Origin of the sequence: Novosphingobium huizhouense (genome assembly GCF_020179475.1) — a bacterium.
GTDB classification, from domain to species: domain Bacteria; phylum Pseudomonadota; class Alphaproteobacteria; order Sphingomonadales; family Sphingomonadaceae; genus Novosphingobium; species Novosphingobium huizhouense.
The window spans coordinates 502857-614847 of the sequence record NZ_JAILXZ010000003.1 but is presented as its reverse complement, the minus strand read 5'-3'; the positions used below and the strand labels follow the sequence as shown (position 1 = coordinate 614847).

Sequence of the window (111991 nt, the reverse complement as noted above, 5' to 3'; positions counted from 1 at the left end):
AAGGGGCCCGGGTCATCAACATCACCAGCCAGCTCGCCGCCTCGACCTGGCCCTACGGCGGTTTCTACGCCTATGCCGCGTCGAAGGCCGCGCTCAACCGGCTGATGCGCTCGGTCGCGATCGACCTCAGGCCGCGCGGCGTGATCGTCGGCCTCGTCCACCCGGGCTGGGTGCAGACCGACATGGGCGGCGCGGGCGCCGACATCACCCCGGCTGAATCCGCCGCTGGCATCCGCAAGGTCGCCGCCGACTGGACGCTCGAGACCTCGGGCGATTTCCTCAAGTGGAACGGCGAACCCCACGCCTGGTAAGAACGGAAGGACTACCAATGCCGTTCACCGGCCCGATCGAGGACCGCGTCGCGATCCGCGAACTGATGGACACCCACGCCCACGGCGTGATGACGAAGGATGCCGATCTCTGGGGCTCGATATGGGCCGAGGACGCGCAGTGGGAGCTGCCCGAATACCCCGACCTCGGGGTGTTCTCCGGCCGCGAGACGATCGTCGCCGCCTGGGTCGAATCGATGAAGGCCTATGGCCTCGACAACATGACCCGGCCGATGGTCTACTTCATGCAGCCCGGCTCGATCGAAGTGGAGGGGGACGAGGCGAAGGCCGTCGCCTACACCATCGAGATCTACGACGATCCCCAGACCGGCAAGCGCGTCTACAACAATGGCCGCTACGACGATCGCCTGCGCCGGATCGACGGCGCCTGGAAGTTCACCTACCGCGCCTATCGCATCGTCTTCGTCGAATGACGGGCGCGGCGGGCTGAAACCCGCGGTTGCCATGGCGCAAGGGAAAACTCGCCGGGCGGACTCGTAATCGCCGCCCGGTGAATCTATCTCCGCCTTCGACTGGAGGTTCCCCGCAATGCCCACCACGCACAAGACCCGCATGCTCATCATCGGCTCCGGCCCCGCCGGCCTCTCGGCCGCGATCTACGGCGCGCGCGCCGGGATGGAGCCGATCGTGGTGCAGGGCCTGCAGCCGGGCGGCCAGCTGACGATCACCACCGACGTCGAGAATTATCCCGGTTTCCGCGACGTGATCCAGGGACCCTGGCTGATGCAGGAAATGCAGGCCCAGGCCGAACACGTCGGCACCCGCATGCTGTGGGACACGATCACCGAAGTCAGCATGGAGGGATCGCCCTTCCGCGCCGTGGGCGACAGCGGCGACATCTACGAGGGCGACGTGCTCGTCATCGCCACCGGCGCGCAGGCGAAATGGCTCGGCGTGCCCGGCGAGGTCGAGTTCTCGGGCAAGGGCGTCTCGGCCTGCGCCACCTGCGACGGCTTCTTCTATCGCGGCAAGAAGGTCGTGGTGATCGGCGGCGGCAACACCGCGGTGGAAGAGGCGCTCTACCTCACCAACCATTCGCCCGACGTCACCCTGATCCACCGCCGCGACAGCCTGCGCGCCGAGAAGATCCTGCAGGATCGGCTGTTCGCGCATCCCAACGTCAAGGTGCTGTGGAACAAGGCGGTCGAAAGCTTCTCGGGCGATCTCGGCGGCGGCGGCCTGCAGGCGGTCGAACTGGTCGACACCGTCACCGGCGAGAAATCGTCGCTCGCCACCGACGGCGCCTTCGTCGCCATCGGCCATGCGCCCGCGACCGAATTGTTCAAGGGCAAGCTCGAACTCGACGAGAGCGGCTACATCGTGGTCCAGCCGGGCACGCCCAAGACCGCGATCCCCGGCGTCTTCGCCTGCGGCGACGTCATGGACCACACCTATCGCCAGGCGGTGACGGCGGCGGGCACCGGCTGCATGGCCGCGCTCGATGCCGAGCGCTTCCTCGCCGAACTCGACTTCGCCGCGCTGCAGAGCGAAGCCGCCGAATAAGGTTCAGGCGAGCGCTTCGACGAGGCGCGCGACCAGCCAGTCGCGCGCCGTCTCCTCGTCGAAGGCGTGGCCCGCGCTCGCGTGGCGCAGCACGCGCGCATCGCCGCGCGGCCAGGCGGCTTCGAACAGCTGCGCGGTGCGGTCGCGCTCGGCCAGCAGGATCGTCACCGGCCCGGCAAAGCGCGCGAGCGACTGCTCCATCTCGCGCGTCAGCGACGATCCGCCGCCTTGGCGCGCGGCGCCGCTCATGTCGCGGGCCATGCCGGCAAGATTCACGCCGCCGCTCAGCAGCCGCCGCCATTCGCCGGGGCGCGCCAGCTTGCCGAGGTAGCGCCGCCACAGCGCGCCCGCGGGGAAGGTGGCATCGTCCCCGGCGTCGTCCAGCGTCCACGGGTTCGCAAGGACGAGGCCGTCGAGACCCGCTTCCGCGCCGAACAGGGCGAGCGCGCTCGCCGCATCGCAGATGCCGAAGCCGATCACCCGCCGGACATGCGGCGCGGCCTGCCGGAACGCGGCCAGCGCGGCGGCGATGTCGGGCGCGCTCGATCGGAAGCCGTGGTTGTCGCCTTCGCTCTCGCCCACGCCGCGCCGGTCGAAGCGCAGGCACGGAACGGCGTGCTCGCGCGCCAGGCGCGCGGTCAGCTGCGCCATCCCGGCAAAGGCGCCACTGCGGATCTCGTTGCCGCCCGAGACCACCAGCAGCCCGGCAGGCCGCGAGGCGTTGGGCATGTCGAGCGTCGCGGCGAGCCGCGCGCCTTCGCAGTCGAAGCCGAGATGCCGGCGCATCATGCCGCGACGATCCGGGCCAGCGCGGTGGACTGCTGCGCGCTTTCGCCCGGTTCGGCGCGCGACCACGGCGCCGCGCCGCCGCCGAGCTCGGCCAGCAGGATGGTGCGCTGGCCCTCGTGCGCGGGCAGCGCGCTTTCGAGCCCGGCGATCATTGCCGGGGCAAGGCGGTAGCCGGCCAGCACCAGCCCACGTTCGCGCCCCTGGTCGAGCAGCGCGTCGATCGAGGCATGGTCGCCCGCTTCGCGCGCGGCGAGCACGCGCGCGCGCAACAGCTGGCGCAGCAGCGTCGCGCCCGCGACCGGCTCGAGCACCTGGCCGGGCAGGTGCGCGGGCAGCACCAGCGCCCCGCCGCGGACCGCGAGCACCGCGTTGGCGCCAAGCTGGCGCGCGGCATCGGCCATCGCCTGCCGCCACGAATGGAGGCTCTGCCGGGCAAGGTCCTGCGGGCTCTCGTTGCAGCCCGGAAGATCGGGCAGGAAGCTGTCGATCCCCGCCGCGTCGAGCCGGCGCATGGTTTCCACGAGCAGGCGGCGCGTGCGGTTCTGTTCCTCGAACAGCGCCGGCACGATCAGCACGCGGCGCTGCCGGCCGCGGTCGAAGGCGACGGCGTGTTCGTCGGTCAGGCCATCGGGGCCGGGGCAGGTCCAGGTCGCGCGGAAATCCATGACGTTGCCGCGCGATAGCGCATCGTCGCGCTGGTGTCGCCCCGGTCGGCTGCGTAGCGTCGCGCTAGCCGACCCGCGCGGCGGTGAAGGCGAGCAGGGCGCCGTAAGTTTCGAGCACTTCGCCATCGATCTCGTCGTCGTCGATGACGATGCCGAAGCGGTCCTCGATCTCGGTCAGCAGACCGGCGACGGCCATCGAATCGAGCTCGGGCAGCGCGCCGAACAGCGCGGTTCCGGCATCGAAGCCGGCGACCGTTTCGGCGCTCAGGCCCAGCACGTCGCGCAGGATGGCGCGCAGCCGGTCGTCGGTTTCGTCACTGGCCACTGCGTTCACCCTCATCGCTCCGCCCGAAATCATGCTTTTTCCGGCCTCTAGCCAGCACCGGGGGGCAAGACAAGGGGGCGCTTGACCAGCGCGCGCGCGGCGAGGCGAGCCAGCCGCAGCCAGCTTGCGGGTGAAAAAGGTCGATGGAATTCAAGCGCATGGAGCGGCCGGACGGCGTCCATCCAGTCGCGCTTGTAGGCATCGGCGCCTGTCCCGAAATCGATCCGGGTCACCCGATCGACCTCGATCGCGCGGGCGAACATCGCGTGGCTGAGCAGCGTGCCGGGCGAGCGCGCCGCGAACCGCTCGTCGTGCGCGAGCTTGTGGATCCAGGCGGTGCCGCCTTCCACCGTCCAGAACTGCGCCGCCACCGGCTCGCCGTCGATCCGCGCAAGGCCGAGCCGCAGCGCGCCCGCTTCGGCTTCGGCGCGGGCGAAGCGGCGCAGGAAGCGCGGGCTCGCCTCGGCCGGCTTCCAGCTGCGCGCATAGACCGCCTCGTAGGCGTCCCAGTCGGAATCGGCAAAGTCCGTGGCGATCGACAGCGCGACCGTGCCCGCGCGGCCCTTGCGCCGCACCGTTTCGCGCAGCGCGCCCGGCCGGCGCGCCCACCAGTCCTCGAAACTGCCCGAGGACAGGTCGGTGAAGTAATTGACGCCGCACGGTTCGCTGCGCCCCATCCACCCCGCGCGGCGCAGCGCGCGGGCGAGGCGCTCGGCGTCCTCGCGCAGCATCGGCTGCAGGCGCAGCGGGCGGCGCAGGCGGGCGACGAGCGCGGCGAGGAGCGCGTCGTCGCCCCCGCGCGGGCCTACGCGGAAGCTGTACCAGTTGCCGAGCTGCTCGTAGCCGAACGCCGTCTCGCAAAGCGGCAGCGCTGCGATCCGCTCGCCTTCGCGCGCCACGGCGAGGAAGCAGCGCTCGGCGCCAAGGCACTCTTCGCCGAGCAGGCGCAGCCAGTCGAGCCGGTCGAACGGCGCGCTCGTCGCCGAGCGGCCGAGCAGGCTGGCGAGCGCCGGATCGGCTTGCGCTTCTGCAAGATCGACGTGATAGACCCGGATCGCCAACGAGTTCCCTGCTCTCTTCAAACCTTGCGCGAGTTGTTCCGTGCCCGATGCTCCCGACGCCACCGTCCGCCCGCTCGACCACCTGCCGCAGCAGGGCCGCGCCGATGCGCCCGCGCTGGTGCTCAAGGCGGGCGCGCTGACCTATGTCGAGCTCGACGCCCGCGTCGGTCAGCTCGCCGCCTGGTTGCGTGGCAAGGTATCGGGGAAGGGTGAACGCATTGCAACCTGGGCGGGCAAGGGCGAGCTGACCTGCCTGATGCCGCTCGCCGCGGTGCGGGCAGGCCACGTCTACGTGCCGGTCAACCCGCTGCTCAAGCGCGCGCAGGTGGCGCATATCCTCGCCGACAGCGGCGCGCGGCTGCTGCTTGCCAACAAGGCGCGGCTCGACACGCTCGAAAGCGGCGACTTGGCGCGGGCGGCGCCCTGGGACGAGGCGCAGGTTCTGCAGGAAATCAGCGGGATGGAGCCGCTTCCTGCCTCGCAGGGTGAAGACGGCGGGCTCGCCGCGATCCTCTACACCAGCGGCTCGACCGGGCGGCCCAAGGGGGTGATGCTGTCGAACGCCAACCTCTGGCTCGGCGCGGCGAGCGTGGCGCACTACCTGAAGATCGCGCCCGCGGACCGCGTGCTGGCGGTGCTGCCCTTCGCCTTCGACTACGGCCAGAACCAGCTGCTTTCGACCTGGCATGCGGGCGGCGCGGTGATCCCGCTCGACTACCTGATGGCGCGCGACGTGATGAAGGCGGTCGAACGCCACGACATCACGACCATCGCCGCCGTGCCGCCGCTGTGGCTGCAACTGGTCGAACTTCAGTGGCCGTCCGAAGTCGCGGCGAAGCTGCGGCGGCTGACCAACAGCGGCGGGGCGCTCAACCCGTCGCTGGTCCGCGCCCTGCGCACCACCTTCCCGCAGGCCGATCTCTACCCGATGTACGGGCTGACCGAGGCGTTCCGCTCCACCTACCTCGATCCGGCGCTGGTCGATGCGCACCCGACCTCGATCGGCCGGGCGATTCCGTTCGCCGAGATCCTCGTGGTGACCGACGATGGCGGCGAAGCCGGGCCGGACGAGGAGGGCGAGCTGGTCCACGCCGGGCCGCTCGTCGCGCAGGGCTACTGGCAGGACGCCGCGCGCACTGCCGAGCGCTTCAGGCCCGCGCCGGCGTTTTCACGCCTCGGCGGCATGGCGGTGTGGTCGGGCGACCGGGTGCGGCGCGACGCGCAAGGGCTGCTCCATTTCGTCGGGCGGCGCGATGCGATGATCAAGACCAGCGGCAACCGCGTCAGCCCGCAGGAAGTCGAAGAGGCGGCGGTGGCGACCGGCCTCGTCGCCGAAGCGGTGGCGCTGGGCCTGCCCGATCCGCATCTCGGCCAGGCGATCCACCTCGTCGCCCGCGCAGCAGGCGAGGCCGATACGCGCGCGCTGACCACGGCGCTCGCGGCAATGCTGCCCAACTTCATGGTGCCGCGCCACGTCCACTGGCGCGAGGCGATGCCGGTCAGCCCCAACGGCAAGCTCGACCGCGTTGCGCTCGCCGCCGAACTCGCGCAAGGGCAGGCGCAATGAAGCCGCTCGGACCCATTCCCGCAGGATTTGCCGCGATCGACGGCGAGCTGGCGATCGCCGGACGCAAGGCGAGCGACCTTGCCGCCGAAGCGGGACGCACGCCGCTGTTCGTCTATGTGCGCGACCGGCTCGATGCGCGGGTGGCGCAATTGCGTGCGGCGATGCCCGCGCGCCTTGCGATCCACTACGCGGTCAAGGCCAATCCGTTCGGCCCGCTGCTCGGCCACATGACCGGCCTGGTCGATGGCTTCGACATCGCCTCGGCGGGTGAACTCGCACTGGTCGAGGCCGCGGGGATCGACCCCGCCTGCGTCAGCTTCGCCGGCCCGGGCAAGCGCGATGCGGAGCTGGAACTGGCGATTATCAAGGGTGTAACGCTCAATCTTGAGTCGGAGCGCGAAGCCGAGCGGGCGCTCGCCATCGCCGCGCGCGTGGGGCTCGCGCCGCGCCTTGCGATCCGGGTCAATCCCGATTTCGACCTCAAGGGCTCGGGCATGAAGATGGGCGGCGGCGCCAAGCCGTTCGGGATCGACGCCGACAAGGTGCCGGCGCTTGCCCGGCGGCTCGTCGATGCCGATGCCCAATGGCGCGGCTTCCACATCTTCGCCGGCAGCCAGGCGCTCGACGCCGCCGCGATCATCGAAACGCAGGCGCAGACGCTGCAGCTTGCCGCGCGGCTTGCCGAGGAGGCCGGCGTCGCCTTGCCCAGGTGCAATCTCGGCGGCGGCTTCGGCATCCCCTATTTCCCGGGCGACACGCCGGTCGACATCGCCGCGGTCGGCGCGGCGCTCGCCGAGCGGTTCGCTGCGCTGCCGCAGGTGCTGCGCGACACCGCCTTCTGCATCGAACTGGGGCGCTATCTCGTCGGCGAAGCCGGGGTCTACCTGACGCGGGTGATCGACCGCAAGGAAAGCCACGGCGAAGTCTTCCTCGTCACCGACGGCGGGCTCCATCACCAGCTTGCGGCGAGCGGCAATTTCGGCACGGTCGTGCGCCGCAACTACCCCAGCGCCATCGCCACCCGCTTCGACGCGCCGGTCGAGGAGGAAGCAAGCGTGGTCGGCTGCCTGTGCACTCCGCTCGACCGGCTGGCCGACAAGGGCGGTTTCCCGCGCGCCGAAGAAGGCGACCTCGTCGCGATATTTTGTGCAGGTGCGTACGGCGCCAGCGCCAGCCCGATGCACTTCCTCGGGCAGGGGCCTGCGGTAGAACTCCTTATATAAAACAAAGCATTAACCATCACCGTGCGCGCCGTGCCAATTCGGGACTTGTCGCGCAAAGCCCTTGTCACAACAGGGTTTGCGAAGAAGGCTAACGCAATCTTCACCAGTCGGCGGTATTACCACCGGCGAGCGCGGTCGCGTTTTCCCGGGACGTTCCACCTTTTGGAGCGGTCGCGGGGCCGGCCATGCGCAAGTTCCGAAGGACCTGACATGCGGACCGTGTTGCGCCCCAGTATCCTGCTTGCCGGCACCGCGCTTGCGGGCATGGCGCTGTCCGGTTGCGCCGCGGCAAAGCCCGCGCAGCAGTTGCCGCCGGCCTCGTTCGTGGCGCTGCAGGAGGGGCCGGGCGAGGAATACGTGATCGGCCCGCTCGACGAACTGACAATCTTCGTCTGGCGCAATCCAGAACTTGGCGCGAGCGTGCAGGTGCGGCCCGACGGTCGCATCACCACGCCGCTGATCAACGACATGCCCGCGGTCGGCAAGACCCCGTCGATGCTCGCCGAGGACATCAAGCTCCAGCTTTCGCAGTACATCCAGGAGCCGATCGTCTCGGTCATCGTCAACAAGTTCGCGGGCACCTTCAGCCAGCAGGTGCGCATCGTCGGCGCGACCGAGAAGCCCTCGTCGATCCCCTACCGCGCCAACATGACGCTGCTCGACGCGATGATCGCGGTCGGCGGCCTGTCCGAATATGCCGCCGGCAATCGCGCCCGCCTCGTCCGTTTCGACAAGCAGACCGGCAAGCAGAAGGAATACAACCTCAAGATCGGCGACCTGCTCAAGAAGGGCGAGAGCAAGGCCAACGTGATGCTGATGCCCGGCGACGTGATCATCATCCCCGAAAGCAACTTCTGAGCGCACGGGGACCCTCTGGCGGCATGACCAACATCTACGAGGAAGTGCGCATCGCGCTCTACGGGATCTGGAACCGGCGCTGGCTGGCGCTGGCGATCGCGTGGGTGGTGTGCCTGTTCGGCTGGCTCTCGGTGGCCATGGTGCCGAACACCTACGAATCCAAGGCGCGCATCTTCGTCCAGATCGACGACGTGCTGTCCGACCAGATCGGCATCGGCGGCGATCGCAAGCGCGACATCGAGCGCGTGCGCCAGACGCTGACCAGCGCGGTCAATCTCGAGAAGGTGGTGCGCGCGACGCGGCTCGGCGACAAGGTCACCTCGGACAAGCAGATGGAGGGCACCGTCGCCGGCCTCGCCAAGGCGATCAAGGTGGTGAGCCAGCAGGACAACCTGTTCGAGATCACCGCCTCGTCGGGCAGCCGCGGCTATTCCGACGTCGAGAACGCCAAGCTCGCGCAGGACATCGTGCAGAAGATGATCGACATCTTCCGCGAGGAGAACCTTGCCGGCGGGCGCGGCGAGATGACCGACACGATCGCCTTCATGGACCAGCAGCTGCAGGACCGGCAGAAGGATCTCGAGGCCGCCGAGCAGCGCCGCCAGGCGTTCGAGGCGAAGAACGCCGCGCTGATGCCCGGCAGCGGCGGGATCACCGCGCGGATCGAGGGCGCGCGCAGCGAATTGCGCGGGGTCGATTCCGACCTGCTCGCCGCGCAGAGCGCGCTCGCCGCGGTCAACGGCCAGCTTTCGGGCACGCCGCCCACGATCGTCGTGCCCGGCGCCACAGGCGGGGCCAAGGGCGCGCTCGCCCAGGCGCAGTCCGAGCTTGCCGGGATGCGCGCGCGCGGCCTGACCGACAGCCATCCCGACGTCCAGGCGCTCAAGGGCCAGATCGCCGGCCTCGCCAAGCTGGCGGCGGGCGAGGGCGGCCCGGCGGGAACGCCCAACCCGGCCTATGTCTCGCTCCAGTCGATCAAGGCCGACCGCCAGGCGAGCATTGTCGCGCTGCAATCGCGCAAGGCCTCGCTCCAGCAGGACATCGCCCAGCTCTCCTCGCAGCAGTACAGCGAGCCGGCGGTCGCCGCCGAGGCCGCGCGGATCAACCGCGACTACGACGTGCTCAAGGAACAGTACGACAAGCTGCTGCGCGACCGCGAGCAGCTGCGCCTGCGCGGCCAGGTCGAAAGCGAGCGCAACGCGGTCAAGTTCGAGGTGATCGACCCGCCGACCACGCCGCGCAGCCCTTCGGCGCCCGACCGCCCGATGCTGCTGACGCTGGTGCTGGTGGTCGGCCTTGCCGCAGGCTGCGGCGCGGCCTTCGCGCTCGGCCAGCTCAATTCGAGCTATTCGACCACCGGCCAGCTCGAGCGGGCGACCGGTCTGCCGGTGGTCGGCTCGGTTTCGCTGGGCATGACCCGCGAGCAACGCGCCGATTACTGGAAGCACTTGCGCTGGTTCGCCGGCGCGACCATCGGGCTGGGCGCGGTGCTGCTGGTGCTGCTCGCGCTCGAATACATGAAGCGCGGCATGGTGGCATGAAGGGATGGACGCCATGACCCAGGAGCGCGACGACATCGCCCGCCGCGACCGCGCCCCGGCGCGCCGCTCGCTGATCGAGCGCGCGGCCGGGCGCTTCGGGCTCGATGCTTTCCCGGTCGCGCCAACTCCGCCGTCGGTGCCGCCCCCGACGCCGCCCTCGACGCTCGCGTCGTCGCCGCCGCCGCCTCAGCCTCAGCCTCAGCCTCAGCCTCAAGGCGCCGCAGCGCCCGAACCCGCGCATGCGGTCGAGCCGGTCGCCGAAGCCCCCGTCGCAGCGCCCGGGCCGCAACCCGCCGCTGTCGATGACCGCGCACCTGCGGCGGAGCCGGCGGCCGAACCCGAGCGCGCGCCGTTCGCGCCACCGATCGAAGGCATTCCGGCGCGCCAGGTGTTCCGCCGCGCGATCCACCCGATCGACCGCAAGCGGCTGCGCGATCTCTGCCTGATCGAGCCCGAAGGGCCGGTCACCTCGCTGCTCGAGGAATTCCGCATCGTGAAGCGCCAGCTGCTGCTGACCGCGGCGGAATCGCGCAAGGGGCGCGGACCCGAGCACGGCGAGCGGATCCTGATCTGCTCGGCGCATCCGGGCGAGGGCAAGACCTTCACCGCGGTCAACCTCGCGTTGTCGATCGCGTCGGAAAAGGACAACGAGGTCCTGCTCGTCGACGCCGACTTCGCCAAGCCGAGCGTGCTCTCGACGCTGGGCCTGCCCGGCGGGTCGGGGCTGATGGACGCGCTGGTCGATCCGGCGATCGCGGTCGAGGACTGCATCCTTGCGACCGACGTGCCCGGCCTGTTCGTGCTGCCCGCGGGCAACCCCAGCGGGCACGATACCGAATATCTCGCCTCGGCGCGGACCAAGCGCGTGCTCGACCGGCTTACCGCGCAAGCGCCGAACCGGATCGTCATCTTCGACAGCCCGCCCGCGCTTGCCGCTTCGCCCGCATCGGAGCTTGCGATGCACGTCGGCCAGGCGTTGATGGTGGTCCGCGCCGATCGCACCGGCGAGGCCGCGCTGCGCGATGCGGTGAACATCCTCGCCGGTTGCGAGGACATCAAGCTGCTGCTCAACGGCACGCGCTTTTCCCCCACCGGGCGTCGCTTCGGCACCTACTACGGGTACAAGGACTGACCGTGGCGCGCGCGTGGCTCCCCGGCCTGGCGCTGCTGGCCCTGGTCCCGGCACTGGCGGCCGCGCCGGCGCCGGCGCTGGCGCAGGGCGCGCGCACCGCAGCGGCGGGGCAGGACGATCCCGACGCGCCGACAGGCGGGGATGCGCGATCGGCGCGGCGGACGAGCAGCGGGGCGAGCAGCGGCGGCAGCGGCGGGGGCATCGTGCGCACCACGATCCAGCCCTACATCGAGGTCCGCCAGAACTTCATCAAGGAACTGCGCCCGGGCGACGACACCGTCACCTACACCGCGCTCGCCGCCGGCGTCGATGCCGAGTTCGGCGGCCGCTACACCCAGGGCGCGATGTCGCTGCGCTACGAGCGGCGCTTCGTCGAGCAGGGCGATTTCCGCAACGGCGATTCGATTTCGGGCCTCACGCGGATCCAGCGCGACCTCGTCCGGCGCAAGCTGCGCATCGAGGCCGGCGCGCTCGCCTCGCGCGCGCGGGTCGACGGTTCGGGCAGCGCGCTGGTCAACGGCAGCCGCTTCACCGATTCGGTGACGCAGGTCTATGCGGTCTACGGCGGCCCGGTGTTCTCGACGCGCGTCGGCGACGTCAAGCTCAACGCCAGCTACACCGCCGGCTACACCAAGGTCGAGAACAAGGACGCGCTGCAACTCGTCCCCGGCGGACCGCGGACCGACATCTTCGACCACTCGCTGACCCAGACCGCCCAGGTCTCGGCCGGGGTGCGGCCGGGCGAGGTCCTGCCGGTGGGGCTGACCGTCAACGGCGGCTATACCCAGGAGGACATCTCCAACCTCGACCAGCGCATCCGCTCGCTGCGCGCAGGCGTGCAGCTCACCGTGCCGGTCACGCTCAGCCTCGCGCTGGTCGGCGATGCCGGCTGGGAGCACGCGCAGGTCGCCTCGCGCGATGCGCTGCGCGATGCCAGCGGCAACCCGGTGATCGGCAGCGACGGGCACTACAAGGTCGATCGCTCGCAGCCGCGCAAGATCGCCTACGACAGCAACGGCCTGACCTGGGACGTTGGGGTGATCTGGCGCCCGAGCAAGCGCACCTCGCTCTCGGCCTTCATCGGCCGGCGCTACGACAGCACGACCTACTACGGCTCGTTCAGCTACAATCCCAGCCCGCGCCACGCGCTGCAGGTCTCGGTCTACGACGGCATCTCGGGCTTCGGATCGAGCCTTGGCAACCAGTTGCGGAACCTGCCGACCGACTTCGGCGGCAGCGTCGATCCGGTGGGCGGGGGCCTCACCGGATGCGGCTTCGGGCAGTCGGGCGGCGCCTGCCTCAACGGCCCGTTCGGGTCGCTGTCGTCCGCGGCGTTCCGCGGGCGCGGGGTGGACGCGACCTATGCCTGGACGCTCAGGCGGATGCAGCTCACGCTCGGCGCGGGCTACGCCAATCGCCGCTTCATCGGCGCGCCTGGCACCGTGCTCGGCATCGTCGACGGCACCGTCTCCGAGAACTGGTACGTCAACATGGGAGTCGGCGCCCCGCTCGACGCGCGCTCGAACTTCGGTATCAATGTCTACAGCGCCTGGTTCCGCAATCGCCAGAACCGGCTGGGCGATTCGAAGGCGTTCGGCGCCTCGGCGTCCTATTACCGCAGGTTGACCGACCGACTGGTGGCAACCGCGGCCTTGGGTTTGGACGCTGTTAACTATAATGTGATTGACGATCAGCTTATACTGTCGGGCCAGCTGGGCCTGCGCTACAATTTCTGACGGGGCGAACGGCGCGATGTACGACGATTTCTACCAGCTGACCGGGCGACCGTTCCAGCTCACCCCCGACCCGCAGTTCTATTTCGAGAGCCTGACGCACCGCAAGGCGCTGTCCTACCTCGGCTACGGCCTCGCGCAGGGCGAGGGCTTCATCGTCATCACCGGCGAAGTCGGCTCGGGCAAGTCGACCCTCGCCGCGCACCTGATGGCCACCGTGGACCGCCAGCGCCTCACCGCCGCGCAGATCGTCACCAGCAAGCTCGACGGCGAGGAGCTGGTGCACATGGCTGCGCGCGCCTTCGGGCTCGAAGTCGCCGGCCACGACAAGGCCACCGCGCTCGCCCGCCTCGAAGCCTTCCTCCACGACGAGGCGCGGGCCGGGCGGCGCTGCCTGCTCGTCGTCGACGAATCGCAGAACCTCGCGGTCGCCGCGCTCGAGGAACTGCGCATGCTGTCGAACTTCCAGCTCGGCGCACACCCGCTGTTGCAGATCCTGCTGCTCGGCCAGCCCGAATTCCGCGCGCTGCTCGCCGGCACGCCCGAGCTCGAGCAGCTGCGCCAGCGCGTGATCGCCTCCTACCACCTCGACGCGATGGAGCCGTCCGAAGTCGGCCCTTATGTCGAGCACCGGCTCGCCTGCGTCGGCTGGCGCGGCAATCCCGCCTTCGACCAGCGCGTCTATGCCGAACTCGCCAAGGCGAGCGGCGGCATCCCGCGCCGGATCAACCAGATCGTCAATCGGCTGCTGCTGATGGGCGCGGTCGAGCAGCGCACCCGGCTTGACGCGGCGATGCTGCAGGACGTGCTCGCCGATCTCGACCAGGATGGCGGCTTCGGCTCCGCGCTGGCGCGCCCGGTCGCGCCGGTCCACCAAGCTGCGCCCGCGCAGCCCGGCGTCGAACCGGCAATGCGGGCCGAGCCGCAAGCCATGGCGCCGGTGATCGCCGGGATCGATCCCGAAACCTTCGAGCGCGAGCTGCGCCTGCGCGACGAGCAGATCGCCGAGCTGCAGCAGGCGGTGATCGAACTGTCGGTCCAGCGCCAGAGCGAGCCGGCCGAGCCCGCGCCCCGGGCAGAGCCGGTCGACGTCGAGGCGATCGCCCGCCAGGCGGTCGCCGAAAGCGCCGAACTCGCCGCGATCGTCGAACGCATCACCGCGCTTGCCGGCCGGATCGAGGCGATCGAGGGTCGCACCAGCGAGCAGGAGCAGGCGCTGCGCCACGTGCTCGCCATGCTGATCGAATGGATCGAGAGCGACGGGCAGCACCGCGCCGCCGCCTGACCCTGCCCGCCGATACTGGACCGGACCCACGCCCATGACCGCCGCCAGCCCCGTCCTGCGCAACGGCCTGTCGGTCGATGTCGAGGACTGGTTCCAGGTCGGTGCGTTCGAGCAGACCATCGCCCGCAGCGACTGGGACGGGCTCGAAAGCCGGGTCGAACGCAACTGCGAGGCGATCCTCGCGCTGTTCGCCGAGTCCGGCGCCAAGGCGACCTTCTTCACGCTCGGCTGGATTGCCGAGCGCCACCCCGCGCTGATGCGGCGGATCGTTGCCGAAGGCCACGAGATCGCCAGCCACGGCTGGGACCATGCCCGCGTGTTCACGCTCGGGCGCAAGGCCTTCGCGCAGGATATCGCGCGCGCCCGCGCGGTGCTCGAAGACACCTCGGGCACGCGCGTGATCGGCTATCGCGCGCCCAGCTTCTCGATCGACGCGCGCACGCCCTGGGCGCACGAAGTGCTCGCCGAGCACGGCTATGCCTATTCCTCGAGCGTCGCGCCGATCGTCCACGATCACTACGGCTGGCGCGAAGCGCCGCGCTTCGCCTTCCGCCCGGTCGCCGGCGCGCCGCTGCTGGAGATCCCGGTGACCACCGCCGAAATCGCCGGGCGGCGCATGGCGGCGGGCGGCGGCGGGTTCTTCCGCCTGCTGCCCTATGCCGTCTCGCGCTGGGCGATCGCGCGGGTCAACCGGCGCGACGGCCGCCCGGCGGCGTTCTACTTCCACCCCTGGGAAATCGACCCCGGCCAGCCGCGCCGCAGCGATGCGCCCTTGCGTTCGCGCCTGCGCCACTACACCAACCTTTCCGCAATGGCGGGCAAGCTGCGCCGCCTGCTGGGGGATTTCGCGTGGGGCCGGATGGACGCGGTGGCGCAGGCCGAAGCGGCGCGGCTGGGGTGAGCGGATGAGCCGGCCCCTTGCGGTGCGCCTCGCCTGCGAAGCGGACGCGCCGGCGCTCGCCGCGCTCGTCGCATCGGATCCGGGCGCGAGCGTGTTCCACCGCGCCGAATGGCAGGCTGCGGTCACCCGCGCCTGCGGTCACGAAGCGCTGACCCTGCTGGCCGAGCGCGGCGGCGTGGCGGTCGCGGCGCTGCCGGTCCATGTCGTCCATTCGCCGCTGTTCGGGCGCGCGCTGGTCTCGACCGGGTTCGCCGTCGGCGGCGGCGTGGTGGGCGATCCCAGTGCGGCCGAAGCGCTCTGCGCCGCCGCCTGCGAACTTGCCCGGCGGCGCAACGCGCCGACGATCGAGCTGCGCGGCGGGCCGCTGCCGCAGGGACCGGGCTGGCACGTGAAGACCGACAGCCACGCCGGCTTCGTCGCCCCGCTCGCCGCAGACGACGAGGCGCAACTGCTCGCGATCCCGCGCAAGCAGCGCGCCGAAGTGCGCAAGGGGCTCGCCAACGCGCTCGAGGTGCGCATCGGGCGCGGGCCGGGTGACCTTGCCATGCACTACGCCGTCTATGCCGAATCGGTGCGCAACCTCGGCACCCCGGTGTTCCCGCGCGCGCTGTTCGCGGCGATGCTCGAGGCGTTCGGCGCCGATGCCGACATCCTCACCGTGCTCCACGAAGGCGCCCCGGTCGCCAGCGTGTTCAGCTTCTACGATCGCGGCGCGGTGCTGCCCTACTGGGGCGGCGGCACGCGCGCCGCGCGCGCGCTGCGGGCGAACGACGTGATGTACTATGCCCTGATGAACCACGCCCGCTCGCAAGGCTGCGACCGTTTCGACTTCGGCCGCTCGAAGGTCGACAGCGGCGCCTATCACTTCAAGCGCAACTGGGGCTTCGCGCCCGAACCGCTCGCCTATGCGCACTGGACCGAGGACGGCGCCGCCCCGCGCGACGTCAACCCGCTCAGCCCGCGCTACCGCGCGCGGATCGCGGCGTGGCAGCGCCTGCCGCTCGGGCTTGCCAACCGGCTCGGGCCGTGGATCGCACGGGGGCTCGCCTGATCCCGATGCGCGAAGTCCTGTTCCTTGCCCACCGCGTGCCGTTCCCGCCCGATCGCGGCGATCGCATCCGCTCCTCGCACCTGCTGCGGCGCATCGCGGAGGTCGCCCCCGTCCATTTCGGCTGCCTGATCGAAGACGAGGCCGACAGCGCCGCGCTTCCCGCGATCGAGGCGCTTTGCGCCAGCCATCACTGCGCCCGCCGTCCGCCGCTCGCGCGCGCCGGGCTGTTCGCGCTGGCGCGGTGCGAACCGGTCAGCGTCGCCGCCTTTTCGGCGCGCTCGCTCCACGCCTGGGTGCGGCACACGCTGGCGACGAGGCCGATCGCGGCGATCTTCGTGTTCTCCGGGCAGATGGCGCCCTACGTACCCGAGGACTTCGCCGGGCGCGTGGTGATGGACATGGTCGATGTCGATTCGGCCAAGTACGAAGCCTATGCCGCGCTCGCCGGGCAGCCGCGGCGCTGGCTCTATGCGCGCGAGGACCGCCTGCTGCGCGCGCTCGAGGAGCGCGCCGCGCGCCGCGCCGATCTCACCCTGTTCGTCAGCGCCGAGGAGCGCGACCTGTTCGCCGCGCGGCTCCCCTTGCGCGACGGCATCGCGCTCGGCGCGCTCGGCAACGGCATCGACGCGGTCGCGTTCGATCCCTCGGGCGTCGCGCCTTCGGCAGAGCTTGCCGAAGGAGGCCCGCAGATCGTGTTCACCGGGCAGATGGACTATCCGCCCAATGTCGAGGCGGCGGCGCTGTTCGCGCGTGAAGTGCTGCCGCGCCTGCGCGCGGTCCATGGCGAGGCCCGCTTCACCGTGGTCGGCCGCTCGCCGACCGCGGCCGTGCACGCGCTTGGCCGCTTGCCGGGCGTTCGCGTGACCGGACAGGTGCCCGACGTGCGCCCCTGGCTCGCCGGCGCCGACCTTGTCGTCGCGCCGCTGACCATCGCCCGCGGGGTGCAGAACAAGGTGCTCGAGGCGATGGCGATGGCGCGGCCGGTGCTGCTGACCAGCGGCGCCGCCACCGGGATCGCGGCGCGCGACGGCGAACACTTCGCCATTGCCGATGGCGCGCATGCCTTCGGCAGCCGCGCGCTTGACCTGCTCGGCGATGCGCAAGTGCGGCGCGCCATGGGCGCCGCCGCGCGCGAGTTCGTGCTCGAGCACCATGCCTGGGAAAGCGTGCTCGCGCCGCTTCCCGCCATGCTCGGGATCCCCGGGTGAGCGCCGCCGCGCCGCTGCCGCGCACCGTGGCGCCGCTGCCGCAGGCGTGGAAGCGCCCGCTTGCGCTGCTGGCGCTCGCCTGGTTCGCGCTGGTCGGCCTGTTCTTCCGCGACTTTGCCGACATGGCCGGGCAGTGGTGGGATTCCTCGACCTACAACCACGTGCTGCTGGTGCCGGCGATCCTCGCCTGGCTCGTCTCCCAGCGCTGGCCGCAGCTGCGCCGGCTTTCGCCGCAAGGCTGGTGGCCCGCGCTGCTGCCGCTGGCCGGCGGCGCGCTGCTGTGGCTGCTCGGCGATTTCTCGGGCTTCTCGCTCGCCCGCCAGCTCGGCGTGGTGGTCATGGCGCAAAGCGCGGTGCCGCTGCTGCTCGGCCCGCGGGTTGCGGCCGGGCTGCTGTTTCCGTTCGGCTACATGCTGTTCCTCGTGCCCTTCGGCGACGAGCTGATCCCGACGCTGCAGCAGGTCACCGCCCGGCTCGCCATGCTGCTGCTGCGGATCGCCGGCGGGCCCGCCACGCTCGACGGCGTGTTCATCACCACGCCTGCCGGCTATTTCGAAGTGGCCGAGGCCTGTTCGGGGGTGAAGTTCCTCATCGCCATGGTCGCCTACGGGGCGCTCGTGTCCAACGTCTGCTTCCGCTCGTGGCCGCGCCGGATCGGGTTCATGGCGCTCTCGCTGGTGATCCCGGTGCTCGCCAACGGGGTGCGCGCCTGGGGCACGATCTGGCTGGCGGGCGTGTTCGGCATCGCCTTTGCCGCCGGGTTCGACCACGTGTTCTACGGCTGGGTGTTCTTCGCGCTGGTCATGGCCTGCGCCATGGCGCTGGGCTGGCGCTTCTTCGATCGCCCGGTCGACGATCCCTTCATCGACGCCGCCGCGCTCGAGGCCTCGCCATCGCTCGCCGGCCTCGCGCGCGCGCGGATTGCCGGATCGGTCGCGCTCGCCGGCGCGGCCGCGATCCTTGCCCTGGTCTTCGCCTGGTCCGCCGCCGCCACGCGCATCGAGGCGGCGCTGCCCGCGCGCATCGCGCTGCCCGAGGTGCCCGGCTGGACCCGCGTCGACCTCGCGCAGGAGGCGCGCTGGCAACCGCTGCACACCGGCGCCGACCACCGCCTGTTCGGCCGCTATGCCGACCGCGCTGGCCATGTCGTCGATGTCTCCTTCGCGCTCTACGCCACGCAGTCCGAAGGGCGCGAGGCGGGCGGCTTCGGCCAGGGCGCGCTGCCGCTCGGCAGTCCGTGGGCGTGGGAAGGGGCAGGGCCCGCCTTTGCCGACGCGCGCGCCGACCTGCTCCAGGCGCCGGGGCCGGTCCATCGCCTCGCCGTCACCCGCTATCGCACCGGCGATGTCCTCACCGGCAGCAATGCGCGGCTCAAGCTCGCCAACATCGCCGACCGCCTGCGCTTGCGCGCGCGGCCGACCGCGGTGCTGATCCTGTCGAGCGAGGGCGAGGTTTCGGGCGCCGCGATCCACGCGTTCGAGCGCGCTGCCGGCGGCGATCCCGCGGCATGGATGGACCGCATCGCCGGCGGCCGCTAGGCTTTCGCGCATGTGCGGCATTGCGGGCATCTTCCATACCGAGGGCATGAAGCCCGTCGACCCCGCGCGCGTCCGCGCGATGTGCGAGGCGATCGCCCATCGCGGCCCCGACGGCGAAGGGGTGTGGACCGCGCCCGGGCTCGGCCTCGGCCACCGCCGCCTCGCGATCATCGACCTTGCCGGCTCGCCCCAGCCGATGGCCTCGGCCGATGGCGCGGCGATGCTGGTGTTCAACGGCGAGATCTACAACTACCGCGAACTGCGCCGCGAACTCGCCGCCGCGGGCGCGCAGTTCCGCACCGACGGCGACAGCGAGGTGATCCTCGCGGCGTGGCAGCGCTGGGGCGTCGCGTGCCTGCCGCGGCTCCACGGCATGTTCGCCTTTGCGCTCTACGACCTGCGCCAGCGCACGCTGCTGCTCGCGCGCGACCGGTTCGGGGTCAAGCCGCTGTTCACTGCCACGCTCGCCGACGGCAGCGTGATCTTCGGCTCGGAACTGAAGGCGCTGCTCGCGCATCCCTCGCTGCGCCGCGAGATCGACCCGCTGGCGGTCGAGGACTATCTCGCCTGGGGCTATGTCCCCGACCACCGCGCCATCCTCAAGGGCGTCGAGAAGCTGCCGGCCGGGCACTACCGCCTGCTGCGCCACGACCGCGCGCCCGCGCCGCCGGTGCGGTGGTGGGACATTGCCTTTGCCGAGCGCGAGCGGGGCAGCGAAGCCGATCTCGGCGTCCACCTGCTCCACCACCTGCGCGAGGCGGTCGGCTCGCGCATGGAGGCCGACGTGCCGCTGGGCGCGTTCCTTTCCGGCGGGGTCGACAGCTCGAGCGTCGTCGCGCTGATGGCCGAGGCGAGCAGCGCCCCGGTCACCACCTGCTCGATCGGGTTCGACGTCGCCGCGCTCGACGAAACCGGCCATGCCGAAGCGGTCGCGCGGCGCTTCGGCACCCGCCACCACGCCGACGTCGTCGGGGCGGACGATTACGGCCTGATCGACCGGCTCGCCGACATGTTCGACGAACCTTTCGCCGATGCGAGCGCGCTGCCCACCTTCCGCGTCTGCGAACTCGCGCGCCGGCACGTGACCGTCGCGCTCTCGGGCGACGGCGCGGACGAGGCCTTTGCCGGCTACCGCCGCCAGGTGTTCCACCACAGCGAGGAACGCATCCGCGCGCTCGCGCCGGCGGGGGTGCGGCGCGCGCTGTTCGGCACGCTCGGCGCGCTCTATCCGGCCTTGCCGCGCGCGCCGCGCCCGCTGCGCGCCAAGGCGACGCTGCTCGGCCTCGCGCGCGATGGCGACGAAAGCTACGCCCGCGCCCTTGCGGTGACGCGGGAAGAGCAACGCCAGGCGCTCTATTCGCCCGATTTCCTGCGCTTGCGCGGCGAGTACCGCGCCGAGCAGCCCTTCGTCGAGACGATGCGCCGCGCGGACGCGCGCAGCGGGCTCGACCGCGCGCAATACGCCGACCTTGCCTTCTACCTGCCCGGCGACATCCTCACCAAGGTCGACCGCACCAGCATGGCGGTAGGTCTCGAAGCGCGCGAGCCGCTGCTCGACCATCGCCTCGTCGAATTCGCCGCGCGCCTGCCCGAAGCGATGCGGGTGCGGCGCGGCACCGGCAAGTTCCTGATGAAGCAGGTGATGCGCCGCAGCCTGCCCGACGACATCCTGTTCCGCCCAAAGATGGGCTTCGTCACCCCGATCGCGCAGTGGCTGCGCGGGCCGTTGGCGGGCGAGGCGCGCGCCATCGCCGACAGCGCGACGCTCGGCCGGACCGGCTGGTTCGACGCAGCAGTGCTGCACCGGCTGGCCGCCGAGCACGTCGCCGGCGCGGCGGACAACAGCCGCCTGCTCTGGCAACTGGTCATGCTCGACCGGAGTCTGGCCAAGCTGCTTTGATTGCTCGGAATGCTTGGTTGACCAAAGGATAACCAGGTAAGGGGATATCAACCAATCCGGACTATTTCCCTCGCGAAGCCCACTTTTTCGCGACGGTTCATGCGCCAGTTCCTGCGTTCCCCCTTGGGCATAGCCCTGCTGATCTGCTTGTCGTTGGGGGGACTCGACTTCTGGGCGCCGTTTAGCTCGTTCTACTGGAACAAGGTCGCGCCGCTTCTCGCATCGCCCGCATCCGAGCGGGTGGTGATCGTGACCATGGACGAAGGCTCGGATCCTACGACCGGAGATGCAGCAGCGCTGCTCGAGCGCATCCGACGGGAAATGCCGCGCAGCGTCTTCTTCGATGCCAAAGTTGCCTACGGGGTCAACGAAGCGGGCGACGCGCAGTTGGCAAGGGCGATTGCCTCGTTCGGGCAGGACTTCACCTACGTCGTCCGCTCGCAGAAACCCGACCAGTTCGGTTCCGCCGACTTCCGTTTGCCACCAAGCCAAATTGTCGCGCCCTCGCAGATCGCGGTCTCCGCCTGGACCACCAACTTCACTTACAAGGCCCTGTCTGCGCCTTATCGGGTGATCCTCGACGGGAGGGAGTACCCCACCGTCAGCACGGTGATTGCAGGCCGGCATCGCGGCGTACAATCGGAGTATTATCCCGACTTTTCGGTAGCACCGGCAACGATCCCGCTGGTCTCGGGCCGGTCGTTGCGCGAAGGCCGCTTGCCAAAAGGCATTCTGGCCGGGCGAACGGTGGTGCTGACATCCGATCAGAGTGCGATGGTCGGCTATTTCGGCAGCCCGATCGTGCAACCGATCGCGGTCGACATCGCGGTCGCCGAGGCCTTGCGGAAACCGCTTTCGCTAAGCACCAGCTTTGTGCCGATGCTTGCAATGGTTGCGCTGGCGGTCCTTGCAACTCGAAGGATCCGGTTTAAGCGGTTACGGGCGCTGCTCTATCTCCTGACCGTTTCCGTTGTGATCGCGCTTCCGATGTACCTGCGGACACTCGGGATTGTGTGCGAGCCAGACGGGTCGGTCGCCTTCATGGTCATCTACGCGGGAATCCGGGGATGGCAGAAGCGCACGCACCGCATCCAGCATACGTCGCTTTCGGGGCTGCCGAACCTCGCCGCCTTGTCCTCGCTGCCGATCGAGGTGGGGCGCGATGTCGTGGTCGTGGTCGTTGCCCGCTACGAGGAAATCATGGCGACGCTGCCGCGCGAACTCCACGGCGAAGTCGCGCGGCAGATCGCGCGGCGCCTGTCGGTCGGCTCGGGCGCCAACGAGATCTACCACGGCGAAAGCGGACATTTCGCCTGGACCGAGGAGGCGCGCCCGCTCGAGATGCAATTGAACCATCTCGAAGGGCTGCGCGCGCTGTTTTCGGCGCCGCTCCAGATCGGCGAGCATACCTTCGACACCAACATCCACTTCGGGCTCGACCGCAACGAAGGGCTCGATGCTTCGACCCGGGTCAACTCGGCGCTCGCCAGCGCCAACGAGGCGCTCGGCAACGGACGCTCGATCGAACTGTTCGAATCGCAGCGCCTGGTCGAGGCGCCGTGGGAACTCTCGCTCCATGCCCGGATCGAGGAAGGCCTGCGCAACGGCGAGATCTGGCTTGCCTTCCAGCCGCAGTGGGACTTCGCGCAAGGGCGGGTCAGCGGCGCCGAGGCCCTGATCCGCTGGAACCACCCCACGCGCGGCCCGATCGCCCCCGACGCCTTCATCCTCCAGGCCGAACGCGCCGGGCGCATCGACACGCTGACCTACTGGGTGCTGGAAGAAGCGATCAGCGCCGCGCTCACGCTCAATGCGCTGGGGCCGCGCTTCCAGATGAGCATCAACCTCTCGGCGCAGATGGTCGACAAGGCCGATCTCGTCACCAACTTCGCCGAGATCGTCCGGCGCCGCGGCATCGAGCCGTCGCTGCTCACCATCGAGGTTACCGAAACCTCGAGCGTGCGCAATCGCCCGGCGGCCTGCCACAACCTCACCCGGCTGCGCGAAATGGGCTTCCGCCTGTCGATCGACGATTTCGGCACCGGCGAGGCAAGCCTTGCCTACCTTGCCGACTTGCCCAGCGACGAGCTCAAGCTCGATCGCCGCTTCGTCTCGCGCCTGATCGACAGCGAGCGCGACCGGGTCATCATCACCAGCACGATCGCCCTGGCGCACGCGCTGCACCAGTCGGTCGTCGCCGAGGGAATCGAGGACGCGGCGACCTTCGCGCTGCTGCGCGAGTTCGGCTGCGACCAGGCGCAAGGCTACTATCTCGGCCGCCCGCAACCCTTTGCGGTGTTCCTCAGCGATTACGAAGCGGGGAGGCGCTACGCCATTTCAGACGTTTAGGACTTGTTAACCATAACCAATAATGATAATCCGGCCTCCGTCACCGTGGATGGAGGCTATCATGCGTCGTTTCGATTTCTGGTCCTGGGCGTTCAAGTGATCGACGCCCTTCGGGGCCGGTCACTTGTCTCAGGCAAGTCAAAGTAGAAAAGCCCGGGCTTTGGCCCGGGCTTTTTTCGTTACGTAATAGGTGTTTACCCTGAGTGACCCGGGGAGGGGCTGCGGGCTAGTCTTCGCCGTGGCCTTGCGCCAGGTAGTCCTGGCTCTGCATTTCCATCAGCCGGCTGACCGTGCGATCGAACGCGAATCGCCCCTCGTCGTCGCCGCCTCCACGCGAATCGTATAGGTTAACGGGATCGGTCGCGGCGGTGGCGATCAGCTTGACCTTGTGCTCGTAGAGCGCGTCGATCAGCGTGATGAACCGCATCGTCTCGTTGCGGATCTCGGCGCCGAGCCGCGGGATCGCGACGACGATCACCGTATGGTACTTGCGCGCGATCGCGAGGTAGTCCGCAGCGCCCCGCGCCTCGGCGCAGAGCCGCTTGAAGCTGAACACCGCCACGCCCTTCAGGCTCTTGGGCACGTGCATCGTCCGGCCCGTGCCGACGTCGATCTCCGCGCTCGGCACGTGCGCGCTGTCCTCGGGCGGATAGTCGGTCAGGCGGAAGAACGCCTCGCGCACCGCCTCGGTCGACACAGGGCCGATCGGCACGTGCCAGGTGCCGAGGCCCCGCATCCGCTGCATCCGGTAGTCGACCGGGCCGTTGAGCGTCAGCACGTCGAGCCGCCGCTCGACCAGGGCGATGAACGGCAGGAAGTGCTCGCGGTTGAGCCCGTCCTTGTAGAGCTGGCCGGGCGCGCGGTTCGACGTGGTGATGACGACCACGCCGTGCGTGACGATCAGCGCGGTGAACAGCCGGCTCATGATCATCGCGTCGGCGCTGTTGTTGACGACCATCTCGTCGAAGCAGAGCACGCGCGTCTCGGCGGCGATCCCGGCGGCGACCGGCAGGATCGGATCGCCGCTTTCCTTCTTGCGCTCCTCGCGCAGCCGCGCGTGGACGTCGAGCATGAACTCGTGGAAATGCGCGCGGCGCTTGGCCGGGACGTCCAGGTTGTCGTGGAACAGGTCCATCAGCATCGACTTGCCGCGCCCGACATCGCCCCACATGTAGATGCCGCGGGGCGGCTCGAGCGCCTTGCGGCCGAGCAGCTTGCCGAGCAGGCCGGGCGAGGGGGGCGGGCTCTCCAGCTCGCGCTGCAGCGCGTCGAGCGCCTGCGCCGCTGCCGCCTGCTCGGGATCGGGCTTCAGTTCGCCGGCTGCGACCAGCTCGGCATAGCGGGCCGCGACGCTCGGCATGTCAGCGCGAGGGTTTGCGGATCGTGCCGTTGAACGCGGCGATGGTTTCCTCGCCCTGTTCGACGAGGCCGCGCAGGAACACCAGCCGGCGCGTCTCGCGCAGCACTTCGACCACCGCGTCGAGCGGCGCGCCGAGGCGGCCCGCGCCGATGAACTGGGTCGACAGGTCGAGCGTCACCGACCCTGCGGCATCGCCGTCGAGGATCAGCCGCATGCCGGTGAACAGCGCGATGTCGATCAGCGACAGCGTCGCGCCGCCGTGGACGGCATCGAGCAGGTTCGAGTGCTTGCGCTCGGGGAACATGCGCAGCCGCGCGCGGCGCTTGCCGTCGGGGCCCTCTTCCAGCCGCGCGACCAGCTTGCCGATCGCATTGGCGTTGTAGCGGGTGGGGTCGGCGAGGTCCCAGGTCAGCCAGCCCTCGTGCTCGGGACTGGGCTCGACCCGGAAGCCCTTCATCATGCCGTTCATGCGCGAAAGATCGGTCGGCGCGCGATCAGATCGCGCGCTCGGCCTGCATCTTCTTGATTTCCGCGATCGCGCGCGCCGGCGACAGGCCCTTGGGGCAGACGTTGGCGCAGTTCATGATCGTGTGGCAGCGATAGAGGCGGAACGGATCTTCCAGCTCGTCGAGCCGCTCGCCGGTCATCTCGTCGCGGCTGTCGGCCAGCCAGCGGTAGGCCTGGAGCAAGATCGCGGGGCCGAGGAACTTGTCGCTGTTCCACCAGTAGCTCGGGCACGAGGTCGAGCAGCAGGCGCACAGGATGCACTCGTAGAGGCCGTCGAGCTTCTCGCGCTGCTCCGGGCTCTGCAGCCGCTCCTTGCCCGAAGGCGTCGGGCTGACGGTCTGCAGCCACGGGCGGATCGAGGCATACTGCGCGTAGAAGTGGGTGAAGTCGGGAACGAGGTCCTTGATCACCTGCATGTGCGGCAGCGGCGTGATGCGGATCTCGCCGCTGAGGTCCTCGATCGCGGTGGTGCAGGCAAGGCCGTTGCGGCCGTTCATGTTCATCGCGCACGATCCGCAGATGCCTTCGCGGCACGAGCGGCGGAAGGTGAGCGTCGGGTCCTGCTCGCCCTTCATCTTGATCAGCGCGTCGAGCACCATCGGCCCGCACTGGTCGAGATCGATCTCGAACGTGTCGTAGCGCGGGTTGTCGCCGCTGTCGGGATCGTAGCGATAGACCTTGAACTTCCGGATGCGACCATTGGTGGCCGCGGCGTGGTGGCGCGACTTGCCGGTGATCTTGGAATTCTTCGGAAGCGTGAAGGTTGCCATTTTTGCTGTTTCCCCGATGCGCTATTCGAATCGTCCTTAGCGCATGCGCGGGGCAGGGCAAGTGCTCACGAGGGCAGGCGGCGGCGGGATGCGCCCGGCCATGGCCGGCTGGCTTGCGCTGGCGCGATCTGCTGCCAGGATGTCGGCGCTTGGCCCCGCCAGAGGGCCGGAAGGGGAGAGCAGGGTATGGCCGGTTGGTGGGACAGCGTCGTGGTGCCGCGCCTGATCCGTTGCGCCTGTTCGGCGCCGGGGATCATGGACGTGCGCGCGCAGGTCGTTCCCAAGGCCCAGGGCGCGGTGTTCGAGCTCGGCTGCGGCGGCGGGCTCAACCAGCGCTTCTATCGCGCCGGGGCGATCACCAGCTTTGCCGGGCTCGATCCCTCGCCGCTGGGCCTCGAACAGGCGCGCGAGGAAGCGGCGCGCAAGGGCTGGCAGGCCGACTTGCGCCAGGGCGAGGGCGAGGCGATCCCCTTTGCCGATGCGAGCTTCGATACGGTGGTCTGCACCTACACGCTCTGCTCGGTGCACGACCCGGCGCGCGTCCTCGCCGAACTGCGCCGCGTGCTGCGGCCCGGCGGCCGCCTGCTCTTTGCCGAGCACGGCGCCGCGCCCGATCCGGGCGTCGCGCGCTGGCAGCGGCGGATCGAGCCGGTGTGGAAGCGCATTGCCGGCGGCTGCCACCTCACGCGGCCGGTCACCGCCGGGATCGCCGCGGCAGGCTTCGCGGTCCAACCGTCCGGGCAGCGCTACATTGACAAGACCCCGCGCTTTGCCGGCTGGATGGAGTGGGGCGAGGCGATCCGCACCGCCTAGACCTCCCCGGAAGGAAAACGACCCGAACCACAGGCCCCGAAACGAAAAGCCCCGCCGGTCCTGCGACCGGCGGGGCTCGTCGTCGGGTGCGGCGCCAGGCGCCGGGCGCGCGATCAGGCGCCGAAGGTGCGCTGCCACCAGCCGCGGCGCGGCGGCGAGGCCTCGCCCGCGTCGGCTTCCTGCGCCGCTGCGTCGGCCACCGGCCCGGCGGCATCGGCGTCGGTCCCGGTTGCGGCCTGCGCTGCCGGTTCGGCGACCCCTGCGGTGGTTTCAGCGGCGGGCGCGTCGGCCTGGGCCTCGACCTCGGCCGCGACCTCGGCCTTCTTGCGGCGGGTGCGCTTGGGCTTGGCCGGGGCGTCCTCGGCCGCGGCATCGGCTTCGACCGGCAAGGTCTCTACCGGCGCCGCCTCGGTGGGCGCCGCCTCGACGGGAGCGTCGGCATCGGCCTTCTTGCGGCGGGTGCGCTTGGGCTTGGCCGGCGCCTCCTCGGCAACCGGTTCCTCGCTCGCGGCCGGGGCCGGCTCGACCACCGCCTCGGCGCTCACCGCGGGGGCGTCGGCATCGGCCTTCTTGCGGCGGGTGCGCTTGGGCTTGGCCGGCGCTTCTGCGGCGACCGGCTCGGCTGCGGGCGCTTCGGCCGCAGCGGCGAGCGGCGCTTCGGCCACAACCGCGTCCCCGGCCTCGCCCCCGGTCCCGCCAGCGACGGCATCACCAGCGTCGGCTTCCCCGGCTTCCGCTTCGCCGGCTTCGACCTCGGTTTCGTTGCCCTCGGTGTCGCGACCGCCACGGCGGCGGCGGCTGCGGCGACGGCGGCGACGGCCTCCTCGATCTTCACCGGCCCGCTCATCACCGGCCCGATCTTCACCGGCCCGATCTTCACCGGCGCGCTCCTCGCCGTCGCCGGCGGCTTCACCGGCGCCTTCGCCGTCATGGTCGCCGTCGTCGCTCTCGATCGCGTCGCTGCCTTCGGCGCCTTCGTCCTCGCGGCGATCGCGACCGCGGCCGCGCCGGCGCTTGCGCCGCTTGCGGCGGCCGCCTTCGCCGTCGCCGTCCCGGCCGCCATCGCGCGCCTCGCGCTCGCGGCGCGGCTCGCGCGGCTCGTCCGCGGCCTCTTCCTCGGCGTCGTAATCGTCCTCGATCTCGTCGTCCTCGTCCTCGGCCAGTTCGACGATCGGCGCGAACTTGGGGACGAAGTCGGGCTTGGGCCCGCGCGAGGCGACGCGCATCTTGGCGCCCTCGTTCTCGCCTTCGGGGATCACCTCGACCGAGACGCCGTAGCGGTCCTCGATCTCGGCAAGGTCGCCGCGCTTGGCGTTGAGCACGTAGATCGCCGCTTCCTGCGAAGCGTAGAGCGTGACCACGTTGCCCTTGCCCTTGGCCGCTTCGTCCTCGATCAGGCGCAGCGCCGAAAGGCCGGCAGACGAAGCGGTGCGGACCAGGCCCGACCCGTCGCAGTGCGGGCAGGCGCGGGTGGTCGCTTCGAGCACGCCGGTGCGCAGGCGCTGGCGGCTCATCTCCATCAGGCCGAAGCCCGAGATGCGGCCGACCTGGATGCGCGCGCGGTCGTTCTTGAGCGCGTCCTTCATCGCCTTTTCGACCTTACGGATGTTCGATCCGTATTCCATGTCGATGAAGTCGATGACCACGAGGCCGGCCATGTCGCGCAGGCGCAGCTGGCGGGCGATCTCGCGCGCGGCTTCAAGGTTGGTGGCGACCGCCGTCTGCTCGATGCCGTGCTCCTTGGTGGACCTGCCTGAGTTGATGTCGATCGAGACCAGCGCCTCGGTCGGGTTGATCACCAGGTAGCCGCCGCTCTTGAGCTGCACCACCGGATCGTACATCGCGGTCAGCTGGTCCTCGGCGCCATAGCGCTGGAACAGCGGCACGGGGTCCGCATACTGCTTCACCCGCTTGGCGTGGCTCGGCATCAGCAGCTTCATGAAGTCCTTGGCGGCGCGGTAGCCGTGCTCGCCCTCGACCACCACTTCCTCGATCTCGCGATTGTAGATGTCGCGGATCGCGCGCTTCACCAGATCGCTGTCCGAATGGATCAGCGCCGGTGCGCTCGACTTCAGCGTGCGCTCGCGGATCTCGTCCCACAGCCGGGCGAGGTAGTCGAAGTCGCGCTTGATCTCCGGCTTGGTGCGCTGCAGCCCGGCGGTGCGGACGATGCAGCTCATCGAACGGGGCAGTTCCAGCTCGGCGATGATCGACTTCAGCCGCTTGCGGTCGGCGGCCGAATTGATCTTGCGGCTGATGCCGCCGCCGTGGCTGCTGTTGGGCATCAGCACGCAGTAGCGGCCGGCGAGGCTGAGGTAGGTGGTCAGCGCCGCGCCCTTGTTGCCGCGCTCTTCCTTGACGACCTGCACCAGCAGCACCTGCCGGCGCTGGATCACGTCCTGGATCTTGTAGCGGCGGCGCAGCGCCATGCGCTTGGCGCGCAGTTCGTCGGCTTCCTTGCCCTGGGCGCGGCCCTGGCGGCGGCCGCGACGCGGGCGACGCTGCCCGCCCTCTTCGGCGCCTTCGTCCGCAGCCTCGGCGCGCTCGTCGCCGCCGTCGTCGTTCTCGCCTTCGCCCTCGTCCTCGAAGCCGTGCTCGACGACGCCGCCCTCGATCGTCGCGACCTGGTCCTTCTCCGAGGTGTCGACCTCGGTCACGCCGCCGGCGTAATCGCCTTCGTCGCCGCCGAAGTCCTCGCCCTCGTAGTCGTCGTCCTCGGCGTCCTCGGCGGCGCGCAGCGCGGCCTCTTCCTCGGCGTGCGCGGCTTCTTCGGCGAGCAGCGCCTCGCGGTCTTCCTTGGGGATCTGGTAGTAGTCGGGGTGGATTTCGCTGAAGGCGAGGAAGCCGTGGCGATTGCCGCCGAAATCGACGAACGCCGCCTGCAGCGACGGCTCTACGCGCGTGACCTTGGCGAGGTAGATGTTGCCCTTGATCTGCTTGTGATCGGCAGATTCAAAGTCGAATTCTTCAATACGGTTGCCCTTGAGCACCGCCACCCGGGTTTCTTCCTGGTGGCGCGCATCGATCAGCATGCGCGTGGTCATTATGGTTTCTCCAGCCGCGCGGCCGCGGGGCGTGCCCCGGGAACTTGGCGCGGTTCGTTGTCATGGCGCGAAAGGCGCGCGCGCCGGCTTCGGGCCGGCGCTGTCGCTTCGCGAATGCGGTGGTGCCGGATGCGTGCGCGGACGAAGCGTCCATGCGCAAGCCGCCCGGCGGCGGCAGGTTCGTGTCTGCGGCGATGAAGATCGGCGAAATAGCGCGCGTGCCGGCTTGCGCCCGAGCGTCCGGCCCCGCGAGGGGACCTTTGCGCTGGACGTCAACTCGGCTCATCATCACGGCATCAACCTCTGGCGCGGGGAAGGGCGCAGATGCGCTTGAAGGGTCCCCCGCATGTCTTTTTCTCGCAAGACGAAGGCCGGCGGTGCCACCTGTTCGTTCCCCGTCGGCCCCTTGCGCTTTGCCAGCGCATTCCTGCGGTGCCGCAGGGCGAGCCTTGGGCCGGCCTGCTTGCGATACTTGGGGTGCTAGCACCGCAATTGCAAAGCGGCAATTAAATTGCATTGCGGATAGATGACGCTCGCTCCCCGGCCCCATTGCCTCCTCGCTCTGCCGGCGCTTCGCCGTTTGGCGTGGCGCAACAACGGGCTGGACCGGCTCGCGCCTCGCGGTGCATAGCGGCGCGCGGATGGACGGGCGCGCATTCTCGAGGCAGGCGGCACTCGCGCTGGGGCTGGCGCTGCCCCTGGCGGCGCTCGTCGTGACCGGCCTCGGCGTGTGGAAGGCGCGCGAGATCGCGCGCGCCCAGGCCTATGTCGTCCGCCTCGCGCTGCCGGCGGCGGGCGGCCGGCTCGACCTGCCGACGATCTACGGTCCGGCCGACGCCAGCCGCCCGCTGGTGGTGATCGACGCCGGCCACGGCGGGCACGATCCGGGGGCGAGCGGGGCAGGCGGCGCGCACGAAAAGGACGTGACGCTGCTGCTCGCGGGCGCGGTGCGCGACGCGCTGCTGCGCGAAGGCCGGCTGCGTGTCGCGCTGACCCGCGATGCCGACCGCTTCCTCGTGCTCGACGAACGCGCCGACCTTGCCCGGCGGCTCGGCGCCGACCTGTTCGTCTCGGTCCATGCCGACGCCGCCGACAACGACCAGGCCGGCGGCGCCACCGTCTACACCCTGTCCGACCGCGGCAGCGACGCGCTCGCCGACGCGCTCGCCCGGCGCGAGAACCGCGCCGACGGCGCCGCCGGCCGCGCCGGCGACGATGGCACGGTCGCCTCGATCCTGGTCGACCTGTCGCAGCGCGAGATGCGCAGCCGCAGCGTCGCCTTCGCCGATCTCGTCGTGCGCGAAGGGCAGGGGCGGATCGTCTTCCACGCCGATCCGCGGCGCGAGGCCGCCTTCGTCGTGCTCAAGTCGCTCGACCTGCCTTCGGCGCTGGTCGAGGCGGGCTACCTCAGCAATCCCGAAGACGCCGCGCGCATGGCCGATCCCGCCTGGCGCGCGCGCTTCGGCGAGACCGTCGCCCGCGCCGCCACCATCGCGCTGGCGCGCCAGGAGGCGGCGCGCTGACCCGCGCCTGCAGGCGCGATCCGTCACAGGTGCGTCAGCATCCACAGCGCCATCGCGATCATGCCGAGGTTCTCGACCAGGGAGACGAAGCCGAGCGGCACGTTCGACGACCCGCCGACACAGGCGCATTTCAGCGCGCGCCGGTCGATGTAGACCGCCTTGAACACCGAAACGGCCCCGACCGTGCCGATGAACAGCGCGATCGGCACCGACAGCCAGGGCAGCAGACCGGCGATCATCAGCACTCCCGCAATCGCCTCGGCAAAGGGATAGACGTAGCCGTAGCCCACCCAGTGCCGCGCCAGCAGGTCGTAGTTGAGGAACATCGTCGAAAACCGCTCGACGTCCTGAAGCTTGAGCAGCGCGAGCGTCGCCATGCTGATCCCGCCGAACCATTGCAGCGCCAGCGCGGTGAACGGCGAGCCGAACGCCGCTGCGCTCGCCGCCATCGCGATCAGCGCGGTCATCGCGAACAGGGCCGCGACCGGGCGATAGCTGGTCGCGCCCGGCTCGGGCACGCGCATCCCCAGGTGCCGGCGCAGGTCGTCGTATCCGCCGATGCGCCGGCCCTCGATGAACACCTGCGGCGTCGTCTGCACGCCGTGCTGCGCCTTGAACGCATCGGTCTGCTCGCGCGTGGTGAGGGGATGGTCCTCGACCGCGAAGCCCTTGCGCCGCAGGAGGTCGAGCGCCTTGAGGCCATACGGGCAGGTGTGGCTCGGCATGACCATGCGGTGCAGCACCGCGGCCGGACGGGCGGGGGCAGGTTGGGGCACGGGAACCTCGCTTCTCGTTGATTGCTTCGTGACCCGCCTTATCTGGGGTCCGTACCATGGTGCGGAGTCAAGAGCGGATGAAGCAGACGACCATCGCCGGGCTGGCGCGTGCGGGCGGGGTGGGGGTGGAGACGGTCCGCTACTACCAGCGGCGCGGGCTTCTTGCCGAACCTGCACGATCCGAACACGGCGGCTATCGCACGTACGATGCGGCGGACGCGCGGCGACTGCGCTTCATCCGCCAGGCGCAGTCGGCCGGCTTCACCCTCGAACAGATCCGCGAACTGCTCGATCTCGATTCGGTCGAGGATCGCGATCGCGCGCGCGCCCTGGCGCTCTCCCGGATCGCCGAACTCGACGTGCGGATCGCCGAGATGGAGTCGGCGCGCGACGCTCTGCGGCGGCTCGCCGCCGATTGCGGCAGCGGCGGCGACGGACCGTGCCCGATCCTTTCGGCCTTCGAGGTCGACCCGGTCGCGCTGGACTGACCGGCCTGGCGGCGGCCGTGCGGGGCGGGGGCTTGCGGAGCCCGGCACCGCCGCTCCGACCCCCCTTGCACGGCGGCTTGCTTTGCCCGGCTGGCGTTGGCGCGAAACGGCGTGCTAGAGGGCGGGGCGATGGCCGACCAATTGCCCGACACCGACGAACCCGGCGCGCAGCGCTTCCGCATCCGCCGTGGCGCCGGCCTGCTGCGTTCTGCCGGCCTCGCCCGCCTCGGCGATGCCTGGCGCTCGAGCAAGTGGCTGCGCCGCGCAGGCTATCTGCTCGCCGCGCTGGTGCTCGCCTATGCGCTGCTCTGGGTCACGGTGATCCGCACGCTGCCCTCGGCCGACAAGCTGCTCACCTACCAGCCGCCACTGCCCACGATGGTGCGCGGCAACGATGGCGAAATCGTCTCGAGCTATGCCCGCGAACGCCGCGTCCAGCTGCGCTTCGTCGATTTTCCCGAGCCGCTGATCAACGCCTTCCTCTCGGCCGAGGACAAGACCTTCTGGACCCACGGCGGCGTCGACGTGTTCGGCTTCGCCGGTGCGGTGGTCGACTATGTCACCAAGTACGGCTCGGGCCAGCGCGCGCGCGGCGGCTCGACCATCACCCAGCAGGTCGCCAAGAACATCCTCGTCGGCGACGAATACTCGGTCAGCCGCAAGCTCAAGGAAATCCTCCTCGCCCGCCGCATCGAAGGCGTGCTCGACAAGCAGCAGATCCTCGAGCTCTACCTCAACGAGATTCCCTTGGGCCGCCAGAGCTTCGGCGTCCAGGCCGCCGCGCGCGCCTACTTCGACAAGGACGTCGGCGACCTCAAGCTCAACGAGGCCGCCTTCCTCGCCATCCTGCCCAAGGCGCCCGAGCGCTACGGCCGCAAGAAGTACGAGGAACAGGCGCTCACCCGGCGCAACTGGGTGCTCGACCAGATGGTCAAGAACGGCTGGGCCAGCCCTGCGCAGGCCGCCGAGGCCAAGGCGCAGCCGCTGGGCCTCGTCCCGCGCCGCGCCGAGAACTACACCGCGGACGCCGGCTACTTCCTCGAGGAAGTGCGCCGCCAGCTGATCGACAAGTTCGGCGAGAACGCCGACAACGGCCCCAATTCGGTCTATGCCGGCGGCCTGTGGGTGCGCACCTCGCTCGACACCGAGCTGCAGAGCGCCGCGCAGAAGGCGCTGCGCACCGGCCTGCTGCGCTATTCCGCTGGGCGCGCCTGGCACGGCCCGATCGCGCATATCGACGCGGGCGAGCGCTGGCAGACCGAGCTGATCACCAGCAACCTCTCGATCAACTACCAGGACTGGCGCGTCGGCGTGGTGCTCGCGCGCTCGGGCGGCTCGGGCACGATCGGCTTTGCCGACGGCAGGACCGCGCCGCTCTACGGCCTGCCCGATGCGCTGCGCGTCGGCGACGTCATCGCCGCGGCGCCCTCGGGCGGCGGCTGGGTGGTGCGCACGGTGCCCGAAGTCTCGGGCGGCATGGTCGTCGAGGACCCGCAGAGCGGGCGCGTGCTCGCCATGCAGGGCGGGTTCGACGCGCGCCTCGGCGCGTTCAACCGCGCGACGCAGGCCCAGCGCCAGCCGGGCTCGACGATCAAGCCCTTCGTCTATGCGACCGCGCTCGACAACGGCATGACCCCGGCCTCGCCGGTGCTCGACGGCACCTTCTGCGTCTACCAGGGCGCCGCGCTCGGGCAGAAGTGCTTCCGCAACTTCGACATGCGCGGGGCAGGGGGCACCCACACCATGCGCTGGGGCCTCGAACAGTCGCGCAACCTGATGACCGTGCGCATCGCCAATGATACCGGCATGGACAAGGTCGTGCGCACCATCAAGAACGTGGGCATCGGCGATTACCAGCCGTTCCTGTCGATGGCGCTGGGCGCGGGCGACACCACCGTCGCGCGCATGGTCAACGCCTATGCCGCGCTCGCCAACCACGGCCGCCAGCACGAGCAGACGCTCGTCGACTACGTGCAGGACCGCAACGGCAAGGTCGTGTGGAAGGCCGACAACCGCGAATGTTCGGGCTGCAACATGGCGCGCTGGGACGGGCGGCCGATGCCGCGGTTCAAGCCGCTGGGCAAGCAGGTGATGGACCCGCGCACCGCCTACCAGGTCGTCCACATGCTCGAAGGCGTGGTCGTGCGCGGCACCGCCGAAGTGCTCGCCGACCTGAAGCTGCCGCTGTTCGGCAAGACCGGCACCACCTCGGGCCCGACCAACGTCTGGTTCTGCGGCGGCTCGAGCGACATCATCGCCGGCATCTACATGGGCTACGATTCCCCGCGCAGCCTCGGCGGCTATGCGCAGGGCGGCCGCATCGCCGCGCCGATCTTCAAGGACTTCGTGCAGGGCACGCGCAAGCGCTGGTCCGACACGCCGTTCACCGTCCCAGCCGGCATCCGCATGGTCAAGATCGACCGCGTCTCGGGCAAGCGCGTCTTCGCCGGCGTGCCGCAGGACGACGTGCGCAAGGCGAGCGTGATCTGGGAGGCGTTCAAGCCCGATACCGAACCGCGCCGCACCGTCCGCGCCGAGGAGCTGACCGCCAAGGAAGCGGTGATCGAGGCGATCAAGCGCGCCCGCGCCGCGCGCGGCCTGCCCGTGCCCGACGACGCCGCCCCGGCCGAGGAAGGCGACTTCCTCGAAGAGCAGGGCGGGATCTACTGATCCTCGCCCGTGCGGGCGGGTTTGAGTCCGCGCAGGGCTGTGGTAGGCCTTGTGCCCATGATCCGCACGCTCCTCCCCGCCGCCGCCGCGCTCGCGCTGCTCGCTCCCGCCTCGGCCAGGGCCGAACTGGCGCAAGGCGCGCTCGCCCCCGACTTCACCGCGCAGGGCGCGCTCAAGGGCAAGCCCTTCGCCTTCAACCTGCACAAGGCGCTGAAGAAGGGGCCGGTCGTGCTCTACTTCTACCCCAAGGCCTTCACCCAAGGGTGCACGCTCGAAGCGCATGCCTTCGCCGAAGCCAGCGCCGATTTCGCCAAGGCCGGCGCGCAGGTCGTCGGCATGTCGAACGATGATCTGCCCACGCTGCAGAAGTTCTCGACCGAGGCCTGCCGCGACAAGTTCGCCGTCGCCGCCGCCACGGCGCCGGTGATCGCCGCCTACGATGTCGCCCTCAAGCAGGGCGGCGCGTCGACCGGCCTGACCACCCGCACCAGCTACGTCATCGACCGCAAGGGCCGGATCGTGCTGGTCCACTCCGACATGAACTACCGCGACCACGTCAAGCTGACCCTCGCCGCCGTCCAAAAGCTTAAGGCCGCCCGTTAATCACTTGATCCTCCCCGTTTTCGCGAAGCGCAAACGGGGAGGTGGCAGCCCGCAGGGCTGACGGAGGGGCCGGCTTCCCCTCCACCCCGCGCTTCGCGCGCGGTCCCCCTCCCCATTTGCACTGCGTGAAAACGGGGAGGATCGTGCAGGACGAAGGTCGGCAGCCCGCAGGGCTGGCGGAGCGGCCGGCCCCCCCGCATCCCATGCTTCTGGCGCAGTCCCTTCCGGATTGCGGGGCATGAGCCGGGAAGGACAAGTTCTCCGCCCTTCTTTCGTCACCCCGGACTTGATCCGGGGTCCCGCTTTCTTCTGATCCGGCTGGGTAGCCCGCAAAGAAGCGGGACCCCGGGTCAGGCCCGGGGTGACGAAAGAAGATGCGGCACTGGCAGCGTCCCGTGCGCCTGGCTCTGTGCCCACCCCCCTTTACATGGCGCGCCGCTCCGCTAAGCGCCGTCCTTTCGAATTTTCGAGCCGGAGTGCAACGACATGCGTGCCGAAGGGCAGGCCCACATCGACCGCATCAACGCCGCATTGGCGCTGGTGCGCAAGTTCCTCGACTGGGACCGCGCCGTGCGCCGTCTCGACGAGCTGAACGCGCGCGTCGAGGATCCCAAGCTGTGGGACGATCCGAAGAAGGCCGAGGAAGTGATGCGCGAGCGTCGCCGCCTCGAAGCCGCGATCGGCGCGGTCAACCAGATCAGCCAGGAAATGGCCGACGCGATCGAGTTCGTCGAACTGGGCGAGATGGAAGGCGATGACGACACCATCGCCGAGGGCCTGGCGACGCTCGCCGCGCTCGCCACCCGCGCCGACAACGACAAGATCCAGGCGTTGCTGGCGGGCGAGGCCGATGCCAACAACGCCTTCCTCGAAGTCCACGCCGGCGCCGGTGGCACCGAAAGCCAGGACTGGGCCGAAATGCTCCAGCGCATGTACACGCGCTGGGCCGAACGCCACGGCTACAAGGTCGAGTTGCTCGACTACCACGCGGGCGAAGCGGCCGGGATCAAGAGCGCTACGCTGCTGATCAAGGGCGAGAACGCCTACGGCTACGCCAAGACCGAAAGCGGCGTGCACCGCCTCGTGCGGATCAGCCCCTACGACAGCTCGGCGCGGCGCCACACCTCGTTCAGCTCGGTCTGGGTCTATCCCGAAATCGACGACAACATCGAGATCGAGATCAACCCCGCCGACCTGAAGATCGACACCTACCGCGCGAGCGGCGCCGGCGGCCAGCACGTCAACACCACCGATTCGGCGGTGCGCATCACCCACGTGCCCTCGGGGATCATCGTGGCGAGCCAGATCGACCGTTCGCAGCACAAGAACCGCGCCACCGCGATGGGCATGCTCAAGGCGCGGCTCTACGAAGCCGAACTCGCCAAGCGCGAAGCGGCGGCCAGCGGCGAATATCAGGCCAAGACCGACATCGGCTGGGGCCACCAGATCCGCTCCTACGTGCTCCAGCCCTACCAGCAGGTGAAGGACCTGCGCACCGGCGTCGTCTCGACCAACCCCGGCGAAGTGCTCGACGGCGCGCTCGATCCGTTCATGGCCGCCGCGCTGTCGCAGAAGGTCACCGGCGAAAAGGTCGACGTCTCCGACGACGACTGACGCTTTGGGGCAGTGGGCTGAAATCCCCCTCCTCAACTCCCCCCTCCCCGGTGGGGAGGGGATGGGGGTGGGGGTTCCACGCCTCGCGCCCTTGCTGCCGACCGTGCCGAAATGTGGCGAGTTTTTGGCAAAGGGCATCGCATCCTCTTTCGTTCGGGCGCGTTTGCTCCTAAGCGGCTGGCAATCGGGCAGGCCGCTGGCTGGCGGCTGCGATGGGTCCTTTCGCGCCGGACCGGGCGCGCCGGGACAGGGTTGAAAGAGGGCTATGTCTGTTTTCAAGGGTTTGAGTCCGATCCTCTATGGCGGCCGTGAAGTCTGGCCGCTGGTCGAAGGCGGCAAGGGTGTCGCCGCGACCAATCACATGAGCTCGGGCGCCTGGGCCGCGGCGGGCGGCATCGGCACGGTCAGCGCCGTCAATGCCGACAGCTACGACGCCGAAGGCAAGATCATTCCCCAGGTCTATGCCCAGCTCACCCGGAAGGAACGCCACGAACAGCTGATCCGCTACGCCATCGACGGCGCGGTCGAACAGGTGAAGCGCGCCTACGACATCGCCTCGGGCAAGGGCGCGATCAACATCAACGTGCTGTGGGAAATGGGCGGGGCGCAGGCCGTGCTCGAAGGCGTGCTGGAAAAGACCCGCGGCCTCGTCACCGGCGTCACCTGCGGCGCAGGGATGCCCTACAAGCTGTCGGAAATCGCCGAGCGCTTCAACGTCCACTACCTGCCGATCGTCTCGTCGGGCCGCGCCTTCCGCGCGCTGTGGAAGCGCGCCTATCACAAGGTCTCGCACCTGCTTGCCGCGGTGGTCTACGAAGACCCGTGGCTCGCGGGCGGCCACAACGGCCTGTCGAACGCCGAAGACCCGAAGAAGCCCGAAGATCCCTATCCCCGCGTCAAGGCGCTGCGCGACGTGATGCGCGCCGAAGGCGTGTCCGACGACGTGCCGATCGTGATGGCGGGCGGCGTGTGGTTCCTGCGCGAATGGAACGACTGGATCGACAATCCCGAGCTTGGCAAGATCGCCTTCCAGTTCGGCACGCGGCCCTTGCTGACCGAGGAAAGCCCGATCCCGCAGGCGTGGAAGGACCACCTGCGCACGCTGGAGCCGGGCGACGTCCTGCTCCACCGCTTCTCGCCGACGGGCTTCTATTCCTCGGCGGTGCGCAACCCCTTCCTGCGCAGCCTCGAAGCACGCTCGGAACGCCAGATCCCTTATTCCAAGGTCAGCGCGGGCGAACACACCGTTCAGCTCGACGTGGGGGTCAAGGGCAAGAACTTCTGGGTCACGCCCGCCGACCTCGGTCGCGCGCGCGAATGGCACGGCGCGGGCTTTACCGACGCGCTGCGCACGCCCGACGACACCATCGTCTTCGTGACGCCTGCCGAGCGCGAGGAAATCCGCAAGGATCAGGCCGATTGCATGGGCTGCCTGTCGCACTGCGGCTTTTCCTCGTGGAAGGACCACGATGATTACACCACCGGCCGCCTCGCCGATCCGCGCAGCTTCTGCATCCAGAAGACCTTGCAGGACATCGCCCACGGTGGCCCCATCGACGAAAACCTGATGTTCGCGGGCCACGCCGCCTACCGCTTCAAGCAGGATCCGTTCTATTCCAACGGCTTCACCCCCACGGTGAAGCAACTGGTCGATCGCATCCTCACCGGCGACTGAGCGCGCCGGCGCCGGCCTCTTCGCTTCGCGGGCAGAGGGTCGGCGCAGGGACCGGGGCCGGGCAGGGCCGGGAGACGGCTGCGGACTGTCGAAACAGGCCCGTCAGAGGGGCGCTTCGGGCGCCTGCCCTGTGTATTGCATATGCAAGTTGCGGGGGCCTTGCTCGGGCGCGCTGTCCTACAGGCGCAGGCGGCGTTATATTGGCCCCGATGAAGCCGGCAAAACGCTCCCTTTTCCGCAGCTTGGCGCAAGTCTCCGGCGCCGCCGCACGGGGGCCGGGTTTTTTGGTCCAGGACTGTGTAAACCCCGTCAACCTTGCGGGGGGTTCTGGTGGTCGGCGCCAGCGCCCGACTCAGTCGAATTCCCAGGCGCGCTCGCCGTGCGCGGTGATGTCGAGGCCCTCGCGTTCCTCGTCCTCGGTGACGCGCATCGGGATCACCATCGAGACCATCAGCGCGGCGATCACCGTGGCGACCGCGCTCCACAGCGCGACCACGCCGACCCCGGTGAGCTGCGCGACGAGCTGGCGGCTCATCCACATGCCCTCGGCATAGCCGGTGCCGCCGAGCTTGGGCGAAAGGAAGATCGCGAGCAGGATCGAGCCGGTGATCCCGCCCATCCCGTGGACCGCGAAGACGTCGAGCGAATCGTCGATCTCGAGCCTGAACTTGACCAGCAGGATCATCGGGTAGCACACCGCCACCGCGGCAAGGCCGAGCACGATCGCCGCGCCGGGCGCGATGAACCCGGCGGCCGGGGTCACCGTGGCGAGGCCGGCGACCGCGCCGGTGGCGAAGCCGATCGAGGTCGGCTTGCCCACCGCGATCCGCTCGAGCAGGATCCAGGCGAGCGCGGCGGTGCAGGCGGCGAGGTGGGTGTTGATGATCGCGGCCGCCGCATCGTCGTTGGCGGCGAGCGCCGAGCCGCCGTTGAAGCCGAACCAGCCGACCCACAGCAGCGCCGCGCCGGCCATCGTCAGGGCGGGGGAATGCGGCAGCATCAGCGTCCTGGGAAAGCCGCTGCGCTTGCCCAGCAGCAGCGCGACGACCAGCGCCGAGACGCCCGCGGTGGTGTGCACGACGATGCCGCCGGCGAAGTCGAGCGTGCCCACCCGCGTCGCCAACCAGCCGCCGCCCCAGATCCAGTGCGCGACCGGCGCGTAGACGATCACGCTCCACAGCGCGGTGAAGCCGACGACCCAGCCGAAGCGGGCGCGATCGACCCAGGCGCCGACCATCAGCGCAGGCGTGATCAGCGCGAAGGCCATCTGGAACAGCGCGAAGGCGCTCTCCGGCACGTCGGTCGCATCGCGCACGTTGCCGAGGTCGAGCAGCATCCACGCATTGCCGCTGCCGAGCCAGCCGCTGGTCACGTCGCCGAAGGCCAGCGTGTAGCCGCACACCACCCACAGGATCGAGGCGACGGCGGCGATCGCGCCGGTCTGCACCGCGACCGCGAGGAAGCCCTTGGCGCGGACGAGGCCGCCGTAGAACAGGGTGAGGCCGGGCGCCGCCATCATCAGCACGAGCGCGGCCGAGACGAGGATCCAGGCGGTGTCGCCGCTGTCGGCGACGTCGATGTCGCTGGTCAGCCCGGCGCTCTGCGCGTGGGCGAGCAGCGGGAACGCGACCATCGCGGCAGCCAGCGCCGCCCCCAGAACCTTGCGCATCGTGTTCCCGTTCTCCCTCTCGCCCGGCAGCAGGCGCTGCAGGCGGCCGACCCTCTCGCCGCGCCGTCTAGGCAACGATCTGGCGCGCCGCAAGTATTACGCGAACGATTGTTGTGTGTGAACGGGACAGGGCGCAGCGCCGGGCCTGCCCAACCGTCCATCCGGCCCGCCCTTTCAGGCCCAGCCTTCGAGCACCTGGTCGGGCGGGCGGTGGCCGTCGGCCCAGAAGCGGATGTTGGCGATGACCTTCTCGCCCGATGCGATCCGCCCCTCGAAGGTCGCGCTGCCCATGTGCGGCAGGATCGCGACGTTGTCGTGCGAGAGCAGGCGCGGATCGACCGAGGGTTCGTGCTCGAACACGTCGAGCCCGGCGCCGCCGATGCGCCCTTCGACGAGCGCGGCGATCAGCGCCTCCTCCTCGATCAGCTGCCCGCGCGCGGTGTTGACGATGGTCGCGTGCGGCTTCATCAGCGCGATCCGCCGCGCATCGATCAGGTGGTGCGTCTCGGGGCTCGCCGGGCAGTGCAGGCTGAGCACGTCGGCGCCGGCGACCAGCGCGTCGAGATCGGGCTCGAAGCGTGCCGCCAGCATGTTCTCGAGCGCCTCGGGCAGGCGGTGGCGGTTGTGATAGACGACCGACAGGCCGAAGGCGCGGGCGCGGTGCGCGACCGCCTGGCCGATCCGGCCCATGCCGACGATGCCGAGCACCTTGCCGCCGAGGCGATGGCCGAGCAGCGTCGACGGCGCCCAGCCCTCCCACTTGCCCGCGCGCAGCGTGCGGCCGCCGTGGTTGAGCCGGCGCATGACCGAGACGATCAGCGCCACGGTCATGTCGGCGGTATCGTCGGTGAACACGCCCGGCGTGTTGGTCACGGGAATGCGGCGGGCGCGCGCGGCGGCAAGGTCGATGTGCTCGGTGCCCGCGCCGAAATTGGCGATCAGGCCGAGCTGCGGCCCGGCGGCGGCGATCAGTTCGGCATCGATCGTGTCGGTGACGGTGGGCACCAGCACGTGCGCGCGCTGCAGCGCCTCGGCCAGCGCGGCGCGGTCCATCGCCTTGTCTTCTTCATTGAGCGTCACGTCGAACAGCTCGGCCATGCGCGCCTCGGTCTCGGGCAGCAGGCGGCGGGTGACGACGACGCGGGGCTTTCCTTCCACGCGGCGGGCGGGGCGGTACTCGGCGGAGGCGGCGGGCTGGCTCATCGTGCCCATCGCTAGGCCGCTTGGCGCGCGACGGTCAAGCGGGGAAGGGCAGGCGGGGAAGGGCAGGCGGGGAAGGGCAGGCGCCATGCCGTGGTCGCGCACCCCATGCCGAGAGGCATTGTCTTGGCCGGTCAGCGGTGTATCGGATCGAATCGCATGCAAGTCCACCCGACTCCCGTCCGGCGCAAGGCGCTGCTGCCGCTCGCTCTCGGCCTTTCGCTGTCGCTGTCGTCGTTTGCCAGCGCACCGGCGCGCGCAGACGACGACGCCGGCGTGCCCTACTGGGTTTCGCTGCGCAAGCAGCCGGCCAACCTGCGCGTCGGCCCGGGCCGCGAATACCGGATCAGCTGGGTCTACGTGCGCCAGGGCCTGCCGATGAAGGTGCTGCGGGTGATGGGCGGCTGGCGTCTGGTCGAGGACCCCGGCGGCGCGCGCGGCTGGATGCTGGCGCAGTTCCTCACGCGCCAGCGGACCGGGATGGTCAAGGGCAAGCCTGGCGCCGAACCTGCCGCGATCCGCGAGAACAAGGACGGTTCGGGCAAGCTGCTGTGGCGCGCCGCGCCCGGCGTGGTCGCCAAGCTCGATGATTGCGACAACGGCTGGTGCAAGGCCGACATCGACGGCCGCAAGGGCTACGTCGAGGCCGACAAGGTCTGGGGCGCGGGCACGCCCTGACCTGCAAAGGAGGGGCGAGGCAGCCCTTCGACACACTCAGGGCAAGCGGTTGGGGGAACGGGCCGGCAGCCGCGCTTGCGAGCAGGTGCCGGCCGGCCGGATCAGACCAGCTCGATCGCGATCGCGGTGGCTTCGCCGCCGCCGATGCACAGGCTGGCGACGCCCTTCTTGAGGCCCTTGTGCTTCAAGGCGCCGATCAGCGTGGTGACGATGCGCGCGCCCGAGGCGCCGAGCGGGTGGCCGAGCGCGGTGGCGCCGCCGTGGACGTTGATCTTGTCGTGCGGGATGCCGAGGTCGTGCATCGCGAACATCGCGACGCAGGCGAAGGCTTCGTTGACTTCGAACAGGTCGACGTCGCCGACCGACCAGCCCGCCTTGTCGAGAACCTTCTGGATCGCGCCGACCGGGGCGGTGGTGAACTTCGCAGGCTCCTGCGCGTGGGCGGCGATCGAGACGACCTTCGCCACCGGCGCGAGGCCCTTTTCCCTGGCCAGGCTCTCGCGAGTCAGCACCAGCGCGGCGGCGCCGTCGGAGATCGACGACGACGAGGCGGCGGTGATCGTGCCGTCCTTGCCGAAGGCGGGCTTCAGCGTGGGGATCTTGTCCGGGCGACCCTTGCCGGGCTGCTCGTCGGTATCGACGACGACTTCGCCGCTGCGGGTCTTGATCGTGACGGGCACGACTTCGCTGGCAAAGCCGCCGCCGGCGATCGCGGCCTGCGCGCGCGACAGCGACTCGATGGCGTAGCTGTCCTGGACTTCGCGGGTCAGCTGGTATTCGTCGGCGGTCGCTTGCGCGAAGGTGCCCATCGCGCCGCCCTGGTAGGCGTCCTCGAGCCCGTCGAGGAACATGTGGTCGTAGGCGGTGTCGTGGCCGATGCGCGCGCCCGAGCGGTGCTTCTTGAGCAGGTAGGGGGCGTTGGTCATCGATTCCATGCCGCCGGCCACGATCAGATCGGCGCTGCCCGCGGCGAGCGCTTCGGCGGCCATCATCACCGTCATCATGCCCGAGCCGCAGACCTTGTTGACGGTGGTGGCCTCGACCGACTTGGGCAGGCCGGCCTTGATCGCGGCCTGGCGCGCGGGCGCCTGGCCGAGGCCGGCGGGCAGCACGCAGCCCATGTAGATGCGCTCGATGTCCTCGCCCGCGACGCCGGCGCGCTCCACCGCGGCCTTGACCGCCGTCGCGCCGAGATCGGTGGCGGCGACATCGGCGAGCACGCCCTGCATCCCGCCCATCGGGGTGCGCGCATAGGACAGGATCACGACGGGATCGGCAGCAGAGAACTGGGCCATGGCACGGGTTCCTTGGTGTGCTAGGACGACGGCCGGGCGGCCGTTCGCCGCCGATCTAATGGTGCAGCGCACCAATTGCAATTGAGGGGCGACGACAGTCGGTCGGCTGTCGCGCGGGACGGAAGGGAACGCGACCGGTGTACGAGGGGAGCGCGCTGCCGCTTGCACTGCTGGCGAGCGCCGGCGGGCTCGGCGCGATCGTCGGCAGCTTCCTCGGCGCGACGCTCGAGCGCCTGCCCGCGGGTCGCTCGGTCGTCAGCGGGCGCTCGGCCTGCGATAGCTGCGGCAAGGCGCTGGGCGTGACCGAGCTGGTCCCGCTGGTCTCGTGGCTCGCGCAGCGCGGCCGGTGCCGCGCCTGCGATGCGCCGATCGGCTGGTGGCAGTTCGCCGCCGAGCTGGGCGCGGCGCTGGTCGGCGTGGGCGCGGTGGTGCTGGCCAGCCCCGGCGCGGTGCTCGCCGCGATGGTGTTCGGCTGGCAACTGCTGCTGCTCGCGCTGCTCGATGCGCGGCACTTGTGGCTGCCGCGCGTGCTGACCGGGCTGCTCGCGGCGACCGGGCTCGCGCTTGCCGCCGCGCGCAGCTTCGCAGCCTCCGACCCGCTGCCGCTGGCGATGGCGCTGCTGGGCGGCGCGCTCGGCTTCGGGCTGCTCTGGCTGGTCGCGCAGGGCTATCGCCGGACGCGGGGGCGCGAGGGGATGGGCGGGGGCGACCCGCCGCTGCTTGGGGCGATCGGGCTGTGGCTCGGGCCGCAGGGGGTGATCCACACGATCCTCGGCGGCAGTCTCGTTGGCCTTGTCGCGGTCCTTGCGCTTTTGCTGGCCGGGCGTAAACTATCTGGCGATAGCGTGCTGCCGCTCGGAACCTGCCTTGCCCTTGCGGCCTGGCCGCTGTTCCTGTGGGGCGGCGGGGTGTGACGCGATAACCAAGGGGGGAGCGAGACTATGGACGTGATGGGAAAGGATGCGATGCTGGGGGTTCTCGAGCGCCAGCGCGCGGCGTTTACCGCCGCCCGGCCCGAGCCGCTCTCGGTCCGCAACGACCGGCTCGAGCGCTGCTTCACGCTGATGAAGGAGCACGGCGAGGCCTTTGCCCGCGCGATGAGCGCCGACTTCGGCCACCGCAGCCACGAACAGTCGATGATGACCGACATCATGCCTTCGGTCAGCCTGCTGCGCTATTGCCAGAAGAACCTGAAGAAGTGGGCGAAGGCAGAGAAGCGCCACGTCAACTTCCCGCTGAACCTGCTCGGCGCGAAGGCCGAGGTGCGCTACGAGCCCAAGGGCGTGATCGGCGTGGTCGCGCCGTGGAACTTCCCGGTGCAGCTGACGATGGGGCCGCTGATCCAGGCATTTGCCGCGGGCAACCGGGCGATGATCAAGCCGTCCGAATTCACCGAACGCACCTCGGACCTTATGGCCGAGCTGTTCCCCCGGTACTTCGCCGAGGAGGAACTGGCGGTGGTGCTCGGCGGGGCGGACGTGGCGCAGGCGTTCTGCTCGCTGCCGTTCGACCACCTGCTGTTCACCGGCGCGACCGCGATCGGCCGCCACGTGCTCCACGCAGCTGCGGACAACCTCGTCCCGGTGACGCTCGAACTCGGCGGCAAGAGCCCGACGATCCTGTCGCGCAGCGCCGACGTCAAGCGCGCGGCGGAACGCATTGCGCTCGGCAAGATGCTCAACGCCGGGCAGATATGCCTCGCGCCCGACTACATGATGGTGCCCGAGGAATTGGAGGGGCGCGCGATCGACGCGGTGCGCGAGGGCGTCAGCGCGATGTATCCCTCGCTGCTCGCCAACGACGACTATACCTCGGTGGTCAACGCGCGGCACCGCCAGCGGCTGCAGGGCCTGATCGACGACGCGGTGGACAAGGGCGCCGAGGCGGTCGTGGTCAACCCGGCGGGCGAGGCGTTCGACACCACCAACGGCAACAAGATGCCGCTGACCATCCTGCGCGGCGTCAACGACGACATGAAGGTTATGCAGGAGGAGATCTTCGGCCCGGTGCTGCCGGTGAAGACCTACCGCGCGATCGACGAGGCGATCGACTACGTCAATGCGCACGACCGGCCGCTCGGGCTCTACTACTTCGGCGAGGACGAGGCCGAGCGCGAGCGGGTGCTGACGAAGACGATCTCGGGCGGGGTCACCGTCAACGACGTGATCTTCCACATCTCGGCCGACGACCTGCCGTTCGGCGGGGTGGGGCCTTCGGGCATGGGCAGCTATCACGGGCCGGAGGGCTTCAAGACCTTCAGTCATGCCCGCTCGGTCTATCGCCAGCCCAAGGTGGACCTTGCCAAGATGGCGGGGTTCAAGCCGCCCTATGGCGCGGCGACGCAGCGCACGCTCAAGATGCAGCTGAAGTAGCGCCGATCCGGAACGTGTCCGGCGGCCGTTGCCCCCGCGGGCAGCGGCCGCTTTCATGTGCACCAATGGTTAAAAGGGCAGGGGTTTGAGCGCATATTGCGGCGCACCCCACTTGCGCGTGAGGCACGGCAGGACTAGGGCGCGGTCCAAACAAATGCCCTGAACACCAGCAACGCGAGTCAGGCCCTTGGTCGATCAAACCGCCCTTCTGGCAGAATACCTTCCGATCCTGATCTTCCTCGGGATCGCACTCGCGCTTTCGACGGCCTTCGTGTTCCTGCCGATGGGCGTCGCCCGGTTGACCGGCACGCACAACCCGAACGCCGAGAAGCTCTCGGAATACGAGTGCGGCTTCCCCGCCTTCGAGGACCCGCGCAGCCAGTTCGACGTGCGCTTCTACCTCGTCGCGATCCTGTTCATCATCTTCGACCTCGAAGCGGCGTTCCTGTTTCCCTGGGCGGTGAGCCTCAAGGAAACCGGCTGGGCGGGCTGGACGACGATGATGGTGTTCCTGGGCGAACTGGTGATCGGATACATCTACGCCTGGAAGAAGGGCGCGCTGGACTGGGAATGAGCAACATGGCCACCACCTCTTCCTCGCTGATCACCGCTCCGCAGGGCGCCGTGACCGCTCCCGACCAGGCGTTCTTCGACAGCCTCAACGCCGAGGTTTCGGACAAGGGCTTCCTCGTCACCTCGACCGAGGAGCTGTTCCAGTGGGCGCGCACCGGCTCGCTGTGGTGGATGACCTTCGGGCTTGCCTGCTGCGCGGTCGAGATGATCCACGTGAACATGCCGCGCTACGACATGGAGCGCTTCGGCGTCGCCCCGCGCGCCTCCCCGCGCCAGTCGGACGTGATGATCGTGGCCGGCACGCTGTGCAACAAGATGGCGCCGGCACTGCGCAAGGTCTACGACCAGATGTCGGACCCCAAGTACGTGATCTCGATGGGCAGCTGCGCCAATGGCGGCGGCTATTATCACTACAGCTACTCGGTGGTGCGCGGCTGCGACCGCATCGTGCCCGTGGACATCTACGTCCCCGGCTGCCCGCCGACCGCCGAGGCGCTGCTCTATGGCGTGATGCAGCTGCAGCGGAAGATCCGCCGCGCCGGCACGCTGGAACGCTGAGGGAGCGCAGGACATGGCCGTTCTTCACTCCGCCCCGCGTTATGCCTCGTTCGACGGCGTGCTCGACGAGCTGACCGGTTCGCTGGGCGACATGGTCGTCGCAGCCCGCGAGGAATATGGCGAGATCGTCATCACCGTCGTGCGCGAGCGCGTGGAAGATGCGCTGCGCAAGCTTCGCGACGAGCACCAGTTCCAGCAGCTGATGGACATTGCCGGGGCCGACTACCCGAACCGCCTCGAGCGTTTCGACGTGGTCTATTGCCTGCTGTCGGTGACGCGCAACCTGCGCCTGATCGTCAAGACGACGACCGACGAGGCGACGCCGGTGCCGACCGTGACCACGCTGTGGCCCAACGCCGGCTGGTACGAGCGCGAGGCCTACGACATGTACGGCGTGCTGTTCGCCGGCAACACCGACCTGCGCCGCATCCTCACCGACTACGGTTTCGAAGGGCACCCCTTCCGCAAGGACTTCCCGCTGACCGGCTATGTCGAGCTGCGCTATTCCGAGGAAGACAAGCGCGTGGTCTACGAGCCGGTCGAGCTTGCGCAGGACCTGCGCCAGTTCGATTTCATGAGCCCGTGGGAAGGCGCGGACTACGTGCTGCCGGGCGATGAGAAGGCCGTGCCGCCGCCGCCCGCGCCTGCGCCGGTCGCGACCGCTCCCGTCACCGGTGGCGCGCCCAAGACCGAGACGCCCAAGACCACCGAAAAGCCCTCGGACACCGGCGCTGGCGAGAAGGCCAATGCTGCCGCGACCGAGAAGGTTTCGGAGGCCAAGACCACCGGCGGCACCGTTGCCGGGCAGGGCCAGGGCGAACCGGTCGCCAAGGACGGCGGCGAAGCGCCGCAAGCGCCCGCGCCGACCGAGAGCCGCCCGGACCGTGACGCCAAGGATGGAGGCGAGGCATGAGCTTCTCGCTCGAACAGTCGCCCACCACCGGCGACGAGGTCATCACCAATTACACGATCAACTTCGGGCCCCAGCACCCGGCGGCGCACGGCGTGCTGCGCATGGTGATGGAGCTTGACGGCGAGATCATCGAGCGCATCGATCCGCACGTCGGCCTGCTGCATCGCGGCACCGAGAAGCTGATCGAGAACAAGACCTACCTCCAGGCGCTCCCATATTTCGACCGGCTCGACTACTGCTCGCCGCTGTGCATGGAGCACAGCTACGTGCTGGCGATCGAGAAGCTGCTGAACCTCGAAGTCCCGCTGCGCGCGCAGTACCTGCGCGTGCTGTTCGCCGAGCTGACCCGCATCTGCAACCACATGCTCAACATGGGGAGCCACGTGATGGACGTCGGCGCGATGACGCCGAACCTGTGGCTGTTCGAAATCCGCGAGGACTGCCTCAACTTCTTCGAGCGCGCGAGCGGCGCGCGCATGCACTCGGCCTGGTTCCGCCCCGGCGGCGTGCACCAGGACGTGCCGGAAAAGCTGCTGGTCGACTTGGGCGAGTGGATCGACACGCGCCTGTTCCCGCTGTTCGAAGACGCGATGAGCCTTGTGGTCGACAACCGCATCTTCAAGCAGCGCAACGTCGACATCGCGATCGTGAGCAAGGAAGACGCGCTGGCCTGGGGCTTTTCGGGCCCGATGATCCGCGCTGCCGGCATCCCGTGGGACCTGCGCAAGAGCCAGCCCTACGACGTCTATGACCGGATGGAGTTCGAAATTCCCGTCGGCACCAATTCGGACTGCTACGACCGGTTCATGGTGCGCGTGGAAGAAGTGCGCCAGTCGGCCCGGATCATGAAGCAGTGCCTGGCGCAGATGCCGCAAGGGCCCATCGCCAGCACCGACCGCAAGGTGGTGCCGCCCAAGCGCGCCGAGATGAAGCAGTCGATGGAATCGCTGATCCATCACTTCAAGCTCTACACCGAAGGCTTCCACGTTCCGGCCGGCGAAGTCTATGTCGCCACCGAAAGCCCCAAGGGCGAGTTCGGCGTCTATCTGGTCAGCGACGGCAGCAACAAGCCGTACCGCTGCAAGATCCGCCCGACCGCGTTCAGCCACCTGCAGGCGATGGACTTCATGTCCAAGGGCCACATGCTGCCCGACGCGACCGCCATCCTCGGCGCGATCGACGTGGTGTTCGGGGAGTGCGACCGTTGAGCAACCTCGACACCGCCAAGGCGATGCTGGCCGCGTACAACGCGCAGGACGTCGACACCTACGTCTCGTACATGACCGACGACGCTTGCGAGGCGAACTATCGCGGCGATGTTGTGCGTGAGGGCAAGGAAGGCACGCGGTCCGGCCTTGCCGTTGCGTTCGCGCGCTGGCCGCAGAACCAGGCCGAGATCAGGGAAGCGCAGGCCATCGGCAACTATGTGCTGATGCGCGAGCATGTGACGCGCGGCCCCGCCACCGATGGGTCGGCGCTGGTCGAACCATTCGACGTGATCGCGGTCTATTCTTTCGAGGGCGACAAGTGCTCTCGCGTGGAGTTCATCCGGTGATGGTTCGCACCAACATCCTCCCCCGGCGGGGGAGGTGCCGCAGCGAAGCGGAGGCGGAGGGGTATTTGCTCGCCGCCGACGTAGCGTATGCCGTTACCCCTCCGTCAGCCCTGCGGGCTGCCACCTCCCCTTCCAGGGGAGGATCGGTTGCCATGTTGGAGATTTTCCGGTGAAGCAAGATCCCACCCGCCAGCTTTCGATCCTCGCCTGCGTCAGCGGGCTGCTGCTCGCGGCAATCTGGTTCCTGGCGCTCGCCAACCAGGCTGACACGCCCGACTGGATGCCGATGATGATCTCTGCGATCGGCGGTTTCGAGCTTTTCCTTTTCGGCCAGGACTTCTGGATGAAGCGGGCAGGGGGACGCTGAGGACTTATGGCTGATCGTCATCCCGAACCCGACAGCCCCGAGCTGCGCGCGCGCTGGGGCAACTTTGCCTGGACCGAGGCCAACGCGGCCAAGGCCAAGGAGATCATCACGCGCTATCCCGAAGGGCGCCAGCGCTCGGCGGTGATGCCGCTGCTCGACCTGGCCCAGCGCCAGGTCGGCGCCGAGACCCGGACGCAAGGCTGGCTGCCGCTGCCGGTGATGGAATATGTCGCCGCGCAGCTCGACATGCCGATCATCCGCGTGCTCGAGGTCGCGACCTTCTACACGATGTACAATATCCAGCCCGTCGGCCGGTTCCACGTGCAGGTCTGCGGTACCACGCCGTGCATGCTGCGTGGGTCCGACGACATCATGGCCGCGTGCAAGGCGAAGGGCATGAAGAAGGGGCACACCACCCCCGACGGCCTGTTCACGCTGACCGAGGTGGAATGCATGGGCAACTGCGCCTCGGCCCCGATGGTGCAGATCAACGACGACAATTACGAGGACCTGACCGCCGAGCGCGTGACGCACATCCTCGACGAGCTTGCCGCCGGCCGCCAGCCGAAGACGGGCACGCAGGAGCCGGGCCGCCACACGGTGGAGCCCGCCGGCGCGCTGTCGAACCTGACCGCGATGGTGAGCGAGAACCACGATTACCGAGGGGAGTGGTAAGATGTCCCTGCAGGACAAGGACCGCATCTTCACCAACGTCTACGGCTATCAGCCGTGGAACCTGAAGGCTGCGCAGGCGCGCGGCGATTGGGACAACACCAAGGCGCTGCTGGAACGCGGGCAGGACGCGATCATCCAGGAAGTGAAGGATTCGGGCCTGCGCGGCCGTGGCGGTGCGGGCTTCCCCACCGGCATGAAGTGGTCGTTCATGCCCAAGGAAAGCAAGGACGGCCGTCCGAGCTTCCTCGTGATCAACGCCGACGAATCCGAGCCCGGCTCCTGCAAGGACCGCGAGATCATCCGCCACGATCCGCACAAGCTGCTCGAAGGCGCGCTGGTGGCGGGCTTCGCGATGCGCGCGCGGGCGGCCTACATCTACATCCGCGGCGAATACATTCGCGAAGCCGAGACGCTGTTCGCCGCGCGTGACGAAGCCTATGCGGCGGGCCTGCTGGGCAAGAACGCCTGCGGTTCGGGCTATGACTTCGACGTCTTCGTCCATCGCGGCGCGGGCGCCTACATCTGCGGCGAAGAGACCGCGATGATCGAAAGCCTGGAAGGCAAGAAGGGCCAGCCCCGCCTGAAGCCGCCGTTTCCGGCGGGTGCGGGCCTCTATGGCTGCCCCACCACAGTCAACAACGTGGAATCGATCGCGGTCGCGCCGACGATCCTGCGGCGGGGCGCTTCGTGGTTCTCCTCGTTCGGCAACGAGAACAACCGCGGCACCAAGCTTTTCCAGATCAGCGGCCACGTGAACCGCCCCTGCGTCGTCGAAGAGGCGATGAGCATCTCGTTCGAGGAACTGATCGAGAAGCACTGCGGCGGCATTCGCGGCGGCTGGGACAACCTGCTGGCGGTGATCCCCGGCGGTTCCTCGGTGCCGCTGGTGCCGGGCGAGCAGATCCGCCACGCGGCCATGGACTTCGATGGTCTGAAGGCGCTGGGCTCGGGCCTCGGTACCGCCGCCGTGATCGTCATGGACAAGTCGACCGACATCGTCCGCGCAATCAGCCGCCTGTCGTACTTCTACAAGCACGAAAGCTGCGGCCAGTGCACGCCCTGCCGCGAAGGAACGGGGTGGATGTGGCGCGTTATGGAGCGCCTGCGCACCGGTGACGCCGACCTGGCCGAGATCGACATGCTGCAGGAAGTCACCAAGCAGGTCGAAGGCCACACCATCTGCGCCCTGGGCGATGCGGCCGCATGGCCGATCCAGGGCCTGATCCGCCACTTCCGCCCCGAAATCGAACGCCGCATCGCCGAACGTGCGGGCGACGTCCGGGAGGCTGCCGAATAATGCCCAAGGTCAAAGTAGACGGCGTCGAACTCGAGGTCCCGCAGGGCGCTACCGTCCTGCAGGCGTGCGAGCTGGCCGGCAAGGAAATCCCGCGCTTCTGCTATCACGAGCGGCTGAGCATCGCGGGCAACTGCCGCATGTGCCTGGTCGAGGTGAAGCCCGGGCCGCCCAAGCCGCAGGCAAGCTGCGCGCTTCCGGCGACCGAGGGCCAGGAAATCCGCACGGATTCCGAAATGGTCAAGAAGGCGCGCGAAGGGGTGATGGAGTTCCTGCTCATCAACCACCCGCTCGACTGCCCGATCTGCGACCAGGGCGGCGAATGCGACCTGCAGGACCAGTCGGTCGCCTATGGCCGGGGCGCCTCGCGCTATCACGAGCACAAGCGTGCCGTGACCGAGAAGTACATGGGGCCGCTGATCAAGACGATCATGACCCGCTGCATCCACTGCACCCGCTGCGTGCGCTTCTCGGAAGAGATCGCCGGCGTGGACGAAATCGGCGCGCTGTATCGCGGCGAGAACATGCAGATCAGCACGTACCTCGAAAAGGCCGCGGAGCATGAGCTGTCGGCCAACGTGATCGACCTGTGCCCGGTCGGCGCGCTGACCAGCCGGCCCTATGCCTTCGAGGCGCGTCCGTGGGAGCTGAAGAAGACGCTCGCCATCGACGTTTCGGACGCGCTCGGTTCGAATATCCGGCTCGACAGCCGCGGCCGCGAAGTGCTGCGCATCCTGCCGCGCGTGAACGACGACGTGAACGAGGAATGGCTGTCGGACCGTGGCCGCTACATGGTCGATGGCCTGACCCGCCGCCGGCTCGACAAGCCTTGGCTGCGTCGTGACGGCAAGCTCGTCGCCGCAACTTGGGCCGAGGCGTTCGACGCCGTGGCGAAGATCAATCCGGGTTCGTCGGTCGCGGTGATCGCGGGCGACCTGGTCGATTGCGAGACGATGTTCGCGGCGAAGAAGCTGGCGGGCGCTCTGGGCTCGACCCTGCTCGAAGGTCGGCAGACGGGTCTGGCCTACGATGCGTCGAACCTCGCCGCGGTGAACTTCAATTCGACCCTTGCCGGGATCGAGGACGCCGATGCCGTGCTGATCGTCGGCTCGATGATCCGCGACGAGGCGCCGCTGCTCAACACCCGCCTGCGCAAGGCGGTGAAGAAGGGCGCCAAGGTGTTCATCGTCGGCCCCGAATGGGACCCGACCTACGCCGCGACGTTCCTGGGCGACGACCTGTCGATCCTCGGCAACCTGCCGCAGGCGCTGGTCGATGCGTTCGAAGGTGCTTCAAAGCCGGCCGTGATCCTCGGCGGCGCTGCGCTGGGCAAGGGCGCGCTGGGCGCTGGCCTGGCTTTCGCCGAGCGCTTCAAGCTGGTCAGGGATGGCTGGAACGGCTTCAACGTCGTCCACATGGCGGCGAGCCGCATGGGCGGCCTGATGCTCGGCTATGCGCAAGATGGCGGCATTGCCGACCTCGTCGCGGCCAAGCCGAAGATGGTGATCTCGCTGGGCGCGGACGAGGTGGATTTCACCAAGTTTGCGGGCAGCATGATCGTCCACATCGGCCACCACGGTGACAAGGCGGCGCATGCTGCCGACGTGATCCTGCCTGCCGCCGCGTTCAGCGAAAAGGACGGCACTTACGTCAACACCGAAGGCCGCGTGCAATATTCGGAGAAGGCCGTGTTCGCGCCGGGCGAGGCCCGCGAGGACTGGACGATCCTGCGCGCCCTGGCCGATGCGTTGGGCGTGACCGTCGGCTTCGACAGCTTCGACCAGCTGCGCGCCGCGATGGTTGCCGAAGTGCCGGCGCTCGGCACCGAAGGGCTTGCCGATTACGGCGCGCTGCCTGCGGCTCCTTCTGATGCCAAGGCGGAAGGCGTGATTGCGGGCTATCCGATCAAGGACCGTTACCTGACCAACGCCATCGGCCGGGCTAGCCCGACGCTGCAGCGCTGCTCGGCGGAGCTGGTCCACGGTGAAACCTTCGCGGAGGCCGCGGAATGACCGAGTTCTTCATGGGCCTCGGCCTCTCCTACGGGTGGGCCTGGGGCATTTCCACCGTGTGCGGCATCCTGCTGATCGCGCTGCCGCTGATGCTCGGCGTGGCGATGATCATCTATGCCGACCGCAAGATCTGGGCGGCCATGGCGCTGCGTCGCGGCCCGAACGTGGTCGGCCCGATCGGCCTGCTGCAGTCGTTCGCGGATGGGTTGAAGGTGTTCCTGCAGGAAACCATCATTCCGGCGGCGGCGAACAAGGGCCTGTTCCTGATTGCGCCAATCATCACTTTCACCGTGGCGCTGATGGCGTGGGCGGTGATCCCGTTCAATTCGGGCGCGATCCTTGCCAACATCAACGTCGGCCTGCTCTATGTCCTCGCGATCTCCTCGCTCGGCGTCTACGGCGTGGTCATCGCGGGCTGGTCGTCGAACTCGAAGTACCCGTTCTTCTCGGCCATGCGCGCCTCGGCGCAGATGATCAGCTATGAAGTCTCGATCGGCTTCATCCTGATCTGCGTGGTGCTGTGGGCGGGCACGTTCAACCTGAACGATATCGTCAAGGCGCAGCAGGGTCACGTCCTCGGCCTGTTCAACGGCTTCGTGTTCAATCCGCTGCTGTTCCCGATGTGGGTGATGTTCCTGATTTCGGGCATGGCCGAAACCGCGCGCGCGCCGTTCGACCTGACCGAGGCGGAATCCGAACTCGTCGCCGGCTACCAGACCGAATATTCGTCGATGAGCTTCGCGCTCTACTGGCTGGGCGAATACGCCAACGTGCTGCTGATGTGCGCGCTCAACGCCACGCTGTTCTTCGGCGGCTGGCTGCCGCCGCTCGATCTGCCGATCCTCTACATCGTGCCCGGCTTCGTGTGGCTGCTGCTCAAGATCCTGTTCTTCTTCTTCATCTTCAGCTGGGTGAAGGCCACCGTGCCCCGCTATCGCTATGACCAGCTGATGCGCCTGGGCTGGAAGGTATTCCTCCCCGTCTCGCTGCTGTTCGTGTTCCTGATCAGTGGTTACCTCATGGCTACCGGACACTTCGCATGATTGCGATTTTAGCTGCCGCCGCCTTGGCCACGTCAGCAGGAAACAGCACCGGGGCTGTTGGTGCAAACTTGCTGTACTGCCGCTTCTGGCATGAGGTCGATGGCAAGCAGAAACTTGAGAACTGGACCACTTTGAAGACCCCGATCTACTTGTTGGTCGGGTCAGAGACTCTTGCCGATGCAAACCCAAATTATGGGGATCTCTACTATCTTGAGTCCGATGCCAGATTGAGTGGTGGGGCGCGACCGAGTACGAACAGCTACGAGGCTGGAACAAGGACGTTGACGCTTAGCTCTGGCAACGCCCGTACAATGTATGCGCTCAGCATCACTCCTTCGACGGAGTTTGGGCCGTTTGGGTACTCGGCAATTGCGATGAGTCAGCCATTGGCGGCAGATGGCCCATACAAATTCTACGGTGCGTGTAGCCTTTTGAAGGACCGCGCCGATGGCGAGATGAAAAAGACGCTCGCTGCGGGATTTCCTAATTCGACTGCTGGAACGAGCGGGGAAAACAAATGACTGCCGCACAGCTCATCAAGAGCTTCACCCTGTGGGAGTTCGTGAAGGCGCACTGGCTGACCTTGAAGTATTTCTTCAAGCCCAAGGCGACGATCAACTACCCGTTCGAGAAGAACCCGCTGTCCCCGCGCTTCCGTGGTGAGCACGCCCTGCGCCGTTATCCCAACGGCGAGGAACGCTGCATCGCGTGCAAGCTGTGCGAGGCGGTGTGCCCGGCGCAGGCGATCACGATCGAGGCCGAGCCGCGCGAGGATGGCAGCCGCCGCACCACGCGCTACGACATCGACATGACCAAGTGCATCTACTGCGGCTTCTGCCAGGAAGCCTGCCCGGTGGATGCCATCGTCGAAGGGCCGAACCTCGAATTCGCGACCGAAACGCGCGAGGAACTGCTCTACGACAAGGCCAAGCTGCTCGCGAACGGGGACAAGTGGGAGCGCGCGATCGCTGCCAACCTTGAAGCCGACGCACCGTACCGGTAGGGGGCCGCGCACCATGATCCAGTCTTTTGACACGATCCTCCCCGCTGCGGGGAGGGGGACCACCCGCAGGGTGGTGGAGGGGGCCCGCCTCCCAACGCAAGGGTGCGCCATCGCGATGGCCCCCTCCGTCACGCGCTGCGCGCGCGCCACCTCCCCGTGCCGGGGAGGATTTTGAGATGATCCAGGCATTCGCCTTCTACCTCTTCGCGACGCTGATGATCGCCTCCGGCGCGATCACCATTCTCGCGCGCAATCCGGTGCACTCTGTGCTCTGGCTGATCCTCGCGTTCTTCAACGCCGCGGGCCTGATGGTCCTTGCCGGCGCTGAATTCATCGCGATGCTGCTGGTGATCGTCTACGTCGGCGCGGTCGCGGTCCTGTTCCTGTTCGTCGTCATGATGCTCGACATCGACTTCGCCGAACTGCGTGCCGGGTTCATCAACAATTTCCCGCTGGGCTTCGTGCTGGCGGTGGTGCTTCTGGCCGAGCTGGTGCTGGGCGTTGGCGCCTATCGCGCAGGGGCCCTGCCGCTGGGCGTGGCCGACGGTACCGGCGCGGCGACGGCGGGGCTGTCGAACACGGCGGCCATCGGCGCGCTGCTCTACAGCCGTTACCTGTTCCTGTTCGAAGCGGCGGGCGTGATCCTGCTGGTCGCCATGATCGGCGCGATCGTGCTGACCCATCGCCAGCGCAGCGGCGTGCGCGGGCAGAACATTGCCAAGCAGGTCGCGCGCCGTCCCGAGGACGCCACGATCAACGTGCAGCCGGAAGTGGGCAAGGGGGTCCAGCTCTGATGATCGGCATCGAACATTATGTCGTGGTCAGCGCGATCCTCTTCGTGCTCGGCGTGCTCGGCATCTTCCTCAACCGCAAGAACGTCATCATCATCCTGATGGCGATCGAGCTGATCCTGCTGTCGGTGAACCTGAACCTGGTCGCCTTCAGCGCGGCGCTGCACGATCTGGTCGGCCAGATCTTCGCAATGTTCGTGCTGACCGTGGCGGCGGGTGAGGCGGCCATCGGCCTTGCGATCCTCGTCATCTACTTCCGCGGACGCGGCACCATCGCCGTCGACGACGTCAACCGGATGAAGGGATAAGAGACGTGCATCCTATCCTGATCATCGTGTTCCTGCCGCTGCTGGCAGCGATCGTCGCCGGGCTCGGCAACAAGAAGCTGGGCTTCGTGCCGAGCAAGGTCGTGACCACGGGCGCGCTGTTCATCAGCTGCGCGCTGTCGTGGCCGATCTTCCTGTCGTTCCTGAACGGCAGCGCCGAAGCTACCGTGGTGCCGGTGCTGCAATGGGTGAAGTCGGGTGACCTCGACTTCCAGTGGGCGCTGCGCGTCGATACGCTGACCGCGGTCATGCTGGTGGTTATCACCAGCGTCTCGGCGCTCGTCCACCTGTACTCATGGGGCTACATGAGCGAGGAGCCGGACCAGCCGCGCTTCTTCGCGTACCTTTCGCTGTTCACCTTCGCCATGCTCATGCTGGTGACGGCGGACAATCTGGTGCAGATGTTCTTCGGCTGGGAAGGGGTGGGCCTGGCCTCGTACCTGCTGATCGGCTTCTGGTTCCGCAAGCCCAGCGCCAACGCCGCCGCGATGAAGGCCTTCGTGGTCAACCGCGTGGGCGACCTCGGCTTCATGATGGGCATCTTCGGGGTGTTCCTGGTGTTCGGCACCGTGTCGATCCCGACCATCCTGCAGACGGCGCCTGGCGTGCTCAACGGTTCGACCATCGGCTTCCTGGGTCATCGCTTCGACACCGCAACCGTGCTGTGCATCCTGCTGTTCATCGGCGCGATGGGCAAGTCGGCGCAGCTCGGCCTGCACACCTGGCTTCCCGACGCGATGGAAGGCCCGACCCCGGTGTCGGCGCTGATCCATGCCGCTACCATGGTGACCGCGGGCGTGTTCATGGTCTGCCGCCTGTCGCCGCTGTTCGAATGCAGCCCGACCGCATTGGGCTTCGTGACCTTCATCGGCGCCGCAACCTGCTTCTTTGCGGCGACGGTCGGCACCACGCAGACCGACATCAAGCGCGTGATCGCCTATTCGACCTGTTCGCAGCTCGGCTACATGTTCTTTGCCGCGGGCGTCGGCGCCTATGGCGCGGCGATGTTCCACCTGTTCACCCACGCCTTCTTCAAGGCGCTGCTGTTCCTTGGCGCGGGTTCGGTCATCCACGCGATGCACCACGAACAGGACATGCGGTATTATGGCGGTCTGCGTCGCCACATCCCGCTGACATTCTGGGCGATGATGATGGGCACGCTGGCGATCACCGGCGTTGGCATCGTCGACGTCGCGGGCTTTGCCGGTTTCTACTCGAAGGACGCGATCCTCGAGGCGGCCTATGCGCGCGGCACCGAACTTTCGCACTTCGCCTTCTTCATGGGCATCTTCGCCGCGCTGCTGACCAGCTTCTACTCCTGGCGCCTGGTGTTCCTGACCTTCTTCGGCAAGCCGCGGTGGGAGCAGAGCGAGCACATCCAGCATGCGGTGCACGATGCGCATGGTCACGGCGACCACGCCGACAGCGAGCATCACAACCCGCCGGCGCAAGAAGATGCAGGCCACGAGCCGCACGCGCATGGCCATGCTCTCGCGCATGACGCGCATGGGGACGGCACGGCCGGCTACCACCCGCACGAAAGCCCGCTCAACATGCTGGTGCCGCTGGGCATCCTGTCGTTGGGCGCGGTCTTTGCCGGCATCGTCTTCAACCATGCCTTCGTCAGCGAAGGCGAGGGCGAATTCTGGAAGGGTGCGCTGGTGTTCCACGAACACCTGATCCACGCGATGCATGGCGTGCCGCACTGGGTGAAGTGGGCGCCGTTCACGGTCATGGCCGCCGGCTTCCTGATCGCGTGCTACGCCTACATCCGCAATCCGAAGTTCCCGGCGGCGTTCGTCGACCAGTTTGCGTTCCTCTACCGGTTCCTGCTCAACAAGTGGTACTTCGACGAACTCTACCACTTCCTGTTCGTCCGCCCCGCGATGTGGCTGGGCCGGGTGTTCTGGACGGTGGGCGACCAGGGGATCATCGACCGCTTCGGCCCGAACGGCGCTGCCTGGATCGTGGCGCAGGGGAGCAAGGCTGCGGTCAAGCTCCAGTCCGGATATCTCTACAGCTATGCGCTGGTCATGCTCGTCGGACTTGTCGGGGCGATCAGCTGGGTGATTGCACGATGAGCGGCTTTCCTATTCTGAGCCTCATGCTGCTGGTGCCGCTGGTCGGCGCGGTGGCGTGCCTCAAGGCGGGGCGTGAACAGGCGCGGATGATCGCGCTGGTGACGACGCTGGTCGATCTGGCGCTGGGCGCGGTCCTGTGGACCCAGTTCGACACTGGCGGCGCGCAGTGGCAGTTCACCGAGCGGGCGAACCTGTTCGCCGGCTTCAGCTGGGCGCTGGGCATCGACGGCATCGCGCTGGTGCTGATCGCGCTGACCGTGTTCCTGATGCCGATCTGCATCGGCGCGAGCTGGAACTCGATCGAGAAGCGCGCGGGCGAATACTACGCCGCCTTCCTGCTGATGGAAACGCTGATGATCGGCGTCTTCGCGGCGCAGGACCTGTTCCTGTTCTACATCATGTTCGAAGCCGGCCTGATCCCGATGTACCTGATCATCGGCATCTGGGGTGGCGCGGATCGCATCTACGCCAGCTACAAGTTCTTCCTCTACACGCTGCTCGGCTCGGTGCTGATGCTGATCGCGATGTTCTGGATGGTGAATGCCGCCGGCACGACCGACATCCCGACGCTGATGCAGTACGACTTCCCGCCGCAGGCGCAGACCTGGCTGTTCCTCGCCTTCTTCGCGAGCTTTGCGGTGAAGATGCCGATGTGGCCGGTCCACACCTGGCTGCCCGACGCGCACGTTCAGGCGCCGACGGCGGGGTCGGTGATCCTGGCAGGCGTGCTGCTGAAGATGGGCGGCTATGGCTTCATCCGCTTCTCGCTGCCGATGTTCCCGGTCGCCTCGGCACAGTTCGCGCCGCTGGTCTGGGGCCTGTCGATGGCGGCGGTGGTGATCACCTCGCTGATCGCGCTGGTGCAGCACGACATCAAGAAGCTGATCGCCTATTCCTCGGTTGCGCACATGGCGATCGTGACGATCGGGCTGTTCGCCTTCAACGTGCAGGGCCTCGAAGGCTCGATGCTGATCATGCTCAGCCACGGTCTGGTCGCGGGCGCGCTGTTCCTTGGGGTAGGCGTGATCTACGATCGCCTGCACACCCGCGAGATCGACCGCTACGGTGGCCTTGCGATCAACATGCCCTATTTCGCGCTGTTCTTCCTGCTGTTCACGATGGCCTCGATCGGCCTGCCGGGCACCAGCGGGTTCGTCGGCGAATTCCTTTCGCTGATGGGCGTGTATCAGGCGTCGAGCTGGGTCGCGCTGGTCTGCACCACGGGGATCATCCTGGGCGCGGCCTACATGCTCTATCTCTATCGCCGGGTGATCTTCGGCGAGCAGAGACACGCCGACGCCGCCGCGATGCCCGATCTGGATACGCGCGAATGGCTGATGATGGTTCCGCTGGGCCTCGTCGTGCTGTGGATGGGCGTTTATCCGGAATCGTTCCTCGCGCCGATGCGCAAGGACATCGCCACGCTCGATGCCCGCGTTGCCGTTGCCGCGCCCAAGGGCGATGCGCAGGTCAAGAAGGGCACGGGCAAGCCCGCCGCTGAACACGAAGCCGCAGAGCACAATGACGCGCACGGGGAGGCGCACTGATGGAACTCGTCCGCTCTCTCCACCTCGTCGCCGGCGAGGAACTGCTCAGCATTGCCGGGCTGATCCTGCTGCTGTGGGCCGCCTGGGCCGGTGACAAGGCCGCGCGCGCGATCTCGATCGCCAGCGTTGCCGTGCTCACCGCTGCGGCGCTGATCGCCGCGCCCGCGCTGTGCGGTGCCGCAATGGGCGCCGATACCGCCGCCTTCTTCGGTCAGTACCGCGCCGATGCCTTCTCGTCCTTCGGCAAGCTGCTGATCTACGCGTCGGCAGCGGTCACGCTGATCGTCGCGCCTGCGTTCTTCGATCGCTTCAAGGCGATGCGCGCCGAATTCCCGCTGCTGGTGTTGTTCGCGGCGCTCGGCATGGGCATCATGGTCTCGGCCACCGACCTGCTCACGCTCTACATCGGGCTCGAGCTCAACAGCCTTGCCTCGTACGTGCTCGCCGCGCTGCTGCGCAACGACGAGCGTTCGGCGGAATCGGGCCTCAAGTACTTCGTGCTCGGCTCGCTCGCTTCGGGCATCCTGCTCTACGGCGTGAGCCTGACCTACGGCTTCACCGGCACCACCAGCTTCGAAGGCATCCGCGCTGCGATCGCGGGCGGCACGCTTTCGACCGGCGCGGTGTTCGGCATGGTCTTCGTGTTTGCCGGGCTCGCCTTCAAGATCAGCGCCGCGCCGTTCCACATGTGGACGCCCGACGTCTACGAAGGCGCGCCGACCCCGGTGACCACCTTCTTCGCCACAGCGTCCAAGGTTTCGGCGCTGGCGCTGCTGATGCGCGTCAGCCTGGTCGCCTTCGGCGCCGCGCCGCAGGCCTGGCAGCAGATCGTGATCTTCGCCGCGATCCTGTCGATCGTGATCGGCGCGCTGGGCGCGATCGGGCAGGACAACATCAAGCGCCTGATGGCCTATTCGTCGATCAACAACGTCGGCTTTATCCTGATCGGCCTTGCCTGCGCGAACCAGCCGGGCGCGGCGGCGATGCTGATCTACATCGCGATCTACGTCGCGATGTCGGTCGCGGGCTTCGTCGCGATCCTGATGCTGCGCGACGAAGACGGTGAGCCCGTGGAATCGATCGCCGAGCTTGCCGGCCTGTCCAAGACCCGCCCGGGCCTTGCTGCAGCCCTGGCTGCGGTGATGTTCAGCCTTGCCGGCATTCCCCCTCTGTTCGGCTTCTGGGGCAAGTTCGTGGTGTTCCAGGCTGCGGTGCAGGCCAACCTCGTCGCGCTTGCCGCGATCGGCATCGCCGCCTCGGTGATCGGCGCCTTCTACTACCTCAAGGTGGTCAAGGTGATGTACTTCGACGAGGCGGCCGACAAGGTCCGGGGCAAGTCGGAGCTGGCCCATGGCGTGCTGCTGGTGATCGCCTCGGTGTTCATCTCGCCGCTCGGCTACCTGCTGACCAACTGGTTGCACGCGCTGGCGGGCAACGCCGCAGCGGCGCTGTTCCACGCCTGATGCGCCCGGCAAGAGGCGCGGCATGATCGAGACGGTCGCGCAGATCGGCTCGACCAATGCGGCCTTGCTCGACCGGCTTGCCGCGGGCGAGTCCGCGCCCGAGGGCGACTGGCTGGTCGCGGACCGCCAGGTCGCGGGGCGCGGGCGCGCGGGTCGCGTCTGGTCCGATGGGTTCGGCAATTTCATGGGCTCGACCGTGGCGCATCTGCGCAGCGGCGATCCGCTGCCGCAGACCCTTGCGCTCGTGGCCGGGCTTGCCGTCCACCGCGCGGTGATGGCGCTGGCGCCGGGGCTGGAGGGGCTGGTGCTCAAGTGGCCCAACGACCTGCTGGCGGGCCAGGCCAAGCTGGCCGGCATCCTGCTCGAACGGCAAGGCGACAGCATCGTCGTCGGCATCGGCGTCAACCTCGCGCAAGCCCCGGACCTGCCTGACCGCGCGACCGCCTCGCTGGAATCGCTCGGCTTCCGGGTTTCGCGCGATGCCTTCGCCGAGGCGCTGGCGCAGGAATGGCACTGGGCGCTGACCCGCTGGCACTGCGGCGAATGGTCGGCACTGCGGCAGGAATGGCTGGCGCGTGCGATGCCGGTGGGCAGCCTGATCAGCGTGAACGACCGCGAGCACGGCCTGTTGATGGGCGCTTTCGGCGGGATCGATGGCGATGGCGTCGCGCTTCTGCGCTTGGCGGATGGCGCGACCCGTGCCATCCACGCCGGCGACATCGATCTGGTCGGCTGACGCGCCACTCGCGATCGATCGGGAGAAGGACGAAGCCGATGCTGCTGGCCGTGGATGTGGGCAACACCAACGTGGTCTTCGCGCTGTTTGACGGGCGCGAGATCAAGGGACGCTGGCGCGTCGCTACCGACCCGCGCCGGACCGGCGACGAATATGCGGTATGGCTGCTCCAGTTGCTCCAGCTCGAAGGGTTCGATCGCCACGCGGTCCGGCAGATCGTCATCTCGACCGTCGTCCCGCGCGCGCTGCACAACCTCAAGGTCCTGTCGCAGAAGTATTTCGGGATCGACGCGCTGGTCGCGGGCGAAGGCCTCGCGAGCTACGGCTTCATCGCCGATGTCGACGAGCCGCGCTCGCTCGGCGCGGACCGTGCGGTCAACGCGATTGCGGCGCACGCCAAGTATGCCGGGGACCTGATCGTCGTCGACTTCGGCACCGCGACGACGTTCGACCACATCGACTTCATGGGATCCTACAAGGGCGGGATCATCGCCCCGGGGATCAATCTCTCGCTCGACGCATTGGTCAGTGCGGCGGCAAAGCTGCCGCGCATCGCCATCGAGGCGCCGGCGAGCCGCAGCGTGATCGGGCGTAACACCGAAGACCAGATGCACATCGGCGTGTTCTGGGGCTATGTCGCGATGATGGAAGGTCTGATCGCACGTATGCGCAGTGAAATCGGCCGCCCGGCGCAAGTGGTCGCGACCGGCGGGCTGGCGGTGCTGTTCGGCGACCACACCGAGATCTTCGATCACGTCGACGCCGACCTGACGCTCGACGGCATCGCATTGCTCGGCGAACGCGCAGCGGCGCTCGCCTGACGGAACAAGGATGACAAAGTTGAAGGAGACGACGTGAAGCCCGGCAAGGAACTGCTTTTCCTCGCACTCGGCGGTTCGGGCGAGATCGGGATGAACGTCAACCTCTACGGTTGCAACGGCAAGTGGCTGATGGTCGACCTCGGCATGACCTTCGCCGACCCCTACTATCCGGGGGTGGACCTGGTCTTCGCCGACCTCGAATTCATCGAGGAGCGCGCCGAAGACCTGCTCGGCATCGTGCTCACGCACGCGCACGAGGATCACATCGGCGCAGTTCCCTATTTCGCGCAGGAGCTCGGCGTGCCGCTTTATGCGACGCCGTTCACCGCGCGTCTGGTCAACGAGAAGCTGGTCGAGGCGGGGCTCGACAAGACCGTCGAGCTCAACGTCGTGCCCAACGAGGCCGCGTTCAGCCTGGGGCCGTTCGACATCCGCTACGTGCCGCTGGCGCATTCGATCGCCGAAGGCAATGCGCTGGTGATCGACACGCCCTATGGCCGCGTGTTCCACACCGGCGACTGGAAGCTCGATGACGAGCCGCGCATCGGGACCCCTGCGACCGAGGAGGAGCTGACCGCGATCGGCGACGAGGGCGTGCTCGCGCTCGTCTGCGATTCGACCAATGTTTTCAATCCCAACCCCTCGGGCTCCGAGGGCGCGGTGCGGGCGGGGCTGCTCGAGACGATCGAGCAGTTGAAGGGCCGCCGGGTGGTGGTGACGACTTTCGCCTCGAACGTCGCGCGGCTGCAGACGCTGGGCGAGGTGGCCGAGGCGACCGGGCGCCAGCTTTGCGTCGCCGGGCGCTCGCTCGACCGTATCATCGCGGTGTCGCAGGCCTGCGGTTACCTCCAGGACTTCCCCGATCCGATCTCGATGGATGCGGCGATGGACCTGCCGCGCGGCGAGGTGCTGATCCTCGCCACCGGCGGGCAGGGCGAGCCGCGCGCGGCGCTGTCGCGCATCGCCGCCGACCAGCACCCGATCAAGCTCGAGAAGGGCGACGTGGTGCTGTTCTCCAGCCGGCAGATCCCGGGCAACGAGCTGTCGATCGGGCGGATCCAGAACCAGCTCGTCGAAAAGGGCGTCCATCTGGTCACCGACCGGCAGTCGATGATCCACGTTTCGGGCCATCCGGGGCGGCCCGAGCTGGTCGCGCTCTACGACTGGCTGCGGCCGCAGATCCTGGTGCCGGTGCACGGCGAGATCCGCCACATGACCGAGCAGGCCCGCCTGGGCAAGGCCGAGGGCATCCCCCGCACGATCGTCCAGAAGAACGGCGATCTCGTCCGCCTCGCGCCCAATGGACCGCACAAGCTGACCGAAGTGCGCGCCGGGCGGCTCGTTCTCGACGGCGACATCATCGCGCCCGCCGATGGCGAGGCGATGGGCGTGCGGCGCAAGCTGGGGCAGGGCGGGATCGTCGCGGTCTCGCTGGCGGTGTCGCGCGATGGCAAGCTGGTCTCGCCGGTCCAGGTCGCGCCGGTCGGACTGCCGCTGGACGAGGACCTGCAGGACTTCATCATCGAGGCTGAAAGCGACGGCGCCGAGGCGGTGCGTACCCTCAAGGGCGACCGCAAGCGCGACCGCGTGGCGGTTGCCGAAGCGGTGCGGCTCGCGGTAAGGCGCGCGGCGCAGCGCTGGTCGGGCAAGAAGCCGGTGGTCCAGATCCTGCTGCGCGAAAGCTGAGCCTGAAAGGTGGCCGGACGATGAAGTGGACGTCGATCGTCGCGATCTATTCGCTGTTCTGGGTGTTCGCCGCGTTCCTGGTCATGCCGTTCGGGGTGCGGACGGCGGACGAGCTGGGGGTGGAGCGCGTGCCGGGACAGGCACATTCGGCGCCGGCCAACTGGCGTCCCGGGCGCGTCGCGCTGCGCGCCACGATCCTTTCGGCAGTGCTTTTCGGGCTCTACTACGTCAACTACGTGAACAAGTGGATCACGATCGACGATCTCGACGTCTCGCGCCTGATGGGCATCTGATCCAGCGCCGGGAGCGGCGCTCGAGGCGCGGTCAGACGCCTTCGAGCGCGTAGCCGGCCGAGCGCACGGTGCGCACGGGATCGGCGGCGCCGGGCAGGGCGATCGCCTGGCGCAGGCGGCGGATGTGGACGTCGACAGTGCGCAGTTCGATGTCCGATCCGCTGCCCCAGACTGCATCGAGCAGCTGTCCGCGCGAGAACACGCGGCCCGGGTGCTCCATGAAATGCTTGAGCAGGCGGAACTCGGTCGGGCCGATCTTGAGCGATTCCCCGCGGCGAGTGACGCGGTGCGCAGTGGGATCGAGCGTCAGGTCGCCGACGGTGATGGTTTCGCCAGCAAGCGCGGGCCGCACGCGGCGCAGCACCGCGCCGACACGGGCGATCAGTTCGCGCGGGGAGAACGGCTTGGTGACATAGTCGTCGGCGCCGGTTTCAAGCCCGCGCACCCGGTCGTCCTCGTCATGGCGGGCGGTCAGCATGATGATCGGCACGTGCGCGGTCGACTTGTTGCGGCGCAGGCGGCGGCAGACCTCGATGCCGCTGGTGCCGCCGATCATCCAGTCGAGCAGCACGAGATCGGGGGTGTCCTCGGCCGCCAGCAGCAGCGCCTCGTCGCCGTCATCGGTGGTGCGGACATCGTATCCTTCGCCACGGAAGCGGTATTCGACGAGTTCGGCCAGCGCGGTATCATCTTCGACGAGAAGCAGCTTGGGAGCCGACACACATTCCTCCGTGACAGTCCTGCGCGCAAGACACGCCAAATGTTACCGCCGTGTGACCAGCCCGCAGGGCAGTTTGTTACGCCGGCGGCGGAACGTCTTCGCGCTCGGGGAGATAGGTGCCGGTGGCGGCGTAATGGACCATTTCGGCGATGTTGGTCGCCTGGTCGCCGATCCGCTCGATGTTGCGAGCAACGAACATCAGTTGCGCCACGGAGCTGATCGTCGCGGGATTTTCGACCATGTAAGACACGAAGTTGCGGAACACGCTGTCGTAGAAGGCGTCGACCTTGGCGTCGCGCTGGACGATCTCGGCCGCCGCCACCGCATCGCGCGCGGCGTAGGCGGTGAGCACGTCGTGGACCATGTCGCCGGCCATCTCGTTCATCACCGGGAGCAGCGTCAGCGGCTCGAAGCGCTTGCGCCCTTCGATATGGCCGACGCGCTTGGCGATGTTCTTGGCATAGTCGCCGATGCGCTCGATCACCCCGGCGATCTTCAGCGCGGCGATCACTTCGCGCAGGTCGTCGGCCATCGGCGCCCGCAGCGCGAGGACGCGTACCGACAGGCGATCGACCTCCGCCTCGAGCTGGTCGATGCGCTTGTCGCGCGCGATCACGCCCTTGGCCAGTTCCTCGTTGCCCGAGACGAGCGAATCCATCGCCTCGGCGATCGAGAGTTCGGCAAGGCCGCCCATTTCCGCGACGAGCCCGCGCAGGCGGGTGATGTCCTCGTCGAATGCCTTGACGGTATGTTCGGCGACCATTTCGCGTTCCTTCAGCCGTAGCGACCGGTGATGTAGTCCTTCGTGCGCTCTTCCCGGGGGTTGGTAAAGATGTCGGACGTGGTGCCGTACTCGACGATCTTGCCCAGGTGGAAGAAGGCGGTCCGCTGCGAGACGCGCGCGGCCTGCTGCATCGAGTGGGTAACGATCACGATGGCGTAGCGGCCCCGCAGTTCGTCGATCAGTTCCTCGATGCGCGCGGTGGCGATGGGATCGAGCGCCGAGCACGGCTCGTCCATCAGGATCACTTCGGGATCGACCGCGATCGCGCGGGCGATGCACAGGCGCTGCTGCTGGCCGCCCGAAAGCGCCGTGCCGCTGTCGCTCAGGCGGTCCTTGACCTCGTCCCACAGGCCGGCGCGCTGAAGCGAGCTTTCGACGATCCCGTCGAGCTCGCTCTTGCTGCCGGTGATGCCGTGGATCTTCGGGCCATAGGCGATGTTGTCGTAGATCGACTTGGGGAACGGGTTCGGCTTCTGGAACACCATGCCGACGCGCGCGCGCAGCTGCACTACGTCCATGCCGGAACGGTAGATGTCCTCGCCGTCGAGCAGGATCTCTCCTTCGACGCGGGCGCCGGCAATCGTGTCGTTCATGCGGTTGAGCGAGCGCAGGAAGGTCGACTTGCCGCAGCCCGAAGGCCCGATGAACGCGGTCACGTAGCTCTTGGGAATGTCGATCGACACGGCGTCGATGGCGCGCTTGGCGCCATAGAACACCGAGACGTCCTTGGCGCTGATCTTCGCTTCGGCGACCGGGTCGGGAAACGGCGATGCAGGCGGCGTCGACGTCGGCGTCGGTGCGGGGGTCGGGGCGGGCGCGTTCATGTTACCACCGTTTTTCGAAGCGGTTGCGAAGGTAGATCGCAAGGCCGTTCATCAGGAGCAGGAAGACGAGCAGGACCACGATCGCCGCGCTGGTGCGCTCGATGAAGCCGCGGTCGATCTCGTCGGACCAGAGGAAGATCTGCACGGGCAGCACGCTCGACGGCGCGGTGAAGCCCGAGGGCGGGCTGGCGACGAAGGCGCGCATGCCGATCATCAGCAGCGGCGCGGTCTCGCCCAGCGCGCGCGCCATGCCGATGATCGTGCCGGTGAGGATGCCGGGCAGGGCGAGCGGCAGGACATGGTGGAACACCACCTGCACCGGGCTCGCGCCCATCGCCAGCGCGGCGTCGCGGATCGAGGGCGGCACCGCCTTGATCGCGTTGCGCCCCGAGATGACGATGACCGGCATCGTCATCAGCGCGAGCGTCATGCCGCCGATCACCGGCGCGGAACGCCAATTGGGAAACAGGCCGAGGAAGACCGCGAGGCCGAGCAGGCCGAAGATGATCGAGGGAACCGCCGCCAGGTTGTTGATCGAGATCTCGATCAGGTCGGTCCAGCGATTGCGGGTGGCGTATTCCTCGAGATAGAGCGCGGCGAGCACGCCGACGGGGAAGGCGAGGCCGAGCGTGACGAGCATCGTCAGGATCGAACCCTTGAGCGCCCCCCAGATGCCCACCGCCTGCGGACTGGTGGCGTCGGAGCGGGAGAGGAAGCCCCAGTCGATCGCGCGGACCAGCTGGCCCTTGCGGCCAAGGCCATAGGCCGCGTCCTGCAGCGCCTTGTCGCCGGAGCCACGGCGGGCGGCGGCAAGGTCGTCGCTGGCGGGCAGCGAGACGTCGACCGTCGCCTGCTCGAGCAAGTCGGGGTGCGCGACGATCCGCATGCCGAGGTCGCGCCACGCGCCGGGCGCGAGATAGCCCGCGCCGCCCGCGCCTAGCGCCTGGTCGGCGGCGGTGTCGACGATCATCGGCAGGCCGGCGCTTTCGAGCGCGCCGAGCGGATCGGCCTGCGACAGGCGCGCCGGATCGACCAGCAGCTGGCCCTTGAGCGGCACCTGGAAGCGCAACTCGGCGCGCTGGAAGCCGGCGATCCCGTTCGAGGTCATCGAGACCAGCAGGAACGCGAGGACCAGCGCCGAGAACACGATGGCCGAAAGGCCGAGCCAGCGAAACGCGCGGTCGGCGCGGTAGCGGCGGGCGAGCCCGGCCTGCATCCGCGCGCGGCGCGCCGTCTGGATCTGATCGATGCTGTCGCTCATCTGCCGGTCACTCGTAGGCTTCGCGGTAGCGCTTGACGACGCGCAACGCGATGAAATTCAGGGTCAGCGTGACCAGGAACAGGACCATGCCGAGCGCGAAGGCGGACAGCGTGGCGGGGTGGTCGAAACTGCCTTCGCCGGTCAGCATCGCCACGATCTGGAAGGTCACCGTGGTCATCGACTGGAACGGGTTGGCGGTCAGGTTGGCCGAAGCCCCTGCGGCCATGACCACGATCATGGTCTCGCCGATCGCGCGGCTGATCGCGAGCATCACGCCGGCGACGATGCCGGGCAGCGCAGCGGGCACCAGCACCTTGCTGATCGTCTCAGCCTTGGTCGCGCCCATCGCAAGGCTGCCGTCGCGCATCGCCTGCGGCACCGCCGCGATCGAATCGTCGGCCATCGACGAGACGAAGGGGATGATCATCACCCCCATCACGAGGCCCGCGGCAAGCGCGCTTTCGGTCGAGGCGCTCGAAATCCCGATCGCTTGCGCCGCATCGCGCACGGCCGGGGCGACGGTCAGCGCGGCGAAGTAGCCGTAGACCACCGTCGGCACGCCGGCGAGGATCTCGAGCAGGGGCTTCATCACCTGGCGGACGGTGTTCGAGGCGTACTGCGTCAGGTAGATCGCGCTCATCAGCCCGAGCGGGATGGCGACGATCATCGCGATGATCGCGCCGATGTAGATCGTGCCCCAGAACAGCGGGATGGCGCCGAACTGCTTGCCGTCGGGCGCGCCGCTGCTCATCGGGTCGGGCGCCCAGTGCGTGCCGAACAGGAAGTCGACGGGCGAGACCATGGTGAAGAAGCGCACCGTCTCGAACACCAGGCTGACGATGATGCCGAGCGTGGTCAGGATCGCGACCAGCGAGGCGACCAGCAGCAGGCCCATCACCGCGCGTTCGACCCGGGTGCGCGCGGTGAAATCGGGCTTGAGCCGGAGGAACGAGAAGATGCCGCCGGCCAGCGCGATCACCAGCGTCGCGACAAGGCCGATCACCTCGTAGCGGAAGATCGCCGCACGATAGGGCTCGACCAGGCCTTGCGCATCGGGGTTGAAGACCGCGGGCGCATTGCCGAGCGCGACCGCCTGCGCCTCCGCCAGCATCGAATCGCGCTCGAAGCCGAAGGCCGGCAGTGCCGCCGCGGCCGGATCCGAAAGCACGCTCTGGGTGACCAGTTCGGGGCTCAGCGCGTTCCACACCAACGCGAACAGCAGCGCGGGGACGGCGATCCACAGCGCCACGTACCAGGCGTGGAAGCCCGGCAGCGAGTGGATCCGCCCGAGCGGAGCGGAGCGGCGGAAGGCCCAGGCCCGCGAGCGTGCCGCCAGCCAGCCGACGAGACCCAACCCGAAGGCGAGCAGGAGCAGGATGGCTGGCGACATAATGCGATCGTCTTCCTTACTTCAGTTCGTTGCCGTCGAGCACGGGCAGGTCCGCGACGGCCTTGGTGCTCTTGGCGATCACGTCGTCGGGCGCGACGACCATGCCGAGCTTGGCCAGCAGTCCGCCCTTGCCCCACGCCTTTGACCATTCCGTGACATAACCCTGCAGCCCCGGGATCGCCTTGAGGTGCGCCTTCTTGACATAGATGTAGAGCGGGCGGGCGCCGGGATAGGTGAAGTCGGAAATGGTCTGGTAGGTCGGGGTGATGCCCGACATGGTCAGACCCTTGAGCTTGTCCGAATTCTCCTCGAGGTAGGAGAAACCGAAGATGCCGATCGCCTTGGGGTTGGCCTCGATCTTCTGCACGATCAGGTTGTCGTTCTCGCCGGCGTCGACATAGGCGCCGTCTTCACGCACTTCGCCGCAGATCGCCTCGTGCTTGTCCTTGTCGCTTTCCTTGAGCGCCTTCATCTCGGGGTTGGCGTCGCAACCCTTGCCCAGGATCAGCTCCTTGAGCGCATCGCGCGTGCCCGAGGTCGAGGGCGGGCCGTAGACCAGGATCGGCTCGTCGGGCAGCGCCGGGTTCACGTCCTTCCAGGTCTTGGCGGCGTTGGGCTTGCCGTAGGGGTTCTTGGCCAGCGCCTTGTAGACGTCCTCGGGCGTGAGCGCGATGCCGGGGCCCTTGCTGCCCTCGGCGAAGGCGACGCCGTCGAGGCCGACCTGGATCTCGACGATCTCCTTCACGCCGTTCTTCTGGCATTCCTCGAACTCGGACTTCTTCATCCGGCGCGAGGCGTCCTCGATGTCGGGGTGCTGCGGGCCGACGCCGGCGCAGAACAGCTTCATCCCCGCGCCCGTGCCGGTGGATTCGATGATCGGCGACTTGATCGAGGGATCCGACTTGGCAAGCTGCTCGGCCACCGCCTTGGCGAAGGGGTAGACGGTCGAGGAGCCGACCGCGCGCACCTGGTCGCGGCTGCCGCCACCCTGCGAGCCGCACCCGGCGAGCGAAAGCGCCGCGAGCGCGACGGTGGCGAGGGAAAGCGGAACGACGGTCTTGCTGCTCATCGGGGGAATCCTTCCTGACGCGATGGTTCTGGGCAAAGAAGTTGCGGGCAATGCGACGGTTTCGTGACGTTTTTGTTACAGTCAGGCCATGAGTCGGGCAGGCATGTCACGACGCCGTTGCCGCAATTGCGAAACGGATCGTGACGGTCGTCCCTACTCCGAGCGTACTGGAAATGTCGAGGTCGCCGCGATGGCGTTCCACGATGTGCTTGACGATCGCGAGACCGAGGCCGGTTCCCCCCGCCTGGCGGCTGCGCCCCGGATCGGTGCGGTAGAAGCGCCGGGTGAGGTAGGGGATGTGGTCGGGGTGGATGCCTTCGCCGCGGTCGGTCACGGTAAGCACCGCGTCGCGGCCGTCGTTGGCGACCGCCACGACCACCGGCTTGTCGGCGGCGCCGTACTTGAGCGCGTTGTCGATCAGGTTGCGGATCACCTGATCGAGCTGCTGGCGGTCGCCGGCGACGACGGCGGGGACGGCCGAGACCTGTACGCGATCCTCGCCGACCGTGGCGCCGACCTCGCCGACGATGCTCTCGGCGAGCTGGCCGAGATCGATCCGTTCGGTCGGCACTTCGTGCTTCTCGGCTTCGATCCGCGACAGGCTCATCAGGTCCTCGACCAGGCCCTGCAGGCGCTTGGCCTCGCGCAGGACGGTCGCATGGAAGCGCGCCGCGGTCGCCTTGTCGACCTTGGCGTCGGGATCGGACAGGGTCTCGATGTAGCCGATGATCGAGGCGAGCGGGGTGCGCAGTTCGTGGCTCGCATTGGCGACGAAATCGGTGTGGGCGCGGCTGATGTCCGCCTCGGCGGTGCGGTTGACCAGCTCGATCAGCGAGAAGCGGGTGTCGATCGACACGCGGTTGACCTGCCAGATCGAACGCGCCCCGGTCAGCCCGCGGACCATCGCGCTGCCCTCGGGCTGGTCGAGCAGCTTGACCGCGGCCGGATGGCGCAGCGCGACGCGGGCGTCCTGGCCGACGATGTGCGGCCCCAGCGCTTCGCGTGCGGCGGCATTGGCGGCGGCGATGCGCTGATTGTCGAGCATCAGCACGGGGACCGAGAACGGCTCGACGAGTTCGGCCATTGCATGGCGGCTCACGCTGCCTTCCTCCGCGCCGCGCGTCTCGACCGTCGGTTCGGGCCGCGACAGCCACAACGAGCCGAGCCAGAGGATCAGCACCGCGACCGCGAGCCAAGGATTTGCGCCGGCGAACGTCATGGCGATCGCGGTGCCGATGGCGATTGCGATGCCCGACCATGGAAGATTGGCGCCCTTCATCATCGGCCTGTCAATAGCATGCATGTTGCGAAGGGATGACACGAAGCTCGCGCGGGTTCGGCGGCAATCCGTCCGGTGGTCGTCACACCGCGGCTCTTGGCCTGCGCGCGGCTCGGGCGCGACACACCACCGGGCTCGCCTCGGGGAAGCCGTAGCCTGCCGGGATCGGCTCCCGGTCGACGACATTCCGGGCGGGAACCCCGGCAGGGGCTTCTCCGATGAACCTGGCGCTGTCGAGATGGCAGATCACGACGCTTGACGGCGGCGCTGCGCCGGCGGCGTCGTGCGGTAAGCTCGCCACGTTGGGTCTTTCCTGTTGCCCCGGTGCGCGGACGCCTAGCCGCTTGGCGGCCGCGACGCAACGTCCGTGCCAGCAATGCGGCGCCGCCGCGCCGGGTTCAGGCGCTGCGGCCCGTGGTCAGTGGTGGCTGGGCTGCGAGCGCGCCTTCTCCTCGTCCCACATCGCTTCCTCGAGCAGGGCGAGCAGGCCGCGGAAGTTGTTGTCCTCGGGAAGCGGGAAGGCGCTGCTGAGGCAGGCCCGCAGCGCCTCGCTGGTGCCCGAGCGCTCGGACGCGAGACCGAGCTTCTTCAATTGCTCCTCCTTGCTCGACAGGGAATCGAGCTCGTCGGCGAAGCGGTTGATGAGCGCGACGTCTTCGGTGCTGGTGAGGCTGATAGCCGCGCTCCGCAGCCGCTGCGCTGCGCTTGAGAGGCGTGAGCCCATGTCGAAATACCTGCCATTTTCACCGTGCCGAGTTTCAGATTTCAACCCGACCGGCTCATGCGCGTTCCACCGCTAGTCTCGTAAGTGCCTCAATTCACGGATAAAACTGGGTCCATTTCGGACCTCGCCCGAAGCCCGCATGCCGCGGGCCTTGCTCGCGCACGGCGGTGATCCACGCCCATGGCAGTCGGGCGGGGTTCGGACACGCCGACCAAACCCCGTCCTTCCTGGCGATCAGTCGTGGCCCTTGCTCATGAACTGTTCGACCACGTTCGACATGTCGAAGCTCTTGCCGCCCTGGACCGGGGGGTACTTGGCGAGCGTCATCAGGTGCTCCTTCATCATCTCGCCCATCGGCCCGGTCTGCCACGAGACCTTCTGGATCAGGTGACCGTAGGAGTCGCTGTTGTCGTAGCTTTCGAACGGGTCCATGCGGATGTTGAACACCAGCGGCTTGGAGCGGCCGACGATCGTGCCGTAGTAGTCCTCGGCCGTCGAGAAGTGCCACTTCCACGGCCCCATCCGCATCGCGGTGAGCTTGGATTCGTTGTAGTGGAAGATGTGGTTGCGGGCCGAGTCCTCGGACTTTCCGAGCCAGTAGTCGAGGTTGTTGACGCCATCGATGTACTGGTTCTTCTCGGCGAGGACCTTTTCGCGCACGTCCGGCACGCCTGCGGCCGCGGCCAGCGTGGTGAACATGTCCTGGTGCGACTGGATACCGTTCTTGAGCTGGAGCGGCTCGATCACGCCCGGCCAGCGCAGCATCGAGATCACCCGGACGCCGCCTTCGTAGGTGGTCATCTTCTCGCCCCGCCACGGCGTTGTTCCGCCGTGCGGCCACGACGAGTGCTCGGGGCCGTTGTCGGTCGAGTACCAGACGATGGTGTTCTCGTCGAGGCCGTGTTCCTTGAGGAAATCGAGCACCAGGCCGACGTCATGATCGTGCTGGAGCATGCCCGAGCCGTGGATGTCGGCCTCGGACGAGTACTTTTCCGCCGCGTAGCGCCACTTGTCGTTGAGCCGGGTGTAGAGGTGCATGCGACTGGTGTTGAGCCACACGAAGAACGGTTCGTCGGCATCCTTGGCGTTCTTCATGAAATCGAGCGCCTTCGGGATGAACTCGGCCGCGTCGACGTCGTGCATGCGCTCCTGGTGGAGCGGGCCGGTATCCTCGATCTTCTGCTTGCCGACGCGGCCAAAGCGGGGGTCTTCGGTGGGATCGTCGACGTCGGTGGCGAAGCTGTGGATCACGCCGCGCGCGCCGAACTTCTTTTCGTATTCCTCGAGGCTGCCCGAATACGCTTTGGCGAAGTTCTGATAGTCGCGCTGCTGGTCTTCCTCGGACACATTGAGGTGGTAGAGGTTGCCGAAGAATTCGTCGAAGCCGTGGTTGGTCGGCAGATGCTCGTTGCGGTCGCCGAGGTGGCTCTTGCCGAAGTGGCCGGTCCGGTAGCCGGCTTCCTTCATAACTTCGGCGAGGCAGGGCGAAGCCTTCTGCAGCCCCAGGGCATCGCCTGGCTGTCCGACGGTGACCATGCCCGAACGGATCGGGTACTGCCCGGTGATGAACGCAGCGCGCCCGGCGGTGCACGACTGCTGGGCGTAGTGGTCGGTAAAGCGGATTCCGCCGAGACCGATGCTGTCGATGTTCGGGGTGGTGTAGCCCATCGTCCCGAGCCCGTAGGCACTGACATTCTGCCAGCCGATGTCGTCTCCCCAGATGACCAGGATATTCGGTTTCGAAGCCATGTTCGTTCTCCGCGGGTGAATTGCTCGCAAGTAACGCGATCCGAGCCTTCGGGCTCGGCCCCATGGAGTACCGCTCCGCCGCGGGCGTGTTCACCGGGGAAAACCCCGACGCGGCCGGGCGGCGCTTCCTATCGCGCGATTTGTGCAGGGAAGGGGGAGGTGCAGCAATGCTGGCCCCGCGCCTTCGCCCGAGTCGATGCGGCGCAGCATGGCGCCCAGGACAAACGGCGAATCGGACCGAGACGCGATCGTTCGGGGAGCCGGTTGCGGTGCGCAACCGAGCGGGTTTTTGCGGAGCTTTCGCTCCAATTGCTGCGCGGCACCTAAGTGACCGGGCCCTCGCCCGGTCCGGTGAAAGACCGGATTTGACGCGAGATTGTAATTTAAGGGGAAAAATCGCGGAATGGCAGTAGCTTACGAGACGAATTAAACAGGTTTTTAGTATTACCGGTGAGTAACCAAACTGTGATTTTTGCCTAATTACTTTACCGGATAGGAAAATGGAAATATACCTACGCGAAGTCTCAGGCAGGGCGGTCGGGTGGAACCTCGGAGTCTTCCCAAAGTCCTATTGGGAGTGATGGATCGTGGTTCGTGGGGGACCTTCGGAATTGATTGCGATGCAATCGCAGCATGCCACGCAAACTTCGGCGGAGCGCCCGGCTCCATCGGTCAGTGGCGCCGTACAACTGTTGATCGACAATCTTCCCGTCCAGATTGCGATTGCCGGCGCGGACTGGCGGATCCTGAAGCTCAACCAGGCCTGGACCGAACGCGCCACGACCGAGGACGAATCTCCGCTCCTGGCCAAGGGACAGAACTTCCGCAGCTACTGGCAATGGATGCAAGCGTCAGGAACCACCGAGGCGCGGCACGTCGTCGAACGGCTCGACCGCTTCTCCGCGGGGGCCGGTTGCCCCGTGCAACTGACGGTCCGCAACGGCGAGAAAGGAAAATTCTGGCACCTTTCGTTGAGCCGCATCGATCTTCACGGCGTGCGCTATACCATCATCTCGCGTTCGGACGTGAGCGAGTTGTTCCAGCTTCGCCACGAAAAGCGGTCGCTCAACATCAGTCTGATGCAGGCGCGCTCCAATCTCGCGCGGGTCCACGACGAGGAGCGCTTGCGGCTCGCCCGTGACCTGCACGATACTGCTGCGCAGCATCTGATCGGGATGAACCTGATGCTGGCCCAGCTGAAGAGCGCGCCGGCCGAGAATCTCTGCGCCGAAGTGATCGACGACCTGTCCGGGATGCTGGCCCAGTTCCACAAGGAGCTGCGCGGCCTGACCTACCTGCTGCACCCGCCCCAACTGGAGCAGCATGGGCTGCATGGCGCGGTCCTGCTGCTTTGCGAGGGGTTCGCGCGGCGGTCGGGACTCGAAGTCGACGCACGGGTCTACGGCTGCGATCTCCATCGCACGTCGGCCGCAGAGAGCGCCATCTATCGCGTGCTGCAGGAGACGCTCAGCAACGTCTACCGGCACGCGGCGGCCACGCGCGTGCGCGTCCGCCTGAGCGACCGGCCCGATGCGCTGGAACTGGTCGTGTGCGACGACGGCAAGGGGCTGCGCAACGGCGTGACCTGCGCCCCGGCGCGCAACGAGATGACGTTCGGCGTGGGGATCGCCGGGATGACCGCCCGCGTTGCCGAACTGGGCGGGGTGCTTCGGATCGATACTCGCAAGGGCGGCCACGGCACGATCATCGTCGCGCATCTGCCTCGTGACGGCGGACACCGCGACTTAGACCCCGCCGCGCTGGGCGCGGAGGGTGCGGACATTTCGTCGGCCATCTCGTCCGCCTTCGCCTGAAGCCGGTGCCCCAGTCGCCGATCGACCGGCGATGGAATTACACCCGCCGGCGTGCTCAGGCTTCGACGATGTTGTTGCGCACCGCGTAGCGCACGAGTTCGGCGGTGGTGCGCAGCTTTAGCTTGTGCATCACCGCTGCGCGGTGGGTCTCCACCGTCTTGATGCTGATGTTCAGCATGTGGCCGATTTCCTTGTTGATGCGGCCTTCGGCGATCAGCTGGACGACTTCGCGCTCGCGGTGGGTCAAGGTCGCCTGCGCCGCGGGTGCAGACCCGAGGAAGCGCTCGAGCAAGGTCTCCGAAATGACCCCCGGAGAAGTAGGGGCGATGGATCGACAGCGCATCGACCGCGGCCAGCAGGTGGCGCTCGGTATCCGACTTGAGGACATAGGCGCGTGCGCCCGCGCGCAGGACTTCCAGCACCAGTTCCTCGCGGTCGTGCATGGTATAGATCATCACCTCGACCCGCGGCATCTCGCGCTTGATCGAAAGCGTCAGGTCCAGCCCGTTCATTTCCGGGAGTGAATAATCGAGAATGACGATGTCGGGCCTGGTGCTGCGCGCTTCCTCGAGCGCCTCGCGGCCCTTGGTGGCCTCGGCCACGATGTGCAGGTTGGACCGGGTTTCCAGCAGCGCGCGAACGCCCCGGCGGACGACGTCGTGATCGTCCGCGATCAGCACGCGGCGAGTCGGGCTACTCACTTGCGCCCTTCCTCGCCCCGAATGCGAACACGTCGAACTCCTCAGTCGGTCCCACTACGGGCAACCCGCCCGCACACCAATAGCGCGCCTGTTGCATCCGGGCATCTTCCGGGAAGACCGGAACGATAGCTATCAGGAAAAACCCCGGGAAGGAACGATCCGAGCGGCAGTTTTTGCGGCGAACCGGCCTCGCGCCGGATGCGCGCGCCAGCGGCCAGGCCCCGATCGCTCCCTTGCGGACCGGTGGTGCAAGAACGGCCCCTTCGGGCGCCGCGGAGTTCAACCCGAAATCTCCGCAGCGCCCTGCCGTTGCCCCGGTGCCTGCGGCGGGGGGGAGGTTATGACAGGCACGACCGGGGGCGGCGTCTGAAGATGCGGCCGGCTGCGCACGATTGCGCAGACTCGCATATCCGTCCCAATGCTCCCGTTCGTCTCACCTTGTGAGCGGCGTATTTATCGGGATTAGCCATGACTTGGCGGCGCGCGATCCCGGACAGGGGGCAGGAACCTCTCCCGTTCGCCCGGTCCATTCGCTGGATCAGCGCTGCGCCGAAGCGGGCGGAAGCGACGGCTGGGCCGCAGACGGGGCCGGCGGATCGAAGCTGCCGGGCGGGTGCGCGCGCATCATCGTCAGGACATCGACAATCGCGGCCTGAGGCTCGCGGATCGCGCCGCCGTTGGGACGGTCGATGTCGATCGTCAGGATGTAGGCGAGCGAGAACAGCGCAAGGAGCACGCTGGGCGCCGGGCGCCAGCGCGAGCCGTTGGAGACGCAGCCAAGGATGAAGGCGCTGATCGCCATGTAGAGCAGCAGCGTGGCGAGCACCCGCGGCGGGACGTGCGCGCGTCGAGCGGCGACGCGCGCGGCGCCCGCATCGATCGTCGCGTTCATCGCCTCGAGGAACGGCCGCGAGACGGTGTCGTTGGCGACCGGGCGGATCGCCTCGATCGTCGCGCGCCACAGGCGGATCTGCCCTTCGTCCGATTGCGCGAGCAGGGCCTCGCGCTTGCGCGGGTCGCTCGCCTCGGCGAGCGCGAGGTGGTTGGCCGAATAGCGCTGCAGCAAGGTGCTGACGCGCGTGCGGGCCGGTTCTTCCAGCATCTGCGCGCGCAAGTAGGTCGTGCCGATCGCGTTCGCCTCCTCCAGCGCCAGCTCGCGGCGATGGTCGTACCGGTCGATCGCAAGGTTGAACGTGAAGCCCAGCAGCAGCGCCATCAACCCCAGCGCCCCCGACACGATGTAGCCTTCCTCGCTGTTCCCGCCGCCTTCGCGCCGGTTCATGCGGCGCTTGACCAGCGCACCCATCTGCATCGCCGCGATAAGCACCGCGAACACCAGCAGCCCCAGCAGAGGCAGAGGGGCAGTACTGAGCAAGCCCTCGGCATGGTCCATCGTGTCGTCTCCCTGTCATCGCCGGCCAGGCCGATCACCGGCCGAGCTGGTCGGCGGGAAAGCTGATCGGAGGCGAGGGGGCCTGCAACCGGTGGAAACCCGCAGACGCGAGCCGGACGAACCTGATGCCTCGGGACCGCCACAGACGGCCCGGCACTTGGAAATCCGTGGCTTGCGGTAGAGATCGGGGGCCCTGTCGGGAATGATGATGCCGCGCTGCAAGGGGAAACCCCGATGCCTGTCGGGTGCCGATCAGGTCAGGTTGTGCAGGCCCAGGTCCTGGCGTGGACACGCGGGAGGGAACCTGCGCGGACAGGAGACGTCACATGAAAAATGTTTGCCGCGTGGGCGCGGTTCTGGGCGCGACGATGGCAATGTCGCAGCCCGCCATCGCGCAGGAGATCGACGACAAGTACTGGATCGAGGTTGGCGCCTATCTCCCCGACGTGGACTCGCAGGTGCGCGTCGCGGCCACGAACCGCCCTCAGGTCGCGAGCACGATTGATCTCGAATCCGACCTCGACCTCAGCAAGCGCAAGGCTCTGCCCCAGGTCAACGCGGGGCTGCGCTTCGGCAGCGGGCGCTGGTCGCTCGACACCGAGTTCTACTCGCTGCGTCGGCGCGGCAGCGCGACGCTGCGCCGTGACATCGCATTCGACGATGCGGTCTATCCCGTCGGAGGTCGGCTCGACAGCGGGTTCGATTCGAGCGTCTATCGCGCGACCGTGGGCTATGCCTTCGTCAAGGACGACAACACGCGGATCGGCGCGGCGCTCGGGGTTCACGCCACCGACTTCACGGTTCGCCTGTCCGGCGCGGCGCGGGTCGGCGAGGCGACGGTGACCGGGGCTACGCGGCGCCGCACGCTGCTCGCGCCGTTGCCGACCATCGGCCTTTTCGCCCGCCAGCAGATCGCGCCCGGGGTCACCTTGTCGGGGCGGATCGACTATCTGTCGCTGAAGATTTCCGACTACAAGGGCCGCCTCGTCAACGCCCAGGGCGCCGTGACGTGGCGCTTTGCCAGGAACTTCGGCATCGGCGCGATGTACCGCTATGTCGATTACCGGGTCGATGTCGACAAGCCGCGCTGGAACGGCCGCCTGAAGTACGGCTTCAGCGGCCCGGCGCTGTTCCTGCGCGCCGGCTTCCGTTGAGCGGCACGCTGCGTCATCCCCGGATGACGCAGCGGAAGCCTACGTGGCTGGTCGATGTGTCGGTCGGCTGGGCATGGCGCGCCGCCGGCCGATAGCGGCGGCAGTAGTTCGGCGCGCAAAGATGCGATCCCCCCTTGAGCACCTTGCGGGGGATGGTGATGCCGGGGAGCGCCGGGTCGAAGCTCTGCTCGCGCTCGGCGCCCAGTGGATTGCGCACCGCGCAGCAGGGCCGTTCGGCGTTGACCGGGCGCCGCGCGGTGAAATAGTCCTGCGTCCACTCCCAGACGTTGCCGATCATGTCGCTGAGCCCGAAGCCGTTCGGCGGGAACGCGCCGACCGGGGAGGTGCGGGCATAGCCGTCGAGCAGCAGGTTCTCGTTGGGAAAGTGGCCCTGCCAGAAGTTCGCCATCGCGCGCCCCTCGGGCATCAGCTCGTCGCCCCAGGCAAATTCGCTGCCCTCGAGCCCGCCGCGGGCGGCATACTCCCATTCGGCCTCGGTCGGCAGCGACTTGCCCGCCCAGGCGGCATAGGCTTCGGCATCGGCATAAGCCACGTGCACCACCGGATGATCGTCGAGCCCCTCGATCGACGAGCCCGGACCCTGGGGGTGGCGCCAGTCCGCGCCCGGGCGATACTGCCACCACTGGGTGATGTTCGAATGGTCGGTCACCCGATGGCGCGGCGGATCGAACACCAGCGATGCGGGCTGCAGCATTTCCGGCAGGGCGCCGGGATAGTCGGCCGGATCGGCGGAGAGTTCGGCGTTGGTGACATGGCCGGTGGCCTCGACGAACGCCGCGAACTGGCGGTTGGTCACCGGGCCGACGTCGATCCAGAAGCCGTCGACGGCCACGCGCTGCGTCGGGGCCTCTTCGGGATAATGGCGGTCCGAGCCCATTACGAACTGCCCGCCAGCGATGAACGCCATGTCCGCGGTGCTCGTCGTGCCGGTCGGTTGCGGCCTGTCGGAATTTGCGAGCGCCCTCATGATGGCTTCTCCATGCGCAGATGATGCGGGGGTCAGATGATGCGGGTTTCGATGCTGAAGAACAGCAGCACCCCGGCGATGGACATCATCGACGCCAGCACCAGGACCGGGCGGCCGAGGCGGAACTCCTCGATCCGCTGCAACTCCTTGAGCGTCGCCCAATAGCCGATCGTGCCTAGGATTATCGACACCGTGCCGGTGCCCGCGAGGAACAAGCCGACCAGTTGTGCGCTGTGCGCCGCCTGCGACGTTGCGGATTGCGCCATGCCCTGCAGGAACTTGTAGATGGTGAAGCCGAAGCTGTACATCGACAGCGCCGTGCGGATCCACGCCATCAGCGTCCGGTCGGCCGCGAGAATGGTGCGGGTCTGGCCGAGGTCCTTTGGCAGGAAGGCCGGGTGAGGATGGTTCATTCGGGTCGTTCCTCTGCCAGCGGGTGGCCGCCGAGCTCCTGGATGTCGCGGCCTAGGAAGAAGCCGAGGCCGGTACGGATCGCGGCGATCGCCGCGAGCTGGCCGATGTCGTCCCAGGTCGGCGCGATCGCGGTGCGGATGATGTCGGCGCCCAGAGCGAACTCGAGCGAGAGCAGGATGGCGGCGGCAAAATCGACCCAGATCGCCCGCGCCGTGCGGATGCTCAGGCGGCTCTGCACGAAGTTTCCGGCAAGCAGCACGATCGCCCGCAGGCCGCCTACCAGCACCACGAGCACGACCACGATCTCCAGAGCGAGCCCCGCCGTTTCCGAAAGTATCTTCAGCGTTTCTTCCATCGGAGACTCCCGTCGATCCGCCCCGACAATGAACCCTGGCCCGGCGAGCGCCATCGGTGATTTCCCCGGGGACGCCGCTGCGGATTTCCCGAGCTTCGCGGCGCTTTGCCGCGCCCTGGGCAACTGCGGCGACCCGGGATTTTCCCTGGCCCTTCGCCCGGACAAGTCCCGGTGGCGGAGGGGGGCGCGCTCGCTAGGCTGCCCGCAGGCGAACGGAGCAAGCCATGATTGACCCTCATAGTGCCGATCAGCTGGAGCTGATCGACGACAACGCATCCACCGAACTCTCGTCGAACCGCACCGCGATGTCCTTCGCGCGCAGCGAGATGTCGGGCGACCGCACGCTGATGTCGGTGATCCGCACTGCGCTGTCGCTGATCGGCTTCGGCTTTACCATCTACCAGTTCTTCAAGTCGGTGCAGCCCGAGCTGGCCAACGGCAAGCTTCCGCCCGAAGCGCCGCTCCGCTTCGGGCTCTCGCTGATCGTGCTGGGGGTGGTGCTGCTGGTGCTGGGCGTCATCGGGCACTGGCGGCAGGTGCGCTCGTTCCGCGAGCGCCGCGAACGGCTCTATTCGCTGGGGCTGATGCATCACCTGCCCGAGCATCGCATCTCGGCGGTGTGGGTCATCGCCGTGCTGCTTCTGCTGGTGGGCCTCTTCGCCATCCTGCGGATCGCCTTCGGCATCGGGCCGTTCTGAAGCTCAGAAGGCCTCGCCGACCGAGAAGTAGATCGCGTGTGAATTCTTGCCGACAGCGGCGTCGACCCGCGCGTTGATGCCGTAGGCTTGCGATATCTTGTAGCGCAGGCCCAGGCCCGCCCCGGGAAGCAGCGTGGTATCGCCGAGGCGGCCGATCGCCGGCGCGATCCCGCCAATGCCGGCAAAGGCGACGCCGCCGAGGCGGCCCCACAGCTTTCGGCGCAGCTCGGCCTGGACCGCCCACGAGGCACGGTCGCGGTACTGGCCGTTGAGATAGCCGCGCAAGTCGTTCGACTGGCCGTAGTTGCACAAGTCATAGTAAGGGGCCTCGCGCCCTGCGGCGCAGATCGAGGCCCTTGCGGCGATGCCCGTCCGTTCGCCCAGCGCGTGGTACACGTTGGCTGATGCGGTGACCCGGCTATAGGCGAAGTCGCTGCCGAGCAGGGGGACGCCGACCAGCCAATGCGCTTCGGCGAGCACGCCGTTGCGCGGGTTGAACGGCGCGTCGGTCCTGTCGAAGACGATCGAGGGACCGACCGCGACGATGGTCGAGCGTCGCTGGATCGACGGGATCAGGTCGGCGATCGGGCCATCGCCGTCGGTGCGGATGCGCGTGCGGACACCCTGGACGCGCACGCGGACGCCGGCGTGGAGATTGGCGGCGACGCGCACCAGCCCCTCGATCCGTCCGCCGATCACGTCCTGCTGGATGTCGAGCGCGACCCCGCGATCGCCCGCCGCCGAGCCGATACCGTAGAATTTGAGCGGCAGCGAGGCGTAGCCGGCGACGCCCGAGAAGCGCAGCCTATCCCCGTCCAGCGCCATGTTGTGGAACGCGGCGAGCGCGCGATCCTTGTGGCTGGTGTAGAGCGCGCCCGCCCCGGTGGTCCACGGCTTGCCCGTGCCCTCGGGCTCGTAGACCTTGACGAAGGCGAGGGCGAGCCCGGTGCCGAGCGTGGGGTTCGACAGCGGGATCGGCAGAACGAGGCGCTCGGTCGCGTTGGCCGAGGTCTCGGCCTGGTCCTGAAGGTCCTCGATCGGCGTGGTGCTTTCCTGTCCCGTCGCCGCTGTTGCGGCAAGCGCCAGGCCCGCGCCGCTAGCGAGAGCGAGCAGGCGGCCGCGGCGGGGCATCAGAACAGGAACCCGATCCGTGCCTCGACCTTGTAGCGATAGGGGGCGTCATGGTCGCCGATCAGCTTGGCCGAGCCTTCGAGCGAGGTGATGATCTTGCCGCCCCACAGCTTGCCGACCGCGGCATCGAAGGGCAGGAAGAAGCTGTCCTTGACGAAATCATAGCGGATTTCGGTACTCGGATAGATCGTCACGAAGGCCCCGTCCTTGAGCGCGACGTTGAGCGTCGGGCCGAACTGGACGTTGCTCACGTTGGCCCGGTGGCGGTCGCCGGCAAAGCTCACGTCCCAGCGCGCGGCGGCGACGAAGAAGCTGCCCGGCGAGATCGAGTTGACCGACCAGCGATAGCCGACGAGCGGCACGACCCGCCACTTTCCGGCGCCGAAGCCGATCTCGCTGGCGGTGGGCGCGATCAGCTGGGCTCCGATCCCGAACGCCTGCTGCTTGTTGACCGGGTGAATGTAGAGCGCCTGGACCAGCGTGTCGCTGAAGCCGATGTCGTTCTTGCCGGCGGGATTGTCGGGCGTGACGAAGTCGTTGGCCACGAACGGAAGATCGATCCGCAAGGCGAGCTGGTCGCCGTTGGCGAGCGCGATCGGCCGGTCGTGGCGCAGGATGAAGGTCTGCGACCCGGCGCCGTCGGTGGTTTCGCTGTAGCCGGCGCGCACGTCGATGCGCTTGATCGGGTTGGTGACGTCCTGGCCGGTGTTGGGCGCCTCGGCGGCGGCGCCGCCGTCTTCGGCCGGGGCTTCCTGAGCACGGGCTGCGGGGACTTGTGCCAGCAGCAGGGCCGCGAACACGGCGATCGGGGTCGGGCGGGGGGCTGGCATCTGGCTTCCTTTTCGGGTGATGGCTGTCGGCACGCTACGGCGCGTGCCGCCGTGTCGGCATCGGGGTAAACCATCAGCGCGCGGGGCAGGGTTACCGACCCCGCGCGCGCCGCTTGCGCGCCTCGCAGGGCTAGGCCGGCCCCTGCGGCACTCGCGATAAACACCCGCCGATAGTCGGGACTCATCCCGATAGGAGCGGTCGGCGAGCGGGCGATACTCGGCCCATGACCTACAAAGCTCCCCCCTCTCGACGGTTCGCCCTGCTGCTGGTCTTCGGCCTGGCGGCGTGCGCCACAACCCCCCGCGTTGCGACGGACTACGACCCGAGCGCCAATTTCGCGGGATACCACACCTATGCCTGGGCGCGCACCGAAACGCCGCGCGGGCAGAACCCGCTGGTCTACGAGCGCGTGCGCAGCTCGATCGATGCTGCGCTCGCGGCGAAGGGCTTCGCCCGCAGCGCGACGCCCGACTTCGCGGTCGATGTCACGCTCGGCGCCCGCGACCGGGTCGAGACCACAGACCTCGGCGCCTACGGCCCGTACTACCCGGGCTATGGCGCCGGCTACCGCTGGGGCTGGGCGCACGCCTACCCGACCACCGAGATCCGCACCGTGACCGACGGGACGATGGCGATCGACATCTACGACGCCACGACGCACCGGCCGGTGTGGCACGGCAGCGCGACCAAGCAGATCGACGGCAGGGTCGTCGACCAGGCGCTGATCGACCAGGCGGTGACCGCCGCGCTCGCCAAGTTTCCGCCCCAAGGCCGCTGAGGCACGGGCATCTCCCACATCGGACGATGGAGAGAAGCATGACCATCAAAAGACCCGTCGAATCCATCGGGCAGCTCTGCGCGATCCTTGCGCTGGCGGTCGCCACGCCCGCCAGCGCGCAGTCCGAGCCGGCATCGTCGATCGAGCCTGAGGCGATGGCCGCGATGGACCGGATGAGCGCGGCGCTGCGCGCGATCCCGGCGTTCAGCTTCGACGCCGACGTGACCACCGAGCAGGTGCTCGAGACCGGCCAGAAGCTGCAGTTCGGCGGAACGCTCCAGATCGCGGCGCGCAAGCCCAACGGCTTCCGCATCATCGCGAAGTCCGACACGACCAACCGCGAGTTCTTCTACGACGGGCGCTCGCTGACGATCTTCGCGCCGCGGCTCGGCTATTACACCCAGGTGGCGGCGCCGGATTCGATCGGCCTGACGCTGGAGAAAGCGCGCTCGGAACTCGGCATCGAGATCCCGCTCGCCGACCTGTTCGTCTGGGATACCGACCAGACGATGCGGGCGCGTGTGCGCTCGGCTTTCGCGGTGCGGCCCGAGACGGTCGGCGACCGCAGCTGCTTCCACTACGCCTTCCGCCAGGCCAAGGTCGACTGGCAGATCTGGATCGAGGAGGGCGAGCGGGCGCTGCCCTGTAAGTTCGTGGTGACCAACACCGACGATCCCTCGCTGCCGCAATACGTCGCGGTACTGCACTGGAGCACGGGCCCCCAGCTCGCCGACGCCGACTTCACCTTCACGCCGCCGGCCGATGCCAAGCGCATTGCGATCGTCAGCCAGGCCGCCGAAGCTTCACAGGGAGGAGCAAAATGAACCCGCTACCCACCACCCTTCTGGCCTTCGCCATGAGCGTGCCGGCCAGCGGACCGCTTCCGCCCACCGCCCCGGCATTGCTGCCGATCGACGTCCTCGCCACTGCCGACAAGGCGGAGATGAACCGCGCCGGCGGCGGCCGGCCCCAGGGCGGCCACGCCCAGGGCGGCCATGCTGCCGGCAATCATGCGCGTCCTGCGGGCGGAGCGGGCGGCCATGCGCAGGTCTCGCGCCCGTCGGGACGGCCGCCGGTCCGCGACGGCGCTCACACCAATATCAACTACAACAACCGCACCACGGTGAACGTAAACAACGGCGGCGGCCGCCGCTATGACGACCACTACGATCATCACGACCATCACCGTGACTGGGACGACGACTGGGACGATCACTGGCATCCGGTGCGCACGGCCACGACGGTGGCCGTGACCGCGGCCGTGATCGGCTCGATCGTGCGGACCCTGCCGCCGAGCTGCAGCACCGTGAACGTCAACGGCATCGCCTATTCGCAGTGCGGCAGCACCTGGTACGAGCCGCGCTATTCGGGCACCTCGGTTCAGTATGTCGTCGTCAATCCGCCCCGCTGAGGGCGCATCGACGACGCTGCGCAGGAGCGCACGATGACCCTGCTCCAGTTGGTCAAGCTGGCAATGATGGCCAGCATCTTCATCTCGGTGTTCGCGCTGGCGATGCGGGCGCGGACGCACGACCTCTTCTACCTGCTTGACAACTGGCGGCTCGGCGTCGGCGCACTCGTGGCCATGTACGTGGTGGTGCCGGCGGTGGCGGTGCTGCTGGACAAGGCGTTCGCGCTGCACCGGCCAGTGGAGATTGCGCTGATCGCCATCGCCTTTTCCCCGATGCCTCCGATCCTGCCCGGCAAGCAGCTCAAGGCAGGCGGGCGGCCCTCCTACGTTGCCGGGCTGATGATGCTGACCACCGCGGCGGCGGTGGTCGTCGCGCCGCTCGGCATTGCGCTGGCCGGCCGGATCTTCGGTGTCGAAGCCGGGATCAGCCCGGTGCAGATCGCCACCCTGGTCGGCATCACCGTCGCCGCGCCGCTGGTGCTGGGCATGGTGGCGGGCAAGATCGCGGGCGAAAGGGGGCACGCAATTTCGTCGGTGCTGGGCATCGCCGGCCATGCGGTGCTCGCGCTGTCGATGCTCGCCATCGCCATCGCGCTCGCGCCGGCGATGTGGGCGGTGATCGGCGACGGCACCGGACTGGCGCTGGTCGCGCTTGCCGGCGCAGGCCTTGGCGCGGGCTACCTGCTCGGCGGGCCGGACCTCCACGACAAGGCGGCTCTGTCGCTCGCCGCGGCGTCGCGCCATCCGGGCATCGCCGTGGCGATCGCGACCGCCAGCTTCCCCGACGAGACGCTCGCCCCGGCAGCGATCGCGCTCGGCCTGATCGTGTCAACGCTGCTCGGTACGCCGTACCTCAAGGTGCTCATGCGCGCCCCGCACGACGAACCGGTCGGCCCCGTGACCCGCTAGCGGGCCGGGCCTGCCACAAAGGAAAAAAGTCAGCTTGCCAGGAGCGCGTTCCGGGGAGACCCGGAGCGCGTTTCTTTATGGTGACCCCTACGGGAATCGAACCCGTGTTTCAGCCGTGAGAGGGCCGCGTCCTGACCGCTAGACGAAGGGGCCGCGCTCGAGCCCGACAGGGTCCGGAGCAGGGCAGCTAGTGGTGACCCCTACGGGAATCGAACCCGTGTTTCAGCCGTGAAAGGGCCGCGTCCTGACCGCTAGACGAAGGGGCCACTGGGCTAGCGCCGCTGGGCAGGTCCGCGCCTCTATTGGTATCACGCGGGTGCGTCAAGGGTCGATTTCGTCAAATTGTCATCGGTCGGCGAAGGCCGCGTCCTCGACGTGGAGTTCTGCTGCGGGACGGCTTCCCCAGTCGTCGATCCGCGCCCGTCCGGCGAGCCAGAACTGGCGTCCGCGCTGGGCGTGGAGCAGCGCCTGGCCGAGCTCGGTCTGCGCGGCGCGAAAGGCCATCGCCTTGAACGAGCGGCCGTCGGGACCGGCGGCGACCATGCGCAGGTGATCGGCGCCGACCACGTCGCACTTGACCAGCCGCACCGGGCCGACCGCAACCCGCGGGCCCGGCCAGCCGACGCCGAACGGTCCTGCCGCCTCGAGCGTCTCGACGAGGTGGGGGGTAAGGCCGCCGGGATTGAGCGAGATGTCCAGCAGCAGGGCTTGCGCCGCGCGCGCTTCGGCGACGTCGCGGGCCAGCCGCTCGTCCAGCCAGTCGGCCAGGCGCGCCACCTGCGCGGGATCGATCGTCAAGCCGCAGGCCATCGCGTGCCCGCCGCCCGCGACGAGCATGCCCGCCTCGCGCGCGGCAATGATCGCTGCGCCGAGGTCCACGCCGGCGATCGACCGGCCCGAGCCCTTGCCGTTGCCGCTTTCGTCGGCATCGAGCGCGATGACCAGCGTCGGCTTGCCGGTCTTCTCCTTGATCCGCCCGGCAACGATGCCGATCACGCCGGGATGCCAGCCGGCGCCGGCGCAGACCACGACCGCGCGGTTGTGCTGGGCATCGATCTGCGCCTCGGCGGCCTCCTGGACGGCCTGCTCGATCGACCGGCGCTCGTCGTTGAGCGCGGACAGCCGCACTGCGATGTCGTGCGCCTCGTCGGCGTCGGTGGTGGTCAGCAGGCGCACGCCGAGCGAGGAATCGCCGATCCGGCCCGCGGCGTTGATCCGCGGCCCCAGCGCGAAGCCGAGGTCCGAGCAGGTCGGCGCGCGATTGAGCCGGCTGGCGTCGATCAGCGCGGCAAGGCCGACGTTCTCGCGCCGCGCCATGACCTTGAGCCCTTGCGCCACGAGCGCGCGGTTCAGGCCCTTGAGCTGCGCCACGTCGGCAACGGTGCCGAGCGCCACGAGGTCGAGCAGGGCGAGCAGGTCGGGCGCCGCCCGGCGCTCGAACCAGCCGCGCGCGCGCAGGGTACGGACGGTGGCGATCGCCAGCAGGAACGCCACCCCGACCGCGGCGAGATGGCCGTGGGCGGCGGCGTCGTCGAGCTCGTCGAGCCGGTTGGGATTGACCAGCGCGTGGGCGCGGGGCAGCTCGGGCGCGCACTTGTGGTGATCGACGACGATCACGTCGACGCCGGTCTCGCTCGCCGCAGCCAGCGCCTCGTGCGCCATCGCCCCGCAGTCGACGGTGACGATGAGGCTCGATCCTTCGCGTGCGAGCCGCACTAGCGCCTCGCCCGAGGGGCCGTATCCTTCGAGCAGGCGGTCGGGGATGTAGGGGGCCGCGGCGAGGCCGAGATCGCGCAGCAGGCGGATCAGCAGCGCCGCGCTGGTCGCGCCGTCGACGTCGTAGTCGCCGTAGATCGTCACGCGCTCCTGGCGCTCGACCGCATCGGCGAGTCGCCCGGCGGCGACGTCCATGTCACGGAAGATCGACGGGTCGGGAAGGAAGTCGCGCAGCGTCGGGCGGCGGTGCCGCTCGAGGTCGTCGGGCGCGACCCCGCGCGAGAGCAGGAGCTTGTCGACCAGTCCGTCGTTCAGGTCGAAGCGTTCGCCCAGGTCCATGTTGCTGCCGCGCCAGCGCCAGGCGAGCCCGGAGATCGAGCGGGTGATGGAAGTGACCGGGATCATATCGGCTCCGCGCTAGACCAATCCGGCGCGCGCGGAAAGATCGCCCTGTCGGACTCCGCGGGGGGGCGGAACGGGCCGGGTCGGCAACGCGCGCCACGGTTGACTTTGCCCGGTATCCTGTGGTCGCATCGCGCGCGTCGCCGAAGCCGATCGTGGCAGGTGCCGGCGACTGCGGAAGGGCACGTGACCGACCCCGGACCCAGCGGATCGTTGCTGATCGTATGGCACAGCCGCACCGGCGCTGCCGAACAGGCGGCGCGGGCCGCGGCGGCGGGCGCGGACGAGGCCGGCTACCCGGCGCGGCTGCTGCGCGCCGAGGAGGCGACCGTGGCGCACATGGCAGCGGCGGGCGGTTACCTTTTCGTCTGCCCCGAGAACCTCGGGACGATGACGGGCGCGATGAAGGAGTTCTTCGACCGCTGCTACTATCCGCTGCTCGGGGCGATCGAGGGGCGGCCCTATGCCAGCGTGGTGACCGCCGGTTCGGCCGGGCAGGGAGCGCAGGCGCAGATCGAGCGGATCGTCACCGGCTGGCGCCTGCGGCAGGTGCAGCCGGGTCTCATTCTTGATTGCCAGGCCCAGACTTCGGCACAAATCCTTGCGCCCAAGCAGCTCGAGAGTGGTGCAATCCGACAATGTCGCGAATTGGGACAGGGGTTTGCAGCCGGTCTCGATATCGGCATTTTTTGATGTAAGGAATGCGCCGGGCAGCGTCGCCTCGCGAGCGGAGATGCTGCGACATTCTTGCCGGGACGGGGCGAAGGAGCAGGCGTGTCTGGGATCGCAGGACGAGCACAGAGCAAACCCTTGGCCGCGCTGTTGCTGGCGCCCGGGCAGCGTCCCGATGCCGACAGGATCGAGGCGATCGCCCGCAGCGCCGGCGTATTCACCGTCTCGCATCGCGACGCCGGACCGGCGGAGTGGGTCGAAGTGCTGCGCGATGGCCTGACCTTCGACCTCACCGGGCTTTCGCCGGGTGCGCCCTTGCCGGCCGTGCACGACGACGCAGCCGCCAGGACCAGCGCCGTCGGGCTGCCGGCATCGCTCGATCTTGCCATGCTGGAAGCAGTTGGGCTCGCGCCCGGGCCGCATCTGCTCGGCGCCGAACATCTCTTGCCGGTGATCCGCGTCGCGGCACGAATCATCACCCATCTGGCGAAATCTCTCGACGCGAAGGCGATACTCTGGAAACCTTCCGGCTCTGCTGTTTCACCCGAGTGGTTCGAGAAGGCGTGCAACGCGTGGATCGAGGGCGGCCCGTTCCCGGCGATCGCGATGACCACGTTCGCCAGAACTGAGTCCGAATTGACCAGCCGCGGCCTGGCGTTTCTGATTGGTCAAGAATTCCGGCTCTACTCCTCGGGCGGGATCTTGCAGGAGGAGGATGCTCGCGTGTCGGTGCGGCTTGTCGATTGGCTGGTGGCCCATGGCAAGGTCGAAGGACCCCGCGAAGTCGTCCTGTCCGGTGTCGGGGCTGTTCGGCTGGAGCCGAACGCCGACGGCCTGATCCACGTCCGGAGCGCGTGAAGGGGCCGGTCCGCCCCTCGCTGCCGTTCCGGGCGGTCAACCAGCCCGGACTGCCCGGCTACAATCCCGGGCTGCAAAGGCATCACGTCCTGCCGCGGCAGCTCGCCACGACGCCCGCGCTGGCGGCGATGATGGACAGCCTCGGCGTCGATGTCGGGATCGACGATTTCCGCCGCAACGGGCTGCTCCTGCCGGCGACGGACAGCGAGGCCGAGCGCATGGCCCTGCCGCTGCATCGCGGTCCGCATCGGGAATACAGCGACCTCGTGCTCGAACGGGTCGGGCAGGTCGAGCGCCGCTGGGCGCGCGCGCGGCGGCGCAATCCGGAGCTGGCGACGCGCGAGGCGCTGATGCGGATGGACTGCATCCAGCGTGCGCTGCGGCGGCGGCTGCTCGACCCGGCGCGTTGGGAAGGCCCGGCGCTCCACCGCAACGACCCGACCCGCGCGCGCCGCGAACGCGCGCTCGACTATGCCGACCTCGACGCGATGGCGGTGTTGCTGTGGCAGGAGACCGCGGTGGCCGCCGAATAGCAGGCGTCCGGGCGGATCAGCCGACGAAGGGCGCGCTGTTGGCGGCGAGCGCGGCGGCGGCTTCGCGGTATTCGGCCTCGAAGCGGGCGACGCGGGTTTCGACCGATTCCACCGAGTGGATCGCGCCGATGCCCTGGCCCGAACCCCAGATGTCCTTCCATGCCTTGGCTTCGGTATTGCCGCCCGAGCCGAAGTTCATCTTGGAAGGATCGCTCTGCGGCAGGTTGTCGGGATCGAGCCCGGCGGCGACGATCGAGGGGCGCAGGTAGTTGCCGTGCACGCCGGTGAACAGGTTCGAATAGACGATGTCGTCGGCGCGGCCTTCGACGATGGCGTTCTTGTAGCCTTCGGGCGCGCGGGCTTCCTCGGTCGCGATCCAGGCCGAGCCGATGTAGGCGAAGTCCGCGCCGAGCGCCTGCGCCGCAAGGATCGAGCGGCCATGGCCGATGGCGCCCGACAGCGCCACCGGGCCGTCGAACCAGGCGCGGATCTCCTGCATCAGCGCGAAGGGCGAGAGCGTGCCGGCATGGCCACCCGCGCCGGCCGCGACGGGGATCAGGCCGTCGGCGCCCTTTTCGATCGCCTTGTGCGCAAAGCGGTCGTCGATCACGTCGTGCAGCACGATCCCGCCCCAGCGGTGGGCGGCGGCGTAGACTTCCTCGCGTGCGCCCAATGAGGTGATTAGCATCGGCACCTGCCACTTTTCGCACAGGGCCATGTCTTCATCGAGGCGGTTGTTGGTCTTGTGGACGATCTGGTTGACCGCGAAGGGCGCCGCCGGACGATCGGGATTGGCGCGGTTGTGGCTGGCCAGCTCTTCGGTGATCTGGTGCAGCCATTCGTCGAGCTGGCTGATCGGCCGTGCGTTGAGCGAGGGGAACGAGCCGACGACGCCCGCCTTGCACTGGGCGATTACCATCTCGGGGCCCGAAATGATGAACAGGGGCGAGGCGATGACTGGCAGGCGGAGCTTGGAAAACAGCGGCGGCAGCGACATCGGCATTCCTCCCGTAAAGCCCGTTAACCGGGCAATTAACAGGCGCTACCAAGCCGCGCCGCCGCTGTCAAAGGCTCGCGTGGCGAGCGTCCGAGAGGGCAGGTCAGGCGGGATCGAGCAGGTGCTCGACGCCGTAGACCCTGGCCGCGGTCCCTGCGAACAGCGCGCGCTTTTCGCCGGCGGAAGCCCCGGCGGCGAGCCGCTTGAACGCATTCCACAGCGTGCGGTAGTCGGCGCCCCAGCGATCGACCGGGAAGTTGCTTTCGAACATCGCGCGCGAAGGGCCGAACGCATCGATGCAGGTCTCGATGTAGGGGCGCCACATGCCTGCAAGCACTTCCGAGCCGATCCCGGCGGCGGGGCCCTTGTCGGGCATCATGCAGAACGCCATGGCGAGGCCGCCCAGTTTCACCGAGACGTTCTCGCATTCCGCCAGCGTGCGGATTTTCGCGCGCCAGGTGTCGAAGCGTTCGGGCAACTTGCCCTTGTAGCTGGCGATCCCGAGCGGCGTGCCGCAATGATCGAGCACGATCGGCTGGTCGGGGAAGGCGCGGGCCAGCTCAATGACATCGTCGAGCTGAGGTTCGACCACCCAGGCATCGAAGGTCAGGCCCATGGCGCCAAGGTGCTTGAAACCGGCGCGGAAATCGTCGCTGAGATAGAGGCCTTCCCTGGCGTGGAACGGAGGGCCGAGCACGTCGGGATCGGCATCCCAGGCGCCCTGGTGGCGGATTCCCTTGAAGCGTCCGTTGCCCGCCTCGATCAGCAGTTCGAGCACGCGCTTGGCATCGTCGCCCAGCGTCATGTCGGCATGGCCGATGATCCCGGCGCAAGGGCGGTAATTGCCGTAGAGCCCGCTCGCTCCCTGCGCGGCGACGCCGTTCACGTATTCGACCTCGCCCACCGGCTTGAAGGCCTGGTCGGCGCCGGAGCGGTAGAACGCGCCGCATTCCATGAACACGGTGCCGATCACGTTGTGGCCCGATTGCGTATCGGCCAGCAGTTCGTTGAACGTGTAGTACGGCGCGAGCGTCAGCGCCTCGATGAACGGATGGCGCGGCTGGGGGAAGGAATCGATCAGCGGGCGCAGGTCCCACAAGTGGTGGTGCGGATCGATGATCGGCAGGTCGGGTTCGAGAATGGCTTCAGGCATGGCTCTCTCTCTTGTCGTCGGCCTCTGACGGGCGCGCGGGGACGACTATGCAGAAGGGGCAGGGCCTCGCCAAGGGAAACAAGCGGCTTCGGCGAGTAGGGGGTCATTGCTCTGCTTGCGCGATACGGAGCCGTCGAGGGTCCCTCAAGTTGACAGAGTTGACACGGTCCTGGGGAAAAACTCCGATTCTCTATGCGTCTGATTTATTTGGATAATGCGAAAGTCGGATAAGAATGGTTCGGCAGGTAACTGACGCATGCGTCAGCAATGATGTCTCGAGTGCGGTTCGTGGATCGACGGTTCAAAGAGCGGCGCGCAACATAGGCGCATGGGGTGGTGTAGGACAGAGAGGAAGGGCCCGAGCCCCGTGTCGAGCACGGGGCGACGATGGGTGGGGTGGGTGAGCGGGCCAATCGTCGTCATGCCAGCGGAAGCTGGCATCGCTCGCGGTTTCGGAAGGTTGGGGGTGTCGAAGTGCAGCGCTCTGCGTCGGCCGTTAGTCTGTATCCTTCTTGACGGTCCGCTTCTCGGTCAGCGATCCCAGCTTTCGCTGAATGACGGGAATTGGTGGTTAGCGGACGTTACCGTCGAGCAGCGCTTTGAGCTCGCTCACCGCGCCAGCAAGATCCTCAGCGGGTAGGACGATCACATCGCTGGGTATCGACTCGAAGCCATTCTTGGGCCCAAGGTTGCGATAAGGCTCAAGTTCAAGCTGAGCGTCGTGACGGCTGATGTAGACCATAATTGCGTCTGTCATGAACGCCTTAAAGCTGCGGACTGCCGCCGCTTTTATGAAGGGCTGAAAGAAGCCTTTCCATTGGTCTTGCGTGGGATGAGCAACCACTTTTCCCGAGGCGTCCAGTGCTTCCTCGAGCGCGTTCGCCACGTCATCATTCGGCGTGGTCATCATCAAGGGACGAGGATCGACTTCCAAGCCGAGACCCATCGATGTGCGAACGAGGGAGCCGATAATCAGCTTATCCTTCACACGATAAGAGACCGCAGTTTGCTTCATCAGAGTGAGCATATAGGTGTCAACGATGACCGCAACTGGGCGCAAGCGGTCATGGCTCAGCGAATTATGCTATGCTTTCCCGCAGCGACCAAAAGCGGGGTCCAGCATACCATGCTGGCTTGGATTGGAAGATGGGCAGGATTTCTAGGCCGCTTCTAAGCCTTCTCGCTCTAGTAGTGATACCGGCACTGCGCGATCAGCAGACCGTCTTCGCTTGGCTTGTAGACCAGTCTGTGTTCCTGATTGATGCGCCGTGACCACCAGCCGGACAGACTCCCGCGCAGCGGTTCGGGTTTGCCGGTGCCGTCGAAGGGCGTGCGGCTGCATTCCTTGATCAGCGCATTGATGCGCTGCACGAGTTTGCGGTCGTGGTCCTGCCAGTGGAGGTAGTCTTGCCAGGCCTGTTCGCTGAAGATCAGCTTCATTCGGCGAGGAGACGCTCGGTCCCGGCACCGGCTTCGAGCGCTTCGATGGAGGCGGCGAGGCGGGCGGCGTTGGCGGGGCTGCGCAGCAGGTAGCGCGTTTCCTCGAACGAGGCGTAATCCTCGAGCGACATGAGCACGGCGGAAGGCCTGCCGCGTTCACGGGTGATCACGACGGGCTCGTGATCGGCGCTTACCGCGTCGAGCATTGCGGCCAGGTTCTTGCGAAGATCGCTGTAGGAGGTGGTGCGCATTGGGTGCATTGTACGTTGTCTTGTACAATATGCAAGTGTAAGACTTCGGTGCCGGGCAGGACCTCTCCACCACCCTTCGGGTGGTTCCCCGTACTGGGGCGGGTAGGTTTTTACCCCCCGTCAGCCCTTCGGGCTGCCACCTCCCCGTTTGTGCCTGTGGCAAAAACGGGGAGGAGCTGGGAGGTTTCAGCCCGCGGCGTTGGCGGCGCTGAGGATGGCGCGGACGCTGGCGGTGGCGACGTCTTCGTCGATGCCGACGCCCCAGATCGCGCGGCCATCGGGGGTGACGCATTCGACGTAGGCGGCGGCGCGGGCGTCGCTGCCGCCGGTGAGGGCGTGTTCGGTGTAATCGCGCACGTCGAGCTCGATGCCGAAGCCGTCCTTGAGCGTGGCGACGACCGACGAGATCAGGCCGTTGCCGCGACCGCTGACCGACCGGACCTTGCCATCGACCTCGATCTTGCCGGCGAAGACGCGGGTGCCGTCGGGCGCGCGGCTTTCGTCGTAATCGACCAGCTGGAAGCGCTGCGCGCCTTCGAGGCGGTAGGTCTTGCGGAACACACTCCAGATGTCGGCGGCCTGCAGTTCGCGGCCCAGTTCATCGGCCAGTTCCTGCACGTGGCGCGAGAAGTGCGCCTGCATCTTCTTGGGCAGCTTGAGGCCCTGGTCCTGTTCGAGCACCCAGGCAAAGCCGCCCTTGCCGGACTGCGAGTTGACGCGGATCACCGCTTCATAGCTGCGGCCGAGGTCGGCGGGGTCGATTGGCAGGTAGGGCACGGCCCAGAGATCGTCGTTGCGCTTTTCCTGCGCGGCGAAGCCCTTCTTGATCGCATCCTGGTGGCTGCCCGAAAACGCCGTGAACACCAGCTCGCCGCCATAGGGGTGGCGCGGGTGGACGGGCAGCTGGTTGCAGTATTCGACCGTCTGGATGACTTCGTCGATGTCCGAGAAATCGAGGCCCGGATCGACGCCCTGCGTGTAGAGGTTGAGGCCGACGGTGACGAGGCAGCAGTTGCCGGTGCGCTCGCCATTGCCGAACAGGCAGCCTTCGACGCGGTCGGCGCCGGCCATGAGCCCCAATTCGGCGGCGGCGACGCCGGTGCCGCGATCATTGTGGGTGTGCAAGGATATCACCGCGCGGTCGCGGCCCGGCAGGTTGCGGCAGAAATATTCGATCTGGTCGGCGTAGATGTTTGCCGTCGCCGCTTCGACCGTGGCCGGCAGATTGAGGATGATCGGCTTTTCGACGGTGGGCTGGAGCACCTCCATCACCGCTTCGCAGCATTCGATGCTGAAATCGACTTCGGCGGTGGAGAAGGTTTCGGGGCTGTATTCGAAGTGCCAGTCGGTCTGCGGGAAGCGGGCCGCCTGGTCGCGCAGGAAAGTGGCGCCGGCGCGGGCGATCTCGCGGATCTCGGCCTTTTCCATGCCGAACACCACCTGGCGCCACAGCGGCGAGACGGCGTTGTAGACGTGGACGATAGCCTGCTTTGCGCCGGCGAGGCTTTCGAAGCTGGTCTTGATCAGGTCTTCGCGCGACTGGGTCAGCACCTGGACGAAGACGTCGTCGGGGATGCGCCCCTCATCGACGAGGCCGCGGATGAAATCGTACTCGGTGGCGCCCGCGCTGGGGAAGCCGACTTCGATTTCCTTGAGGCCGACCTTGAGCAGCAGGTCGAAGAAGCGGGCCTTCTTTTCCGCGTCCATGGGGTCGATCAGCGACTGGTTGCCGTCGCGCATGTCGGTCGACAGCCAGCGGGGGGCCTTGTCGATGACGCGATTGGGCCACTGGCGATCGGGCAGGTGGATCTGCGGGAACGGGCGATACTTGACCGAGGGGTCCTTGAGCATGGTCATGGGTCTGCAACTCGAGCTGGATTGGCAAGCGTCTGGTGTGGTCCGTAACCCCTGGGCGCCGTGCGCGCCGATCGGGACCGACGCGTCAGCTCACGCCCAAGGGCGAGTAAGTCGCAGGGTAAGGTCCAGCTGGCCGGTCATGGCCGAAGCCTATGGTGAATCGCTCGGCGATTGTCCACAGTGAAGTGCAAACGGGATGAGGGAGCGAGCATGTCCGCGAAGATCGAACCTTACGTCGTGCAGGTGCCGCAGAGCGAGATCGACGATCTCAACCGCCGGCTGGATCTGGCGCGCTGGCCGGAGAAGGAGACGGTCGGCGACTGGACGCAAGGCACGCCGCTCGCCGCGCTGAAGGACCTGGTCGCCTACTGGCGCGACCGGTACGACTGGCGCGCGTGCGAGGCCTGGCTCAACCGCCACGGCCTGTTCAGCACGCAGATCGACGGGCTCGACATCCGCTTCCTGCACGTGCGCTCGGCCGTGGAAGGCGCGCGGCCGCTGGTGCTGACGCATGGTTGGCCCGGCTCGATCCTCGAGTTTCGCGGGGTGATCGAACCGCTGACCAATCCGGAAAGCGGCAGGGCCGACGAGGCCTTCCACCTGGTGATCCCGTGCCTGCCGGGATTCGGCTTTTCGGGCAAGCCGGCGGAGAAGGGCTGGGGGATCGAGAAGATCGCGCGCGCCTGGGGCGAGCTGATGGCGCGGCTGGGCTACGACCGATGGTATGCGCAAGGCGGCGACTGGGGCGCGGGCGTGACGACGCAGATCGCGATGCAGGCCGTGACGGGGTGCGCGGGCATCCACGTCAACATGCCGATCGCGCAGCCGAGCGCCGAGGACATGGCCAGTCCCGACGCCGACGACCTGCGCGCGCTGACCGCGCTGAAATACTACCAGGACTGGGATTCGGGATATTCCAAGCAGCAGGCGACGCGGCCGCAGACGGTGGGCTACGGGCTCGTCGATTCGCCGGTCGGGCTGGCCGGGTGGATCTACGAGAAGATGTGGGCCTGGACCGACAATGCCGGCAAGCCCGAAGATGCGCTGAGCCGCGATGCCATGCTCGACAACATCATGCTCTACTGGCTGACCGCGGCGGGGGCGTCCTCGGCGCGGCTCTACTGGGAAAGCTTCGGCAGCTTCGGGGCGGGCAGGATGACGATCCCGGTGGCGGCGAGCGCGTTCCCCAAGGAAGTGCTGCCGACCCCGCGCAAGTGGTTCGAGCGGCAATGCGAGCGGCTGGTCCACTGGGGCACGCTCGACAAGGGCGGGCACTTCGCCGCCTGGGAGCAGCCGGAAGCCTTCGTGCGCGAACTGCGCACCGCGTTTGCGCTGATGGATTGAGCGGCGGCGGGAAGGGCCTCAGCCGCAGCGCAGCGCGGCGATGCGCTCGTCCTCGTCGAGGATCAGGTTGAGCCGCTCTGCGCGATAGTCGGGGGTGACCGCCGCGCCCGGGCGGACCCAGCGGACCGGCGCAGGGGCGGCGAAGCGTTCGACGGCGGCGCGGGTGCGGGGGCCGGGGACGTGCTGGAGGAGGACGGCGAGCTGGCCTGCAGCGCACGGGTCTGCGCTGGACACGGGCGCACGCACGGCGGGCAGGACCGGTTCGCCCGGCGCCTCGCCCGCGGCGCCGCGGTGGCAGCCGACGGCGAGCAGGCACAGCAGCGCCGCGCCAATCGACCTGCCGGGGAATCGGACCATGGTGCTTGCGAACCCTTGTTATCTCCATTGTGGAGATATCGGGTGAAGCCCTAAGTATCCATTACTCCGGTCGAGCGGGATGCACGGTTGGTGGAATCCGGCCGGGAGCGAGCCCTGCTTGCTCCCGGCGCGAACCCCGTCAGTTCTTGGTCTTGTCGACCAGCGCGTTGGCGCCGATCCAGGGCATCATGGCGCGCAGCTTTGCGCCGGTTTCCTCGATCTGGTGGCGGCGGGCGGCGATGCGCGAAGCCTTCAGCTCGGGCTGGCCGGCGCGGTTGTCGAGCACGAAGTCCTTGACGAAGCGGCCCGACTGGATGTCGGCGAGGACGCGCTTCATTTCCTTCTTGGTTTCTTCGGTGATGATGCGCGGGCCGGTCTTGATGTCGCCGTATTCGGCGGTGTTCGAGATCGAGTAGCGCATGTTGGCGATGCCGCCTTCATACATCAGGTCGACGATCAGCTTCAGTTCGTGAAGGCATTCGAAGTAGGCCATTTCCGGCGCGTAGCCGGCCTCGACCAGCGTTTCGAACCCGGCCTGGACGAGCGCGGTGGTGCCGCCGCAGAGCACGGCCTGTTCGCCGAACAGGTCGGTTTCGCATTCCTCGCGGAAGTTGGTTTCGATGATGCCCGAACGGCCGCCGCCGACGCCCGAGGCGTAGGCAAGGGCGATGTCGTGGGCGTTGCCGGTGGTGTCCTGGTGGATCGCGACGAGGCAGGGCACGCCGCCGCCACGCTGGTATTCGGAGCGGACGGTGTGGCCCGGTCCCTTGGGCGCGATCATGATCACGTCGATATCGGGGCGCGCTTCGATCAGGCCGAAGTGGATGTTGAGGCCGTGGGCGAAGGCGAGCGCTGCGCCGGGCTTCATGTTGTCGTGCAGGTCGGCGGCGTAGATCGCGGCCTGGTGCTCGTCGGGGGCGAGGATCATCAGGATGTCGGCCCACTTGGCCGCTTCGGCGTTCGACAGCACCTTGAAGCCGGCGGCTTCGGCCTTCTTCGCGGTGGCCGAGCCTTCGCGCAGCGCGATGGCGACGTCCTTGACGCCGCTGTCGCGCAGGTTCTGCGCGTGGGCGTGACCCTGCGAGCCGTAGCCGAGGATGCAGATCTTCTTGTCGGTGATCAGGTTCAGATCACAATCGGCGTCGTAGTAAACCTTCATCTCAGTTCCGTTCTATATGACATTGAAAGGTTTTGAAAATTTCAGGCGGCCGTGGCGCCGCGGATCATGCCGACGATGCCGGTGCGGCCGACTTCGACGAGGCCCAGCTGCTTCATCAGCGCGACGAAGCTGTCGATCTTGTCGGGCGCGCCGGTCAGTTCGAAGACGAAGCTCGATGTGGTGGTGTCGACCACCTTGGCCCGGAACACGTCGGCAAGGCGCAGCGCCTCGACGCGGTTCTCGCCCGTGCCGGCAACCTTGATCAGCGCGAGTTCGCGTTCGACGAAGGGGCCGATCTCGGTGAGGTCGGTGACCTTGTGCACCGGCACCAGCCGTTCGAGCTGGGCACGGATCTGGTCGATGATCGGCGGCGGACCGTGCGTCACGATGGTGATGCGGCTGACATCGTGGCCGTCGGTGATGTCGGCCACGGTCAGGCTGTCGATGTTGTAGCCGCGCGCGGTGAACAGCCCCGCGATCTTGGCGAGGATCCCCGCCTCGTTATCGACGGTGATGGTGAGGACGTGGCGCTCCTGCGCCTCCTGGGCAATGTGCATCATGGTCTTGCGGGGTCCCTCAGACGAGCGCCTTGGCTTCGTCGTCCATCGTGCCTGCGACTTCGTCCCCGTAGAGGATCATGTCGGTGTGCGCCGCTCCGCTCGGGATCATCGGGAAGCAGTTGGCTTCCTTGGTCACGAGGCAATCGACGATCACCGGGCCATCGTGGTCGATCATCGCCTGGATGCCGGCGTCGAGCTGGCTTTCATCCTCGATGCGGATGCCCTTCCAGCCATAGGCTTCGGCGAGCTTCACGAAATCGGGCAGGCTGTCCGAATAGGAGTTCGAATAGCGGCTTTCGTAGGTCAGTTCCTGCCACTGGCGGACCATGCCCATCCATTCGTTGTTGAGGATGAACACCTTGACCGGCAGGCGATACTGCGTGGCGGTGCCCAGCTCCTGGATGTTCATCTGGATCGAGGCGTCGCCCGCGACGTCGATCACCAAGGTGTCCGGGTTGCCGAGCTGCGCGCCGATCGCGGCGGGCAGGCCATAGCCCATCGTGCCGAGGCCGCCCGAGGTGAGCCACTTGTTGGGCTTCTGGAACGGGAAGTACTGCGCCGCCCACATCTGGTGCTGGCCGACTTCGGTGGCGATGATCGGATCGCGGTCCTTGGTCAGGGCATGGAGCCGCTCGACCGCGAACTGGGGCATGATCTCGCCCTTCTTGCGACGCGGGTAGGCAAGGCTCTGGCGCGCGCGCCAGCCGTCGATGCGCGCGTACCATTCGGTCTGGTCGGCCTTGCGGCAGCCGGCTTCGCGCCAGCCTTCGATGATCTGGCCGAGCACCTTGGCGCAATCGCCGATCAGCGGCAGATCGACGCGCACGGTCTTGTTGATCGAGGCGCGGTCGATGTCGATGTGGATCTTGCGGCTGTTGGGCGCGAAGGCATCGAGCCGGCCGGTCACGCGATCGTCGAAGCGGGCGCCGACGCAGACGATCAGGTCCGCCCGGTTCATCGCCATGTTGGCTTCATAGGTGCCGTGCATGCCGAGCATGCCGAGCCAGGCCGGATCTTCGGCCGGGAAGGCGCCGAGGCCCATCAGCGTCGAGGTGACGGGCGCGCCGGTCAGCTGCTGCAGTTCGCGCAGCAGGCGGGTGGCTTCGGGCCCGGAATTGATCACGCCGCCGCCGGTATAGAGGATCGGCGCGTTGGCCGCGGCGATCATGCGCACCGCTTCGGCGATGTCGTCGGCCGGCGCCTGAACCTGCGGGGCGTAGCGGTTGCGCTGCTGCGGGGCGACGGCATCCCATGCGGCCTGCGCGATCTGGACGTCCTTGGGAATGTCGATCACGACCGGGCCGGGGCGGCCCTCGGTGGCGATGCGGAACGCCTCGTCGATGATCGCGGCGAGCTGCGCCGGATCCTTCACCAGGTAGTTGTGCTTGGTGCAGTGGCGGGTGATGCCGATGGTGTCGGCTTCCTGGAACGCGTCCGAACCGATCAGCCCGGTGGGCACCTGGCCGGTGATCACGACGAGCGGGATCGAATCCATGAAGGCGTCGGCAATGCCGGTAACGGCATTGGTTGCCCCCGGGCCCGAGGTCACCAGCACGACGCCGGGCTTGCCGGTGGCGCGGGCATAGCCTTCGGCGGCGTGGGCGGCGCCGGCTTCGTGGCGGACGAGGATGTGGCGGATGCGCTCGTCGCCGAAAAGGGCGTCGTAGATCGGCAGCACCGCGCCGCCGGGATAGCCGAACACGAATTCGACGCCCTTGGCGACCAGGCTCTCGACGAGGATTTCGGCGCCGCTGCGCTCGGTTTTCACGCGACAATTCCCTTGCTTGCGAAGGTCCGCCCATAGCCTCGGGGGGACCCGAACGAAACACCTTGTGGCAGTGCGGGCGCAAAGGTCCGCAGCGCCGAAGCCGAAAATGTTTCGGCCCGGCGCATTGCCTGCGCCGGGCCGTCTCTCCCACCTCGGGACACCCGGCCGGGGCCGGGCAATTGACGGCTTGCTAAGTGATACAAAACTATCTGTCAATCGACGGATTGCGCAATAAACTTACAGCCCGTTCCGTGTCAATGGAATTTTCGAACGCAAGCCGGGGCCAGTGGTCCGGATTCTGGTGCCGCAGCCAGGTGTATTGCCGTTTCGCGTAGTTGCGCGTCGCCTGTTGCCCGGCGCGAATCGCCGCGTCCTGCGCGATTTCCCCGCGCAGGAAGGCGGCGATCTCGGGCACGCCGATGGCGCGCATGACGGGCAGCGCAGGGTCGAGATCGCGCGCGAGCAGTGCGGCGACTTCATCGCGCGCGCCTGCCTCCCACATCCGGGCGAAGCGCAAGTCGCAGCGGGCGTAGAGCCAGCCGCGCTCGGGCAGCAGAATCAGCGGGTGCAGGTCGACGCTGTCGCCGATGCCGCCTTCGCGCGCCGCCTGCCATTCGGCGAGCGACCGCCCGGTGCTGCGCACGACCTCGAGCGCGCGGGCGATGCGGGTGGTGTCGTTAGGGTGCAGCGCGGCGGCGCGCGCCGGGTCTTCGCGTTGCAGCGCCGCGCCGGCCTCGGCGACGGGCAGGGCGCGGACTTCGGCGCGGATTGCCGGGTCGATCGCGGGGATCGGCGCGATCCCGTCGAGCAGCGTACGAATATAGAGCCCGGTGCCGCCGACGAGGATCGGCAACGCGCCGCATTGGTGCGCGCGCGCGATCTCGGCGCGGGCGGCGGCCGCCCAGTCCGCCGCCGAGCAGGTCTGCGCGCCGTCCCACGCGCCGAACAGGCGATGGGGGACACCGTGCATCTCCTCGTCCGAGGGGCGCGCGCTGAGCACGGCAAGGTCGGCGTAGACCTGCGCGCTGTCGGCGTTGATCACCACCGCCTCCCGGCCCGCGTCGCGCTCGGCCATCGCCAGCGCGACGGCGAGATCGCTCTTGCCGCTGGCGGTCGGCCCTGCGATGAGCGCGAGCCTCGGCTTCGCCGCTGCGGCGTGGTCGACGTCTCTCTCGAAGGAACTCCCGGTGCTCATCGCGCGGCTGATAGCAGACCCTGACACGCTTGGTGACAATCTTGCGCTGGCGATGGAGATGATCGAGGCGCGCGGCTGGGACGTGGCCGGGGCGGGCATGCTCGAATTCTGCACCAACGTGCTCGAGCTCGAGCTGGTCGAGGGCGATCCGGCGCAAGTGCGCGCGATTCTCGACCGGTGCTTCCCGGACAGCGACCTGTTGCTGTCGAACCAGCCGTTCAGCCTGCCGAACCTGTTCGTTTCGGACATGGATTCGACGATGATCGGGCAGGAATGCATCGACGAGCTGGCCGATTTCGCGGGCCTCAAGGATCGCATCGCCGCGATCACCGAGCGCGCGATGCAGGGCGAGCTCGATTTCGAAAGCGCGCTGCGCGAACGCGTCGGCCTGCTCAAGGACTTGCCCGAAGCAGCGATCCGCCAATGCCTCGACGAGCGCATCCGCCCGATGCCCGGCGCGCGCACGCTGGTCTCGACGCTAAAGGCGCGCGGCTGCCATACCGTGCTGGTGACCGGGGGCTTCCACTCCTTCGCCGATCCGGTGGCCGAGATGCTGGGGTTCGATCGCGTGGTCGGCAACCGGTTGGGCCTGCACGAGGGCGTGCTGACCGGGGGCCTTGTCGGCGGGATCGTCGACAGTTCGGTCAAGAAGAAGGTGCTGCTGGAAGAGACCGAACGGCTGGGCGCGGACGTGGTGAGCCTTGCCACCGGCGATGGCGCCAACGACATCCCGATGATCGAGGCGGCAAGCTTCGGCGTGGCCTATCGCGCCAAGCCCAAGGCCCGTTCGGCGGCCGACGGGTGGATCGACCGGGGCGACCTGACCGCGATCCTCGACCTCCTCGGCGTGGCCCGCGAGGACTGGGTGCTGGATTGACCGCGGACGGCGTTGACGGGTTATTGACAGGTCTGTTAATATCTGGGGCAACAAGAATCGATCGGGAGAGCCTGCGTGAACGCGATGTCCGGTACGATCCAGCCCGACCTGCCGCTCTATGACGAGCGCCGCCCGGAGCTGAAGCTGCGGCCGCTCAAGGCCTGGCACCATTTCCGCGAGCTGCTGAAGGACAAGGAAAACACCGAGGAGGTGTTCCGCATCTTCGAATCGCTGCCGTGGCGCAATCTCAAGCCGACCGCGCTCAAGTTCCTGGAGAGCGAACGGGGCCAGCAGATCCGCGCGCGCGAGGCGCGGCTGCCGCTGATCCTCGACGATCACCCGCGGCTGCGCGCGATGCCCGAAGGCTCGGTCGCGCACGCCTATTGCGACTTCATGGAGCGCGAAGGGCTGACCGCGCAGGGCCTGGTCGACGAGTTCGACAAGTTCGCCGCCGACAAGCCCAAGTTCGATGACCAGTTCGTCTGGTATCTCAACCGCATGCGCGACGTGCACGACCTGCTCCACGTGCTGACCGGCTATGGCCGCGACGCCTTGGGCGAGGCCTGCGTGCTCGCCTTCACCTACAGCCAGCAGCCGAGCCCGGCGCACCTGTTCATCGGCTATATGGCCGGCCTCAACATGAAGAAGCAGGTCAAGAGCGACGCGCCGGTGCTGAAGGCGGTGCGCGAGGGCCAACGCCTCGGCAAGGCCTGCCCGCGGCTGTGTGAACAGTCGGTGCTCGACCTGCTGCCGATGCCGCTGGAAGAGGCGCGCGCCAAGCTGAACATCACGCGGCCGGTGCACTATCATGCGGCGCACGATGCGTGGCGGGCCTTGGGCGTAGATCCCTATGACCTGCTGGGCAAGAACGCGAAGAAGGCGGCGTAACGGCCTAAAGCGCGGCGATCAGCGCCTGCGCGGCGGCAGGGTTGCGCTCCTTCGCGCCCGAGATGAACAGCATGTAGACATCGCGCGCGCCCCGCGCCCAAGCGCGGGCGCGAGTGGCCCATTCGGCGATGGCTGCGGCGCTGTAGCCGGCCGGGTGGTCGGCGCTCGATCGCTGCAACCGGGCATACGTGAAGTCGGCGGTCTGTTCGTCGATCTGCGGAAACTCCGCGCTGTCGGCGAAGACGACCGCCATGTTGCGCGCGCGGGCAAGGTCGAGGAAAGCAGGATCGCGGAAGCTTTCATCGCGCACTTCGAGCGCGTGGCGTAGCGGCACGCCGTCCTGCGCATCGGGAATCAGGTCGAGGAAACGGGCGAAGTCGTCGCGTTCGAACCGCTTGCCCTCGCGGAACTGCCAGAGGATTGGGCCGAGCTTGGGCCCCAGTTCGGTAAAGCCCTGGCCGAGGAACTTGGCGATGGAATCGCCGCAGTCCGCCAGCACCTTGCGCTGCGTGGAATAGCGCGATGCCTTCGGGCTGAAGCGGAAACCATCGGGCGCGGCGGCGGCCCAAGCGGCGAAGCTCTGCGGCTTCTGGCGACCGTAATAGGTCGCGTTGATCTCGATGCAGGTGAGGTGCGCGGCGGCGTATTCCAGCTCGCGCTTGTGCGGCAGGCCTTCGGGATAGAAGGCCCCGCCGCGCCAGGGTTCGTAGGTCCATCCGCCGATGCCGACGCGGATGGACCCGGAACTCACGCTTCCATCCAGTCCTTGAAGAACGCCTCGTTGGCGTCGCGCAGGGCGGCGAGCGAAACGCCTGCGACCTGCGATCCGCCGACCGTGCCGATCCGCGTGGCGCCGTCGAGCACGGTGTCCGCCGCGGTGGTGACGAGGTAGCGCGACTGATCCTCGCCAAAGGCCTTGGCCGTATCGAGCGCGATGTCGAGCGTGCAGCCCTTGTTGCCGGCAAGCGCCATTTCGGCGAGCGCGACGAGCAGGCCGCCGTCGGAGATATCGTGCACGGCGGTCAGCTTGCCGTCGGCGATCCATTCGCGGACCTGTTCGCCGTTGCGGCGTTCAGCGGAAAGATCGACCTTCGGTGCATCGCCGGCTTCGCGGCCCGCGATTTCGCGCAGCCACAGCGACTGGCCGAGGTGGGTGCCTTCACCGCCCAGCAGCCAGATCGCATCGCCATCGTTCTTGAACGCGACGGTGGTCATGACTTCGTGGTCGAGCATCAGGCCGACGCCGCCGATGGCGGGGGTGGGCAGGATGGCCGAGCCGCCGCCGGTCGCCTTGGATTCGTTGTAGAGCGAGACGTTGCCCGACACGATCGGATAGTCGAGCGCACGGCAGGCATCGCCCATGCCGTTCAGCGCCTCGACGATCTGGGCCATGATTTCCGGCCGCTGCGGGTTGGCGAAGTTGAGGCAGTTGGTGATGGCGAGCGGCGTTGCGCCGACCGCGCAGATGTTGCGGAAGGTTTCGGCCACCGCCTGCTTGCCGCCTTCGTAAGGGTCGGCATAGCAGTAGCGCGGGGTGCAGTCGGTGCTGATCGCCAGCGCCTTGTCGGTGCCGTGGACGCGCACGACCGCGGCGTCGCCGCCCGACTTCTGCAACGTGTCGGCGCCGACCTGGCTGTCGTACTGTTCGAAGATCCAGCGCCGGTTGGCGAGGTCCGGGCAGCCGATCAGCTTGACCAGATCGGCGCCGAGGTCGGTGCTGGCGGAAACGTCACCCAGCGGTTCGACCTTGGCCCAGGCCTTGTATTCATCGAGCGACAGGTGCGGGCGGTCGTAGAGCGGCGCATCTTCGGCAAGGGGGCCGAGCGGAATGTCGCACACCGTCTCGCCCTGGAAGGTCAGGACCATGTGGCCGGTGTCGGTTACTTCGCCGATCACGGCAAAGTCCAGTTCCCACTTCCTGAAGATGGCTTCGGCCATGGCTTCCTTGCCGGGCTTGAGCACCATGAGCATGCGCTCCTGGCTTTCCGACAGCATCATCTCGTAGGGCGTCATGCCCTCTTCGCGGCAGGGCACCTTGTCCATGTCGAGCACGATGCCGGCCTTGCCGTTGGTGGCCATTTCCACCGACGAGGAGGTGAGGCCCGCCGCGCCCATGTCCTGGATCGCGACGATGGCGTCGGTCGCCATCAGTTCGAGGCACGCTTCGATCAGCAGCTTTTCGGTGAAGGGATCGCCCACCTGCACGGTGGGGCGCTTCTCTTCGGACTTCTCGTCGAAGTCGGCCGAGGCCATCGTTGCGCCGTGGATGCCGTCGCGGCCGGTCTTGGAGCCGACATAGACGATCGGATTGCCGAGGCCGGTCGCTGCCGAATAGAAGATCTTGTCGGTATCGGCCACGCCCACGGTCATCGCGTTGACGAGGATGTTGCCGTCGTAGGCCTTGTGGAAGTTGGTTTCGCCGCCGACGGTGGGCACGCCGACGCAGTTGCCATAGCCGCCGATGCCCGCAACCACGCCCTGCACCAGATGCTTCATCTTCGGATGATCGGGCCTGCCGAAACGCAGGGCGTTCATGTTGGCGACGGGGCGCGCGCCCATCGTGAACACGTCGCGCAGGATGCCGCCGACGCCGGTCGCCGCGCCCTGGTAGGGCTCGATGTACGAAGGGTGGTTGTGGCTTTCCATCTTGAAGATGGCGGCCTGGCCATCGCCGATGTCGATCACGCCGGCATTCTCGCCGGGGCCGCAGATCACCCAGGGGGCCTCGGTCGGCAGCTTCTTCAAGTGGATGCGGCTCGACTTGTACGAGCAATGCTCCGACCACATCACCGAAAAGATGCCGAGCTCGACGAGGTTCGGCTCGCGCCCGAGCGCGTTCAGGACGCGCTGGTATTCTTCCTCGGACAGCCCGTGGGCGGCGACGACGTCTGGCGTGATCTGAGACATGGCGGCCCCCTTAGCGCCGCCGGAACGAAAGGGCTAGTCCGCGAGGATGTCCTCGCCCTGCCCAAGGAAGCGGGCGATCAGGCGGTCGGTCTCCGGGCTGTCGATCAGCGTGCCGGCGAATTCGCGCGCGGTCCGGTCGAGCACGTCCTGCTGCGGCGCGCCCGCTTCGATCATGCGGGCAAGCCGCCGCGTCGCGTCGATGCCGATGCGCGGCCGCGCGGCATAGTCCTGCGCCAGTTCGAGCCCGCGCGCTCGCGCATCCGCGACGACTTCGTCGACCACGCCGAGGCGATGCGCCTCCTCCGGCGTGAACACCGCGCCCCGCATCACCGCGGCCGTCGCCCGCACGACCCCGATCAGGCGCGCGAGCAGGTACTGCCCGCCCACGCCCGGAATGATTCCCAGCCGCGTTTCGGGAAGGCCGATGCGATAGTCGCCGGTTTGCGCCACGCGCATGTCGAAGCTGAGGGCGAATTCGCAGCCGCCGCCCATGCACATGCCGTTGATCGCCGCCACGGTGGGGATCGGCGAATCGATCATGGCCTTGACCAGGTCGAGAACGTCGGAGCCCTTTTCGAAGGCTTCCGGGCCGATCCTGCCTTCGGCCAGCGCGGCCGAGACCGCGGCGATCTCGCCCACGTCGTAGTGGCGGACGAACACGCCTTCGAGCCCGCCGGTGACGAGCAGCGCGCCGATGCTGTCGTCGGCCTGTGCGCTACGCACCGTGGCGAGCAGGTCGGCGGCCATGCGCGCGTTCATGTAGCCGCGCGGGGGATTGGTGAGGACGATCTCGAGCACCCGGCCATGGCGGCGGGTCGAAACGGGGGAGGGGGTCTCGGCCATCAGCAGTCTCTCCACGCGGATTGCAATGGTTTGCAGATGCGAGGCGGGGGCAGGCGCCCGGCCAGCGCGCTATCATCGTCCGCTTTTCCTGTTGCCCCAAGCTTGACCCGCCGCCATCGCCGGGTCAATGCTGGCGAGGATGGGAACCCAGCCTGATATCGCCGCGCTTTCGTTCGAAGAAGCGCTCAAGGGCCTCGAGGAGGTCGTGCGCCGGCTCGAAAGCGGCGAAGCGCCGCTCGACGAGTCGATCGATCTCTACGCCCGCGGCGATGCCCTGCGGGCGCATTGCCAGGCCCGGCTCGACGCGGCGCAGGCGCGGATCGAGGCGATCGTCGCCGACCGCGACGGCCGCCCGGTCGGCACCCGCCCGTTCGACGAAGCCGACGCATGAGCCTTGTCGCGGTGAGCGGATTGCTGGGCCCGGCGCTCGCCCAGATCGCCCGCGAGATCGACGCGAGCTTCGATGCGCTGTTGCCGCTCGCCGGGGACCAGCGCGACCGCCTGGTCGAAGCGATGCGATATGCCGCGATCGGCGGGGGCAAGCGGATGCGCCCGCTGCTGCTGGCGGCGACGGCCGGCCTGTTCGGCGCCGACCGCACCTCGGCGATCCGCGCCGGCACCGCGATCGAGGCGATCCACGTCTATTCGCTGATCCACGACGACCTGCCGTGCATGGACGACGACGCCATGCGCCATGGCAAGCCAACGGTGCACAAGGCGTTCGACGAGGCGACCGCGGTGCTCGCGGGCGATGCGCTGCACGCTTTCGCCTTCGAAGTGCTGTCTGACCCGGCGATGAGCGGCGATCCGTTCGTGCGCATCGAACTGGTCCGCACGCTGGCGACGGCGAGCGGGATGGACGGCATGGCTGGCGGGCAGATGATGGACATCGCCGCCGAGGAGGGTGGCTTCGACCTACAGACCGTGACACGGCTGCAGCAATTGAAGACCGGCGCGCTGCTCGGCGCGGCGGTGGAAATGGGCGCGATCCTCGGCCGCCTGCCGGTGGAGGGGCGCACCCCCTTGCGCGGCTATGCCCGCGACATCGGCCTTGCCTTCCAGATCGCCGACGACCTGCTCGATGCCGAAGGCGACGAACAGGCCGCCGGCAAGGCGCTGCGCAAGGACGCGGCGGCGGGCAAGGAGACGTTCCTTTCGCTGCTCGGCGCGGCGCGCGCGCGCGAACAGGCGCGGATGCTCGTCGACCAGGCGATCGCGCACTTGTCCCAATTCGGCCCCGAGGCCGACCTGCTGCGTGAAATCGCGCGGTTCATCATCGAAAGGGATCGTTGAATGGGAGAAAGGATCGGGGTCTATCCCGGCACGTTCGACCCGATCACCCTCGGCCACCTCGACATCATTCGTCGCGGGGCCAAGCTGGTCGACAAGCTGATCATCGGCGTCACCACCAATCCGTCGAAGAACCCGATGTTCACCCCCGACGAGCGCATGGCGATGGTCACGCGCGAGCTGGCCGAGCAGGGCATCGACAACGTCGAGGTGGTCGGCTTCAACGCGCTGCTGATGAAGTTCGCCCGCGCGCAAGGGGCGAGCGTGATCATCCGCGGCCTGCGCGCCGTCGCCGACTTCGAGTACGAATACCAGATGGCCGGCATGAACCAGCAGCTCGACGCCGAGATCGAGACGGTGTTCCTGATGGCCGACGTGTCGCTCCAGCCGATCGCGTCGAAGCTGGTCAAGGAAATCGCGCTGTTCGGCGGCGACATCGGCGACTTCGTGACGCCGGCGATCCGCGACGACGTGGTGGCGCGGGTCGAGAAGGTGGGCCGGCTCGGCGACTATTGACACATCCTTCGCGCGCCTTGCGCGCTGCAATCGTTCATTGCAGCGTCAGCGCGCGCGCTCTATCCGCACCGCGAACGGACCGCGCCGGACCCTTGCGCGTATTTCCGTGCTTCGAGGATCACATACGCATGACGCTTCGTACCGCCGGCTCCCTGGTTCTTGCCGCTGCCCTGTCCGCGCTCGCCGTGACCCCGGCGCTGGCGCAGAAGGAAAAGCCGGAAGTCCGCCCGATCGAGGTCGAGCGCGTGCAGTCCTCG

The 111991-nt window shown here is 68.1% G+C and carries 108 protein-coding genes, 2 tRNA genes and 1 pseudogene (2 of these 111 only partly in view); 64 read left to right on the top strand and 47 right to left on the bottom strand.

The genetic code is table 11. The features are described from left to right. The 3 genes from K3A85_RS14885 to trxB form a co-directional block, all read left to right on the top strand. A protein-coding gene (locus K3A85_RS14885) for an SDR family NAD(P)-dependent oxidoreductase (RefSeq protein WP_225207290.1) crosses the window boundary here: on the top strand, positions 1-311 show its end. It extends 373 nt beyond the left edge of the window; only the last 311 of its 684 coding nucleotides appear in the window; its start codon lies off the left edge, out of view; it ends in the stop codon at positions 309-311. A 17-nt stretch (positions 312-328) separates the two neighbouring features. Beyond that, a complete protein-coding gene (locus K3A85_RS14880; protein ID WP_225207289.1) occupies positions 329-763 on the top strand; it encodes a nuclear transport factor 2 family protein in 435 nt (144 codons plus the stop codon). A 115-nt stretch (positions 764-878) separates the two neighbouring features. Beyond that, complete coding sequence (gene trxB / locus K3A85_RS14875) at positions 879-1853, top strand: thioredoxin-disulfide reductase (RefSeq protein WP_225207288.1); 975 nt, start codon at positions 879-881, stop codon at positions 1851-1853. Between the two features lie 3 nt (positions 1854-1856). On the opposite strand, the gene K3A85_RS14870 is transcribed toward trxB, so the two are convergent. The 4 genes from K3A85_RS14870 to K3A85_RS14855 form a co-directional block, all read right to left on the bottom strand. Continuing rightward, entirely contained in the window at positions 1857-2642 is a 786-nt protein-coding gene (locus K3A85_RS14870; RefSeq protein ID WP_225207287.1) for a hydrolase 1, exosortase A system-associated, read from the bottom strand. Further along, positions 2639-3307, bottom strand: coding sequence for an alpha/beta hydrolase family protein (locus K3A85_RS14865; RefSeq protein WP_225207286.1), 669 nt, complete (start codon positions 3305-3307; stop codon positions 2639-2641). The genes K3A85_RS14870 and K3A85_RS14865 overlap by 4 nt, the downstream gene beginning before the upstream one ends. 64 nt (positions 3308-3371) lie before the next feature. Then, positions 3372-3647, bottom strand: coding sequence for an acyl carrier protein (locus tag K3A85_RS14860; RefSeq protein WP_225207285.1), 276 nt, complete (start codon positions 3645-3647; stop codon positions 3372-3374). Between the two features lie 32 nt (positions 3648-3679). Next, positions 3680-4693 (bottom strand): GNAT family N-acetyltransferase, encoded by a 1014-nt coding sequence (locus K3A85_RS14855; protein ID WP_225207284.1) that lies wholly within the window; start codon positions 4691-4693, stop codon positions 3680-3682. Between the two features lie 40 nt (positions 4694-4733). On the opposite strand from K3A85_RS14855, the gene K3A85_RS14850 reads away from it, so the two are divergent. The 13 genes from K3A85_RS14850 (at position 4734) to K3A85_RS14790 (ending at position 22979) form a co-directional block, all read left to right on the top strand. Next, a complete protein-coding gene (locus tag K3A85_RS14850) occupies positions 4734-6260 on the top strand; it encodes an acyl-CoA ligase (AMP-forming), exosortase A system-associated (protein ID WP_225207283.1) in 1527 nt (508 codons plus the stop codon). Then, a complete protein-coding gene (locus K3A85_RS14845; RefSeq protein ID WP_225207282.1) occupies positions 6257-7483 on the top strand; it encodes a pyridoxal-dependent decarboxylase, exosortase A system-associated in 1227 nt (408 codons plus the stop codon). Before K3A85_RS14850 ends, K3A85_RS14845 begins: the two co-directional genes overlap by 4 nt. A 210-nt stretch (positions 7484-7693) precedes the next feature. Next, positions 7694-8341 (top strand): XrtA/PEP-CTERM system exopolysaccharide export protein, encoded by a 648-nt coding sequence (locus K3A85_RS14840; protein WP_225207281.1) that lies wholly within the window; start codon positions 7694-7696, stop codon positions 8339-8341. A gap of 23 nt (positions 8342-8364) precedes the next feature. Continuing rightward, positions 8365-9882, top strand: a complete 1518-nt coding sequence (locus K3A85_RS14835; protein ID WP_225207280.1) for an XrtA system polysaccharide chain length determinant — start codon at positions 8365-8367, stop codon at positions 9880-9882. Between the two features lie 13 nt (positions 9883-9895). Beyond that, positions 9896-11014, top strand: coding sequence for an AAA family ATPase (locus tag K3A85_RS14830; protein WP_225207279.1), 1119 nt, complete (start codon positions 9896-9898; stop codon positions 11012-11014). 2 nt (positions 11015-11016) lie between these two features. Further along, positions 11017-12750: a preprotein translocase subunit YajC gene (locus K3A85_RS14825; RefSeq protein ID WP_225207278.1), complete on the top strand. Its 1734-nt coding sequence runs from the start codon at positions 11017-11019 to the stop codon at positions 12748-12750. A 16-nt stretch (positions 12751-12766) separates the two neighbouring features. Then, a complete protein-coding gene (locus K3A85_RS14820; RefSeq protein ID WP_225207277.1) occupies positions 12767-14032 on the top strand; it encodes an XrtA/PEP-CTERM system-associated ATPase in 1266 nt (421 codons plus the stop codon). Positions 14033-14066: 34 nt separating this feature from the next. Next, on the top strand, positions 14067-14933 hold the full coding sequence (locus K3A85_RS14815; RefSeq protein ID WP_225207276.1) for an XrtA system polysaccharide deacetylase: 867 nt from the start codon (positions 14067-14069) through the stop codon (positions 14931-14933). Positions 14934-14937: 4 nt separating this feature from the next. Beyond that, positions 14938-15984 carry a FemAB family XrtA/PEP-CTERM system-associated protein gene (locus K3A85_RS14810; protein WP_225207275.1) on the top strand — a complete coding sequence of 349 codons (1047 nt, stop codon included), beginning with the start codon at positions 14938-14940 and terminating at the stop codon, positions 15982-15984. Then, complete coding sequence (locus K3A85_RS14805; RefSeq protein ID WP_318248092.1) at positions 15960-17192, top strand: TIGR03087 family PEP-CTERM/XrtA system glycosyltransferase; 1233 nt, start codon at positions 15960-15962, stop codon at positions 17190-17192. The genes K3A85_RS14810 and K3A85_RS14805 overlap by 25 nt, the downstream gene beginning before the upstream one ends. After that, positions 17189-18730, top strand: coding sequence for an exosortase A (gene xrtA / locus K3A85_RS14800; RefSeq protein ID WP_225207274.1), 1542 nt, complete (start codon positions 17189-17191; stop codon positions 18728-18730). The genes K3A85_RS14805 and xrtA overlap by 4 nt, the downstream gene beginning before the upstream one ends. 10 nt (positions 18731-18740) lie before the next feature. Then, the gene (locus K3A85_RS14795) at positions 18741-20630 is read left to right on the top strand and encodes an XrtA/PEP-CTERM system amidotransferase (protein ID WP_225207273.1); all 1890 of its coding nucleotides are present in this window, start codon (positions 18741-18743) and stop codon (positions 20628-20630) included. Positions 20631-20729: 99 nt separating this feature from the next. Beyond that, positions 20730-22979, top strand: coding sequence for an EAL domain-containing protein (locus tag K3A85_RS14790; protein ID WP_225207272.1), 2250 nt, complete (start codon positions 20730-20732; stop codon positions 22977-22979). A gap of 226 nt (positions 22980-23205) precedes the next feature. On the opposite strand, the gene zapE is transcribed toward K3A85_RS14790, so the two are convergent. From zapE to K3A85_RS14775, 3 genes are read right to left on the bottom strand one after another with little or no spacing between them, the layout of a single operon-like run. Beyond that, the gene (gene zapE / locus K3A85_RS14785; RefSeq protein ID WP_225207271.1) at positions 23206-24339 is read right to left on the bottom strand and encodes a cell division protein ZapE; all 1134 of its coding nucleotides are present in this window, start codon (positions 24337-24339) and stop codon (positions 23206-23208) included. Position 24340: 1 nt separating this feature from the next. Further along, positions 24341-24799 (bottom strand): PaaI family thioesterase, encoded by a 459-nt coding sequence (locus tag K3A85_RS14780; RefSeq protein WP_225207270.1) that lies wholly within the window; start codon positions 24797-24799, stop codon positions 24341-24343. Positions 24800-24833: 34 nt separating this feature from the next. Beyond that, a complete protein-coding gene (locus K3A85_RS14775) occupies positions 24834-25616 on the bottom strand; it encodes a succinate dehydrogenase iron-sulfur subunit (protein WP_263624858.1) in 783 nt (260 codons plus the stop codon). A 186-nt stretch (positions 25617-25802) separates the two neighbouring features. On the opposite strand from K3A85_RS14775, the gene K3A85_RS14770 reads away from it, so the two are divergent. Continuing rightward, positions 25803-26429, top strand: coding sequence for a class I SAM-dependent methyltransferase (locus K3A85_RS14770; RefSeq protein WP_225207269.1), 627 nt, complete (start codon positions 25803-25805; stop codon positions 26427-26429). A 113-nt stretch (positions 26430-26542) separates the two neighbouring features. Here K3A85_RS14770 and K3A85_RS14765 read toward each other — a convergent pair whose 3' ends face one another. Then, positions 26543-29473: an Rne/Rng family ribonuclease gene (locus K3A85_RS14765; RefSeq protein ID WP_225207268.1), complete on the bottom strand. Its 2931-nt coding sequence runs from the start codon at positions 29471-29473 to the stop codon at positions 26543-26545. 641 nt (positions 29474-30114) lie between these two features. Here K3A85_RS14765 and K3A85_RS14760 point away from each other — a divergent pair. Further along, positions 30115-30996 (top strand): N-acetylmuramoyl-L-alanine amidase family protein, encoded by an 882-nt coding sequence (locus K3A85_RS14760; RefSeq protein ID WP_225207267.1) that lies wholly within the window; start codon positions 30115-30117, stop codon positions 30994-30996. Positions 30997-31019: 23 nt separating this feature from the next. Here the strand turns inward: K3A85_RS14760 and K3A85_RS14755 are convergent, their stop codons facing one another. Beyond that, a complete protein-coding gene (locus K3A85_RS14755; protein ID WP_225207374.1) occupies positions 31020-31727 on the bottom strand; it encodes a glutaredoxin family protein in 708 nt (235 codons plus the stop codon). A gap of 122 nt (positions 31728-31849) precedes the next feature. On the opposite strand from K3A85_RS14755, the gene K3A85_RS14750 reads away from it, so the two are divergent. The 5 genes from K3A85_RS14750 (at position 31850) to K3A85_RS14730 (ending at position 38822) form a co-directional block, all read left to right on the top strand. Then, positions 31850-32260: a MerR family transcriptional regulator gene (locus tag K3A85_RS14750; protein WP_225207266.1), complete on the top strand. Its 411-nt coding sequence runs from the start codon at positions 31850-31852 to the stop codon at positions 32258-32260. Between the two features lie 129 nt (positions 32261-32389). Then, a complete protein-coding gene (locus K3A85_RS14745; protein WP_225207265.1) occupies positions 32390-34930 on the top strand; it encodes a penicillin-binding protein 1A in 2541 nt (846 codons plus the stop codon). A gap of 57 nt (positions 34931-34987) precedes the next feature. Next, entirely contained in the window at positions 34988-35533 is a 546-nt protein-coding gene (locus K3A85_RS14740; protein WP_225207264.1) for a peroxiredoxin, read from the top strand. A 486-nt stretch (positions 35534-36019) separates the two neighbouring features. Then, positions 36020-37147: a peptide chain release factor 2 gene (prfB, locus tag K3A85_RS14735; protein WP_225207263.1), complete on the top strand. Its 1128-nt coding sequence runs from the start codon at positions 36020-36022 to the stop codon at positions 37145-37147. Positions 37148-37412: 265 nt separating this feature from the next. Further along, positions 37413-38822, top strand: coding sequence for an NAD(P)H-dependent flavin oxidoreductase (locus K3A85_RS14730; protein WP_225207262.1), 1410 nt, complete (start codon positions 37413-37415; stop codon positions 38820-38822). 352 nt (positions 38823-39174) lie between these two features. Here the strand turns inward: K3A85_RS14730 and K3A85_RS14725 are convergent, their stop codons facing one another. Both K3A85_RS14725 and K3A85_RS14720 read right to left on the bottom strand, forming a co-directional pair. After that, positions 39175-40491 carry an ammonium transporter gene (locus tag K3A85_RS14725; RefSeq protein WP_225207261.1) on the bottom strand — a complete coding sequence of 439 codons (1317 nt, stop codon included), beginning with the start codon at positions 40489-40491 and terminating at the stop codon, positions 39175-39177. A gap of 174 nt (positions 40492-40665) precedes the next feature. Next, entirely contained in the window at positions 40666-41694 is a 1029-nt protein-coding gene (locus K3A85_RS14720; RefSeq protein WP_225207260.1) for a 2-hydroxyacid dehydrogenase, read from the bottom strand. Between the two features lie 156 nt (positions 41695-41850). Between K3A85_RS14720 and K3A85_RS14715 the strand changes: the two genes are divergently transcribed. Beyond that, positions 41851-42369: an SH3 domain-containing protein gene (locus K3A85_RS14715; protein WP_225207259.1), complete on the top strand. Its 519-nt coding sequence runs from the start codon at positions 41851-41853 to the stop codon at positions 42367-42369. A 101-nt stretch (positions 42370-42470) separates the two neighbouring features. Here the strand turns inward: K3A85_RS14715 and K3A85_RS14710 are convergent, their stop codons facing one another. After that, positions 42471-43664, bottom strand: coding sequence for an acetyl-CoA C-acyltransferase (locus K3A85_RS14710; RefSeq protein ID WP_225207258.1), 1194 nt, complete (start codon positions 43662-43664; stop codon positions 42471-42473). Between the two features lie 137 nt (positions 43665-43801). Here K3A85_RS14710 and K3A85_RS14705 point away from each other — a divergent pair, with 137 nt between their 5' ends. The 23 genes from K3A85_RS14705 (at position 43802) to K3A85_RS14595 (ending at position 65773) form a co-directional block, all read left to right on the top strand. Then, positions 43802-44578 (top strand): prepilin peptidase, encoded by a 777-nt coding sequence (locus K3A85_RS14705; protein ID WP_225207257.1) that lies wholly within the window; start codon positions 43802-43804, stop codon positions 44576-44578. Between the two features lie 27 nt (positions 44579-44605). Beyond that, on the top strand, positions 44606-46036 hold the full coding sequence (locus K3A85_RS14700) for a coniferyl aldehyde dehydrogenase (RefSeq protein ID WP_225207256.1): 1431 nt from the start codon (positions 44606-44608) through the stop codon (positions 46034-46036). A 187-nt stretch (positions 46037-46223) separates the two neighbouring features. Continuing rightward, positions 46224-46610, top strand: coding sequence for an NADH-quinone oxidoreductase subunit A (locus K3A85_RS14695; RefSeq protein ID WP_225207255.1), 387 nt, complete (start codon positions 46224-46226; stop codon positions 46608-46610). Continuing rightward, positions 46607-47167 carry a NuoB/complex I 20 kDa subunit family protein gene (locus tag K3A85_RS14690; protein WP_225207254.1) on the top strand — a complete coding sequence of 187 codons (561 nt, stop codon included), beginning with the start codon at positions 46607-46609 and terminating at the stop codon, positions 47165-47167. Before K3A85_RS14695 ends, K3A85_RS14690 begins: the two co-directional genes overlap by 4 nt. A gap of 13 nt (positions 47168-47180) precedes the next feature. Further along, positions 47181-48080: an NADH-quinone oxidoreductase subunit C gene (locus K3A85_RS14685; protein ID WP_225207253.1), complete on the top strand. Its 900-nt coding sequence runs from the start codon at positions 47181-47183 to the stop codon at positions 48078-48080. Continuing rightward, on the top strand, positions 48077-49288 hold the full coding sequence (locus K3A85_RS14680) for an NADH-quinone oxidoreductase subunit D (RefSeq protein WP_225207252.1): 1212 nt from the start codon (positions 48077-48079) through the stop codon (positions 49286-49288). The genes K3A85_RS14685 and K3A85_RS14680 overlap by 4 nt, the downstream gene beginning before the upstream one ends. Then, entirely contained in the window at positions 49285-49635 is a 351-nt protein-coding gene (locus K3A85_RS14675; protein WP_225207251.1) for a nuclear transport factor 2 family protein, read from the top strand. Before K3A85_RS14680 ends, K3A85_RS14675 begins: the two co-directional genes overlap by 4 nt. 169 nt (positions 49636-49804) lie before the next feature. Continuing rightward, a complete protein-coding gene (locus K3A85_RS14670) occupies positions 49805-50002 on the top strand; it encodes a hypothetical protein (RefSeq protein ID WP_225207250.1) in 198 nt (65 codons plus the stop codon). A 6-nt stretch (positions 50003-50008) separates the two neighbouring features. After that, on the top strand, positions 50009-50677 hold the full coding sequence (locus K3A85_RS14665) for a complex I 24 kDa subunit family protein (protein ID WP_225207249.1): 669 nt from the start codon (positions 50009-50011) through the stop codon (positions 50675-50677). Position 50678: 1 nt separating this feature from the next. Beyond that, entirely contained in the window at positions 50679-51974 is a 1296-nt protein-coding gene (gene nuoF, locus K3A85_RS14660) for an NADH-quinone oxidoreductase subunit NuoF (protein WP_225207248.1), read from the top strand. Then, complete coding sequence (gene nuoG, locus K3A85_RS14655) at positions 51974-53983, top strand: NADH-quinone oxidoreductase subunit NuoG (RefSeq protein WP_225207247.1); 2010 nt, start codon at positions 51974-51976, stop codon at positions 53981-53983. Before nuoF ends, nuoG begins: the two co-directional genes overlap by 1 nt. Then, entirely contained in the window at positions 53980-55026 is a 1047-nt protein-coding gene (gene nuoH / locus K3A85_RS14650) for an NADH-quinone oxidoreductase subunit NuoH (protein ID WP_225207246.1), read from the top strand. The genes nuoG and nuoH overlap by 4 nt, the downstream gene beginning before the upstream one ends. After that, on the top strand, positions 55023-55547 hold the full coding sequence (locus K3A85_RS14645; RefSeq protein WP_225207245.1) for a hypothetical protein: 525 nt from the start codon (positions 55023-55025) through the stop codon (positions 55545-55547). The genes nuoH and K3A85_RS14645 overlap by 4 nt, the downstream gene beginning before the upstream one ends. Further along, positions 55544-56029 carry an NADH-quinone oxidoreductase subunit NuoI gene (gene nuoI / locus K3A85_RS14640; protein ID WP_169492930.1) on the top strand — a complete coding sequence of 162 codons (486 nt, stop codon included), beginning with the start codon at positions 55544-55546 and terminating at the stop codon, positions 56027-56029. Before K3A85_RS14645 ends, nuoI begins: the two co-directional genes overlap by 4 nt. A gap of 176 nt (positions 56030-56205) precedes the next feature. After that, positions 56206-56823: an NADH-quinone oxidoreductase subunit J gene (locus K3A85_RS14635; protein ID WP_225207244.1), complete on the top strand. Its 618-nt coding sequence runs from the start codon at positions 56206-56208 to the stop codon at positions 56821-56823. Continuing rightward, a complete protein-coding gene (nuoK, locus tag K3A85_RS14630; protein ID WP_169492928.1) occupies positions 56823-57128 on the top strand; it encodes an NADH-quinone oxidoreductase subunit NuoK in 306 nt (101 codons plus the stop codon). Before K3A85_RS14635 ends, nuoK begins: the two co-directional genes overlap by 1 nt. A gap of 5 nt (positions 57129-57133) precedes the next feature. After that, positions 57134-59227 (top strand): NADH-quinone oxidoreductase subunit L, encoded by a 2094-nt coding sequence (gene nuoL / locus K3A85_RS14625; RefSeq protein ID WP_225207243.1) that lies wholly within the window; start codon positions 57134-57136, stop codon positions 59225-59227. After that, positions 59224-60774 (top strand): NADH-quinone oxidoreductase subunit M, encoded by a 1551-nt coding sequence (locus K3A85_RS14620; RefSeq protein WP_225207242.1) that lies wholly within the window; start codon positions 59224-59226, stop codon positions 60772-60774. Before nuoL ends, K3A85_RS14620 begins: the two co-directional genes overlap by 4 nt. Then, the gene (gene nuoN, locus K3A85_RS14615; RefSeq protein ID WP_225207241.1) at positions 60774-62237 is read left to right on the top strand and encodes an NADH-quinone oxidoreductase subunit NuoN; all 1464 of its coding nucleotides are present in this window, start codon (positions 60774-60776) and stop codon (positions 62235-62237) included. The genes K3A85_RS14620 and nuoN overlap by 1 nt, the downstream gene beginning before the upstream one ends. A 22-nt stretch (positions 62238-62259) precedes the next feature. Beyond that, complete coding sequence (locus K3A85_RS14610) at positions 62260-62973, top strand: biotin--[acetyl-CoA-carboxylase] ligase (protein WP_225207240.1); 714 nt, start codon at positions 62260-62262, stop codon at positions 62971-62973. Positions 62974-63011: 38 nt separating this feature from the next. Then, on the top strand, positions 63012-63794 hold the full coding sequence (locus tag K3A85_RS14605) for a type III pantothenate kinase (protein WP_225207239.1): 783 nt from the start codon (positions 63012-63014) through the stop codon (positions 63792-63794). A 33-nt stretch (positions 63795-63827) separates the two neighbouring features. Beyond that, entirely contained in the window at positions 63828-65480 is a 1653-nt protein-coding gene (locus K3A85_RS14600) for a ribonuclease J (RefSeq protein ID WP_225207238.1), read from the top strand. 20 nt (positions 65481-65500) lie between these two features. Further along, positions 65501-65773, top strand: coding sequence for a DUF1467 family protein (locus K3A85_RS14595; RefSeq protein WP_225207237.1), 273 nt, complete (start codon positions 65501-65503; stop codon positions 65771-65773). Between the two features lie 31 nt (positions 65774-65804). Here K3A85_RS14595 and phoB read toward each other — a convergent pair whose 3' ends face one another. From phoB to K3A85_RS14545, 10 genes are all read right to left on the bottom strand, one after another. After that, a complete protein-coding gene (phoB, locus tag K3A85_RS14590) occupies positions 65805-66494 on the bottom strand; it encodes a phosphate regulon transcriptional regulator PhoB (RefSeq protein ID WP_225207236.1) in 690 nt (229 codons plus the stop codon). A 76-nt stretch (positions 66495-66570) separates the two neighbouring features. Continuing rightward, complete coding sequence (gene phoU, locus K3A85_RS14585) at positions 66571-67257, bottom strand: phosphate signaling complex protein PhoU (protein ID WP_225207235.1); 687 nt, start codon at positions 67255-67257, stop codon at positions 66571-66573. Positions 67258-67268: 11 nt separating this feature from the next. After that, positions 67269-68102 (bottom strand): phosphate ABC transporter ATP-binding protein PstB, encoded by an 834-nt coding sequence (gene pstB, locus K3A85_RS14580; protein ID WP_225207234.1) that lies wholly within the window; start codon positions 68100-68102, stop codon positions 67269-67271. A 1-nt stretch (position 68103) separates the two neighbouring features. Then, complete coding sequence (gene pstA / locus K3A85_RS14575; protein WP_225207233.1) at positions 68104-69363, bottom strand: phosphate ABC transporter permease PstA; 1260 nt, start codon at positions 69361-69363, stop codon at positions 68104-68106. A 7-nt stretch (positions 69364-69370) separates the two neighbouring features. Continuing rightward, the gene (pstC, locus tag K3A85_RS14570; protein ID WP_225207232.1) at positions 69371-70753 is read right to left on the bottom strand and encodes a phosphate ABC transporter permease subunit PstC; all 1383 of its coding nucleotides are present in this window, start codon (positions 70751-70753) and stop codon (positions 69371-69373) included. 16 nt (positions 70754-70769) lie between these two features. Then, a complete protein-coding gene (locus K3A85_RS14565; RefSeq protein WP_225207231.1) occupies positions 70770-71822 on the bottom strand; it encodes a substrate-binding domain-containing protein in 1053 nt (350 codons plus the stop codon). A gap of 106 nt (positions 71823-71928) precedes the next feature. Next, the gene (locus K3A85_RS14560) at positions 71929-73104 is read right to left on the bottom strand and encodes a sensor histidine kinase (RefSeq protein ID WP_225207230.1); all 1176 of its coding nucleotides are present in this window, start codon (positions 73102-73104) and stop codon (positions 71929-71931) included. Positions 73105-73183: 79 nt separating this feature from the next. Next, on the bottom strand, positions 73184-73402 hold the full coding sequence (locus K3A85_RS14555; RefSeq protein ID WP_225207229.1) for a hypothetical protein: 219 nt from the start codon (positions 73400-73402) through the stop codon (positions 73184-73186). 117 nt (positions 73403-73519) lie between these two features. Next, entirely contained in the window at positions 73520-73825 is a 306-nt protein-coding gene (locus tag K3A85_RS14550; RefSeq protein ID WP_225207228.1) for a hypothetical protein, read from the bottom strand. Between the two features lie 234 nt (positions 73826-74059). Beyond that, positions 74060-75574 (bottom strand): arylsulfatase, encoded by a 1515-nt coding sequence (locus tag K3A85_RS14545; protein ID WP_225207227.1) that lies wholly within the window; start codon positions 75572-75574, stop codon positions 74060-74062. Positions 75575-76266: 692 nt separating this feature from the next. On the opposite strand from K3A85_RS14545, the gene K3A85_RS14540 reads away from it, so the two are divergent. Further along, positions 76267-77388, top strand: a complete 1122-nt coding sequence (locus tag K3A85_RS14540; protein WP_225207226.1) for a sensor histidine kinase — start codon at positions 76267-76269, stop codon at positions 77386-77388. A 55-nt stretch (positions 77389-77443) separates the two neighbouring features. Here K3A85_RS14540 and K3A85_RS18150 read toward each other — a convergent pair whose 3' ends face one another. The 3 genes and pseudogenes from K3A85_RS18150 to K3A85_RS14530 form a co-directional block, all read right to left on the bottom strand. Beyond that, positions 77444-77680, bottom strand: a complete 237-nt coding sequence (locus tag K3A85_RS18150) for a response regulator transcription factor (RefSeq protein WP_318248091.1) — start codon at positions 77678-77680, stop codon at positions 77444-77446. Positions 77681-77792: 112 nt separating this feature from the next. After that, positions 77793-78068: pseudogene (locus tag K3A85_RS18145) on the bottom strand (response regulator); the annotation flags it as partial. Between the two features lie 559 nt (positions 78069-78627). Further along, positions 78628-79482: a bestrophin-like domain gene (locus K3A85_RS14530; protein WP_225207225.1), complete on the bottom strand. Its 855-nt coding sequence runs from the start codon at positions 79480-79482 to the stop codon at positions 78628-78630. Positions 79483-79808: 326 nt separating this feature from the next. Here K3A85_RS14530 and K3A85_RS14525 point away from each other — a divergent pair, with 326 nt between their 5' ends. Continuing rightward, complete coding sequence (locus K3A85_RS14525; protein WP_225207224.1) at positions 79809-80636, top strand: hypothetical protein; 828 nt, start codon at positions 79809-79811, stop codon at positions 80634-80636. 13 nt (positions 80637-80649) lie between these two features. On the opposite strand, the gene K3A85_RS14520 is transcribed toward K3A85_RS14525, so the two are convergent. From K3A85_RS14520 to K3A85_RS14510, 3 genes are all read right to left on the bottom strand, one after another. Further along, positions 80650-81564, bottom strand: coding sequence for a formylglycine-generating enzyme family protein (locus K3A85_RS14520; protein WP_225207373.1), 915 nt, complete (start codon positions 81562-81564; stop codon positions 80650-80652). Between the two features lie 92 nt (positions 81565-81656). Then, on the bottom strand, positions 81657-82037 hold the full coding sequence (locus tag K3A85_RS14515; RefSeq protein ID WP_225207223.1) for a YidH family protein: 381 nt from the start codon (positions 82035-82037) through the stop codon (positions 81657-81659). After that, positions 82034-82393, bottom strand: coding sequence for a DUF1622 domain-containing protein (locus K3A85_RS14510; RefSeq protein WP_225207222.1), 360 nt, complete (start codon positions 82391-82393; stop codon positions 82034-82036). Before K3A85_RS14510 ends, K3A85_RS14515 begins: the two co-directional genes overlap by 4 nt. A gap of 224 nt (positions 82394-82617) precedes the next feature. Here K3A85_RS14510 and K3A85_RS14505 point away from each other — a divergent pair, with 224 nt between their 5' ends. Next, the gene (locus K3A85_RS14505) at positions 82618-83091 is read left to right on the top strand and encodes a DUF202 domain-containing protein (protein WP_225207221.1); all 474 of its coding nucleotides are present in this window, start codon (positions 82618-82620) and stop codon (positions 83089-83091) included. Between the two features lie 3 nt (positions 83092-83094). On the opposite strand, the gene K3A85_RS14500 is transcribed toward K3A85_RS14505, so the two are convergent. Both K3A85_RS14500 and K3A85_RS14495 read right to left on the bottom strand, forming a co-directional pair. Beyond that, positions 83095-84222: a BamA/TamA family outer membrane protein gene (locus K3A85_RS14500; protein ID WP_225207220.1), complete on the bottom strand. Its 1128-nt coding sequence runs from the start codon at positions 84220-84222 to the stop codon at positions 83095-83097. After that, positions 84222-85052, bottom strand: a complete 831-nt coding sequence (locus K3A85_RS14495) for a hypothetical protein (RefSeq protein WP_225207219.1) — start codon at positions 85050-85052, stop codon at positions 84222-84224. The genes K3A85_RS14500 and K3A85_RS14495 overlap by 1 nt, the downstream gene beginning before the upstream one ends. Before the next feature lie 224 nt (positions 85053-85276). Here K3A85_RS14495 and K3A85_RS14490 point away from each other — a divergent pair, with 224 nt between their 5' ends. The 4 genes from K3A85_RS14490 to K3A85_RS14475 are packed head-to-tail and all read left to right on the top strand — an operon-like array spanning position 85277 to position 88151. Beyond that, positions 85277-85831, top strand: coding sequence for a DUF4136 domain-containing protein (locus tag K3A85_RS14490; protein ID WP_225207218.1), 555 nt, complete (start codon positions 85277-85279; stop codon positions 85829-85831). A gap of 38 nt (positions 85832-85869) precedes the next feature. After that, complete coding sequence (locus tag K3A85_RS14485; RefSeq protein ID WP_225207217.1) at positions 85870-86655, top strand: DUF2092 domain-containing protein; 786 nt, start codon at positions 85870-85872, stop codon at positions 86653-86655. Further along, positions 86652-87242, top strand: a complete 591-nt coding sequence (locus K3A85_RS14480; RefSeq protein WP_225207216.1) for a hypothetical protein — start codon at positions 86652-86654, stop codon at positions 87240-87242. Before K3A85_RS14485 ends, K3A85_RS14480 begins: the two co-directional genes overlap by 4 nt. 33 nt (positions 87243-87275) lie before the next feature. Then, complete coding sequence (locus K3A85_RS14475) at positions 87276-88151, top strand: hypothetical protein (RefSeq protein ID WP_225207215.1); 876 nt, start codon at positions 87276-87278, stop codon at positions 88149-88151. A 78-nt stretch (positions 88152-88229) separates the two neighbouring features. Here K3A85_RS14475 and K3A85_RS14470 read toward each other — a convergent pair. The 3 genes from K3A85_RS14470 to recJ form a co-directional block, all read right to left on the bottom strand. Next, a tRNA-Glu gene (locus K3A85_RS14470) sits at positions 88230-88304 on the bottom strand. 38 nt (positions 88305-88342) lie between these two features. After that, positions 88343-88417 (bottom strand) — tRNA-Glu (locus tag K3A85_RS14465). 79 nt (positions 88418-88496) lie between these two features. Then, positions 88497-90272 carry a single-stranded-DNA-specific exonuclease RecJ gene (recJ, locus tag K3A85_RS14460; protein ID WP_225207214.1) on the bottom strand — a complete coding sequence of 592 codons (1776 nt, stop codon included), beginning with the start codon at positions 90270-90272 and terminating at the stop codon, positions 88497-88499. 183 nt (positions 90273-90455) lie between these two features. Here recJ and K3A85_RS14455 point away from each other — a divergent pair, with 183 nt between their 5' ends. The 3 genes from K3A85_RS14455 to K3A85_RS14445 all read left to right on the top strand — a co-directional run bounded on the left by K3A85_RS14455 (position 90456) and on the right by K3A85_RS14445 (position 92332). Then, a complete protein-coding gene (locus tag K3A85_RS14455; protein ID WP_225207213.1) occupies positions 90456-90962 on the top strand; it encodes a flavodoxin family protein in 507 nt (168 codons plus the stop codon). 117 nt (positions 90963-91079) lie between these two features. Beyond that, complete coding sequence (locus K3A85_RS14450) at positions 91080-91799, top strand: hypothetical protein (protein ID WP_225207212.1); 720 nt, start codon at positions 91080-91082, stop codon at positions 91797-91799. After that, positions 91796-92332 (top strand): AHH domain-containing protein, encoded by a 537-nt coding sequence (locus tag K3A85_RS14445; protein ID WP_225207211.1) that lies wholly within the window; start codon positions 91796-91798, stop codon positions 92330-92332. The genes K3A85_RS14450 and K3A85_RS14445 overlap by 4 nt, the downstream gene beginning before the upstream one ends. Positions 92333-92348: 16 nt before the next feature. Here the strand turns inward: K3A85_RS14445 and K3A85_RS14440 are convergent, their stop codons facing one another. The 6 genes from K3A85_RS14440 to leuA form a co-directional block, all read right to left on the bottom strand. After that, positions 92349-93329, bottom strand: a complete 981-nt coding sequence (locus K3A85_RS14440; RefSeq protein ID WP_225207210.1) for an NAD(P)H-dependent flavin oxidoreductase — start codon at positions 93327-93329, stop codon at positions 92349-92351. A 103-nt stretch (positions 93330-93432) separates the two neighbouring features. Continuing rightward, complete coding sequence (locus K3A85_RS14435; protein ID WP_225207209.1) at positions 93433-94482, bottom strand: amidohydrolase family protein; 1050 nt, start codon at positions 94480-94482, stop codon at positions 93433-93435. A 571-nt stretch (positions 94483-95053) separates the two neighbouring features. Then, on the bottom strand, positions 95054-95497 hold the full coding sequence (locus K3A85_RS14430) for a hypothetical protein (protein WP_225207208.1): 444 nt from the start codon (positions 95495-95497) through the stop codon (positions 95054-95056). Between the two features lie 170 nt (positions 95498-95667). Next, positions 95668-95922 (bottom strand): Txe/YoeB family addiction module toxin, encoded by a 255-nt coding sequence (locus tag K3A85_RS14425; RefSeq protein ID WP_225207207.1) that lies wholly within the window; start codon positions 95920-95922, stop codon positions 95668-95670. Beyond that, positions 95919-96173, bottom strand: a complete 255-nt coding sequence (locus K3A85_RS14420) for a type II toxin-antitoxin system Phd/YefM family antitoxin (protein WP_225207206.1) — start codon at positions 96171-96173, stop codon at positions 95919-95921. The genes K3A85_RS14425 and K3A85_RS14420 overlap by 4 nt, the downstream gene beginning before the upstream one ends. Positions 96174-96359: 186 nt before the next feature. Beyond that, entirely contained in the window at positions 96360-98030 is a 1671-nt protein-coding gene (leuA, locus tag K3A85_RS14415) for a 2-isopropylmalate synthase (protein ID WP_225207205.1), read from the bottom strand. A 210-nt stretch (positions 98031-98240) separates the two neighbouring features. Here leuA and K3A85_RS14410 point away from each other — a divergent pair, with 210 nt between their 5' ends. Then, the gene (locus tag K3A85_RS14410; RefSeq protein ID WP_225207204.1) at positions 98241-99374 is read left to right on the top strand and encodes an epoxide hydrolase family protein; all 1134 of its coding nucleotides are present in this window, start codon (positions 98241-98243) and stop codon (positions 99372-99374) included. Positions 99375-99392: 18 nt separating this feature from the next. Here the strand turns inward: K3A85_RS14410 and K3A85_RS14405 are convergent, their stop codons facing one another. From K3A85_RS14405 to miaA, 5 genes are all read right to left on the bottom strand, one after another. After that, on the bottom strand, positions 99393-99731 hold the full coding sequence (locus K3A85_RS14405) for an I78 family peptidase inhibitor (RefSeq protein ID WP_225207203.1): 339 nt from the start codon (positions 99729-99731) through the stop codon (positions 99393-99395). Between the two features lie 139 nt (positions 99732-99870). Continuing rightward, on the bottom strand, positions 99871-100890 hold the full coding sequence (gene ilvC / locus K3A85_RS14400; RefSeq protein ID WP_225207202.1) for a ketol-acid reductoisomerase: 1020 nt from the start codon (positions 100888-100890) through the stop codon (positions 99871-99873). A 41-nt stretch (positions 100891-100931) separates the two neighbouring features. Then, complete coding sequence (gene ilvN / locus K3A85_RS14395) at positions 100932-101447, bottom strand: acetolactate synthase small subunit (protein WP_225207372.1); 516 nt, start codon at positions 101445-101447, stop codon at positions 100932-100934. A gap of 19 nt (positions 101448-101466) precedes the next feature. Then, positions 101467-103218 carry a biosynthetic-type acetolactate synthase large subunit gene (gene ilvB / locus K3A85_RS14390; RefSeq protein ID WP_225207201.1) on the bottom strand — a complete coding sequence of 584 codons (1752 nt, stop codon included), beginning with the start codon at positions 103216-103218 and terminating at the stop codon, positions 101467-101469. A 205-nt stretch (positions 103219-103423) separates the two neighbouring features. Next, the gene (miaA, locus tag K3A85_RS14385) at positions 103424-104413 is read right to left on the bottom strand and encodes a tRNA (adenosine(37)-N6)-dimethylallyltransferase MiaA (protein ID WP_225207200.1); all 990 of its coding nucleotides are present in this window, start codon (positions 104411-104413) and stop codon (positions 103424-103426) included. Between miaA and serB the strand changes: the two genes are divergently transcribed. Beyond that, positions 104406-105290, top strand: a complete 885-nt coding sequence (gene serB / locus K3A85_RS14380; protein WP_225207199.1) for a phosphoserine phosphatase SerB — start codon at positions 104406-104408, stop codon at positions 105288-105290. The two genes, miaA and serB, sit on opposite strands and share 8 nt — an antisense overlap. Before the next feature lie 84 nt (positions 105291-105374). Next, a complete protein-coding gene (locus K3A85_RS14375) occupies positions 105375-106178 on the top strand; it encodes a ubiquinone biosynthesis protein COQ4 (RefSeq protein ID WP_225207371.1) in 804 nt (267 codons plus the stop codon). 4 nt (positions 106179-106182) lie between these two features. On the opposite strand, the gene K3A85_RS14370 is transcribed toward K3A85_RS14375, so the two are convergent. The 3 genes from K3A85_RS14370 to K3A85_RS14360 are packed head-to-tail and all read right to left on the bottom strand — an operon-like array spanning position 106183 to position 109928. After that, complete coding sequence (locus K3A85_RS14370; protein WP_225207198.1) at positions 106183-106929, bottom strand: DUF72 domain-containing protein; 747 nt, start codon at positions 106927-106929, stop codon at positions 106183-106185. Then, complete coding sequence (gene purL / locus K3A85_RS14365) at positions 106926-109085, bottom strand: phosphoribosylformylglycinamidine synthase subunit PurL (RefSeq protein WP_225207197.1); 2160 nt, start codon at positions 109083-109085, stop codon at positions 106926-106928. Before purL ends, K3A85_RS14370 begins: the two co-directional genes overlap by 4 nt. A gap of 33 nt (positions 109086-109118) precedes the next feature. Next, positions 109119-109928, bottom strand: coding sequence for an enoyl-CoA hydratase/isomerase family protein (locus K3A85_RS14360; protein WP_225207196.1), 810 nt, complete (start codon positions 109926-109928; stop codon positions 109119-109121). Between the two features lie 139 nt (positions 109929-110067). Here K3A85_RS14360 and K3A85_RS14355 point away from each other — a divergent pair, with 139 nt between their 5' ends. From K3A85_RS14355 to K3A85_RS14340, 4 genes are all read left to right on the top strand, one after another. Further along, positions 110068-110319: an exodeoxyribonuclease VII small subunit gene (locus K3A85_RS14355; RefSeq protein ID WP_225207195.1), complete on the top strand. Its 252-nt coding sequence runs from the start codon at positions 110068-110070 to the stop codon at positions 110317-110319. Then, on the top strand, positions 110316-111221 hold the full coding sequence (locus K3A85_RS14350) for a polyprenyl synthetase family protein (protein ID WP_225207194.1): 906 nt from the start codon (positions 110316-110318) through the stop codon (positions 111219-111221). The genes K3A85_RS14355 and K3A85_RS14350 overlap by 4 nt, the downstream gene beginning before the upstream one ends. After that, a complete protein-coding gene (coaD, locus tag K3A85_RS14345; RefSeq protein WP_225207193.1) occupies positions 111222-111734 on the top strand; it encodes a pantetheine-phosphate adenylyltransferase in 513 nt (170 codons plus the stop codon). It begins immediately after the preceding gene. Between the two features lie 128 nt (positions 111735-111862). Continuing rightward, positions 111863-111991 carry the 5' portion of a peptidylprolyl isomerase gene (locus tag K3A85_RS14340; protein WP_225207192.1) on the top strand. 579 nt of this gene lie beyond the right edge of the window, so only the first 129 of its 708 coding nucleotides appear in the window; it begins with the start codon at positions 111863-111865; its stop codon lies beyond the right edge, outside the window.

Bases quoted from the DNA above. Each gene is read 5' to 3' on its own strand.
- K3A85_RS14725 (WP_225207261.1), bottom strand. From the start codon at position 40,491: ATGCGCAAGGTTCTGGGGGCGGCGCTGGCTGCCGCGATGGTCGCGTTC.
- K3A85_RS14405 (WP_225207203.1), bottom strand. From the start codon at position 99,731: ATGGTCCGATTCCCCGGCAGGTCGATTGGCGCGGCGCTGCTGTGCCTG.
- K3A85_RS14635 (WP_225207244.1), top strand. From the start codon at position 56,206: ATGATCCAGGCATTCGCCTTCTACCTCTTCGCGACGCTGATGATCGCC.
- K3A85_RS14765 (WP_225207268.1), bottom strand. From the start codon at position 29,473: ATGACCACGCGCATGCTGATCGATGCGCGCCACCAGGAAGAAACCCGG.
- K3A85_RS14760 (WP_225207267.1), top strand. From the start codon at position 30,115: ATGGACGGGCGCGCATTCTCGAGGCAGGCGGCACTCGCGCTGGGGCTG.
- K3A85_RS14560 (WP_225207230.1), bottom strand. From the start codon at position 73,104: ATGATGAAGGGCGCCAATCTTCCATGGTCGGGCATCGCAATCGCCATC.
- zapE (WP_225207271.1), bottom strand. From the start codon at position 24,339: ATGCCGAGCGTCGCGGCCCGCTATGCCGAGCTGGTCGCAGCCGGCGAA.
- K3A85_RS14830 (WP_225207279.1), top strand. From the start codon at position 9,896: ATGACCCAGGAGCGCGACGACATCGCCCGCCGCGACCGCGCCCCGGCG.
- K3A85_RS14545 (WP_225207227.1), bottom strand. From the start codon at position 75,574: ATGGCTTCGAAACCGAATATCCTGGTCATCTGGGGAGACGACATCGGC.
- ilvC (WP_225207202.1), bottom strand. From the start codon at position 100,890: ATGAAGGTTTACTACGACGCCGATTGTGATCTGAACCTGATCACCGAC.
- K3A85_RS14685 (WP_225207253.1), top strand. From the start codon at position 47,181: ATGGCCGTTCTTCACTCCGCCCCGCGTTATGCCTCGTTCGACGGCGTG.
- K3A85_RS14350 (WP_225207194.1), top strand. From the start codon at position 110,316: ATGAGCCTTGTCGCGGTGAGCGGATTGCTGGGCCCGGCGCTCGCCCAG.
- K3A85_RS14775 (WP_263624858.1), bottom strand. From the start codon at position 25,616: ATGGCAACCTTCACGCTTCCGAAGAATTCCAAGATCACCGGCAAGTCG.
- K3A85_RS14565 (WP_225207231.1), bottom strand. From the start codon at position 71,822: ATGAGCAGCAAGACCGTCGTTCCGCTTTCCCTCGCCACCGTCGCGCTC.
- pstA (WP_225207233.1), bottom strand. From the start codon at position 69,363: ATGAGCGACAGCATCGATCAGATCCAGACGGCGCGCCGCGCGCGGATG.
- K3A85_RS14645 (WP_225207245.1), top strand. From the start codon at position 55,023: ATGATTGCGATTTTAGCTGCCGCCGCCTTGGCCACGTCAGCAGGAAAC.
- K3A85_RS14550 (WP_225207228.1), bottom strand. From the start codon at position 73,825: ATGGGCTCACGCCTCTCAAGCGCAGCGCAGCGGCTGCGGAGCGCGGCT.
- K3A85_RS14595 (WP_225207237.1), top strand. From the start codon at position 65,501: ATGAAGTGGACGTCGATCGTCGCGATCTATTCGCTGTTCTGGGTGTTC.
- K3A85_RS14610 (WP_225207240.1), top strand. From the start codon at position 62,260: ATGATCGAGACGGTCGCGCAGATCGGCTCGACCAATGCGGCCTTGCTC.
- K3A85_RS14355 (WP_225207195.1), top strand. From the start codon at position 110,068: ATGGGAACCCAGCCTGATATCGCCGCGCTTTCGTTCGAAGAAGCGCTC.
- K3A85_RS14715 (WP_225207259.1), top strand. From the start codon at position 41,851: ATGCAAGTCCACCCGACTCCCGTCCGGCGCAAGGCGCTGCTGCCGCTC.
- K3A85_RS14490 (WP_225207218.1), top strand. From the start codon at position 85,277: ATGACCTACAAAGCTCCCCCCTCTCGACGGTTCGCCCTGCTGCTGGTC.
- K3A85_RS14520 (WP_225207373.1), bottom strand. From the start codon at position 81,564: ATGGCGTTCATCGCTGGCGGGCAGTTCGTAATGGGCTCGGACCGCCAT.
- K3A85_RS14525 (WP_225207224.1), top strand. From the start codon at position 79,809: ATGAAAAATGTTTGCCGCGTGGGCGCGGTTCTGGGCGCGACGATGGCA.
- K3A85_RS14360 (WP_225207196.1), bottom strand. From the start codon at position 109,928: ATGGCCGAGACCCCCTCCCCCGTTTCGACCCGCCGCCATGGCCGGGTG.
- K3A85_RS14425 (WP_225207207.1), bottom strand. From the start codon at position 95,922: ATGAAGCTGATCTTCAGCGAACAGGCCTGGCAAGACTACCTCCACTGG.
- K3A85_RS14740 (WP_225207264.1), top strand. From the start codon at position 34,988: ATGATCCGCACGCTCCTCCCCGCCGCCGCCGCGCTCGCGCTGCTCGCT.
- K3A85_RS14730 (WP_225207262.1), top strand. From the start codon at position 37,413: ATGTCTGTTTTCAAGGGTTTGAGTCCGATCCTCTATGGCGGCCGTGAA.
- nuoI (WP_169492930.1), top strand. From the start codon at position 55,544: ATGACTGCCGCACAGCTCATCAAGAGCTTCACCCTGTGGGAGTTCGTG.
- K3A85_RS14410 (WP_225207204.1), top strand. From the start codon at position 98,241: ATGTCCGCGAAGATCGAACCTTACGTCGTGCAGGTGCCGCAGAGCGAG.
- purL (WP_225207197.1), bottom strand. From the start codon at position 109,085: ATGTCTCAGATCACGCCAGACGTCGTCGCCGCCCACGGGCTGTCCGAG.
- nuoF (WP_225207248.1), top strand. From the start codon at position 50,679: ATGTCCCTGCAGGACAAGGACCGCATCTTCACCAACGTCTACGGCTAT.
- K3A85_RS14770 (WP_225207269.1), top strand. From the start codon at position 25,803: ATGGCCGGTTGGTGGGACAGCGTCGTGGTGCCGCGCCTGATCCGTTGC.
- K3A85_RS14790 (WP_225207272.1), top strand. From the start codon at position 20,730: ATGCGCCAGTTCCTGCGTTCCCCCTTGGGCATAGCCCTGCTGATCTGC.
- nuoG (WP_225207247.1), top strand. From the start codon at position 51,974: ATGCCCAAGGTCAAAGTAGACGGCGTCGAACTCGAGGTCCCGCAGGGC.
- K3A85_RS14820 (WP_225207277.1), top strand. From the start codon at position 12,767: ATGTACGACGATTTCTACCAGCTGACCGGGCGACCGTTCCAGCTCACC.
- K3A85_RS14485 (WP_225207217.1), top strand. From the start codon at position 85,870: ATGACCATCAAAAGACCCGTCGAATCCATCGGGCAGCTCTGCGCGATC.
- phoU (WP_225207235.1), bottom strand. From the start codon at position 67,257: ATGGTCGCCGAACATACCGTCAAGGCATTCGACGAGGACATCACCCGC.
- miaA (WP_225207200.1), bottom strand. From the start codon at position 104,413: ATGAGCACCGGGAGTTCCTTCGAGAGAGACGTCGACCACGCCGCAGCG.
- prfB (WP_225207263.1), top strand. From the start codon at position 36,020: ATGCGTGCCGAAGGGCAGGCCCACATCGACCGCATCAACGCCGCATTG.
- K3A85_RS14530 (WP_225207225.1), bottom strand. From the start codon at position 79,482: ATGGACCATGCCGAGGGCTTGCTCAGTACTGCCCCTCTGCCTCTGCTG.
- K3A85_RS14810 (WP_225207275.1), top strand. From the start codon at position 14,938: ATGAGCCGGCCCCTTGCGGTGCGCCTCGCCTGCGAAGCGGACGCGCCG.
- K3A85_RS14865 (WP_225207286.1), bottom strand. From the start codon at position 3,307: ATGGATTTCCGCGCGACCTGGACCTGCCCCGGCCCCGATGGCCTGACC.
- K3A85_RS14505 (WP_225207221.1), top strand. From the start codon at position 82,618: ATGATTGACCCTCATAGTGCCGATCAGCTGGAGCTGATCGACGACAAC.
- K3A85_RS14435 (WP_225207209.1), bottom strand. From the start codon at position 94,482: ATGCCTGAAGCCATTCTCGAACCCGACCTGCCGATCATCGATCCGCAC.
- K3A85_RS14750 (WP_225207266.1), top strand. From the start codon at position 31,850: ATGAAGCAGACGACCATCGCCGGGCTGGCGCGTGCGGGCGGGGTGGGG.
- K3A85_RS14840 (WP_225207281.1), top strand. From the start codon at position 7,694: ATGCGGACCGTGTTGCGCCCCAGTATCCTGCTTGCCGGCACCGCGCTT.
- K3A85_RS14510 (WP_225207222.1), bottom strand. From the start codon at position 82,393: ATGGAAGAAACGCTGAAGATACTTTCGGAAACGGCGGGGCTCGCTCTG.
- K3A85_RS14815 (WP_225207276.1), top strand. From the start codon at position 14,067: ATGACCGCCGCCAGCCCCGTCCTGCGCAACGGCCTGTCGGTCGATGTC.
- K3A85_RS14420 (WP_225207206.1), bottom strand. From the start codon at position 96,173: ATGCGCACCACCTCCTACAGCGATCTTCGCAAGAACCTGGCCGCAATG.
- K3A85_RS14700 (WP_225207256.1), top strand. From the start codon at position 44,606: ATGGACGTGATGGGAAAGGATGCGATGCTGGGGGTTCTCGAGCGCCAG.
- K3A85_RS14440 (WP_225207210.1), bottom strand. From the start codon at position 93,329: ATGTCGCTGCCGCCGCTGTTTTCCAAGCTCCGCCTGCCAGTCATCGCC.
- K3A85_RS14745 (WP_225207265.1), top strand. From the start codon at position 32,390: ATGGCCGACCAATTGCCCGACACCGACGAACCCGGCGCGCAGCGCTTC.
- K3A85_RS14860 (WP_225207285.1), bottom strand. From the start codon at position 3,647: ATGAGGGTGAACGCAGTGGCCAGTGACGAAACCGACGACCGGCTGCGC.
- pstB (WP_225207234.1), bottom strand. From the start codon at position 68,102: ATGAACGCGCCCGCCCCGACCCCCGCACCGACGCCGACGTCGACGCCG.
- K3A85_RS14680 (WP_225207252.1), top strand. From the start codon at position 48,077: ATGAGCTTCTCGCTCGAACAGTCGCCCACCACCGGCGACGAGGTCATC.
- nuoK (WP_169492928.1), top strand. From the start codon at position 56,823: ATGATCGGCATCGAACATTATGTCGTGGTCAGCGCGATCCTCTTCGTG.
- K3A85_RS14880 (WP_225207289.1), top strand. From the start codon at position 329: ATGCCGTTCACCGGCCCGATCGAGGACCGCGTCGCGATCCGCGAACTG.
- ilvN (WP_225207372.1), bottom strand. From the start codon at position 101,447: ATGCACATTGCCCAGGAGGCGCAGGAGCGCCACGTCCTCACCATCACC.
- K3A85_RS14710 (WP_225207258.1), bottom strand. From the start codon at position 43,664: ATGGCCCAGTTCTCTGCTGCCGATCCCGTCGTGATCCTGTCCTATGCG.
- K3A85_RS14720 (WP_225207260.1), bottom strand. From the start codon at position 41,694: ATGAGCCAGCCCGCCGCCTCCGCCGAGTACCGCCCCGCCCGCCGCGTG.
- K3A85_RS14835 (WP_225207280.1), top strand. From the start codon at position 8,365: ATGACCAACATCTACGAGGAAGTGCGCATCGCGCTCTACGGGATCTGG.
- K3A85_RS14795 (WP_225207273.1), top strand. From the start codon at position 18,741: ATGTGCGGCATTGCGGGCATCTTCCATACCGAGGGCATGAAGCCCGTC.
- K3A85_RS14845 (WP_225207282.1), top strand. From the start codon at position 6,257: ATGAAGCCGCTCGGACCCATTCCCGCAGGATTTGCCGCGATCGACGGC.
- K3A85_RS14480 (WP_225207216.1), top strand. From the start codon at position 86,652: ATGAACCCGCTACCCACCACCCTTCTGGCCTTCGCCATGAGCGTGCCG.
- K3A85_RS14620 (WP_225207242.1), top strand. From the start codon at position 59,224: ATGAGCGGCTTTCCTATTCTGAGCCTCATGCTGCTGGTGCCGCTGGTC.
- K3A85_RS14780 (WP_225207270.1), bottom strand. From the start codon at position 24,799: ATGATGAAGGGCTTCCGGGTCGAGCCCAGTCCCGAGCACGAGGGCTGG.
- leuA (WP_225207205.1), bottom strand. From the start codon at position 98,030: ATGACCATGCTCAAGGACCCCTCGGTCAAGTATCGCCCGTTCCCGCAG.
- K3A85_RS14500 (WP_225207220.1), bottom strand. From the start codon at position 84,222: ATGCCCCGCCGCGGCCGCCTGCTCGCTCTCGCTAGCGGCGCGGGCCTG.
- K3A85_RS14755 (WP_225207374.1), bottom strand. From the start codon at position 31,727: ATGGTCATGCCGAGCCACACCTGCCCGTATGGCCTCAAGGCGCTCGAC.
- K3A85_RS14605 (WP_225207239.1), top strand. From the start codon at position 63,012: ATGCTGCTGGCCGTGGATGTGGGCAACACCAACGTGGTCTTCGCGCTG.
- K3A85_RS14870 (WP_225207287.1), bottom strand. From the start codon at position 2,642: ATGATGCGCCGGCATCTCGGCTTCGACTGCGAAGGCGCGCGGCTCGCC.
- coaD (WP_225207193.1), top strand. From the start codon at position 111,222: ATGGGAGAAAGGATCGGGGTCTATCCCGGCACGTTCGACCCGATCACC.
- K3A85_RS14430 (WP_225207208.1), bottom strand. From the start codon at position 95,497: ATGAAGCAAACTGCGGTCTCTTATCGTGTGAAGGATAAGCTGATTATC.
- K3A85_RS14515 (WP_225207223.1), bottom strand. From the start codon at position 82,037: ATGAACCATCCTCACCCGGCCTTCCTGCCAAAGGACCTCGGCCAGACC.
- nuoN (WP_225207241.1), top strand. From the start codon at position 60,774: ATGGAACTCGTCCGCTCTCTCCACCTCGTCGCCGGCGAGGAACTGCTC.
- K3A85_RS14495 (WP_225207219.1), bottom strand. From the start codon at position 85,052: ATGCCAGCCCCCCGCCCGACCCCGATCGCCGTGTTCGCGGCCCTGCTG.
- K3A85_RS14690 (WP_225207254.1), top strand. From the start codon at position 46,607: ATGAGCAACATGGCCACCACCTCTTCCTCGCTGATCACCGCTCCGCAG.
- pstC (WP_225207232.1), bottom strand. From the start codon at position 70,753: ATGTCGCCAGCCATCCTGCTCCTGCTCGCCTTCGGGTTGGGTCTCGTC.
- K3A85_RS14475 (WP_225207215.1), top strand. From the start codon at position 87,276: ATGACCCTGCTCCAGTTGGTCAAGCTGGCAATGATGGCCAGCATCTTC.
- recJ (WP_225207214.1), bottom strand. From the start codon at position 90,272: ATGATCCCGGTCACTTCCATCACCCGCTCGATCTCCGGGCTCGCCTGG.
- K3A85_RS14665 (WP_225207249.1), top strand. From the start codon at position 50,009: ATGGCTGATCGTCATCCCGAACCCGACAGCCCCGAGCTGCGCGCGCGC.
- nuoH (WP_225207246.1), top strand. From the start codon at position 53,980: ATGACCGAGTTCTTCATGGGCCTCGGCCTCTCCTACGGGTGGGCCTGG.
- trxB (WP_225207288.1), top strand. From the start codon at position 879: ATGCCCACCACGCACAAGACCCGCATGCTCATCATCGGCTCCGGCCCC.
- K3A85_RS14375 (WP_225207371.1), top strand. From the start codon at position 105,375: ATGTCCGGTACGATCCAGCCCGACCTGCCGCTCTATGACGAGCGCCGC.